Source organism: Yinghuangia aomiensis, from assembly GCF_039542225.1.
GTDB classification, from domain to species: Bacteria; Actinomycetota; Actinomycetes; order Streptomycetales; family Streptomycetaceae; genus Yinghuangia; species Yinghuangia aomiensis.
Map to the genome: position 1 here is coordinate 57463 of NZ_BAABHS010000024.1, position 89592 is coordinate 147054.

At 72.8% G+C, this 89592-nt stretch carries 77 protein-coding genes and 1 pseudogene (1 of these 78 only partly in view); 33 read left to right on the forward strand and 45 right to left on the reverse strand.

Annotated features, from left to right (window positions below; all coding sequences use genetic code 11):
- Positions 1-1074: the start of an alpha-L-rhamnosidase-related protein gene (locus ABEA93_RS28830; protein WP_345678752.1), read on the reverse strand. Its footprint begins 1290 nt before the window's first position; only the first 1074 of its 2364 coding nucleotides appear in the window; it begins with the start codon at positions 1072-1074; the stop codon falls past the left edge of the window.
- Positions 1071-1916, reverse strand: a complete 846-nt coding sequence (locus ABEA93_RS28835) for an alpha/beta fold hydrolase (RefSeq protein WP_345678753.1) — start codon at positions 1914-1916, stop codon at positions 1071-1073. Before ABEA93_RS28835 ends, ABEA93_RS28830 begins: the two co-directional genes overlap by 4 nt.
- A 119-nt stretch (positions 1917-2035) precedes the next feature.
- Between ABEA93_RS28835 and ABEA93_RS28840 the strand changes: the two genes are divergently transcribed.
- The 6 genes from ABEA93_RS28840 (at position 2036) to ABEA93_RS28865 (ending at position 12467) form a co-directional block, all read left to right on the forward strand.
- Entirely contained in the window at positions 2036-3346 is a 1311-nt protein-coding gene (locus ABEA93_RS28840; protein ID WP_345678754.1) for a type 1 periplasmic-binding domain-containing protein, read from the forward strand.
- A gap of 32 nt (positions 3347-3378) precedes the next feature.
- Complete coding sequence (locus ABEA93_RS28845) at positions 3379-5622, forward strand: ATP-binding protein (RefSeq protein WP_345678755.1); 2244 nt, start codon at positions 3379-3381, stop codon at positions 5620-5622.
- A complete protein-coding gene (locus tag ABEA93_RS28850; RefSeq protein WP_345678756.1) occupies positions 5619-8465 on the forward strand; it encodes an ABC transporter permease subunit in 2847 nt (948 codons plus the stop codon). The genes ABEA93_RS28845 and ABEA93_RS28850 overlap by 4 nt, the downstream gene beginning before the upstream one ends.
- A gap of 86 nt (positions 8466-8551) precedes the next feature.
- Complete coding sequence (locus tag ABEA93_RS28855; protein ID WP_345678757.1) at positions 8552-9493, forward strand: alpha/beta hydrolase; 942 nt, start codon at positions 8552-8554, stop codon at positions 9491-9493.
- A gap of 52 nt (positions 9494-9545) precedes the next feature.
- Complete coding sequence (locus ABEA93_RS28860; RefSeq protein WP_345678758.1) at positions 9546-11600, forward strand: CocE/NonD family hydrolase; 2055 nt, start codon at positions 9546-9548, stop codon at positions 11598-11600.
- 159 nt (positions 11601-11759) lie between these two features.
- Positions 11760-12467 carry a TetR/AcrR family transcriptional regulator C-terminal domain-containing protein gene (locus tag ABEA93_RS28865; protein ID WP_345678759.1) on the forward strand — a complete coding sequence of 236 codons (708 nt, stop codon included), beginning with the start codon at positions 11760-11762 and terminating at the stop codon, positions 12465-12467.
- A 37-nt stretch (positions 12468-12504) separates the two neighbouring features.
- On the opposite strand, the gene ABEA93_RS28870 is transcribed toward ABEA93_RS28865, so the two are convergent.
- The gene (locus ABEA93_RS28870; RefSeq protein ID WP_345678760.1) at positions 12505-14277 is read right to left on the reverse strand and encodes a glycoside hydrolase family 3 protein; all 1773 of its coding nucleotides are present in this window, start codon (positions 14275-14277) and stop codon (positions 12505-12507) included.
- A 241-nt stretch (positions 14278-14518) separates the two neighbouring features.
- On the opposite strand from ABEA93_RS28870, the gene ABEA93_RS28875 reads away from it, so the two are divergent.
- From ABEA93_RS28875 to ABEA93_RS28885, 3 genes are all read left to right on the forward strand, one after another.
- The gene (locus ABEA93_RS28875) at positions 14519-15889 is read left to right on the forward strand and encodes an MFS transporter (protein WP_345678761.1); all 1371 of its coding nucleotides are present in this window, start codon (positions 14519-14521) and stop codon (positions 15887-15889) included.
- A gap of 140 nt (positions 15890-16029) precedes the next feature.
- A complete protein-coding gene (locus tag ABEA93_RS28880) occupies positions 16030-16539 on the forward strand; it encodes a YybH family protein (protein WP_345678762.1) in 510 nt (169 codons plus the stop codon).
- Positions 16540-16696: 157 nt separating this feature from the next.
- Positions 16697-17752, forward strand: coding sequence for an NAD(P)-dependent alcohol dehydrogenase (locus ABEA93_RS28885; RefSeq protein WP_345678763.1), 1056 nt, complete (start codon positions 16697-16699; stop codon positions 17750-17752).
- On the opposite strand, the gene ABEA93_RS28890 is transcribed toward ABEA93_RS28885, so the two are convergent.
- Positions 17736-18158 carry a VOC family protein gene (locus ABEA93_RS28890; RefSeq protein ID WP_345678764.1) on the reverse strand — a complete coding sequence of 141 codons (423 nt, stop codon included), beginning with the start codon at positions 18156-18158 and terminating at the stop codon, positions 17736-17738. The genes ABEA93_RS28885 and ABEA93_RS28890 overlap by 17 nt on opposite strands.
- Before the next feature lie 136 nt (positions 18159-18294).
- On the opposite strand from ABEA93_RS28890, the gene ABEA93_RS28895 reads away from it, so the two are divergent.
- The gene (locus ABEA93_RS28895) at positions 18295-18519 is read left to right on the forward strand and encodes a hypothetical protein (RefSeq protein WP_345678765.1); all 225 of its coding nucleotides are present in this window, start codon (positions 18295-18297) and stop codon (positions 18517-18519) included.
- A 52-nt stretch (positions 18520-18571) separates the two neighbouring features.
- Here ABEA93_RS28895 and ABEA93_RS28900 read toward each other — a convergent pair whose 3' ends face one another.
- The gene (locus ABEA93_RS28900; RefSeq protein WP_345678766.1) at positions 18572-20542 is read right to left on the reverse strand and encodes a hypothetical protein; all 1971 of its coding nucleotides are present in this window, start codon (positions 20540-20542) and stop codon (positions 18572-18574) included.
- Positions 20543-20879: 337 nt separating this feature from the next.
- Between ABEA93_RS28900 and ABEA93_RS28905 the strand changes: the two genes are divergently transcribed.
- Complete coding sequence (locus ABEA93_RS28905; RefSeq protein WP_345678767.1) at positions 20880-23012, forward strand: FAD-dependent oxidoreductase; 2133 nt, start codon at positions 20880-20882, stop codon at positions 23010-23012.
- Between the two features lie 64 nt (positions 23013-23076).
- Here ABEA93_RS28905 and ABEA93_RS28910 read toward each other — a convergent pair whose 3' ends face one another.
- Entirely contained in the window at positions 23077-25365 is a 2289-nt protein-coding gene (locus ABEA93_RS28910) for an FdhF/YdeP family oxidoreductase (protein ID WP_345678768.1), read from the reverse strand.
- Positions 25366-25496: 131 nt separating this feature from the next.
- On the opposite strand from ABEA93_RS28910, the pseudogene ABEA93_RS28915 reads away from it, so the two are divergent.
- Positions 25497-26150: pseudogene (locus ABEA93_RS28915) on the forward strand (alpha/beta hydrolase fold domain-containing protein); the annotation flags it as partial.
- A 146-nt stretch (positions 26151-26296) separates the two neighbouring features.
- Here ABEA93_RS28915 and ABEA93_RS28920 read toward each other — a convergent pair.
- Positions 26297-27490 (reverse strand): hypothetical protein, encoded by a 1194-nt coding sequence (locus ABEA93_RS28920; RefSeq protein WP_345678769.1) that lies wholly within the window; start codon positions 27488-27490, stop codon positions 26297-26299.
- 126 nt (positions 27491-27616) lie between these two features.
- Positions 27617-28069 carry a carboxymuconolactone decarboxylase family protein gene (locus ABEA93_RS28925; protein ID WP_345678770.1) on the reverse strand — a complete coding sequence of 151 codons (453 nt, stop codon included), beginning with the start codon at positions 28067-28069 and terminating at the stop codon, positions 27617-27619.
- A 47-nt stretch (positions 28070-28116) separates the two neighbouring features.
- On the opposite strand from ABEA93_RS28925, the gene pdxR reads away from it, so the two are divergent.
- Together pdxR and ABEA93_RS28935 are read left to right on the forward strand one after the other, a co-directional pair.
- Positions 28117-29559, forward strand: coding sequence for a MocR-like pyridoxine biosynthesis transcription factor PdxR (gene pdxR / locus ABEA93_RS28930; RefSeq protein WP_345678771.1), 1443 nt, complete (start codon positions 28117-28119; stop codon positions 29557-29559).
- A gap of 10 nt (positions 29560-29569) precedes the next feature.
- Positions 29570-30391 (forward strand): APH(3'') family aminoglycoside O-phosphotransferase, encoded by an 822-nt coding sequence (locus ABEA93_RS28935; RefSeq protein WP_345678772.1) that lies wholly within the window; start codon positions 29570-29572, stop codon positions 30389-30391.
- 120 nt (positions 30392-30511) lie between these two features.
- Here ABEA93_RS28935 and erm read toward each other — a convergent pair whose 3' ends face one another.
- Positions 30512-31378 carry a 23S ribosomal RNA methyltransferase Erm gene (erm, locus tag ABEA93_RS28940; RefSeq protein WP_345678773.1) on the reverse strand — a complete coding sequence of 289 codons (867 nt, stop codon included), beginning with the start codon at positions 31376-31378 and terminating at the stop codon, positions 30512-30514.
- Positions 31379-31750: 372 nt separating this feature from the next.
- Positions 31751-33121, reverse strand: coding sequence for a glutaminase A (glsA, locus tag ABEA93_RS28945; RefSeq protein WP_345678774.1), 1371 nt, complete (start codon positions 33119-33121; stop codon positions 31751-31753).
- 246 nt (positions 33122-33367) lie between these two features.
- Between glsA and ABEA93_RS28950 the strand changes: the two genes are divergently transcribed.
- Both ABEA93_RS28950 and ABEA93_RS28955 read left to right on the forward strand, forming a co-directional pair.
- Positions 33368-34270, forward strand: coding sequence for an ATP-binding cassette domain-containing protein (locus ABEA93_RS28950; RefSeq protein WP_345678775.1), 903 nt, complete (start codon positions 33368-33370; stop codon positions 34268-34270).
- Complete coding sequence (locus ABEA93_RS28955; protein ID WP_345678776.1) at positions 34267-35004, forward strand: hypothetical protein; 738 nt, start codon at positions 34267-34269, stop codon at positions 35002-35004. The genes ABEA93_RS28950 and ABEA93_RS28955 overlap by 4 nt, the downstream gene beginning before the upstream one ends.
- Positions 35005-35082: 78 nt before the next feature.
- Here ABEA93_RS28955 and ABEA93_RS28960 read toward each other — a convergent pair whose 3' ends face one another.
- Both ABEA93_RS28960 and ABEA93_RS28965 read right to left on the reverse strand, forming a co-directional pair.
- Positions 35083-35736 carry a response regulator gene (locus ABEA93_RS28960; RefSeq protein WP_345678777.1) on the reverse strand — a complete coding sequence of 218 codons (654 nt, stop codon included), beginning with the start codon at positions 35734-35736 and terminating at the stop codon, positions 35083-35085.
- Positions 35733-37049, reverse strand: a complete 1317-nt coding sequence (locus ABEA93_RS28965; protein ID WP_345678825.1) for a sensor histidine kinase — start codon at positions 37047-37049, stop codon at positions 35733-35735. Before ABEA93_RS28965 ends, ABEA93_RS28960 begins: the two co-directional genes overlap by 4 nt.
- Before the next feature lie 146 nt (positions 37050-37195).
- Between ABEA93_RS28965 and ABEA93_RS28970 the strand changes: the two genes are divergently transcribed.
- Positions 37196-37582, forward strand: coding sequence for a VOC family protein (locus ABEA93_RS28970; RefSeq protein ID WP_345678826.1), 387 nt, complete (start codon positions 37196-37198; stop codon positions 37580-37582).
- 48 nt (positions 37583-37630) lie between these two features.
- On the opposite strand, the gene ABEA93_RS28975 is transcribed toward ABEA93_RS28970, so the two are convergent.
- The 5 genes from ABEA93_RS28975 to ABEA93_RS28995 all read right to left on the reverse strand — a co-directional run bounded on the left by ABEA93_RS28975 (position 37631) and on the right by ABEA93_RS28995 (position 41623).
- Complete coding sequence (locus ABEA93_RS28975; protein ID WP_345678778.1) at positions 37631-38755, reverse strand: cation diffusion facilitator family transporter; 1125 nt, start codon at positions 38753-38755, stop codon at positions 37631-37633.
- A gap of 72 nt (positions 38756-38827) precedes the next feature.
- Positions 38828-39634, reverse strand: a complete 807-nt coding sequence (locus tag ABEA93_RS28980) for an HAD family hydrolase (protein ID WP_345678779.1) — start codon at positions 39632-39634, stop codon at positions 38828-38830.
- Entirely contained in the window at positions 39631-39924 is a 294-nt protein-coding gene (locus ABEA93_RS28985) for a hypothetical protein (protein WP_345678780.1), read from the reverse strand. The genes ABEA93_RS28980 and ABEA93_RS28985 overlap by 4 nt, the downstream gene beginning before the upstream one ends.
- Before the next feature lie 374 nt (positions 39925-40298).
- Positions 40299-40688 carry a BlaI/MecI/CopY family transcriptional regulator gene (locus ABEA93_RS28990; RefSeq protein ID WP_345678781.1) on the reverse strand — a complete coding sequence of 130 codons (390 nt, stop codon included), beginning with the start codon at positions 40686-40688 and terminating at the stop codon, positions 40299-40301.
- 62 nt (positions 40689-40750) lie between these two features.
- Complete coding sequence (locus tag ABEA93_RS28995) at positions 40751-41623, reverse strand: alpha/beta fold hydrolase (RefSeq protein WP_345678782.1); 873 nt, start codon at positions 41621-41623, stop codon at positions 40751-40753.
- 257 nt (positions 41624-41880) lie between these two features.
- On the opposite strand from ABEA93_RS28995, the gene ABEA93_RS29000 reads away from it, so the two are divergent.
- Entirely contained in the window at positions 41881-44433 is a 2553-nt protein-coding gene (locus tag ABEA93_RS29000; RefSeq protein ID WP_345678783.1) for a DUF7617 domain-containing protein, read from the forward strand.
- A 67-nt stretch (positions 44434-44500) separates the two neighbouring features.
- Here ABEA93_RS29000 and ABEA93_RS29005 read toward each other — a convergent pair whose 3' ends face one another.
- Both ABEA93_RS29005 and ABEA93_RS29010 read right to left on the reverse strand, forming a co-directional pair.
- Complete coding sequence (locus ABEA93_RS29005) at positions 44501-45274, reverse strand: TetR/AcrR family transcriptional regulator (protein ID WP_345678784.1); 774 nt, start codon at positions 45272-45274, stop codon at positions 44501-44503.
- A 141-nt stretch (positions 45275-45415) separates the two neighbouring features.
- Entirely contained in the window at positions 45416-46594 is a 1179-nt protein-coding gene (locus ABEA93_RS29010) for a thiolase family protein (protein ID WP_345678785.1), read from the reverse strand.
- Positions 46595-46811: 217 nt separating this feature from the next.
- On the opposite strand from ABEA93_RS29010, the gene ABEA93_RS29015 reads away from it, so the two are divergent.
- Positions 46812-48494: an IclR family transcriptional regulator domain-containing protein gene (locus ABEA93_RS29015; RefSeq protein WP_345678786.1), complete on the forward strand. Its 1683-nt coding sequence runs from the start codon at positions 46812-46814 to the stop codon at positions 48492-48494.
- 12 nt (positions 48495-48506) lie between these two features.
- Here the strand turns inward: ABEA93_RS29015 and ABEA93_RS29020 are convergent, their stop codons facing one another.
- On the reverse strand, positions 48507-49343 hold the full coding sequence (locus tag ABEA93_RS29020) for a hypothetical protein (protein WP_345678787.1): 837 nt from the start codon (positions 49341-49343) through the stop codon (positions 48507-48509).
- 179 nt (positions 49344-49522) lie between these two features.
- Here ABEA93_RS29020 and ABEA93_RS29025 point away from each other — a divergent pair, with 179 nt between their 5' ends.
- Positions 49523-50353 (forward strand): glutamate racemase, encoded by an 831-nt coding sequence (locus ABEA93_RS29025; protein WP_345678788.1) that lies wholly within the window; start codon positions 49523-49525, stop codon positions 50351-50353.
- A 31-nt stretch (positions 50354-50384) separates the two neighbouring features.
- On the opposite strand, the gene ABEA93_RS29030 is transcribed toward ABEA93_RS29025, so the two are convergent.
- From ABEA93_RS29030 to ABEA93_RS29050, 5 genes are all read right to left on the reverse strand, one after another.
- The gene (locus ABEA93_RS29030; RefSeq protein WP_345678789.1) at positions 50385-51017 is read right to left on the reverse strand and encodes a HutD/Ves family protein; all 633 of its coding nucleotides are present in this window, start codon (positions 51015-51017) and stop codon (positions 50385-50387) included.
- A 208-nt stretch (positions 51018-51225) separates the two neighbouring features.
- Positions 51226-52470, reverse strand: coding sequence for a PP2C family protein-serine/threonine phosphatase (locus tag ABEA93_RS29035; protein WP_345678790.1), 1245 nt, complete (start codon positions 52468-52470; stop codon positions 51226-51228).
- A gap of 226 nt (positions 52471-52696) precedes the next feature.
- On the reverse strand, positions 52697-53314 hold the full coding sequence (locus tag ABEA93_RS29040) for an ankyrin repeat domain-containing protein (RefSeq protein WP_345678791.1): 618 nt from the start codon (positions 53312-53314) through the stop codon (positions 52697-52699).
- Between the two features lie 285 nt (positions 53315-53599).
- On the reverse strand, positions 53600-54163 hold the full coding sequence (locus tag ABEA93_RS29045) for a GlcG/HbpS family heme-binding protein (RefSeq protein ID WP_345678792.1): 564 nt from the start codon (positions 54161-54163) through the stop codon (positions 53600-53602).
- A 291-nt stretch (positions 54164-54454) separates the two neighbouring features.
- Complete coding sequence (locus tag ABEA93_RS29050; protein ID WP_345678793.1) at positions 54455-54991, reverse strand: VOC family protein; 537 nt, start codon at positions 54989-54991, stop codon at positions 54455-54457.
- A 246-nt stretch (positions 54992-55237) separates the two neighbouring features.
- On the opposite strand from ABEA93_RS29050, the gene ABEA93_RS29055 reads away from it, so the two are divergent.
- The 3 genes from ABEA93_RS29055 (at position 55238) to ABEA93_RS29065 (ending at position 56800) form a co-directional block, all read left to right on the forward strand.
- Complete coding sequence (locus tag ABEA93_RS29055; RefSeq protein ID WP_345678794.1) at positions 55238-55648, forward strand: VOC family protein; 411 nt, start codon at positions 55238-55240, stop codon at positions 55646-55648.
- A 67-nt stretch (positions 55649-55715) separates the two neighbouring features.
- Positions 55716-56231 carry a DinB family protein gene (locus tag ABEA93_RS29060; RefSeq protein ID WP_345678795.1) on the forward strand — a complete coding sequence of 172 codons (516 nt, stop codon included), beginning with the start codon at positions 55716-55718 and terminating at the stop codon, positions 56229-56231.
- A gap of 137 nt (positions 56232-56368) precedes the next feature.
- Positions 56369-56800, forward strand: coding sequence for a hypothetical protein (locus ABEA93_RS29065; RefSeq protein WP_345678796.1), 432 nt, complete (start codon positions 56369-56371; stop codon positions 56798-56800).
- A gap of 33 nt (positions 56801-56833) precedes the next feature.
- On the opposite strand, the gene ABEA93_RS29070 is transcribed toward ABEA93_RS29065, so the two are convergent.
- Positions 56834-58072: an FAD-dependent monooxygenase gene (locus tag ABEA93_RS29070; RefSeq protein ID WP_345678797.1), complete on the reverse strand. Its 1239-nt coding sequence runs from the start codon at positions 58070-58072 to the stop codon at positions 56834-56836.
- Positions 58069-58674 carry a hypothetical protein gene (locus ABEA93_RS29075; RefSeq protein WP_345678798.1) on the reverse strand — a complete coding sequence of 202 codons (606 nt, stop codon included), beginning with the start codon at positions 58672-58674 and terminating at the stop codon, positions 58069-58071. The genes ABEA93_RS29070 and ABEA93_RS29075 overlap by 4 nt, the downstream gene beginning before the upstream one ends.
- 259 nt (positions 58675-58933) lie before the next feature.
- On the opposite strand from ABEA93_RS29075, the gene ABEA93_RS29080 reads away from it, so the two are divergent.
- The 4 genes from ABEA93_RS29080 to ABEA93_RS29095 all read left to right on the forward strand — a co-directional run bounded on the left by ABEA93_RS29080 (position 58934) and on the right by ABEA93_RS29095 (position 61000).
- Positions 58934-59104: a hypothetical protein gene (locus ABEA93_RS29080; RefSeq protein WP_425585143.1), complete on the forward strand. Its 171-nt coding sequence runs from the start codon at positions 58934-58936 to the stop codon at positions 59102-59104.
- Between the two features lie 104 nt (positions 59105-59208).
- The gene (locus tag ABEA93_RS29085) at positions 59209-59766 is read left to right on the forward strand and encodes a nuclear transport factor 2 family protein (RefSeq protein WP_345678799.1); all 558 of its coding nucleotides are present in this window, start codon (positions 59209-59211) and stop codon (positions 59764-59766) included.
- Positions 59767-59855: 89 nt separating this feature from the next.
- Complete coding sequence (locus tag ABEA93_RS29090; protein ID WP_345678800.1) at positions 59856-60509, forward strand: pyridoxamine 5'-phosphate oxidase family protein; 654 nt, start codon at positions 59856-59858, stop codon at positions 60507-60509.
- Between the two features lie 140 nt (positions 60510-60649).
- Entirely contained in the window at positions 60650-61000 is a 351-nt protein-coding gene (locus ABEA93_RS29095; RefSeq protein WP_345678801.1) for a hypothetical protein, read from the forward strand.
- Between the two features lie 49 nt (positions 61001-61049).
- On the opposite strand, the gene ABEA93_RS29100 is transcribed toward ABEA93_RS29095, so the two are convergent.
- Complete coding sequence (locus ABEA93_RS29100) at positions 61050-61562, reverse strand: hypothetical protein (protein ID WP_345678802.1); 513 nt, start codon at positions 61560-61562, stop codon at positions 61050-61052.
- Positions 61563-61830: 268 nt separating this feature from the next.
- Here ABEA93_RS29100 and ABEA93_RS29105 point away from each other — a divergent pair, with 268 nt between their 5' ends.
- Both ABEA93_RS29105 and ABEA93_RS29110 read left to right on the forward strand, forming a co-directional pair.
- Complete coding sequence (locus ABEA93_RS29105) at positions 61831-62022, forward strand: hypothetical protein (RefSeq protein WP_345678803.1); 192 nt, start codon at positions 61831-61833, stop codon at positions 62020-62022.
- Between the two features lie 105 nt (positions 62023-62127).
- Positions 62128-63351, forward strand: coding sequence for an MFS transporter (locus ABEA93_RS29110; RefSeq protein WP_345678804.1), 1224 nt, complete (start codon positions 62128-62130; stop codon positions 63349-63351).
- A gap of 7 nt (positions 63352-63358) precedes the next feature.
- On the opposite strand, the gene ABEA93_RS29115 is transcribed toward ABEA93_RS29110, so the two are convergent.
- Complete coding sequence (locus tag ABEA93_RS29115) at positions 63359-64780, reverse strand: DUF2252 domain-containing protein (RefSeq protein ID WP_345678805.1); 1422 nt, start codon at positions 64778-64780, stop codon at positions 63359-63361.
- 369 nt (positions 64781-65149) lie between these two features.
- On the opposite strand from ABEA93_RS29115, the gene ABEA93_RS29120 reads away from it, so the two are divergent.
- Positions 65150-65968: an AfsR/SARP family transcriptional regulator gene (locus ABEA93_RS29120; protein ID WP_345678806.1), complete on the forward strand. Its 819-nt coding sequence runs from the start codon at positions 65150-65152 to the stop codon at positions 65966-65968.
- 64 nt (positions 65969-66032) lie between these two features.
- On the opposite strand, the gene ABEA93_RS29125 is transcribed toward ABEA93_RS29120, so the two are convergent.
- The 13 genes from ABEA93_RS29125 to ABEA93_RS29185 form a co-directional block, all read right to left on the reverse strand.
- Positions 66033-66698 (reverse strand): discoidin domain-containing protein, encoded by a 666-nt coding sequence (locus tag ABEA93_RS29125; RefSeq protein ID WP_345678807.1) that lies wholly within the window; start codon positions 66696-66698, stop codon positions 66033-66035.
- Between the two features lie 1049 nt (positions 66699-67747).
- Positions 67748-68287, reverse strand: coding sequence for a phage tail protein I (locus ABEA93_RS29130; RefSeq protein ID WP_345678808.1), 540 nt, complete (start codon positions 68285-68287; stop codon positions 67748-67750).
- A 1-nt stretch (position 68288) separates the two neighbouring features.
- Entirely contained in the window at positions 68289-70244 is a 1956-nt protein-coding gene (locus ABEA93_RS29135) for a putative baseplate assembly protein (protein WP_345678809.1), read from the reverse strand.
- Positions 70241-70648: a GPW/gp25 family protein gene (locus ABEA93_RS29140; RefSeq protein WP_345678810.1), complete on the reverse strand. Its 408-nt coding sequence runs from the start codon at positions 70646-70648 to the stop codon at positions 70241-70243. The genes ABEA93_RS29135 and ABEA93_RS29140 overlap by 4 nt, the downstream gene beginning before the upstream one ends.
- A gap of 4 nt (positions 70649-70652) precedes the next feature.
- A complete protein-coding gene (locus ABEA93_RS29145; RefSeq protein ID WP_345678811.1) occupies positions 70653-70925 on the reverse strand; it encodes a PAAR domain-containing protein in 273 nt (90 codons plus the stop codon).
- Positions 70926-70939: 14 nt separating this feature from the next.
- Complete coding sequence (locus ABEA93_RS29150; RefSeq protein WP_345678812.1) at positions 70940-72856, reverse strand: VgrG-related protein; 1917 nt, start codon at positions 72854-72856, stop codon at positions 70940-70942.
- Between the two features lie 4 nt (positions 72857-72860).
- Complete coding sequence (locus ABEA93_RS29155) at positions 72861-73649, reverse strand: CIS tube protein (RefSeq protein WP_345678813.1); 789 nt, start codon at positions 73647-73649, stop codon at positions 72861-72863.
- Between the two features lie 3 nt (positions 73650-73652).
- Positions 73653-74084 carry a phage tail protein gene (locus ABEA93_RS29160; protein ID WP_345678814.1) on the reverse strand — a complete coding sequence of 144 codons (432 nt, stop codon included), beginning with the start codon at positions 74082-74084 and terminating at the stop codon, positions 73653-73655.
- A gap of 69 nt (positions 74085-74153) precedes the next feature.
- Entirely contained in the window at positions 74154-76298 is a 2145-nt protein-coding gene (locus ABEA93_RS29165; RefSeq protein ID WP_345678815.1) for a hypothetical protein, read from the reverse strand.
- Between the two features lie 153 nt (positions 76299-76451).
- Positions 76452-76595, reverse strand: coding sequence for a DUF6760 family protein (locus ABEA93_RS29170; protein WP_345678816.1), 144 nt, complete (start codon positions 76593-76595; stop codon positions 76452-76454).
- Positions 76592-77053, reverse strand: coding sequence for a hypothetical protein (locus ABEA93_RS29175; RefSeq protein ID WP_425585144.1), 462 nt, complete (start codon positions 77051-77053; stop codon positions 76592-76594). Before ABEA93_RS29175 ends, ABEA93_RS29170 begins: the two co-directional genes overlap by 4 nt.
- Positions 77053-77496 carry a phage tail protein gene (locus tag ABEA93_RS29180; protein WP_345678817.1) on the reverse strand — a complete coding sequence of 148 codons (444 nt, stop codon included), beginning with the start codon at positions 77494-77496 and terminating at the stop codon, positions 77053-77055. Before ABEA93_RS29180 ends, ABEA93_RS29175 begins: the two co-directional genes overlap by 1 nt.
- 18 nt (positions 77497-77514) lie before the next feature.
- On the reverse strand, positions 77515-79047 hold the full coding sequence (locus ABEA93_RS29185; RefSeq protein WP_345678818.1) for a phage tail sheath family protein: 1533 nt from the start codon (positions 79045-79047) through the stop codon (positions 77515-77517).
- Positions 79048-79345: 298 nt separating this feature from the next.
- On the opposite strand from ABEA93_RS29185, the gene ABEA93_RS29190 reads away from it, so the two are divergent.
- Both ABEA93_RS29190 and ABEA93_RS29195 read left to right on the forward strand, forming a co-directional pair.
- Entirely contained in the window at positions 79346-83023 is a 3678-nt protein-coding gene (locus ABEA93_RS29190) for a hypothetical protein (protein WP_345678819.1), read from the forward strand.
- Positions 83024-83045: 22 nt separating this feature from the next.
- Positions 83046-83699, forward strand: coding sequence for a hypothetical protein (locus ABEA93_RS29195; RefSeq protein WP_345678820.1), 654 nt, complete (start codon positions 83046-83048; stop codon positions 83697-83699).
- Between the two features lie 24 nt (positions 83700-83723).
- Here the strand turns inward: ABEA93_RS29195 and ABEA93_RS29200 are convergent, their stop codons facing one another.
- From ABEA93_RS29200 to ABEA93_RS29210, 3 genes are read right to left on the reverse strand one after another with little or no spacing between them, the layout of a single operon-like run.
- A complete protein-coding gene (locus tag ABEA93_RS29200) occupies positions 83724-85781 on the reverse strand; it encodes an ATP-binding protein (protein WP_345678821.1) in 2058 nt (685 codons plus the stop codon).
- On the reverse strand, positions 85778-86473 hold the full coding sequence (locus tag ABEA93_RS29205; protein WP_345678822.1) for a Pvc16 family protein: 696 nt from the start codon (positions 86471-86473) through the stop codon (positions 85778-85780). Before ABEA93_RS29205 ends, ABEA93_RS29200 begins: the two co-directional genes overlap by 4 nt.
- Before the next feature lie 7 nt (positions 86474-86480).
- The gene (locus ABEA93_RS29210) at positions 86481-88793 is read right to left on the reverse strand and encodes a VWA domain-containing protein (protein WP_345678823.1); all 2313 of its coding nucleotides are present in this window, start codon (positions 88791-88793) and stop codon (positions 86481-86483) included.
- A gap of 280 nt (positions 88794-89073) precedes the next feature.
- On the opposite strand from ABEA93_RS29210, the gene gcvH reads away from it, so the two are divergent.
- On the forward strand, positions 89074-89469 hold the full coding sequence (gene gcvH, locus ABEA93_RS29215) for a glycine cleavage system protein GcvH (protein ID WP_345678824.1): 396 nt from the start codon (positions 89074-89076) through the stop codon (positions 89467-89469).
- Positions 89470-89592: the final 123 nt, after the last annotated feature.

Below are 89592 nucleotides of genomic sequence, written 5' to 3' on the forward strand. Positions count from 1 at the left end.
GCCGACCTCCCAGATCCGTTCGAGGACCGGGTCCGAACAGCGGAAGGAGGCTCCCCCGGTCACCGGGTAGGTGCGGGAGCGGACGCCGATGCCGTGCACGGTCACCCCGTCGCCGGCATCGACGAGCGCGCCGTGCAGGCCGTACAGGTCCAGCGATTCGGCGGTGCGCCGGGTGCCGTCGAGGGTGACGGTGAAACAGGCGTCGTGCTCGCCCGGCGACGGCTCGCCGTCGGCGAGGAACTCGGCGACGCGGACGGTCACGGATGCGCCGTGCGGCCCGGAGACGTCCACGACCAGCGTTCCGGATTCGATCCGGTCGGCGACATAGGACCCCGAGGGCGTGCGGCGCAGCGCCACCTCGCACGGCGTCGCCTGCGCGATCGGGCGGGCGCCGAGCGGTCCGCCGGGGAAACTGGGCGGCTCGGCGCGCCCGGGTTCGCCGGTGGTCATCGCCCGCCGCGCGACCGCCGGGGCCCAGCCGACGTCGCGGGCGAAGCCGCCGGCCTCGGCGGCGTCGACGGCCGTGGCCCAGTCCGCGGGCAGCACCCGGCAGTCGACGTGCTCCTCGCCGCGGCCGGACAGCCGGTCCACAACGTTCTCCCCCCACCCGGGCAAGGCGCGGGACCGCCAGTGCTCGTCGGAGACGAACCACCCGTCGGCGAGGCGGGCTTCGAACACGAAAGCGCCCTCGTGCAGGTCGTTCGCCAGCGGCGACGGCGGCATCCACCACGGCTTGGGTCCGTCGTAGCGCCAGGCCAGCACCGCGACCACGTTGGCGCCGGGGCGCAGGTACGGGGCCAAGTCGACGTCGTCGTACGGCTGCTGCCGGGGGTTGGCGCGAACCGGCCCGCGGGACACCTCGGTTCCGTTGACCCACAGCGCGTACCGGGACAGTGCGGCCATGCGGGCGGGCACCCGGTCGGGTACCGAGGCGAGGTCCAGGGTGTGCCGGAGCGCGACCACCTCGCGTCCGCCGTCGGCCGCGCGCTCCGCGGCCCAGATCCACCGCCCGCGCCACCGTCCCGGCGGGAAGTCGCCGGGTATCGGGGTCGGGCCTGCAAGCGAGTTCGTCATCGGCGGCCCTCCAGCCGGTCGAAGTGGGCCCGGACCGCGGCGAGCCACGCCCGCGGCTGCTCGGTCTGCGGGCTGTGCTTGGCGCCGTCGACGACGACGAGGCGGGCCCCCGGTATGCCGTCGGCCAGTTGGCGGACGCCGCGGCGCAGCGCTTTGTCTCCCGCGCCGACCAGCACGGTGGTCGGGCAGGCGATCTCGCCGAGCCGTGCGGTGAGTGCCGGGTAGCTGCGCAGCTCCCGGGCGAACGCCGCGAAGGCCTCGGGGTCCGTGTCCAGGAACGCGGCGGCCTGCCGGTCGCGTTGCTCCGCCGAGAGTCCGCCGTCCGCGCCGCTGCCGTCGGCGGCGGGTTCGGGCCGCGGCAGCAGCTTGACGAGCGTGCCGAGCACACCCATGCCGCGTCGGCGCACCAGCCCGCCGAGCGGGCTCATGAGCAACGACAGCGGGCCGCCCGCGGGTTCGGGCGCGGTGTCCATGAGGACGAGCGAGCGCACCCGGCCGGGGTGGGCGAGCGCGTACCGCTGGGCGACCACGCCGCCCATCGAGTGGCCGAGCAGGTCGACCGGCCCGAGGCCGAGCGCGTCCAGGAAGGCGTGCAGGTCCGCTTCCAGCGCGTCGAACGTATAGGCGTCGGCGCGCCCGGGTTTGGCGCTGCGTCCGTGGCCGCGGTGGTCGTACGCCACCACGCGCCGGTCGGCCGCGAGCCGGGGCAGCACACCGGCCCAATCCGCGGTGCTGCCGACGAATCCGTGCAGGAGGACAAGTGGTTGCGTACCGGGCGTCGGACGGCCGTGGTCCTCGTAGTTCAGGGCGGTGTCACCCGCGGTGAGCTGGGCGTTCGTCATGCCTTCATGAAACCCTTCCATCTGGCAGGTATTGGATGTTAGCATCGCCGCGCTTCGCTGTGACGCCCATTTCTCCGCGAAGTCAAATCCAGGAAGTTCCCAGGAAAGGGATGCGTCGCATGCGACCAAGACTCCGGGTTTCCGTCCCCGCCGTGGCCGTGCTCGTCGCCGTCGCCGGCTGCTCGGTCAGCAGCGGAACTCCGAAGGAGACGAGCAGCAACGGCGGCGGCCAGGCCGCCGCCGCGCCCGCCCAGGGGGTCACCGCCACGACCGTCAAACTGGGCGTCGCCGGCACCGATCCCGCGGCTCTCAAGGCGGTCGGCATACCCGCCGACGGCCCTGCGACCAAGGACCTCTACACCGCGTGGATCGCGGCGCAGAACAAGCGCGGCGGCACCAACGGGCGGCAGATCGAGCTGGCCTTCCAGCCGTTCCTGCCGACCGGCCCGGCCGCGGCGCAGTCTGCTTGCGTCGCGCTCGCGAAGGACCAAGGCGTGTTCGCCGCGATCGGCATCTTCACCGGCGACACCCCGCTCTGCTTCACCCAGACCGAAGGCGTCCCCTACATCGGTCTGTGGGGGCAGTCCGCCGACCGTGACGCGAAATCCACCAAGGCGCCGTTCCTGGCCGTCGAGATGGCCGACGACCGGCAGCGCAAGGCCGGCGTCCAGGCGCTGCTGGACCAGGGGTTGCTCACCGGACACAAGGTCGCGCTGTACTGGGAGGCGCAGGACGGCGCGGTCACCAAGGACGTCGTCAAGCCGCTGCTGAAGGCGGCCGGCGTCGACGTGGTCGTCGAAACGCCGCTCCCGAACCTCGGCACCGACCAGGCCGCGCAGAACCAGGCGATGGACACCATCGTCGAGAAGCTCAAGTCGTCCGGCGCCGACACGGTGCTGAACACCTCGAACTTCGCCGGGCTCATGAACGCGCTCCAGCGCAAGAGCTGGCTGCCCCGGCAGATCCTGGCGACCTCGCAGCAGGCCTTGAGCCCGGCGGTCATGCAGACCACCGGCATCAAGCCCGCGACGATGGCACCGCTCGTCGTCGCCGCGCCGTACGCCCCGACGAAGGCCGAACTGACCGCCGACCCGGGCCTGGTGCAGTGCGTCACCGAGTACAACGACGCCTTCCCCGCCGCGCGGGTCGACCCGGCGGCGGCGTCCGCGGAGACGCTGAGCGGCATCGCGCACCAGTGCGCGGCCTTCCGCCTGTTCGTCCAGACCACCGACAAGGCCGGGAAGGACATCACCCTCGACGGCTGGAAGGCGGCGGCCGAGGGACTCGGCAAGGTCACCCTGCCGGGCGTCCCGATGGGCTCGCTGGGCCCCGGGAAGCACAGCGTCGGCGACGCCGTCGGCGTCTACAAGTTCGACCCGGCGACCGCGCAGATGGTGCCGGCCGGCCCGGCCGTCGCCGCCGTCGGCTGACGCGTTCCGGGACCACGGCGGAGAGGCCGACCATGAGCGACCGCATGACCCGCGACGACGGATTCGCGGACCTCGCGGGTGCGTTGCTGCACACCGAGCCCCCATCGGAGGACATGGGGGGCACAGCCGGACGGCACCGGGACGATCCCCGGGAACCGGGCGGCGGGGTCCTCGGCGACAGCGGGGAACCCACGACGCTCCGCGCCGGGCTGCGCCGGGCGGGACCGGCCACCTTCGTGGTCCTGCTCCTGCTGACCTCGCTGGACGAACTGGAGGGCGCCGCGCTCGGCGTGCTCGCGCCCAACATCCGCGACAGCTTCGGCGTCAGCGACGGGATGATCGTGTTCCTGTCCGTCGCGGCGGGCGCGTTCATCGTGGTCGGCGCCGTTCCGATGGGCTGGGTCGCCGACCGGTTCCGGCGCGGCCCGGTGATCGGCGCGGCGAGCGCGTTCTTCGCCGCGATGGTGTTCGCGTCCGGTTTCGCGGCCAACGCCTTCATGTTCTTCTGGACCCGCTTCGGCGCGGGCGTCGCCAAGTCCAACCAGGGTCCCGTGCAGGGGTCGCTGCTGGCGGACACGTACCCCATCGGCATCCGCGGGCGGATCGGCGCGGCCATCGGGGTCGGCGGACGGCTGGTCGGGGTGCTCAGTCCGTTGATCGTGGGCGGCATCGCGGCCGCGTTCGGCGGCGACGACGGCTGGCGCTGGGCGTACTTCCTGCTCGGGCTCCCGGTCGCGGTCGCCGCGTGCGCGGCGTTCTTCCTGCGCGAACCGGTGCGCGGCCAGTGGGAGAAGACCGCGGTGGTCGGGGAGGTGGTCGTCGACGAGAAGCCGCCGCCCATCTCCGTCGAGGCGGCGTTCGCCCGGCTCGGGCGCATCCGGACCCTGAAGACCGTCGTGCTCGCGTTCGCCGCGATGGGGTTCGGGCTGTTCACCGCTCCGGTGCTCGGCAACCTGTACCTGGAGCAGCACTTCGGGCTCGGCGTGTTCGGGCGCGGGGTCGTCGGCACCGTCGGCGGGGCGGCCGGCCTGCTCGTGCTCCCCTTCGTCGGGCGGTACTACGACCGGCAGTTCCGGCACGACCCGGCGCGTGCGCTGCGGCTCATCGGGCTGCTCACCCTGCCGTCCGCGTTCTTCCTGCCGTTCCAGTACTACGCGCCGAACGTGGAGCTGTTCGCGCTGTTCAGCGTCGGGCCGGTGGTCCTGCTGTCCGCCGCCTTCGCGATGATCGGCCCTCTGCTGCAGACGATCGTCCCCTACCGGTTGCGCGGCATGGGTTCGGCGATGGGCTCGGTGTACGTGTTCTTCATCGGGGCGACCGGCGGCGCGCTGATCTCGTTCCCGCTGATCAACAGCTTCGGCATCCGCACCGCCGTGCTCGTCACCATGATCCCGTCCACGATCGTCGGCGGCCTCCTCATCATGCGCAGTTCGTGGCTCGTCAAGCGCGACCTGGCCAACGTGGCGGAGGAGTTGCGCGAGGAGTACGAGGAGCACCAGCGGCGTGCGGCGGCTCCGGACGACGTCCCGGTGCTCCAGGCGAGCGGCATCGACTTCTCGTACGGCCAGGTCCAGGTGCTGTTCGACGTCGGTTTCGAGGTGCGCCGCGGCGAAGTCCTCGCGCTGCTGGGCACCAACGGAGCGGGCAAGAGCACGATCCTGCGCGTCGCCTCGGGCATGGCCACCCCCGAGCGGGGCGTGGTCCGGCTCAACGGGCGCACGGTCACCTACGTGTCGCCCGAGCAGCGGGTCCGGCTGGGCGTCGTGTCCCTCGCGGGCGGTGCCGGGGTGTTCCCGAGCATGTCGGTCCGGGAGAACCTGGAACTCGGCGCGTTCGTCCACCGGGGCGACCCGGACGATGTCGCGCGCCGCATCGACCGGGTGCTGGAGATCTTCCCCCAGTTGCGCGAACGGCAGCGCGAGCGGGCCTCGACGCTGTCCGGCGGGCAGCAGCAGGTGCTCGCCCTGGCGCTGGCGCTGCTGCACGACCCCGAGGTCCTGCTCATCGACGAACTGTCGCTCGGCCTGGCGCCCGGCGTGGTCGCCGAACTGCTCGCCGTCGTCCGCAGGCTCCGCGCGTCGGGTCTCGCGATGATCATCGTCGAGCAGTCCCTGAACGTCGCCATGTCCGTCGCGGACCGCGCGGTCTACCTGGAGAAGGGGCGGATCCGCTTCACCGGCTCCGCCGCCGACCTCGCCGCGGGCGACATCGCCCGCGCGGTGTTCTTCCGCGGCGACGAAGACGGGCTCGTCCCGCACCGGGGAGAGGCGACATGAACAACCAGGTCCTCTTCGACGGCCTCGTCAACGGCCTCGCCATCGGCCTGATCGCCCAGGGCATCGTCCTGGTGTACCGGTCCACCCGCGTCGTCAACTTCGCGGTCGGCAACCTCGGCGTCATCGCGGCGGCGCTGCTGCCGCTCGTGTGCCTCAACTACGGCTGGCCGGTCTGGATCGCGCTGCCGGCCGCGCTGGCGGTCGGGACGCTGACCGGCACGCTGGTCGAGCTGTCCGTGATCCGCCGCCTGTTCACCGCGCCGCGGGTCACGGTCCTGATCGCGACGATCGGCGTGTCCCAAGCCGCCGTGGCCGTCGTGACCGCCCTGCCGGACGTCCGGAACGGGCTCAGCGCGCAGTACCCGGTCCCCGTCCACGGGACCTGGACGGTCGCCGGGATCACCGTCACCGGGGCGCAGGCCTCGGTGCTGGTCGTCGTTCCGCTCGTGGCCGGCGCGCTCTCGATGCTGCTCAACCACACCACCGTGGGCCGCGCGGTCACCGCGTCGGCGGACAACATGCCGCTGGCCCGCACCCTCGGCATCAACCCGAAGCTGATCTCCACCCTGGTGTGGACGATCGCGGGCCTGCTCTCCAGCCTTGCGATGATCCTCGTCTCCGGGCTGTCCGGCGGCGTCACCGCGGTCACCGACCTGGGCCCCGGCACCATGGTCCGGGCGCTCGCCGCGGCCGTGGTCGCGGGCATGGTCTCCTTCCGCTGGTCGATGCTGGCGGGCGTCGCAATCGGCGTGCTCCAGGCGTACGTGCGCTTCGAGTACGTGACCCGGCCCGGCCTCGTGGACCTGCTGCTGCTCGGCGCCGTGCTCGCCGCCGTGTGGGCGTACGCCCGCCGGGACGACCGCGGCCGGACGGAGACCGTGGCGTTCGGCCCGCGCGTCCGCACCGTGCCCGAACACCTGCGGCGCGTCTGGTGGGTGCGGCACCTGGGTCTGCTGGCCGCGCTGCCGGTCCTCGCCGCCGCGGTGCTCCTGCCCCTCGTCGTCACGCAGTCGTCGCGGCATCTGCTGTACGCGACGGTCCTCGCCTACGCCGTCTGCGCGTGCTCGCTGACCGTGCTGACCGGCTGGGCCGGCCAGCTCTCGCTCGGCCAGATGGCGTTTGCCGGACTCGGCGCGCTGACGGCCGCGTTGCTGACGCGCGGTCTCACCATCGGACTCGGCGGGGACACCCGGCTGATCGTCGACGCGATGCCGTTCCCGGCCGCGGTCCTGGCGGCCGCGGCGGGCACGGCGCTCCTCGCCGCGGTGATCGGGTTCGCGGCCCTGCGGGTCGACGGGATGCCGCTCGCGATCAGCACGTTCGCGCTCGGCGTCGCCGCGGTCGGATTCTTGTACCGGATGGACATCTTCGGCGCGGGCACCGGCGACTCGGTGGCCTTCCCCCGCGGCACGCTGTTCGGGCTGGACCTGTCGCGCGAACGCACGTACTACTACGTGCTCCTGGCGGTCCTGGCCCTTGTGGTCGCGCTGCTGTCCCGGCTGCGGCGTACCGGCCCCGGCCGCCGCATGATCGCCGTGCGCGACAACCCGGACGCGGCCGCCGCCGCGACGATCCGGCCGACCCGCACGAAAATCGTCGCGTTCGCCCTGTCGGGCGCGCTGGCCGGACTCGGCGGCGGACTGCTCGCCGGCGCCGTCCAGTCCGTGCCGGTGACCGAGCGGTTCTTCCAGGTCGGTGACTCGCTCATGCTGGTGGCCATCGTGGTGATCGGCGGGTTGGGCTCGGTCTGGGGGCCCGTGCTCGGCGCGGTGTGGGTGATCGGCCTTCCGGCCTTCTTCCCCGACAACGAGCTGGTGCCGCTGTTCGCCTCCAGTCTCGGGCTGCTGGTCCTGCTGATGTACTTCCCCGGCGGGCTGGTGCAGATCGGGTACGCGCTGCGCGGCGCGGTACTGGACCTCGCGGAACGGCGCTTGGCCGCCGCGGAAGCCGGGGCACCCAAAGCGCCGGCCGCCACACGCGTGCCGGCCGCGGCCCCTACCGAGCGCCGGACACGTCCCGAACTCCCCCCGGGAAAACCGGTGGTGGAGGTCCGCGACGTCGCCGTGCGGTTCGGCGGGAACACCGCCGTCGACGGCGTGAGCATGCACGTCCACGCCGACGAGATCGTGGGCCTGATCGGCACCAACGGCGCGGGCAAGTCGACGCTGCTCGGCGCGATCGGCGGGTTCGTCCCCGCGTCCGGGACGGTGGAACTGCTCGGCCACGACGTCTCCGGGTGGTCCCCCGCCCGGCGCGCGGCGCTCGGCCTCGGACGGACGTTCCAGGCCGCCCGGCTGTTCCCCGAACTCACCGTGCGCGAGACAGTCCTCGTCGCGCTGGAGGCACGCGGCCGGTCCGGGCTGGTCGCCACGGCCGCCTTCCTGCCCGGCGCCGTGCGCGCCGAACGGCGGCGGCGCGCCGAAGCCGCGGACCTGATCGACCTGGTCGGACTCGGCGCGTACGCGGACCAGGCGGTGGCGGGGCTGTCGACCGGCACCCGGCGCATCGTCGAACTCGCCAACCTGCTCGCGCTCGACGCACGGGTGCTGTGCCTCGACGAGCCCACCGCCGGCGTCGCGCAGCGCGAAACCGAGGCGCTCGGCCCGCTGCTGCTCCGGCTGCGGCGCGAACTCGGCGCGGCCATGGTGGTGATCGAGCACGACATGCCGTTCCTGATGTCCTTCACCGACCGGCTGTACTGCCTGGAAGCCGGCCGCGTCATCGCCGAAGGCACACCCGAACAGGTGCGCACCCACCCCGCCGTCATCGCCGGGTACCTCGGCACCGACGCCCACGCCATCGACCGGTCCGGCGTGGTCCGACAGCCACCCGGCACCGCCTGATCACCCCGAACACCCCGAACACCCCCACGAATTCCTGTATCCCGGGCATCCCGCGCCCGATTTCCCCGAGCACGGAGGGCAGAGCCATGCCACTGGACCCACCGATCCGCGCCCTGGTCGACGCGCTCGCCGCGGCCGGAGCGGCCGAACGCGAGGCCGCCGACCTGGACGAACGACGCCGGATGTCGGCCGCGACGATGGTCCTCGCGTCCACCGGACGCGGACCGGGCGTCGTCGCGACCGACCACCGCATCGCCGTCGACGGCGGCGAGATCGCCGTGCGCGTCCTGCGCCCGGCCGACCTGCCCTCCCCCGCTCCGGCGTTCTACTTCGTGCACGGCGGCGGCTGGACCCTGGGCAACCTCGACACCGGCGAGGTCGAGTGCGGCCCGATGGCGGCCCTGGTGCCCTGCGTCGTGGTGTCCGTGGACTACCGGCTCGCACCGGAGCACCCCTTCCCCACCCCGCTGGAGGACTGCGTCGCGGGCTACGCATGGCTGCACGCGAACGCCGCCGAGCTGGGCATCGATCCGGCCCGGGTCGCCGTCGGCGGCGCCAGCGCGGGCGGGAACCTGGCGGCCGCACTCTGTCTGGCGGTGCGCGACCGGGGCCTGCCCGCCCCGTGCCTCCAGCTCCTCGACGTCCCCGCGCTGGACCTGACCCCGATGCCGGTCCCGGACGAGGAACCGTCCGGCGGGCTCACCGCGAGCGAAGTCAACCAATACGCCGCCTGGTACCTCGGCGAGCACGGCGACCCGAAGGACCCCCTGGCGTCGCCGCTGCACGCTGGCGACCTGAGCGGCCTGCCGCCCGCCGTCCTCACCGTCGCCGAGCTGGACGTGCTGTGCGGGCAGGGCGAGCGGTACCTGGCCCGGCTGCACGAAGCGGGCGTGCCCGGCTCCGCCTTCCGGGTGGCCGCGCACGGGCACGGGACCTGGATCATCCCGATCACCGCGACGTTCACCCTCGTCCGCGAGGTGCGCGCGGCGGCGCTGCGCCACGCGTTCGCGGCGACGCTGGTGCCCTGATCCGGGCTCCGCCCCCCGCTTCCCTCCCCGAACCCGCATTCCGGGATCCGGAATGCGCAGCAAGACGCACCACGCAGCCCCTGTCGCGCGGCCCTGGGAGGTCACGGTGCTCCACCAGCTGTTCCGCACTGCCCGTACCGGAAGAACCGGAACGAGACGTCACCCGTCCCGCCCGCTGCGCCGGCGCATCGGCGCCCTCGTGGCCGGCGCGCTCGTCGTGACCACCGCCCTCGTCGGGTCGGGGCCGGCCGCGACCGCGGCGCCCACGGCCGCGAGTCCGGTGGCCTACGGGATCAGCGCGCAGAAGGGTGTGGCCGTCACCATGGCGGACGGCACCGTGCTGCGCGCGGACGTCTACACGCCCGCCCTGCCCGGCACCACCACCGCGGCACCGGGTCCGTTCCCGGTGCTGCTGAACCAGACACCGTACGGGCGCGGCCTCAAGCAGGCCGAGCTGGCGTACTTCGTCCAGCGCGGCTACATCGCGGTCGCCGTGGACGTGCGCGGCACCGGCTCGTCGACCGGCTCGTGGTCGCCGTTCGCGCCGATCGAGGCGCAGGACGGCGCGGCACTGGTGAACTGGGCGGCGGCGCTCCCGTCCGCGGACGGCGGCGTCGGCCTGTACGGCGACTCGTACACCGGCATCAACCAGATCTCCACCGCCGCCGCGGTCGGGCCCACCTCGCACCTCAAGGCCATCTTCCCGGTCGTGGCCGGGAACGACCTGTACCGCGAACTGGTCACCATGGGCGGGCTGCCGAACGCCGAGTTCATGCCCTTCTGGCTGCTCTACACCGGGCTCGGCAACCTGACCAACCCGATCACCGACGCCCTCAACGGCGGCTCGTCGCAGAACATCCTCGACACGCTCTCGCTGGAGCTGCAGCACATCAGCGGCATCGCGACGGCGAACCTGCCGATCCTCAACGGGCTGATGACCGGCGGCGAGCAGTCCTACGACGGCGCCTTCTGGCAGGCGCGCCGCCCGGCCGACCAGCTCGCGAACGTGGTCGCCAACGGCGTGCCGGCGTTCCTGGTCGGCGGCTGGTACGACCTGTTCCAGCGCGGTGCGCTGATGAACTACGCGGGCCTGCAGAACGCGTGGGCGGGCCGCCCGGTCGGCGCGCCGATGGCCGCCGGGCAGCAGGTCACCGACCGCTACCAGCTCCTGATGGGCCCGTGGTACCACGACCCGCGCCAGGACCCCGGATTCGACCTATCGGCCCTGCAACTCCGCTGGTACGACCACTGGTTGAAGGGCATGGACACCGGGATCACCGGCACCACGAACCCGCTGCACGTCAACGAGCTGGGGTCCGGCCGCTGGCTCGACACGCGCAACTACCCGTTCACCGAGACCACCGCGTCGCGCCTGTACTTCGACAAGGGCCGTACCGGCACCGCCGGTTCCTCGGCGAACGACGGGCTGCTCGCACCGACGCCGCCGACCTCCGGCGGTTCCGAGTTCATCACCTGGACGGCGGCGAACAACCCGTGCACGCGGTCGTCGACGCAGTGGTTCGGCGGGTTCCTCCGCAATCCGGCGTGCGACAACTCGAACCTCGCGCGGGAGAGCGGACCCAACGCACTCGTCTACACGACCGTGCCCGTGACCGAGACGACGGTCCTCGCCGGCCCGATCGGCGCGACGTTGTACGCCTCCGCCAACACGAACGAGACGCAGTTCGTCGCGACCGTCACGGACGTCGGCCCCGACGGCTCCTCGGTACCGCTCAGCCAAGGCGCGCTGGTCGGCACGCACCGCGCGGTCGACCCCGCGCGGAGCTGGTACGCCCCGGACGGGTCGCTGCAGATGCCGTACCACCCGTCCACCCAGGCGTCCACGACCCCGGTTCCCGCTTTCCAGACCACCCGCTACGACCTGGAGGTCTTCCCGACGTTCGCGTCGCTCGCCCCCGGCCACCGCATCCGCGTGGTCATCACCACCGCCGACACGCCCCACCTGTCGGCCACCACACCCCAGACGTTCAAGCTCCTCGCGGGCGTCTACCAGCTGAAGTCGGGCCCGGACACCCCGTCGTCGGTCACCGTCCCGCTGGCCCCGGCCGCCGGCTTCGGCACGCCCTGCACGAGCGTCTGCCCGTAGTTCCCGACCAGCCGACGGCCGCCCCGGACACCCGTCCGGGGCGGCCGTTCCGCGTGGCGTAGGCCGTCCACTCGCGCGGCCCGCGAGCCGGAATTCCCGGCCGGGAATTATAGTGGCCGCAGAGGGCGGTGCCGACCGCCCCCGGCAGAGGAGTGGCGCATGCACGACGCGGAGGCCGATCGCGGGTCCGGCGGGGGCTCCGGGGGTGCCCGGCGCGGACGCGGTGGCCGAGCGGGGCTCGATGCGGCCCGAATTCTGGAGGTCGCGCGGACGCTGCCGCCGGAGGAACTGACGATGCAGGCCGTCGCCGACCGGCTCGGGGTGGACCGCAAGGCGCTCAACTACCACGTCTCGGGGCGCGAAGGGCTCCTCGAGCTGGTGGCGGCCAACGCCTTCGAGACGCGGTTCGTCCCGTTCGCGTTCGCGGCGGACGCGAGTTGGGAGGACTGCTGCCGCCGGTTCGCGACCGCGGTGAAGGATTCCCTGGTCGACACCGGGGCGCTCATCGAGTACGTCCGCTTCGACGGCCCGCTGGGCACGCTCACCCTCGGCCCCGCGGACGCGCTGGTCGAGCGCCTGGTCGCGGCCGGGTTCGGCATCGCGGACGCGGGCCGGGCGCTGGACGTCCTGTCGCTCCTGGCGATGGGCTTCGCCCGCGACGTGGTCACGGCGCGGCGGCACGGGCGGCACCCGCAGGGGCCGTACATGGAAGAGGCGCTCGCCCGGCCGGAAGCCGCGGGCTTCCACTCCTTGCGGCGGCTGGTGGCCGAAGGCGTGGAGATCGGCGACGAGGAGACGTTCCGCTTCGGGCTGGAGGCGACGGTGAGCGGCCTCGCGTCGCTGCTGGCCGCGTCGGCGGCCCGGTAGGCACCACGACCGGGCCGCCTACCGGGCCGCCGGTGCCTCAGCCTGCCGACGACCCGCCTTCGGACCCGGCCCGGTACGCCAGCCCGTCACCGAAACGGAACAGCGGGTCCGCGGTGTCGAACGGGACGTCGGAGCGGCTGGCCACGACCGCGGCCATCGACGACGGCAGATCGAACGGCAGCCGCCCCTCGGGACGCGACTCGCCGAAGAGGACCCGGGCGAACGCCTCGTCGGAAGCCCCGAAGTCGACCAGCAGCGCGGCGGCTTCCTCCGCGATACCGGTCAGGACCGCGGGCCGGTCGAGGTACACCGACACGATCGTCGGCACCGTCGCGCACAGCGCCCGGACCCGCTCGACCTCGGCACCCGGGAACTCCAGGGACCCGGCGTGGAAGAACGACTCGATCGTGCCCGGTTCGCCGCGCTCCTCCCACGGCGCGGCGAGCCGCAGGATCGCGACGTCGGCCTCGGCGGGGGACGCGGCCACCGTCGCGCGTCCCGCGAACGCCGCGGCGTCGACGCCCTCCGCGTACACCCGCAGCGCGCCCACGGCGAGCGGCAGGTGGGCGGGGCTGTCGCCCGCGTTCTCCAGCAGGACGTGCGCGGCGCTCTGCGCGGCCAGTCCTTCCGCGCGCGCCTCGGCATCGCCGACCAAGGCGACCGCGGCGTCGGCGTCGACGAACGGGCTCTCGAACAGGCCGAGCCGGAACTTCTCGCGGAGCAGCCGCCGCACCGACGTGTCGATCCGGGCTTCGTCGACGGCGCCGGACCGGACCAGGCCGACCAGCACCTCCACCTGCCATTCCCCGCCGAACTGGTCGACTCCGGCGTCGAGTGCCTTGAGCATGCGCTCTTCGTAGGTGAGGTCTTCGACCCCCCAGCACATGCTCGACAGGATGCCCCAGTCGGTGCAGACGATGCCGTCGTACCCGAGCTTCTCGCGCAGCAGGCCGGTGATGATCTGCTTGTTGAAGCCGAAGCCGACTTCTTCGTATGCGGTGCCGACGGGCATGCCGTAGTAGGGCATGATCTGCGCGACGCCTTCGCCGATGACCGCCTCGAACGGTTCGAGGTGCTGGTCGAAGTTGCCGCCGGGGTAGACCTGTTCGCGGCCGTAGGGGAAGTGCGCGTCTTCGCCGTCCTGCTGCGGGCCGCCGCCGGGGAAGTGCTTGGCCATGGCGGAGACCGCGGGGGTGCCGTCCGGGTCCTCGTCCTGGAGCCCGCGCACGTATGCCGCGGCCAGGCGCGCGGTCAGCCCCGCGTCCTCGCCGAACGTGGTGCTGATACGCGCCCAGCGCGGTTCGGTGGCGAGGTCGATCTGCGGATGCAGGGCGGTGCGGATGCCGACCGCGACGTACTCGCGGCGGATGACCCGGGCCCACCGGTGCACCAGCTCGGCCGAGCCGATCGCGGCGAAGCCGAGGGGCTCGGGCCACTGGGAGAACGGCCCGGACATCAACGCCGCCGCCGGATTGTCCGTGAACGCGTGGCGCGGGTCGCTGGAGATGGAGACCGGGACGCCCGCGCCGCGGCCGAGCGCGTCGCGCTGGACCGCGTTGTACCAGTCGGCGATCTCGCGGGCGCCGGCCGCCCACAGGATGTTGAAGTGCGAGATGCCCCGGTCCAGCAGTTCGCGCATCGACGGGCTGCCGAACAGTCCCGGCTCCTCGGGGGCGGCGATGTTCGCCATCGGCTGGAACATCTGCGCGGCCTTGTCCTCCAGGGACATGCGGGCCAGCAGTTCGTCCACCCGGCGGTCGAGGGTGGCGGACGCCCCCGGGGACGGGGACGAGGACGGGGTGCGGGTCATGTGATCGGGCCTTTCGACGTGCCACGGCGGGGCTTGACAGCTTATTCCCGTGCGGGAACTATTCCCGAGCGGGAACACTAGGTTTGCGCTCGGGTTGCGTCAAGACGTCCCGGATGCCGGACTCGGCAGCCGAGGCGGAGGAGCCCGCAGCGGACGCCGCGTCCCGATTCGGCAGGTACGCCCTGCGCCGCCCCCGGCCGCGCCCCCGCGCGGAACCGTCCTCCCCGATGAGGCCTCCCCCATGTCGCACACCACCGCGCCCGACCCGGCGTCCGCCGCACGGCCCACTCCCCCGGGCCGCGGCGACCTCCCCGGACTCCCCGGACTCCCCGGCAGAACCGCGGCCGAGCCGGGCCGGACCCGCCTCGGTCGCCTCTCCCTGACGTTCACCCTGGGCAACAGCGCGCTGATCATGCTGTGGATCAGCGTCGGATCGTTCCTGATCCCGATGCAGGTCACCGCGATCAAGGGCCACCCCGACCCCGACGCGCTCAAGAACGCCGTCGCGGTCGGCGCCGCCCTCGCCGCCATCGGCAACCCGGTCTTCGGTCAGATATCCGACCGCACCCGCAGCCGCTTCGGCCGCCGTGCCCCGTGGCTCGCCGTCTGCGTCCTGCTCGGCGGCGCCGCGCTCGCGTGGCAGGCCCAGGCGACGTCGATCGCCGCGCTCGCGATCAGCTGGGCGTGCGTGCAGTTCATCCTCAACGGCTTCCAGGCCGCGCTGGCCTCGACGATGCCCGACCGGGTGCCGCCCGCCCGCTACGGCACCATGTCCGCGCTGGTCGGTCTCGCGACGCCGATCGCCATCCTGGCCGCGGCCGTCGTCATCGGCGGCATCGACGGGCACAAGCTCGGCTACGACGGTGTCATCGGCGGATTCGACGGCCGGTTCCAGGGCGAGAAGGGCTACTACCTCGTCATCGGGGTCATCGTCGCGGCGACCGCGCTGTTCCTCTTCCTCACCCCGGACACGTCCAGCAAGGACATGGCCGTCGAGCCGTTCGCGCTCCGGAAGTTCCTCGCGAACTTCTGGGTCGACCCGCGCAAGCACCCCGACTTCGCGATCGCGTTCGTCTCCCGGTTCGGCGTCGTGGCGGGCTACTTCGTGGTCTCCACCTACAACCTGTACATCCTCATGGAGTACGTGAAGGTCGAACCGCGGAACGCCGCCGCCACCATGGGCTTCCTCATGGTCGTCAACGCCGTCGCCATGGTCGCCGCCGCGCTCGTCATCGGCCTCGTGGCCGACAAGGTGGGCCGCGTCAAGCCGTTCGTGCTGGCGTCCGGCATCCTGATGGCGCTGTCGCTGTTCATCCCGCAGATGTCGCCCTCGGTCGACGGGATGACCGTGTTCAACGTCGTCAACGGCGCCGCTTTCGGCATGTACACCGCGGTCGACATGGCGCTCATCACCAAGGTCCTGCCGCGCGGCGAAGACGCGGGCAAGGACCTCGGGATCATCAACATCGCCAACGCCGCCCCGCAGGTCGCCGCACCGTTCATCGCGTCGGCGATCGTCGGCTCGTGGGGCTACGGGGCACTGTTCCCCGTGTGCGCGGGCATTGCGTTGGTGGGATCGGTCCTGGTGGTCGGCGTGCGGTCGGTGCGCTGACGAGCCGGGCACCCGGCCCGTCCGGGTCCCGAAAACCCTTCGGTGGGCTCGACTTCGCCGGGCCGCGATCGCATAATCCATGCTGCTCAGCCGGGGTCCGCCGGGCGGACCCCGGGTCCGCCGAACGACGGAGGTAGCCCGTGTCCACGTCCGAGCCCGGTGCGCCCGAACATCCCGAGCGCGGCTTCACGTTCCTCGGCGGCGAGGTGCGGCGCGGCCGCACGTTCGATCGCGCGGAGGTCGAAGAGGCCCTGCGGAACTACGAGAAGGCGGGCCAGGAGGCGGTCCGCTCCGGCGACTGGAACGCGTGGGCCGACCGCTTCACCGAGGACGCCATCTATGTTGAGCACCACTTCGGGGTGATGCGGGGGCGCGAGGCGATCCGCTCCTGGATCACGTCCACGATGCAGGGCCAGGTCATGGACCTGGTCTTCCCGATCGAATTCGCGCTCATCGACAACGACCTGGTGTTCATCTACGTGCCGAACCGATTCCCGGCGCCGGACGGCGGCCCCGGCTACCAGTTCGTCTCCGCGACGATTCTCGTGTACGCCGGCGACGGCACGTGGTGCTACGAGGAGGACATCTACAACACCGCCGAGTCCTCCCGGGTGATCGCGTCGTTCGCGAAAGCCTTGGGCGGCCGCTGACCACCGCGGGCGAGCGGTTGGTGCCGAGCCGGCTCCGAGACCTGGGACGCGCTCGCCGCCGTCGACCGCGCTTCGGCCGCGGAAATTGCGGCGACCTGCGGCAATGCCCGCTACGGTCGGATGCGTGTAGAGGGCAACGACGGAGGAGGAGAGCGCGATGGGACGCACGATGCGGGCGTACCGCATTCCAGAGTGGCAGCACCCGGCCGAGGTCGTCGAGGTGCCCGTTCCGACACCGGGGCCCGGGCAGGCCGTGGTCAAGGTGTCCGGGTGCGGGCTGTGCCACTCCGACTTCACGATGCTGGACATGCCGGCCGAGACCGGTCGCGCCTGGGGCTGGTCCATGCCGTTCACCCTCGGGCACGAGACCGCGGGCCGGATCGCCGAACTCGGCCCCGGTGTCACCGGATTCGCCCTGGGGGATCCGGTCGCGCTGGTGTCGCCGTCCTCCTGCGGCACCTGCTCCTTCTGCGTGGGCGGCCTGGACGGCAACTGCCCCCACGCCCCCGCCGGACGCGGCTTCGGCCGGGACGGCGGCCTCGCCGAGTACGTCCTGGTCGACGACCCGCGCGCCCTGCTGCCGCTGCACGGGCTCGACCCGCGCACGGCGGGCCCCCTGACCGACGCCGGAGCGACCTCGTACCACGCGGTGCGCCGCGCTCTGCCGCGGATCCGTCCCGGCGGCACCGCCGTCGTCATCGGCGCGGGCGGCCTCGGCGCGTTCGCGGTGCAGTACCTGCACTTGCTCACCGGCGCGCGGGTCGTCGCGGTCGACACCGACGAGGCCCGGCTGAAAGTGGCCCGCGAACTCGGCGCGGACGCCACGCTCGTGGGCACGAGCGACCAGACCTCCGCGGAGATCCGCGCCCTGACCGACGGCTACGGCGCCGACGCGGTACTGGACTTCGTCGGCGTGGACGCCACCATCGCGGCCGGCACCGCCGCGGTCCGCCCCGCCGGCGCCTACGGCTTGATCGGCGCCGCGATGGGCCGCCTGCAGGCGCCCTGGTACGGCGGGCTGCCGCGCGACGGCGAGGTGTTCACCTTCCAGGGCAGCAGCATCGCCGACGTCCGCGAAGTCCTGACGCTCGCCGAGAGCGGGCGCATCCGGAACAACGTCGACGAGTTCCCGTTCGCCGACATCGGGAAGGCGTACCAGGCCCTGCACGACGGCACCCTGCACGGCCGCGCCGTCGTCACGTTCGCGGACTGACCTGGTCGTCCGGTTCGCTGAACAGCGTCAGCTGGAGGGCGCCGGGCGCTTCGAGTCGGGCGTTCAGCGAGCCCCAGGGTGTCCGCGTCGGGGCGGCGACCACCTCCGCCCCGGCCGCCGCCAGGGTCGCCGTCGCGGCCGCGGAGTCGTCGACCCGGAACGCCACCCGGATGTGGCCCGCGACCCGCCGTCCGACCTCGACCTCGTCGATGTACGCGGCGTGCCCGGGGTCGGTCAGCTCCAAGGTGGCGCGGCCCGCGTCGAGGATGGTGACCCGCCCGTCGGGGGACGCGAAGGCGCCACGCTCGGGCAGACCGAGCACGTCCCGGTAGAAGTGCAGGGCGGCGTCGTAGTCGGCGGCGGTGACCACCAAGCGGAGTTCACGAACGGCGGGCGTGTCGGTCACGGCAGCTCCCTGGCGGTTCTCGGACGACGGCGGATCGGCGAACGACACTACGCACTCGGGTGACGCAACCCGGCGCCACCGGAACGGCGGCGCGGCGCAGCGCGGATATACCCCGCGAGGGGTGACCATATGGACCATGACGACCACCTTTGTCCGCATCACCGTGGAGTCGGACGCGGAGGCCACTACGGCGCAGGAAGCCCTCCGCCCGTTCCGGGACGACCTGCCGCCCGTACTCGGCCAGGAGGGCTCCGGCCTCCGCACCGTCGAAGCGGTCTTCGACGGCGACCGCCGCCTGGACCTCGAATCCGCGCTGAAGTCGACCGGCCTGCAGTACGAGCTGATGGCGGACGACGAGTAGGGGACGCCGGTTCAGGACGACCTGGGCCCCGGCCCGCCGCGACCGGAGGCGGTCACGGCACCGATTTCAGGAAGATCGACGGGCCGTCGAACGTGCCCGAGGCGTCGACGCCCTGCCCGCCGGTGAAGTCCTTCTGCTCGTTGCCCGCCCAGTCGGTGATCGGGGTGCCGGACTGGGACAGCGGCCGGTAGCCGGTGCCGTCCCAGGCGAAGCGGTAGATCCGGGTGCGGTCGGCGTAATACGGCTGGTAGGGGCCGTCCTTGGTGGTCTGCTTGGTCATCTCGTTGCGGAAGAAGACGTTGTCGGGGCCGGACGCGCCCGACCATTTCACGGCCTTCTGTCCGGCGGCCCACCAGATCGGGTACCAGTCGGCGTTGTCCGGGTCGGAGCCGCCTTCGTCGCCGCAGTTCGCCCGGCAGCTGTCGGGGCGGTGTCCGGCGGGGACGGCGACCTTGTTGAGTTCGAACAGGTTGTGGCGTTCCCAGCCGCCGTGCAGGTTGAGGTCGGAGTCGAAGCTGTTGCCGATGACGACGTTGCCGGACGCGGACCACTGGAAGGTGAAGTGCCGCAGGTTGCGGGACGTGTTGCCGGCGTACACCGAGTCCCAGACGCGCGATCCGCGGAAGTAGCCGTTGCCGCCCTTCCCCTTGTTCCAGGCGCCGTTCAGGGAATTGTCGAGGATCGACAAGTGCGTCGCCTCCTCGGTGACGATGGGGTGCGAGCCGGTCATCGTCGTCGTGACGCCCTTGACCCACGAGTCGGCCGCCCACTTGAAGACAATGCCGTTCATCGCCGAAGCCGGGTCCATGTTGCCGTAGTTGTGCACCGAGTCGGCGGCGTCGAGCTTGGGCTCCTCCTGGGTGATGGCCAGCGCTTCGATCCCGACGCCGACGACCGGGTCGACCAACGGCGACACCTTGGAGTCGTACTTCTTGTTGTCGATGAGGGCCGAGCCGTCGGAGCCCGAGTCGACCGGCACGTCGTATTCGAGGGGCTTGTCGAGGGTGACGGTCTTGTTCGCCGGGTCGATGGCCGTGACGGTGAAGATCTGCTGCCGCATGTGCAGGTTCTCCATCTGGCCGTCGCCGCCGCCGGCCGGCACCGCGTTCATTTGCTCGTAGAACATGCGGGTGTTCGCCGCCCGCACGTTGACCAGCGTGCCGGGCTTGAGGGTGTCGAGCTTGGCGTCCGCGGCGAGCGGGACGACCGTGTCCCCGGTACGCGCCGCGAATCCTCCGCCGCCGTTCTTCTCCCGCAGCTTGAGGCCCGCCTTCCAGTGCACGTTGACCGTGCCCTCGAACAGGTCCTTGCGGTCGGCCGGGGCGGACGCGTACGCCTTCGCGTAGTCCGGGTGCACGGCCCGGGACTGCACGCGGAATAGCCCGCGGCCGGGCCACAGCCAACCGCCGCTGCCGTCCTGGTAGTCGGTCTTGTCCTGGTCCCAGCGGCTGCCGTCCTTGGTCAGCTTGCCGTAGCGGGTGTTCTCGTCCGGACGGTAGACCAGGCGGGTTCCGGTGGCCGGGTCGGATCCGCTGCCGCGCACGATGAGGTAGTCGGCGTCGAGGTGGATCTCGTGGCTGATGTCGAGTTGCCCGGCGGGGAGTTGGAGCAGGCTCTCCTTGTCGTACGAACCGGTGGGCGAGCACGCGGACTTGATCCGGTCCACGGCCTTCTGGATGCCGTCGGTGTCGTCTTTGCCGTCGTTCGGCGTCACGCCGAACTCGCCCGCGAGCGTCTCCGGAGTGACGCGGCATTGCGCGTCCCCGCGAATCGCACTGTCGCCGGGCAGCGGCGCACCGGACCGGAATCCGGCCTTCGACCAGTCGTACATGCCCGGCAACGGCGCACGGCGGTTGCCCGTGCCGAGGTCGAGTCCGCGGATCGGCGGTCCGGGATCCACCCCCGCGGCGGGCGGCGTCTGCTGCGCCGCGGGCTTGGCCCCCGCCGGGTCCGATCCGTCGTCGCGCCCGACGACGAACCACGCGACGAGCAATCCGGCAAGGACAATTCCGACGGTCGTCACGACCGCCCACTTACGCCGGCCCAGAGCTCAGCCCTCCCGAAGCCTCCGGGTCCCCCGACCCGTTCGCTCCCCACCCGAACCGCCCCATCCGACCACCGCCCGCGCCCGGGGACAACACCGCCCGCGGCCATCCCCGAGAACCGAGGGATTCCCCTCGGCGGCCGGCAAGCACAGCGGGGCGTACTGACCGTCCACCGCGGGTCCTTCATCCGCGCCGGGTCGTAGCTGCCGAGCAGCACTCCCGGACACAGGATTACCGCCGGACGAGTGACGTCCAACCACTCATCCGGGTGACCCCGCTTCCTCCGTGTCGCACGGGCCCGCAGAGTAATCGGCCATGAGCACACAGGACTTCGACACCCGGAACCTCGGCACGAGCAACGCCGACGACGCGCATATGGGTGAGCACGACTTGCCTGCCGAAGACGCGGCCGTCGCGGCCGCGGACACCACGACGTTATCCGGCGGCCGGCGCGTCGTCTCCGATCCTCCGCGGGACCGGGATCACCGGCGGCCGTCGGGCGGCGCGCGGCCGTCCCGGCGGACCGTGGTCACGGCGACCGGCGTGTCGGCGCTCGCGGCCGGGCTCGCCGCCGCGTCCGCCGGGCCCGCGACCGCGCTGAGCCCGGGCACCGCCCCCTCGACCGTGCCCGCCGCCGACCCCGCCGGAACGCCCCCCGGCGTCCCCGCCGAGGCGTACACCGCGGTCGCCCGCGCCATCGTCGTCTACGACGAGCACGACACGTCGCTGGTCCCGGCGTACCTCAAGGCCGTCGAGAACGGCCTGCCGCCCAACCCCGGGAAGGGCACCAAGCGCATCCTGATCGTCGGCGCCGGACCGGCCGGCCTGCTGGCCGCCGACCTGCTCAACCGGGCGGGCCACGACGTCACGGTGATCGAGGCCAACGGCAACCGGGTCGGCGGCCGCATCAAGACGTTCCGCAAGGGCGGCCACGAGAACGGCGAGCAGCCCTTCGCCGACCCGCGGCAGTACGCCGAAGGCGGAGCCATGCGGCTGCCCGACAGCCACCCGCTGCTGATGGCGCTGCTCAAGAAGTTCGACCTCCCGCGCCAGGAGTTCTACCTGGTGGACGTGGACGTCGACGATCCGACGAAGCGGGCCAACCGCGCCTGGATCCACGTCAACGGCCTCCACGTGCGCCGGGCCGACTACGAGAAGAGCCCCGAGAAGGTCAACGACACCTTCGGCATCACCGGCCCCAACCGCACGAAGACCGCTGCGGCGATCCTCGCGGACGCGCTCGAACCCGTGCACCAGCTCATCCGCGGCAAGCAGGGAACGCCGCTCGTGGAAGGATGGGTCGAGGTCCTCAAACGGTACGGCCACTGGTCGATGTACCGGTACCTCACCGAGGCCGCCGGGCTCGACGTCCGGACCGTCGACCTCGTCGGCACCATCCAGAACCTGACCTCGCGCCTGCACCTCTCCTTCCTGCACAGCTTCCTGGGCAGCGCGCTGATCGACCCCAAGACCACGTTCTGGGAGGTCAAGGGCGGCACCGCGCTGCTCGTCGACGCGCTGTACGCGCCCGTGAAGGGGAAGGTGCGTCTCGACCGGCGCGCCGTCCGCATCGAACACGGCGACGGCAAGGTTCGGGTGCACACCGTCTCCGAGGACTGCCAGACCGGGAAGGGCGGCGTCACGGAGGTGTTCGAGGGCGACGAGGCGATCGTCACCGTCCCCTTCTCGGGACTGCGCCACGTGTCCTTCGACCCGCCCCTGGCCTACGGGAAGCGCCGCGCCATCACCGAACTCCACTACGACGCGGCCACCAAGGTGCTGCTGGAGTTCTCCCGGCGCTGGTGGGAGTTCACCGAGGACCAGTGGAAGGAGGCGCTGGACTCGATCGAACCCGGCCTCTACGCCAAGTACCGGTCGGGCCAGGTCAGGGACGGCCGGTACCTCGGCGCGCACCGGTCCGTGAAGGATCTGGGCGTCGCGATCCCCCACGAACTGAAGGACTGCTTCGCGGCGTTCCGGCCCGCGGTCGGCGACGACCCGGAGGCCGCCCGCATCCGCGGCGGCGGTTCGGTGAGCGACAACGCCAACCGGTTCATGTACTTCGAACACGCCAGTCCCATGGCGGGCAGCGACGGCGGGATCCTGCTCGCCTCCTACAGCTGGTCCGACGACGCCTTGAAGTGGGACGCGTACGCCGACGACGAGCGGTACCTGCGCGCGCTGGCCGGTGCGCAGGCCGTGTTCGGCCGCCGCATCGAGGTCTTCCACACCGGCAAGGGCAAGACGCAGTCGTGGATCCGCGACCACTACGCCTACGGCGAGGCGTCCGTGCTCTTCCCCGGCCAGCACACCGAGTTGTTCCCCGACATCCCGACCTCGGAAGGGCCGTTGCACTTCGCGGGCGACCACACGTCCGTCAAGCCAGCCTGGATCGAGGGCGCTCTCGAATCCGCCGTCCGCACCGCGTTGCACGCCCACACGGGCTGACCGGGACGGCGCCCCGACCGCCGTCGGGGCGCCGCGCGTCTTGCGGCGGACACCAGGGCACGACCTAGGCGTCGCGCGTGATTTCGACGTTCAGGTGCTTCATCAGCGGCTGGTCGCTCTGCGGGCTGTAGTCGGCCGCGGAGCACAGGACGTTCAGTTCGGGCATGTAGCCCGCGGCGCAGCCTTCCGGGATGTCGTAGGCCACGGCGGTGTAGCCCTGTACGGAACGCCGGCTGCCGTCCTTGGCGAAGCTGGTGACCGAAACCCGGTCGCGGTCGCCGATGCCGCGGGCCGCCATGTCCTCGGGGTGCATGAAGACGAGCGTGCGCAGGCCCTTGATGCCCCGGTAGCGGTCGTCCTCCGAATAGACGGTGGTGTTCCACTGGTCGTGCGAGCGCATCGTGCCCAGGACCAGGCGGCCGGGTGTCTCGTCCCGGGCGGGCAGCGCGGCCAGGGAGAACTCGGCGCGGCCGGACGGGGTGAGGAAGACCCGTTCGCGGGCGGGCTGGCGCAGCCGGAAGCCGTGCGGCAGCCGCACGCGGCGGTTGAAGTCGTCGAAGCCGTCCAGCGCCCGGGCCATGACGTCGCGGATCCGGTCGTAGTCCCCGACGTAGTGGTCCCACGGTGTCGTGCTGTCCGGCAGCGTGGCCTGCGCCAGCCCCGCGATGATCGCCACTTCGGAGCGCAGGTGCGCGGACGCGGGCTGCTTCATGCCCCGCGACAGGTGCACCATGCTCATCGAGTCCTCGACCGACACCGACTGCACGCCGCTCGCCTGGTGGTCCTTCTCGGTCCGGCCGAGGCACGGCAGGATCAGCGCCTGGCGGCCGTGCACCACGTGGCTGCGGTTGAGCTTCGTGCTGACGTGCACGGTCAGTTCGCACCGCCGCAGCGCCTCTTCGGTGTACGCGGTGTCCGGCGTGGCCCGCGCGAAGTTGCCGCCCATGCCGACGAACACCCGCACGCTGCCCTCGTGCATGGCGGCCAGCGTGCGGACCGTGTCGAGGCCGTGCTCGCGCGGCGGGTCGATGCCGCACACGCCCGCGAGCCGGTCGAGGAACACCGCACTCGGCCGGTGGTCGACCCCGCACGTGCGGTTCCCCTGCACGTTGCTGTGCCCGCGGATCGGGCACGGGCCGGCACCTTCTCGGCCGATGTTGCCGCGCAGCAGCAGCACGTTGACGATCTCGCGGATCGTGTCGACACCGTGCTCCTGCTGGGTCAGCCCGAGGCACCACGCGATGATGGTGTGCGCACCCTGCCGGTACACCTCGGCGGCGTGCTGCATCTGCTGTCGGCTCAGGCCGCAGCCGCGCTCCAGGTCCTCCCACGGCGTGGTCCGGCACAGCTCCCGGTACTCGGCGAAGCCGGACGTGAACCGTTCCAGGAACACGTGGTCCACCGCGTCGGGGTCGCGCTCGGCGGTCTCCAGCAGCGCCTTGGACATGCCCCGCAGCAGCGCCATGTCGCCCGCGATGCGCGGCTGCAGGTTGAGCGTGCCGGTCGGGGTGGAGGTGAACGTCGCCATCGCGCGGAACTCGTGCGGCACGATCGTCCGGGTCGCGGCGGCCTCGACGAGCGGGTTCACGTGCACGATGCGGGCGCCGCGCCGGTAGGCCGCGGCCAGCGAGGTCAGCATGCGCGGGGCGTTGGAGGCGGCGTTCACGCCGAGCACGAAGAACGTGTCCGCGTGGTCCCAGTCGAGGATGTCGACGGTGCCCTTGCCGGTGCCGATGGACGCGGTCAGGGCGCGGCCGCTGGCCTCGTGGCACATGTTGGAGCAGTCGGGCAGGTTGTTCGTGCCGTACTCGCGCACCATCAGCTGGTACAGGAACGTGGCCTCGTTGTTCAGCCGCCCGGACGTGTAGAACGCCGCGGCGTCGGGGCTGTCCAGACCGCGCAGGGTGCTGCCGACGCGTTCGAACGCGGCGTCCCAGCCGATGGGCACGTAGTGGTCGGTGTCCGCGTCGTACACCATCGGCTCCGTCAGGCGGCCCTCGTCCTCCAGCGCGTGGTCGCTCCAGCCCGCCAGCTCGGTGACGGTGTGCGCGGCGAAGAACTCCCGGCCGACCCGCCTGCGGGTCATCTCCCACACGGCGTGCTTGATGCCGTTCTCGCACACGTCCAAGTGCAGGTTGCCCGGGTCGTCGGGCCACGCGCAGCCGGGGCAGTCGAATCCCTCGCCGGCATGGTTCATCCGCAGCGTGGCACGGACCCCGTCCACCGGCGCGCCGTCCTTCCGCAGCAGGACCTTCCCGACGGCGAGCGCGGCCCCCCACCCGGCCGACGGGTGCTCGTACCCGGGCTCCGGCGCGGGGGTTCCGCCCGGGATTTCGCCCTCGTGCGCGTTCATGGCAACCCTCCCGGTGCGGTGTCGGACACTCCAGTACATCCGCACCCGGGCACCGGAAGCCGAGCCGACGGACCGCGACCCCCGAAGATCACCGCTTCGGCGCAGCCCGCGGGCGGCGGGCCGGGTCAGGCGACTGGACGAGCAGCCACCTGGCCGCCCGGCTTCCCGCGCTGGTCGTGTCGGTGGAGCACCGGCTTCTCGCCCCCGCGGATCCGCTCGCGCACGCCGCCGACGACGGCTGGGACGTGCTCGACCACGTGCTGCGGCACGCCGCGCGGTGGGGTGTCGACCCGGCCCGCACGGCGGTGTTCGGCGAAAGCTGCGGGGCATTGATCGCCGCCCTCACCGCCGTCCGGGCCCGGGACGCCGGTGTGCGGCTCCGCGCCCAGGTGCTGGTCAACCCGGTCGTCGACGTCACCGGCGGCATGTTCGACTACCCGTCGATGGCCGAGTACGCGTACCAGCCGTCCCGGGCCGAGCCGCTTCTGCGGCTCTTCCAGCGGCTGGCCGCGCCGTCGGGCAGGGACGCCCGCGCGGTCTCACCGCTGTACGCGGACGACCTGGGCGGGCTCGCCCCGGCGCTCGTCGTGGTGCCCACCCAGGACGCCGTCGCCGACCACGGCCGCCGCTACGCGGAACGGCTGTTCGACGCCGGGGTTCCGGTGCGGCTCACCGAATACCCGGGCGCGAAGCACGCGTTCCTCACCCTGCCGGGCCTGGAACCGCAGGCCGAGGCCGCCCGGGCGGAGATCTTCGCGTTCCTGGACGCGGCCCTCGGAGCGTGACAGGGGACGCGCCTGAGAACGGCCGCGGCGGGGGTGCGTTCCCCGGCTGTTCGAGTTGTCGGGCCGGGTGACCCGAAGGTCGCGACCGGCTTCGGCACGGCACATCCCGCCGATCGCGCCCCCGCCCGCGGCCCCGGCGCCCCGGGTCAGATCCGCCCGGTGAGCACCACCCCCTCGATGTGGTCCCCGGCCCACCGGGTTCCGGTGAGCGCGATACGCCCGTCGGTGACGTTGAGGCGGCGTGCCGTGAAGATGCCTTCCTTCTCGCCGTCGGGCAGGTACACCGGCGACCACGTGCCGGCGGCGAGCTGCACGCCGAAGGCGGCGTCCGTGTCCCCGCGGTTGCCGAAAGCGACGATGCCGCGGTCGGTGGCCGCGACCGAGTCGAGCACCTCGTCGGACGCGGCGGGCAGCGCCGGACCCGTCTGCCACGAACGTCCGTCGAAGTGCAGGGTCAGTGCGTGCGAGTTCCCCGCGTCGTCGCGGTAGCCGCCTACCGCCCAGACATCCCGCGGGGAACGGGCCGCCACGGCACGCAGTTCGCTCACGCTGCTCGGCATGGGCGGCAGCGCGGTCTGCTTCCACGACCGGCCGTCGAACTGCACCATCACCGGGGTGGCGGTGCCGTCGCTGCGGAACGTCCGGCCGACCGCCCACATCCGGCCGCCGGACGCCGTCAGGGAGAACAGCGCGCTGTCCTTGACGGTGTCCGGCACCGGGACGACCCGCCACGCGGTGCCGTCCCAATGCCGGATGACCGCGTCCCAGCGGACCAGGTCGAAGCCGTCGTCGTCCTGGATCTTCAGGTCGATCACCGCGAACCCGACCGCCCAGATGTCGTCGGGCGCCAGCTCCTTGACGCTCAGCAGCGCCCCGTTGAGGATGTCCGCCGGTGCCGGAACGGTGTCCAGGTGCCAGCTGCCGCCCTCAAGGCGCTCGGCCAGGAAGCCGCCCAATTCGGCCGAGCTGTCGCCGACCACGACGGCGCTCGTCCGCGACAGCCCGTCGATGCTCTCCGCCTGGACGTCCGCCGTCGGCGGCAGCGGCGCCATCGGGACCTCCGACCACCCGTCGCCGCCGTTGCCCGACACGAGCTTCGGCCTGAACTTCGAGGGCTCCCCCGCCAGGTCCGAGCCCCCGACCCACATCGAACGGTCCTGGAACTGCACCACACCCGCGTACGGGAGCATCTGCGTGCCCGGCGCGAGGTGGGACTCCGTCCACGCGACGCCCCCAGGGGGCAGCGGCGCAGCCGAAGCCTGCATAGGCACTGCCACGGCACCGCTCAACAGCAGCGCGGACGCGGTCACCACCGCGGCACGTGCAATCCTGCGCATCATCGAACTCCCCTCGGAACGACCTTCGTTCCTCACCCCCTCCGACTCCGCGCGAGTCGATCACGTCACGAGACGATCGAGGCGGGGGCCCGGGGCAGGCGGTCGGGCCGCCGGACGGCAGCAGGCCGGTCAGGCGTTTCCCGGGATCGTGCGGCAGGCGACGTTGATGCGGTTCCACACGTTCGCCGTCGCCGCCATCGCGATCAGCTGGGCGAGTTCGCGCTCGTCGAAGTGCGCCGCGGCGGTGTCGAAGACGTCGTCCGGGATGCCGCCGGGCAGCAGGGTGACGGCATCGGCGAGGGCCAGGGCCGCGCGCTCGCGGGCGGTGAACGCACTGGCGTCGTGCCACGCGGCGAGCTGGAGCAGGCGGTCCTCGGTTTCGCCGGCCTTGCGGGCGTCGTTGGTGTGGTAGTCGAGGCAGTACGCGCAGCGGTTGAGCAGCGAGGCGCGGAGCTGGACGAGTTCGCGCACGACCGGGTCGAGCCCGTCGCGGGAGGCCGCGTCGAGGGCGAGCACGGCCTTGAAGACCTTGGGGGCGACGGTCGGGAAGTCGAGGCGCTGGGGGATCTGAACGGCTGTCATGAGAGGAACGCTAGGGCACTGTTGGCCCACATGTATGGTTCATTCTCATGGCAGAAGCATGGGTCAAATCCCCGGACGCGAGCGCGGCCGCGGGCACCGACCTCCACTTGGTGCTCGACGGCACGGGGAACCGCCGCGAGCAAGTGATGCGGGCGCTCCGCGAGGCGATCGGCTCGGGGCGCCTCGCGCCGGGGACCCGGCTGCCGCCGTACCGCACGCTCGCCGTCGACCTGGGCATCGCCCGCAACACCGTCGCCGACGCGTACGCCGAGCTGGTCGAGGAAGGCTGGCTCACGTCGCGCCAAGGCGGCGGCACCCGCGTGGCGCAGCGCGCCGAGCCGCTGCCCGTGGAGCCGCCCCGGGCGCCCGTCACGGCGGCGCGCCGGGTCGACCACGACCTCTGGCCGAGTGCGCCGGACGCCACGCAGTTCCCGCGCGCGGCCTGGCTCACCTCGACACGGCGGGCCCTCAACACCGCGCCGCACAACGCCTTCGGCCCCGGCGATCCGCGCGGCCGCATCGAGTTGCGGACCGCACTGACCGAGTACCTGGCGCGGTCGCGCGGGGTGCGCACGGCACCGCACCGGATCGTGGTGTGCGCGGGCTTCGCCCACGCGCTGGAGTTGCTCGGGCCGCTGCTGAGCGACCCGGTCGCGGTCGAGGCGTACGGCCTGGGCTTCCACCGCGGCCTCCTCGCCGCGGCGGGCCGGACCACCGTCCCGCTGCGCGTGGACGGGCATGGCGCCGTGATCGACGACCTGGCCGCCGCCGACGTCCGGTCGGTGCTGCTGACCCCCGCCCACCAGTACCCGATGGGCGGCCCCCTGCACCCGGAACGCCGCGCGGCCGTCGTCGACTGGGCGCGCGCCACCGGCGGCATCGTGCTCGAAGACGACTACGACGGCGAGTTCCGCTACGACCGCGCCCCGGTCGGCGCCCTCCAGGGCCTCGACCCGGACCGCGTCGTCTATCTCGGCTCCATCAGCAAGAGCCTCTCCCCCGCGCTGCGCCTGGGCTGGATGGTGCTGCCCGACGCCCTGGTGCACCGCGTCCTGGCCGCCAAAGGCGTGCGCGAACGCTGGTCCGGCTCGCTCGACCAGCTTGTGCTGGCCGACTTCATCATGTGCGGCGCGTACGACCGGCACCTGCGCCGCATGCGCCTCGCCTACCGGCGGCGCCGGGACCGTTTGGCGGCCAGGCTCGCCGAGGCGGCCCCGCACATCCGGGTCAGCGGGATCGCCGCCGGCATGCACGCGGTCCTGGAACTCCCGCCGGGCACCGAGCAGGCCGCCCTGCGCGCGGCCTCCCGCCTGGGCCTGGCCATCGACGGACTGGCCCCGTACCGGCACCCGGACAGCACCCTGCCGCCGCGCGACGGCCTCGTGATCGGCTACGGCACACCCGCGGAACATGCGTTCAACCGTGCCTTGGACGCCCTGCTCTTGTGCCTGCCCGACGGGGTGCCGGAGGCTTCGGATCTGCCGGTTTAGGGTTGCCGGTGTGAGCTATCGGTCCGACTCCCAGGCCCTTTCGCCCGCCCTGTGCGGAAACGGCGGCGCCGACTGGCTGCCGGTTGCCGCGGGCGAGTCCGGTGCGTCCGTCTTCCGCAGCGCGGACGCGGCCCGGTACGCCAAGTGCGTGCCGGCCGCGGACGCCGCCGGCCTCGCGGCCGAACGCGACCGGGTCGCCTGGCTCGGCGACCACGGCGTACCGGGTCCGCGGGTCGCCGACTGGTCCGCGAACGACGCCGGCGCGTGCCTGGTGACCAGTGCCGTGCCCGGCATCCCCGCCGACCAGGTCGCCGCGGAAGACCTGCGCACCGCCTGGGACCGCATCGCCGACGCGGTCCGCCGCCTGCACGAAGTCCCGGTGTCGGAATGCCCGTTCTCCCGCGGACTCGACACCATGGTCGCCCTGGCGCGCGACGTCGTGGCCCGGGACGCGGTCAACCCGGAGTTCCTGCCGCCGGAGCAGGAGCACGTGCCCGCCGCCGAGCTGCTGGCGCACATCACCGCGCAACTGCCGACCCGACGTGCACAAGAGCCGGCCGACACCGTCGTCTGCCACGGCGACCTGTGCCTCCCCAACATCGTCCTCGACCCGCGGACCTGGGACGTGTCCGGCTTCATCGACCTGGGCCGCCTCGGCACCGCCGACCGCTACGCAGACCTGGCCCTGCTCCTCGCCAACTCCCGCGAGACCTGGCCGGACGAAGACCGCGCCCGCACCGCGGACACGGCCTTCGCCGAGCGCTACGGCGTCACGTTGGACCGGGACCGCCTGCGCTTCTACCTCGACCTCGATCCGCTGACCTGGGGATGACGGGCTACGCCGCGGGCGCCTCCGGCCCGTCGGCGCGGGGGAAGAAGGGCACTTCTCCATGACGACGAGCATCGCGGTGCGCCTTCACCGCGGTCTCTCCGCGGAATCGACCCCCTCGGCCTACGCGCGACGTGTGCGCCGGGTCGTATCCCCGCGCCGCGTGCTCCGGCGCCGGCCATCCTCCCTCAGCGCCGTGCCGGCCACCGTCGCGGGGCTGTCCGCGACCGACCACAACGCCGCCCACTGTGCCGCGTCCAGGTCCTTGGGCAGCGCGTGCGGCGGCACTTCGTGCGTCCGCAGCCACGCGTCGACGCGGCGCTCGGGCAGGATGCCCCGCAGGATCTGCCGCAGTCCGCGGCCGCGGGCGGTGAAGACCCGGCGCGTGAAAGCCTGGTAGCCCGCGCGGTCGGCGACCAGCGGTGCGGGCCTGCGGCGGATCGCCAGCAGGCCGCCGTCGACCGACGGCCGCGGCCGGAAGGCGTGGGCCGGGACCCGGCCGTGCAGCCGGAATTCGTACCACGGCCACCAACTCGCCGTGAGCAGGCTCGCCCCGCCCACCCCGGCCCGCCGCCGGGCGACTTCCCACTGCACGAGGAGGACGCACGCGTCCCAGTCCGGGAGGGTGAGGAGCCGGCGGAGGATCGGTGTGGTCAGGTGGAACGGGATGTTGCCCACGACGGTGTGCGGCCGTGTGGGGAACCGGAAGGCCAGGACGTCGGCGTTCACCACGTCGACGGTGCCGGGCAACCGCCGCACGAGCCCGCGCGCCCGGCGCGGGTCGAGCTCGACCGCGGTGACCCGACGGCCGGTCGCGGCGAGAGGGATGGTCAGCGCACCGTCGCCGGGACCGATCTCGACGATCGGGCCGGTCGTGTCCGCGGTCAGGCGGACCACGGCGGCGACGGTGTCGCGGTCGACGAGGAAGTTCTGGCCCAGTTCGTGGCGGCCGCCGAAGGACGCGTCGGGACGGGGTGTGGAGTATGGCAAGGAACTGCTCCGCAGGAGTGAGGGGCGGAGCCGGGCAGCGAGCGTGGCACACGGTCGACTGAGGACAAGGTCAGCCGACCGGGGATCGGTGGACAAGCCGATCACCGGGAAGAACACACCAAGGAGCCGCACCGGCGGAAATCACGGCGGCGGCGGAGCCCAGAACACGAAAGGAGGCGGCTTACTGCCGCCGGAATCCGGCCCGCCGCTTACGCGCGGCGGATCCGAATGAAGAAGTTGGCTGCCATGGCGGGGAGTCTAACAGCGCCTCGGCACCCGACCGGAGAACGGCGCCGCGGCCAGCCGACCGGACCGGCTGCCTCGGCGCCGTTTCCGCAAGCGCACTTCGCGCACGGTCTCTCGGGACATTCGTCAGGCATCCCGGAAGTGCGCGGTCTCCTGTAGGAGTTGCTCCTCGCTCCAGGCGAGCGCGGCCTCCCGGTTCGGGAACGTGTGCCAGCTCGGAGTGTCGGGCACCGGTGCGGGGAAGTCGCGCTGTGCGGCGATGACGATGTGGTGGCCTTGGCGGGCGAACGCGGCCAGCGCCGCGCCGAGCATCATCGCGGAGCCCTGCGCGATGGCGGTGACCCGGGTCAGGTCCAGGACGATCCAGCCCGGCTGCTCGGGCACCCGGATGTCGACGGCGTGCAGGATCTGCTCGGTTTCGGTGAACTCCAGGCCGCCCTGCGCCGCGACGAGCACGATGCGGTGGCCTTCGGCCGCGAGCCGCTCGTCCTCCTCCGGGCCGCGGACCCGTTCGGACCAGGCCGCGCCCGCCTTGCGTCCCGTGGTGGCCTCGGTCACCGTGACGGCGTGCCGTCCGGCCGGGCGCATCATGTGCAGGCCGAAACGGCGGGAGACCTCGGTGAGTGCGCGCACGCCGCGCACCGGGTTGCCCGCCTCGTCCAGCGGCGGGCTGTAGACCGCGATGCCGAACCGCGCCGGGCTCACGGCGATGAGCCCGCCCGCGACGCCGCTCTTGGCGGGGAGCCCGACGTCGAGGAGCCAGGTGCCGGCGCGGTCGTACATGCCGCAGGTGGCCATGACCGCCATGACGCGGGTGGCCACGTCCTCGGTGACCACCTGCTCGCCGGTCACGGGGTTGGCGCCGCCGTGCGCGAGGGTCGCGGCCATGGCCGCGAGGTCGCATGCGGTCACCCGGACGGAGCACTGCCGGAAGTAGGTGTCCACCTCCTCGCCGACGTCGCCGTCGAGGGCGCCCGCGGCGCGCATGAGGTAGGCCAGGGCCCGGTTGCGGTCGCCGGTGGCGGCTTCGGAGGCGTACACCTCTTCGTCCACGTCCAGCGCACGGCCCGCGAACGCCGACAGGCAGGCGCGGATGCGCTCGAAGCGCTCGCCCGCGTCCGCGCCGCGCACGAGCGAGGTGGCCACGATCGCCCCGGCGTTGACCATCGGGTTCGCGGGGCGGCCGGTGCCGGGCTCCAGGCTGATGGCGTTGAAAGCCTCGCCGCTGGGCTCGGCACCCACCCGGGCCGCCACGGCATCGGGCCCGAGGTCGGCGAGGGCCAGCGCGTACACGAACGGCTTGGACACCGACTGGATGGTGAACGGGGTGTGCGCGTCGCCGGCCTGGTAGCGGTGCCCGTCCATGCTCACGAGCGCCAAGCCGAACGCCGCGGGGTCGGCGAGGGCGAGCTGGGGGATGTAGTCGGCGACCGCGCCGTCCGCCACGCCGGCCAAACGGCGGCAGATCTCCTCGAGTGCATCCGTCACCGGCTCCATCCGGCCACCTTCACCCGCTCCCCCGGCCCCCGCAACCGCAGCGGAGGCAACGGCGGCCGCGACGCCGGGGCCGTCGGCCCGCGCGACCGTGTGGCGTCCGCCGGGCCGGTGCGCAGCTCGCGGTTCGTGTGACGGCCGGGGGCGGGCGGCGGCCGTAGGACCGCCGCCCGCCCTCTGTCGAAAGACAGAGTCTCCGGCGACGTTCGGGAGATGTGCCGGGCCCACGGCCGTTCGTAGCGTCGGGGCATGATCACATTGGAACGAGTCGGCAAGCGGTTCCGGGACGCGGTCGCCGTCGACGATCTGAGCCTGGTCGTCCGGCCCGGGCAGGTCACCGGCTTCCTCGGGCCCAACGGCGCGGGGAAGTCCACGACGATGCGGATGGTCATGGGACTCGACCGCCCCACCTCGGGGCGGGCGCTCGTGGCCGGCCGACCGTACGCGGAGCTGCGCGATCCGCTGCGCGAAGTCGGTGCCCTGCTGGACGCCAAGGCCCTGCACCCGGGGCGCTCCGCACGCAACCACCTGCGCGCCCTGGCCCGCACGCACCGGATCCCGGTCCGCCGGGTGGACGAAGTGCTCGACGTGGTCGGCCTGACCGAGGCCGCGGGCCGCCGGGCCGGGACGTTCTCCCTGGGCATGGGGCAGCGGCTGGGCATCGCCGCGGCGCTGATCGGCGACCCCGGCGTGCTCGTCTTCGACGAACCGGTCAACGGACTCGACCCCGACGGGGTGCTGTGGGTCCGGGGGCTCATCCGGTCGCTGGCGGCCGAGGGCCGGACGGTGTTCGTGTCCAGTCACCTCATGAGCGAAATGCAGGTCACCGCGGACCAGCTCGTGGTGATCGGCCGCGGCCGGCTGCTCGCCGACGCGCCGCTGGCCGACGTGCTGGCAGGCGCGCACGGCGCGGGCGTGACCGTGCGCGGACCGGAACTGCGGCTTCTCGCCGAGGCGTTGGCGGACGGAGGCGCCCGGGTCCGCGACGAGGGCGACCGGCTGGCGGTCGTCGGCGCGTCGCTCGAAGACGTGGGCCGGTGCGCGCACCGGCTCGGCGTGCTGCTGTACGAGCTGAGCCCCGCCCAGGCGTCGCTGGAGGACGCCTACATGGAACTGACCGCCGAAGCCGTGCAGTACGGAGGCACCCGATGACCGGCATGCGCGCCACCCTCTCGTCCGAGTGGTTCAAGCTGTGGACGGTGCGGTCCACGTGGTGGTCGCTGGGTGCGGCCGTCCTGCTGATGGGCGGGTGCGCGGCCATCATGGGCAGCGACTTCGCCGGTGACGTGGCGGAAGGCCGGGACACCGACGGAGCCACCTCCATGGCGGTCACCGAGCCCGCCGCGAACGCGGCGATGATCGCGCAGTTCGGGCTGATCGCCTTCGCGATGATGGCGGTCACCACGGAGTTCGCCACCGGCGCGATCCGGAGCACCTTCGCGGCCGACCCGAAGCGGGGCCGCGTCCTGCTGGCCAAGACGGCCGCGGTCGCCGGGGCCACCCTGCCCCTGGCCCTGGTCATGGCCTTGCTGGGCGTGGCGGCGGGCGACGCCACGCTCGGCGAGTACGGCACGGGCGGCGGCGTCGGCACGGGAGTCGTGTCGATCGGCGGCTACTTGGTGCTGTCCGCGGTCTTCACGGTCGGCATGGCCGCATTTGTGCGCAGCGCGGTCGGCACGCTCAGCGTGGTGATCGTGCTGCTGCTGGCCTTGCCGATGATGTTCACGACGGGCGTGTGGAACTTCCTGCCGGGCGGCGCCGGATACGTCCTGTTGGGCCGGGACGACCCGCCGTTCTCGCGGGCGGTCGCGGCCGGGGTGCTGGCGGCCTGGGCGCTCGCCGCGCAGGCCGCGGGCTACGCGGCGGTGCGGCGGCGGGACGTCTGAGCCGGGGCCCGGCCGCGCGCCGCGGCCGCGCCGGTGCCGGCGCCGGCTCCCCGGGCCACGTGCCCGGGGAGACCGGCGTCAGCCGACCATCCCCGCCTCGTACGCGAGGATGGCCGCCTGCACCCGGTTCCGGACGCCGAGGCGGGTCAGGATCGCGCTGACGTGGGTCTTCACGGTGCCTTCCACGAGGCCGAGCCGGTTGGCGATGTCCGCGTTGGACATGCCTTCGCCGACCAGGGTGAGGACGTCGCGTTCGCGCGCGGTGAGGACCGCGACCCGGTCCGCCGCCTTCGAGGCACGCACGGTGCGGCCCATCGCGTCCAGCACGCGCTTCGCCACCCGCGGGGACAGGTACGCGGCTCCTTCGGCCGCGGCCCGGATCCCCGCGACCAGCTCGCGCGGGTCGCCGGACTTCAGCAGGAAGCCGGTCGCGCCGCCGTCGACGGCCCGGCTGATGTAGGCGTCCTCGCCGAACGTCGTGAGGATCACCACGGCGACCTCGGGCAGCAGCCGCCGGATCTCGGCGGTCGCGGCCAAGCCGTCGAGCCGCGGCATGCGGATGTCGAGGACCGCGACGTCGGGGCGGTGCCGGCGGGCGAGTTCCACCGCCTCCGCGCCGTCCGCGGCCTCGGCGACGATCTCGATGCCGGGGTCGGCGGCCAGGACGGCGCGCACACCGGCCCGGATCAACGGCTCGTCCTCGGCGAGGAGCACGCGCACGGGAGCAGTCATCGGACGTCCTTTCCGGGACCGGCGGCGGCCGGGTAGGCGAAGCGGGCGACCACGGCGAAGCCGCCTCCGCTGGGGGCCGCCTCGAACGTGCCGCCCGCCAGCCGGACGCGTTCGCGCAGGCCGATCAGCCCCATCCGGCTCCCCGGCACGGTGTGCCGTTTCGTACTCCGGGCCCGGGGCCGCGGGCGGAACGGGGAGCCGGCCCGGTCGGCGGCGGACCCCGCGCGTGCGGCCGCCCCGGCGGGCACCGCGGGCTCGCCCGGCGGGCCGTTGACCACCCGGACTTCGGCGGTGCCGGCGGCGTACACGGCCGATACCGTCACGGCCGCTCCGGGGGCGTGCTTGGCGGCGTTGGTGAGCGCCTCCCGGACGACGCGCTGCACGGCGAGCGACAGCGCCGGAGAGTCCGGCGGCCTACCGGACAGCTCCAGCACCACGGCCATGCCGGACGTGCGGGCCCGTTCGACCAGGTCGCCGAGGGTCTGGTGCACCGGTTCGACGGGCGCCGGGCCCGCCGCCGTGGACGCGCCGGGCGCCGCCGCGAACTCCCCCTCCGGCTCGGCATCCGAGCGCAGCACGCCGATGATCTCGTGCAGCCGGTCCGTCGCGGCCGCGGCTCCCTCGCGCACGTCCGCGGCCTTGGCACGCTGTTCTTCGCCCAGTTCCGGGTCGACTTCGAGGACGGCCGCGCGCAACGCCAGGAGGCTCAGCTCGTGGCCGAGCGAGTCGTGCATGTCCTGGGCGATCCGGGCCCGTTCGCGCAGCCGGGCGCGGTCCGCGAGCATCTCGTGCTCGCGCTCCAGGTGGCGGGCGCGCTCCCAGCCCGCCGCGGCGAGGAGCCGGCGCTGCCGCAGGTTGCGGCCGAGCAGCCACGGCAGCGCGGCGCTCGCCGCCAACTCGGCGACCAGCGCCCCCAACGACCAGGCGCCTTCGGCCGCACCGCCCACGAACACCGCGGGCACCGCCAACGCCGGCGACCAGGCAAGCGGCCTGATCCGCCCGGTGCGGAGCGCGGCCAGGAACGCCACGAGCGCGACCACGCCGTAGTAGCGCCCGTCCGCCTGGGCGAGCCCGACGCCGATCGCCAGCGACGCGGCGGGCCACACCCGCGACAGGCCTCCGGCCACGGCCACCACGGCGAGCATGACCGCCAGCCGCACGGTGAGGAACGGGTGCGGCGGATTCACCGACAGCACCGACGCGGCGACCAGGACCCACGCCGCGACGTCGCCCTGCACCCCACTGCCCCACCGCTTGCGGTCACCCGGCGGCGTACCCCGGGCGGCACGCCCTCCGCTCTTCCCACCCCACATGTCGATCACCGACCGGACGCTACCCGAGGGCGTCCCGCGGCGACTCCGTCGAAAGTCGTGGGTGCCCGCGACCCGGCGTCGGGTACGCCGACCGCCTCGCCGTGCTGCGTTTGCGCCGGTTCGGGACATCGGCCAAGCTCGCCCGCATGGTCTCGGTAGTGCAGAACGTGGCGATCGACTGTGCGGATGCCTACGAACTGGCCCGGTTCTGGAGCCGGGTGACCGGCCGTCCGCTCGACCCGGGCAGCCGGCCGGGCGACCGCGAGACGCAGGTGCCGCTCGCGGAGGGCCCGTCGCTGTACTTCAACCAGGTCCCCGAACCCAAGACCGTCAAGAACCGCATCCACCTGTGCCTGCGCCCCGAGACCACACGCGACGACGAGGTGGCCCGCCTGCTCGCCCTCGGCGCCACCTTCGTCGCCGACCACCGCAACCCCGACGGCACGGGCTGGGCCGTCCTCGCCGACCCCGAAGGCAACGAATTCTGCGTCCTCCGCGGCAACTCCGACCGCGTCGCCACCGGGGGTTCCTGACTCTCCCCCGCCGTTTCGGGGACGGCGGGACAGTGCGAGGACCTGAGGTCAGTGCTCGTGCGGGCCCGGGCGGTGGACCGGGCCATGCGCGTCCTCGGCGTCGCCGTGGCGGCCGTGCGCGTCGGCGCGGGGCGGGGTGCCGATCTGCAGCAGCCCCTCGTCGGTGTCTTCGCCGAGGTGGTCGACCTGCAAGGTGGCGTGGGTGATGCCGTACGCCGTCTTGAGGTCGCGCTGCATGGCCCGCCGCACCGCGTGGCAGTCTCCGCCGGGCGTCACCAGCACGTGCGCGGACAGGGCGGGCTGCCCGGTGGTGATCTGCCAAATGTGCAGGTCGTGCACCTCGACGACCTGGTCGGCCGCGGCCATGCGGTCGCCGACCTGGTCCGGGTCGACGCCCGTGGGGGCGGCCTCGAGGAAGATCCGCCCGGATGCGCGGATCAGTTCGAAGCCGGCCTTGAGCATGAGGACGACGACCAGCAGCGTGGCGATGGGGTCGGCGCGGCTGAAGCCGGTGGTCAGCACGATGGCACCGGCCACCGCGGTCCCGACGAACGCGAAGAGGTCGTTGAGGATGTGCTGGAAGGCGCCTTCGACGTTGAGGGATGTCCGGTTGGCCCGCGAAATGCACCACGCCGCCGCGATGTTGACCGCGATCCCGACGAGGGCCGTGATCAGGACCAGCCCGCCCTCCACGTCCGGCGGATGGACCAGGCGCCGGATCGCCTCGTAGCCGAGCCACAGGGCCAGCAGCACCAGGGTCAGGCCGTTGGCCTGGGCCGACAGGATCTCCGCACGTTTCAACCCGTAGGTGTAACCGCCGCGCGCGGGCTTGGCGGCCAAGCGCATGGCGATCAGCGCGAGCACGATCGACGCCGCGTCGGTGAGCATGTGCGCGGCGTCGGACAGCAGCGCGAGCGACGACGCGGCAATACCGACGACGACTTCGCCGACCATGAAGACGGCGATGAGCGACAGCGCGGCCGTCAGCCATCGACGATCGGCGTCGGCGGATACGCCGTGCGAATGCCCGGCGTGACCGTGGTCGCCATGGTCGCCGTGGTCGTGGTCGCCGTGGTCGTGGTCGCCGCGGCCGGCGTCGTGGTCGTGTCCGACGGCGCCGTGGTCGTGGCCGGCCTCATGGACGTCGTCGTGGCCATGCGGGGGTGTCGGCACATGTACCTCCCGTTGGTGGGGGCGCGGGCAACGGAATCGCGGAGGCGGGCAACAGCCCGGTGACCTGCGGTTTCAGTGTCGCGCACGCGGCGGCCGGGTGGGGACGGGGGAAGGCCTGAGGACGGCCGCGGCTGCTCCCGGCCGGGGCCACGCGCCCGTCGACGCCAGGAAGTCCGGCAGGTCGGCGAGGTGCCCGAGCATCCCGCCCGCCGTGGACGCGGGGCTGCCGAGCCGGGCGACGCGGAGGGCGATCATGCCGTGCCGGCGCGGCCCCAGCACGTCCTTCTCCGGGTGGTCCCCGACGAACAGGATGTGCGGCGCCGGGACCCCGCACGCCGTGACCACGGCCTCGTAGAACCGCGGATGCGGCTTGCGGTAACCGACTTCGCCGGACAGGACGCTGCCCGCGAAGCACCCGGTCAGACCCGCCGCGTCGAGGGTGCGCGCCCGGGCGCGGCCGGAGCGTTCGGTGTTGCAGGCCAGCACGCACCGCCAGCCTTGCCGCGTCAGCCGACGCACGGCGTCGGCGGCACGGTCGTCGACGGCCGCATCGGGCACCGCGGCGAACACGGCTTCGGCCGCGGCGGCGGGGTCGAGGTCCGTGAGCCCGCCGCGCCGCGCGGCTTGGGCGATGGCGTCGGCGAACGGCGTGTGCCGCTCCGTGGCGTGGTCGGCGCGGTGGATCCGCGCGATCGCCGCGTCGAAGGCCGGCGCGAAACCGGGCGGCACGTCCCGGTCGAGCAGGGACGCCACGATGTCGGCCACCCAGGTGCCGTCCGGATTCGGGCCCGGACGGGCAAGGGTGCCGCTGAAGTCGATCGCGAGCGCCGCGATGCCGCGCATGCCCGCGCTCGCCGCCGAGGTCCGGACGCGGGTCACGTCTCGGACGCGGCGGGCTCGGGCGCCGGCTGCGGAGGCTCCGAGGCGGACCGGGTCGCGGACGGGCTTGCCGACCGGACTGCCGACGGGATCTCGCGCCCCGGGCGTTCCTGCGGAAGCCCCGCCCGGTCCGGCCTCCGGAAACCGGCCGCCATCCGCTTGGCCGGCACCCAGGTGAGTGCGGCCGTCAGCGCCACCACCGTGAACCCGGGCAGACCCGGCTCGACCTTGTCGGAGTCCGACTCCGCGGCCGGCGACGTGGGCGGAGGTTCGGCGGCAGGTGGCGGCACGTGGCTCTCCCGGAACGGCGCGGACGCCGGGGCCAAGGCACCCCGAACGCCTGCTCCTACAATTCGTAGGAGCGGGCGTCGAGTGTAGCCCCGTGCGGTCCTCTGGCCGTGTCAGCCCCACTGTTCGCCAACCGAGTTCGTCCCATCGGCGGCGGCACCGACGGCAAAACCGGTCGGGTGAAGGAGCGGGTGAAAGCCGGCGGAGCCGGGCCCTGCCGCCGCGCGCGTCGCGCGGGCGGGCTACCGCTGCCGCGGCGCCACGGCCCGGGTGTCGGACGGACACGGTCCAACCGGAACGCCCGCGGACATGTGCGGGGCCGCGACGCCCAGCCCCACGACCGCGGGCCAGAGCAGCACCGGCTCGGCGAACCCGCTCATGCCGGCCCGGGTTCGCCCTTGTCGAGCCCGCGGGCCAGCTCCCGCAGCTCGTCGAGTTCGCCCGCGCCCATGCGCCCGACCAGCCGCGCCAGCGCCAGCCTGCGCGCGGACTTCGACGCCGAGTCGAGGGTGGCGGCGAGCGCGGAATCGACGTACTCGGCTTCGCTCATGGCCGGCTGGTAGACGATCACGTTGCGCTCGCGGGTCCGCACGACCAGGCCCCGCTCGGCGAGCCGGTTCAGCACCGTCTGCACCGTCGTGTAGGCGCTCCCCGAGCCCTCGGGCAGTCCGCCGCGGACCTGCTCCACGGTGCCCGCGCCGATCCGCCACAGCACCGTCATGATCTCGGCCTGCAGCCCGCCCTGCACGCGCGGCGCCTCGCCCACCGCAGCCTCCCGTCCGGTCCGCCGCCCCCGTCGCCCGGGGCGTCCGCCTCCAGACCGTACCTTCAACGGCGGGCGTCGAGGAACGCGGCGATCAGCGGTGCGATCTCGGGGAGTTTGTCCTCCAGCGCGAAGTGCCCGGTGTCCAGGACATGGAGTTCGGCGTCGGGCAGGTCGCGCAGGTAGGCGTGCGCGCCCGGCTCCGGGAAGAAGGGGTCGTTGCGGCCCCAGACGACCAGCGCGGGCGGCCGGTGCGTGCGCAGCCACTCCTGCCAGTCCGGGTAGAGCGCGACGTTCGTGTGGTAGTCGAGGCCCAGGGCGATCTGGATGCCGGCGCGGCCGGGCAGGTCGAGGAAGTGCTGGTCGGCGGTCCAGCCGTCGGGGGCGACGAGTTCCGGGTCGGCGGTGCCGCCTTCGTACTGGCCGCGGGTGACTTCGGGGGTGAGGATGCCGCGGATCGCGTCTTCCGCACCGGGGACGCCGGGCTTGAGCGCGGTGAGTTCGCGGGCGGCGTCGGAGAGCCCGTCGAGGTAGGCGTTGGCGTTCTGGACGACGAGCCCTTCGATCCACTCCGGGTGGCGGGTCGCGATGCGGAAGCCGACGGGGCCGCCGAAGTCGAAGGCGTAGAGGGTGAATCGGTCGAGCCCGAGCGCGACGAGGAACTTCTCGGTGAGGTCGGCGAGCGCATCGAAGGTGTACGCGAACGCGTCGGCGGACGGCGCGTCGCTGTGGCCGAAGCCCGGGTAGTCGGGCGCGACGAGGTGGTAGTCGCCGCCGAGCGCGTCGATGAGCCGCGCGAACTGCCGGGAGCTGGACGGGAATCCGTGCAGCAGGAGAAGCGTGGGCGCGTCCGCGGGCCCGGCCTCCCGGTAGAAGACGCCGATGCCGTCGACGTCCATACGGCGATGCCTGACCTGAGGGAGGGCGAGCGCGGGCATGGCGGTCCTCGATTTCTCGCGGTGGAGCGCGGTGCGGGATCGTCGCCACTCTAATGAATAGACAGCTTCATATCCATTAGTTTTTCCGCGATCCATCAAGAGAACGCTAGGCGATCGGTCGGTAACTAATAGTATTCAATCATCATGTGACCAATAGGGAAAAACGGGTCTGTTCCTGCCAGTTCGCCGCCCTACCCTGATCCACGGCCCGACCTGACAACCGGTCGGTCCGTCCGTCGATCCGAGGTGGAGAACCTGTGCTGAGAAGCCCGCGTCCGTCCGCTCCGAACCGTCAGCCCACTTCGACCCGCCCGTCCGCCGCGGTCCGCCCGCTGCGCGCAGCCACGGCCGTCCTGCTCACGATCGGTCTGCTGCTGCTCGGCCTGGGCGCCACCGTCCCGGCCGCCGCCGACACCACGTCCACGCTCGAGAAGAGCGTCCGAAACGCCACCCACCCGGGTGCCGCAACCGCCGACCACGGGGACACGCTGGACTGGACCGTCCGCTACCGGAACGCGACCACCGGCGACACCCCCGCACCCGCCTCCGTCACCGACCAGATCGCGGGCGCGGGCAGCGCCCAGACCTATGTGCCCGGCTCGCTGAAGGTGCCGCCCGGCTGGACCGCGGGCTGGTCCACCGACGGCACCACCTTCGGGACCGCGGACACGGGGGCGGCCACGACCGCGGTGCGCGCCCAGAACTCGCTGGCCCTGGCCGGCGGCACCTCCCTCGCGACCCTGGCCCTCGGCCCGGTGAAGCCGACCCCGCAGCCCACCGGCGGCGACGGGTTCACGCCCGTCCTGCACCGGACCGCGAGCGGCGAGATCGAGTCGTGGAACATCTACCACCACGCCGCTCCCACCGCGCCGCAGGTCGTCTGCATCAACCTGACGCTCGGTCAGCCGTGCGCGGGCGGCCCCTGGCCGCGTCCGCTCAACACCACGCCCGGACCGCTCGGCAGCGGCGCCACCGGCAACATCGGCAGCCCGCTGACCCCGCAATACGTGCTCGACCCGGGCAACCCCGACCAACTCCTCTATCCGGCGGTCACCGCGTCCGCCGTCGGCGTCGGCTGCCTGGACCTGACCGCGCGCGCCAACTGCGGCTTCGTCCCGCTGGCCACCATGGGCGGCTCGCCCAGCAGCGCCAACAACCTGGCGGGCCTGGTCCAGGTCGGCGACAACCTGTACGGCGTCGCCAACACCGGCCAGGTGCTGTGCATGACGCTGGCCACCCGCACGCCGTGCGCCGGCCAGCCGTTCGCGCCGATCGTCGCCGCGAACCACGACCTGCCCGGCACCCCCGCGGCGCTCTACCTCGGCGGCCTGACCACGGTCGGCAGCCGGGTGTTCGCCTCGTCCTCGCCGCAGGGCGGGGGTTCCACGGTCTCGGGGCCGCCCGCTCTCGGCTGCTTCGACACCGCGACCGCGACCACCTGCGCGGGCTGGACGACCCCGCACACCGCGGGGCCGAGCAGCGCGTACTACACGTACAACGCCTTCGCCGCCTACAACACCGCCGGGCAGGCGGACGGCGTGTGCACCAGCACCGCCGGCGGACCGAACGTCCTGACGACCTGTTACGGACTCGACGGCTCCGCGCACGCCGCACCCACGTCGCTCAACTCGCTGCCCGGCAGCACGCTGACCTTCAGCCCGGAGACCGTCACCACCCCCGCCGGGACGCGCAGCTACTTCCCCGCCTGGGGCGGCAGCCTGGCCGGCGGGACGATCTGCCACGACTGGACGACCGCCGCACCCTGCGCCGGTTTCCCGCTGCCCGCCACCCACCCGGGTGTCAACGGCGGCGCCACCCGCGACTACGGGTACACCTACGACGCCACCTCCCGCTGCCTGATCGGCCTCGGTGACGCCGGCTACCTGTTCTCGCTCGACCCGGCGACCGGCGCCAGCCCGTGCGTGCACAGCGGCGCGAGCGTCACGCTGAAGCCCGCGGACTTCTACTGCGACGGCAGCAGCGGCAACATCCAGGGCTACACGCGGGCCCGGCTGACCGGCCTGGACCTGACGCACGTCGACATGGCCGCCTCCCGCGCCGCCGTCACCGACCCGGACGGCACCGTCATCGCCACTCCGGGCCTGGCCGCCGACGGCACGGTCGACCTGACCGGCATCGATCCGGCCGCACACCCCTCGATCACCGTCACCGCCCAACTCGTCCTCACCACCGCGGGCGACTTCGACAACGGCAACCACCCGGCGCTGGTCGTCGAGTACCAGGGCGACGCACCGCAGATCTGCTTCAAAACCACCGTCACGGCCAACTGCACCGCCACGTCGGTCAGTAACACCGCGACCGGCACCGACCCGACCGGCACGTTCACGTCCAACACCGTCACCACCGCCGTCGCGCCCGGCGCGGCGTGCCAGCCCAAGGTCAGCGTCGAGAAGGAGATCTGCGGGTCGCTCAACCCGCACGACTGCGCACCGGGCGGACCCGGGCCATGGGCGAAGAACAGTCCGGTGGGCCTGCTCGGCCTGCTCGGCACCGCGCACTGGCGGATCACCGTCAGCAACGCGGGCCCGGTGGACGCCGCGTCCGTGACCGTCAACGACGCCACCGTGCCCGCGTGCCGACAAGCCGCCGGCACCTTCGCCCTGGCCGCCGGGAGCAGCCGCCAGGTCTACTGCGACTCGCTGCTGCTGGCGCTGCCGGTGAAGAACACCGCGTCGGCGAGCTTCGTGGCCGCGAACTCGCCCGCGGGCACCGCGCCCACCACCACCGCATCGTCTTCGGCGGTGGCCTGCTCGCTGCTGTGCATCCTCGTGGTGGGCGGCAAGGAGTGATCCGGATCCGCTAGTCCCCGGCCCCTTCCCGCCCGGCTGCGCGCCGGGCGGGAAGGGGCCGGGCGGCTCAGGCGCCGGGGCTGCTGAACAGCGGGGACAGCGGGGACTCGGCGGACAGCGGGGTGAGCGGGGCGAACAACGGCGTTGCGGGCCCGGTCGCCCGCGTCCCCGTCCCGGCCAGTTCCTCCACCGCCGCGATCGTCGTATCGATCACCACGGCGTACAGGCGCTCGAACGCCTGCGGCAAGCGCGTCAGGACCGCCCCGACCCGCGCCCGGTGCTCGGCGCCCGCGGCGGACAAGGCCTCCTGCATGATGTCGACCATCTCGTCCGCCGGCGTTCTCCGCGCCGCGAGGTTGGCCTGCCCGACGACCGTGGTGCCGATGAGCGCCACCGCCAGCGCGAGGTCCTCGTCGTCCAGTCCCAACGGCGCAAGGACTTCGGTGAGCATGACGAAGGACGGCAGCCACGCGGGCTGCCGCGTGGAGGCGATGTAGGGCAGCAACTGCGGGTACGGGCGCAGGTGTTCCATGCTGGCCAGCATCCAGGCGCGCAGCTTGTCCTGCCAGGTCGAGCCGTCCGGCGGGTCGTAGTGCATGTCCGCCGAGATCCGGTCGGCCACCGCGTGCAGCAGGTCGTCCCGGTCCGGGAAGTACCGGTACAACGCCATCGGCGCGGACCCGACGGCTTCGGCCACCCGCTTGACGGTCAGGGGCACCGCCGGGCCGGCGTAGACCAGCGCGACCGCCGCGTCCATGATCTGCTCGCGGGACAGCCGCGGCGGCCGTCCGCGGCCGCGCGCCGGAGCGACCGCGGCGGCGCTCTCCGGTTCCTGAACCAATGGGTGTCCCTTCACCGCGCCACACGGGCGCCGACCGGTGTTTTGCCCTCAGATTACGCAACGACCCGGCCGCACCGTCAGGAGACCTGACTTATCGGGCCATCGCCACCTTGCCTGCGGCGCACCGGCCCTGACGCATCGTCACCTCTCCAGCAGCAGCGCCGTCCCCTGCCCCACGCCGATGCACAGCGTGGCCATTCCCAGCCCCGACCCGGCCGCGGCCAGCTGATGCGCGACCGCGCCGGCCAGCCGCGCCCCGGACGCCCCCAGCGGGTGCCCCAGCGCGATGGCGCCGCCGCGCGGGTTGACGACGGCCGGATCAAGCTCGGGCCAGGCCGCCAAGCACCCCAGCGCCTGGGCGGCGAAGGCCTCGTTGAGTTCGACCGTCCGCAGGTCGGCGAAGCTTCGGCCGGCCTTGGCCAGCGCCCGCTGCGCGGCCTCCACCGGGCCGAGCCCGAAGTACTGCGGTTCGAGCCCGGTCGTCGCCCCGGCGCTGATCCGGGCCAGCGGTTCGCGCCCGAGTGCGGCGAGCCCGGCTTCGTCGGCGATCAGCAAGGCCGCTGCGCCGTCGTTCAGCGGTGACGAGTTGCCCGCGGTCACCGAGCCGTCGGCCCGGAACGCGGGCTTGAGCGTGCCCAGGGCCTCCATCGAGGTGTTCTCGCGGATGGTCTCGTCGCGCGGAAGTTCGGCGACCGGCACCACCTCGCCGTCGTAGACCCCGGCCGCCCACGCCGCCGCGGCCTTGCGGTGGCTCGCCAATGCGAACGCGTCCTGCGCCTCGCGCGTGATGCCGTACTTGTCGGCGATCAGCTCCGCGCCCTCGCCCAGCCCCACGGTCCACTCCCCCGGCATCCGCGGGTTGACCATGCGCCACCCGAGGGTGGTGGAGTGCAACTGCTGCGCGCCCGCCGGGAATCCGCGCTCCGGCTTGGCCATCACCCACGGCGCGCGGCTCATGGACTCCACACCGCCCGCGACCGCGATCGACGCATCCCCGACGGCAACCGCACGGTAGGCCTGCACGACGGCTTCCAGCCCGGACGCACAGAGCCGGTTGACGGTCACGCCGGGCACGGTGACCGGAAGTCCGGCGAGCAGCACCGCCATGCGCGCGACGTTGCGGTTCTCCTCCCCCGCGCCGTTGGCGTTGCCGAAGTACACGTCGTCGATCCGCGCCGGGTCGAGCGCCGGGCTGCGGTCGACGAGCGCGCGCAGCACGCCCGCGGCCAGGTCGTCGGGGCGGACGCCGGACAGGGCACCGGCGTACTTGCCGATCGGCGTGCGGACGGCGTCGGCGATGTAGACGTCACGCGTGGTCATGCGGCCTCCACGGGAGCGAGCGCAGGCGCGCAGCGCGTACCGGTGGGGCAGATGTCGTCGCCAGGCGACCGCTCTCCCGTCCATCCGGAATGTTGTTCGCCTGATGAACTCTTGTGCATAATTGTGGCTGCGCAGAGTTTGGTGGTGCGTGCGGTGTCTGTCAACGGCTTCTTCCGGCTGCCGGCTCCCGCGCCCGAGTCGCCGGAGGCCCCTCGCCATGTCCCAGCCGGAGCCCGCCCAAGGCCCTCCCCCGGCCGACGGAGAGCCGCCCGCGGAAGCCGTCCGCCCCCTCGAACGCGGGCTCGCGCTCCTGCGCGCGATGGCCGTGGACCCCGACCCGCGCACCCGCCCCGGCGACCTGGCCCGCGTCACCGGGCTCGCCCGGGCGACGGTGGACCGGATCGCCGCCACCCTGGTCCGGCTCGGCTACGTCCGGCACGAAGGCCGCGACCTCGCCCTCACCCCGCAGGCCGCCGAACTCGGCAATGCCTACCTGGCCTCGTCGGGGCTCGCCGCGGCCGTGCGGCCGTACGCCGAGGCCCTCGCCGACCGGCTCGACGAATCGGTGTCGGTGGCCGTCCCGGACGGCGACGGCGTGCGTTTCGTCGTCCAGGCCACCCGCCGCCGCGCGATGGCCGTCGCGTTCCGCATCGGCGACCTCCTCCCCGCGGAACGCTGCGCACCCGGTGCCCTCTTCGCCGCGGCGTGGACCGACGCCGACTGGCAGGCGTGGCGCGCCCGACGCGCCCGGGAGCAGGGCGACACCGCCTTCCCGGCTCTTCCGCTGCGCCGTCCTCGCGACGCACACGCCTCCAGCGAGGCCGAGTTCGCGGACCGCGTCGACATCGCCCGCACCCACGGCCACAGCACCGACAGCGGCCTGATCGAACCCGGGCTCATCGCGATTGCCGTCCCGGTCCTCGACGGCGACGGGCGGATCGTGTGCGCGCTCAGCGTGGTCAGCCACACCAGCAGGCACACCCCCGCAACCCTCGCCGACATCGCCCTCGGCCCCGCCCGCGACACCGCCGCCGCGATGGCGGCCGCGATCCGCCCCGACGCCCCCGGCCCCGCGCCGCGGCCGCACGCACCCGCGGCGGATCCGCGGCTCAAGGACGAACTCGGCGCGGAATACCTGCAATCGCTCGCCCGCGGCCTGGACGTCCTGTGCGCCCTGGGCACGACGCGCGGCCCCATGACCCTCGCCGACGTCGCCCGCGCCGCGGCACTCCCGCGCGCCACGGCACGGCGGTCGCTCATCACCCTCGACTACCTGGGCTACGCGGAGCCGCACGGCAAGGGTTTCGCCCTGACACCGCGCGTCCTCGACCTCGGCTACGCCCGCCTGGCCGGCCTCGCCCTGCCCGAGGTCCTGCTCCCGCACCTGACCGAACTCGTGCGCACAGTAGGCGAATCCGCATCCGCGGCGGTCCTGGACGGCGACGACATCCGCTACATCGCCCGCGTGCCGACCCGGCGCATCATGCGCGTCGACATCACCGTCGGCACGCGCATGCCCGCCGCCCTGGCCTCGATGGGCCGCGTCCTGCTGGCCGCCCTCCCGCCCGCCGAGCGGGCCGACTACCTGTCGCGCGTCCGCATCGAACCGCGTACCCCGCGCAGCGCGTCCACCCCCGCGGAGGTCGCGTCCGCCGTCGACCGCGCGGCGGCCGACGGATACGCCCAAGTCGACCAGGAGTTGGAAGAAGGCCTGCGCTCGTTGAGCGTCCCCGTACGCGACGCCGACGGGCATGTGGTGGCGGCGGTCAACGTCGCCCACCACGCGTCGCGGGGTACGCCGGACGAGACGCGCGACGAGATCCTGCCCCCGCTGCGCCTGGCAGCCGCGCGAGCGGAGGCGGACCTGCGGGCCTTGGGGCAGTGGTCCCGAGTCAGGTAAGCCGCGGCGCGGCTACACGACCAGCGACCCCAGCGGCGGGCACGGCATCAACGCCCGCCCGGCTCCCGGCCGTTCCCGGAACGCGCGGGCCTCGGCGGCGCGCTGCCGCGCACGCTCGACGCGGTCCGCTTCCCAACTGTCGCGGCGCGCCTGGCGCTCGTCCCAGCTGTCGTCGATGAGCGACAGCGAGATGTTGTTGGAACTGCGGTTGATGTCCGAGTTCATGGCCAGGTGCTGGAGCACCCGCTGCACGGCGATCAGCTCCAGCCGGGCCACGAACACCCCGGCGGTCTGCGGTTCCCGGATGGGCAGCGGGGCTTGGGCAAGGAGGGACACCCCGGTGTCGTGGCGTCCGATGTTGTCGATGGACGCCTGCGTCGCTTCCCGGCTCATCGCCTGGATTTCCCGGGTCAGCCACAGCAGTTCGTCGAGGTCCGCCTCGCTGACGCGCATCCGGCCGTAGATCGCGGTGAACCGGGGGTCGCCCCAGAAGGGGCGGAAGACCGGGTCGTTCAACGCCACGCAGTTGCTGTACCCGGCAGCGACCGCGCCGCCGAGGTGGCTGAGCGCCGCGTCGTAGTTGCGGTGCTTGAACGCGAGCGTGGCCAGGCCGGAGTTCGCGGCAGCGACGATCCACTGGCCTTGCGGACCGAGCGCCGTGCCGCGCAGGACGAGGTCGCGCATCCCCGCGGCCACGTCCACCTTCAGCCCGGCACCCGTCATCGCTCGGGAGAACCGGTCGCGCAGCCCGCCGGGCTGACCGGACGACGGCTGTGCTTCCCGCCCCTGCAGCAGAGCCGCCGTCAGATCCACAAAACGACCGCTCAACGCCTGCACCGAATCGACCACGACACGTCTCCCCACGACTCAGCCGCGGACCCCACCCCCGGGACCCGATCGCCGCGCTCCCCGCGACGCCCGGCATCGTCTCGCGCGGTGATCCAACCGTCCAGCGGAACGGTCGATCCTCGCGGCATCACTTGGTGGCGATGCACATGGGGTTGCGGTGCTCTTGCTAGGTTCGCGGAATGACGGTGGCTTTGATCGATTCCGGTCTCGGACTGCTCCCCACGGCCGGCTGGCTGCGCCGGCTGGCGCCGAGTGCCGATCTGCTCCTTTTGCTCGACCCGGACGGCATGCCGTGGGGCTCGAAGTCGGCGCGCTTCGTCACCGAGCGGCTGCTTGCCGCCGGCGAGATCGCGGTCGAGCGCGGAGCGCAGGCTCTTGTCGTGCCGTGCAACACCGCCACGGTCACCGCCATCGACGCACTTCGCGCGAACTTCGAGCCGGGGATCCCGGTCATCGGCACCGTCCCGGCCGTCAAACCGGCCGCAGGCGCGGGAGCCCCCGTCGCCGTCTGGGCCACCGTGCGGACCACCGAAAGCGACTACCAGAAGCGCCTGATCGCGGAACACGCCGACGGTGTGCCGGTGTTCCCTGTCGCGTGCCCCGGGCTCGCGGAAGCGGTCGACCGCGGCGACACCGCCGCGACCGACCGTGCCGTCGCCGCGGCCATCGAGCAGACACCGCGTGCGTGCAGCTCGATCGTCCTCGGCTGTACGCACTACCCGCTGGTCGCCAGCCAGATCATGCGCGGCCTCCCCGCCGCCACCTTGTACGACAGCGCCGAAGCCGTCGCCCGCCAGACCCTCCGCAGGCTCGACGCCCGCCCCGGAGATTCCGGGGAACCAGGCCGCGTGGACGTCATCCTCAGCGGCCGGCCAGGCGCCCTCCCGCCCGCCGCGAGCCGCTACCCCGTGGGCCGCGCCCTGGCGACCGCGGCGGCGATGCCCCTGGATTTCCTCACCCCGGCGGTGTCGGCCCCGTGCTCCACGAGCGACACCCTGCTGCTGGAGTGACGTCCGGGTGGTCGCCCACGAGAGCGCGGGCTCAGACCGGGTGGATGTCCGCCCGGATCGCCAGGGCGTCGTCGGTCAATGGGGTCAGTGAGGTCAGTGGGGTCAGTGGGGTCAGTGGGGTCAGTGGGGTCAGTGGGGTCAGTGCGGACGTGACGACCGCGTCCGCCGTCCACCACGCGCCCTGGCCCGGCTCCAGAGCACGGCCGCATTCCCAGCGGCCACGCAGGACGTAGACGAGCCCGGCGTGGCCCGGGGTGGGGACCACGGGCGCCGAGGTGGTGCGCACCGAGGCCGCCCATGCGCCGCGCCGGGTCATGATGTTGAGGTCGCGGTTGACTCCGCCCAGCAGTGCGGCGTCGATCGCGAGGTCGCCCGGGAAGGAGAAGGGCTCCCCGATCCGGTCGAGCAGGTGGTCGAGGCCGTCGCCGACCAAGTGCACGCCGGCGCCGTCGAGCAGGGTGATCGTGCGGTCGACGCCCGGGAAGGCGGAGAACGGCCCGTCCTGCGCGATCGTCGCGATGCTGGCCCGCCACGCGAAGCCGCCGTCGGCCGACGGCTCGGCGGCGACCTCGCGGGTCTCACCGCCCCCGTTGCGCCACGGCGTCACGGGCAGGAGGTCGCTGTCGAAGACGTGGAAGGGGGCGAAATCAGCGGGGTTGCTCACGGCGCCAGTATCCCGGCTGCCGGTATCGCGGCCGCTCCCGGTCCCGGGGCGACGGAGTCGGCGAACCAGGGCAGCAGGGTCCGACCGACGCGGGATCAAGGCCGGCGGGTTCGACGCCGACGAACGCCGGTGCTCACTCATCGTGCGGTGTCGAAGCACTCGCCCGGGGGGCCATCGCGCCATACCGGGTGGTGTCCAGGCGTAGTGGTCACAGGCGGACGACGACCAGGGCGGTGTCGTCGGTGGCCCCGTCGGGAGGCAGAAGCTCGGCGAGGAGTTTGTCGGCCAAGACCTCCGGCGTGTCCGTGTGGTGGCGGCGCAATGCGGCGGCGAGGTCGCTCAGGCCTGCGTCGATGTCGCGTTCACGGCGTTCGACGAGTCCGTCGGTGTACAGCACCAGCGTGGCGCCGTTGCGGTACCCGGTCATGGCCTGGGCCCGGGAGGCATGTTCCGGAAGGGCGCCGAGCGGCGGCTCGGTAGCCTGGTCGAGGAACTCGACGACGCCGTCGGCCCGCACCAACGCCGGAGGGAGGATGCCGGCGACGCTGTAGGTGAGCGTCCGTGCGGCGCGATCGGCCGTCACGCAGGCCGCCGCCGCGCACTCCGCCCCCGCGACCGACCGTGCGTACAAGTCCAGAGCCTCCAACGCCTGCGCCGGTCCGTCGGCGATCCGGTCCACGGCGCTGAGGGCACTGCGAAGTTGCCCCATCACGCATGCCGCGGCCAGGCCGTGCCCGACCACGTCCCCCACGTTGACCGCCACGCAGTCGCCGGGAAGATCGGACACGTCGAACCAGTCCCCGCAGACGTTGAGCGAGCCGACCGCAGGCTGGTAGCGCACAGCCACCCGCTCGTCTGCGACAGACCCGGGATCGGGCAGCATCGCCGCCTGAAGCGACAACGCGACCTCGCGTTCGCGCGCGTACGCGCGCCGCAACCTGGCGTTGACCTCCTGAAGCTCGCCGGCCCGCTCGTACAGCTCCGACTCCAGCACCCGGGCGCGTTCCTCGGCCAGGTATCCGCCGGCCCCGGCCCCTTTGCGGGCGCGGATCAGCTCGGTGATCTCCTCGACTCGGTGCACGATGAGCACCACGTCGCCGCCGGGGTTCTTGACCGGGGTGTTGACCGTGCTCCAGTAGCGCTCATGGAAGACACCGGGCCGGTCGGGATCCTCGACGTCGTAGCGGTGCAAGGCCATGACGTCCCGTTCGCCCGTCTCCAGGACGCGCCCGAACGATGCGCCCAGTTTCCGGGCACCGGAGGTGCTCGGATCCTGGGGACTGTCGGGAAAGAGTTCGAGGAGATGTCCTCCCACCAGCTGTTCGCGGCGCCGCCCGGCAACATCCACGTAGCGTTCGTTGACGTCCGCGACCACCAGGTCCGGAGTCAGCAGGGCGATCGCCCCGGGCAAAGCCTGGTAGACGGCCTCGTAGTCAATGCCTGCTTCGCCCATCACACGACCGCCTCGAAGCCCCGAGACCTTGCGCTTGATACACCACGGTGACACACCGACGGCGCGCTTGCGTGGCAGCCGCGCGGCCCTCGACGGTCGGCCGGCTCGGGTGCGGGCGGCGAACAAGGGTCCGGAGCACACACGGCGCCACCACTCCCGCCTTCTTCACGCTGAAGGGGCAGTCCAGGGTGTTCGAGGCCGTGCCGGCCACGCCCGTGCGGGCCGGTCAGCGCGCCCCGTCGATGAGCGCGACGATCTTGTCGTAGCCCTGGGCGGCGGCCAGTTCGCGGGGGGAGATGCCGTTGCCGTCGGGGATGGTGACGTCGGCGCCGCCTTCGATGAGGAGGCGGACGGTCTCGACGTGGTCGGCGGAGCCGTTGCCGAGCACGATCGCCTCGTGCAGCGCGGTCCACGACAGGTTGTTGACGTGGTTCACCGGGACGCCCGCCTTCAGCAGGATCCTGATGGTGCTCACGTGGGCGTGCTCACTGGCGGGGATCAGCGCGGTGCCGCCGTAGCGGTTCGTGCTGGTGACGTCGGCGCCGTGGTCGAGGGTCGCCTGGAGGATCGCGTCGAGGCCCTCGGCTCCGGCGTAGAGGAACGCGGAGTCTTCGAGGGAGTCCTTGGCGTCGGGCGAGGCGCCGGCGTCCAGGAGGAGCCGGGCGACGTCGACCGCGTTGGCGCGGGTGGCGAGGATCAGCGGCGTGCGGGCGGCTTCGGCGCGGGCCTCCAGTTCGGCGCCGTCGGCCGGCGCCTTGCGGGCGGCCGCGACGTCGTTCTTCCGGGCGGCGTCGAACAGGGCCTTGGTCGCCGCGCTCGCGTCGGTGGTGTTGCCGGCGTTCATGCTCGGGGTGCTCCTTTCCGAGGCGGGCGGTCGGTCGCCCGCGCTACCGGAATCCGTGCACGCCGCGACGCCGAGCAGCACGCCGACGCCCGCCGCGGCCGCGGCCGCGACGCGGACCGGCCCCGAGGCGCGATTGCTGTGTCCTGTCTGTCGATTCCGCACGGCAACGCTCCCTTGCGACTCCTGCTGCGGACTCTCCCCGGCGTGCCGCGCGGCGGCATCCCCGGGGAGATGGGGATGCCGCCGCGCACCCGCCGCCGTAGGGCCCGGTCTGGGCCGGTCCGGTTACTGGTTGAGGGACGCGACGCCGGCCTGGGCGAACTGCTCGTCCTGGTCGCCGCTGGGGGCGCCGGCGACGCCGATGGCCGCGATCGGGCCGCCCTTGGCGGTGACCGGGGCGCCGCCGCCGAGGAACAGGGTGCCGGGGATGTCCTTCAGGGTCGGGTTCTGCGGGAGGCGCTGGACCAGGGTGGAGGTCGGGGCGTTCCAGGACACGGCGGTGAAGGCCTTCTTCTGCGCGGCGTCGTAGGACTGCGGGCCGGCGCCGTCGCCGCGGAGGGTGACGATGGTGTTGCCGTTGCGGTCCACGACCGCGACGGACACGCGCTGGTTCGCCTTCTTCGCGGCGTCCAGGGTCGCCTGCGCGGCCTTGGACGCGGCGTCGATCGTCAGGTGATCGGTCTGGAACGTGTCCGGGGTCTTCACGTCCGCCTTGACCGCGGCCGGCTGCGGGGCGGGCTTGGCGTCCTCCGGGGCGGCGACGGCGACGGCACCGAAGGCGCCCATGCCGACGGCGGCGAGGGCGGCGGAGCCGGTGACGATACGGGCACGGCGCGACAGCTTGTTCATGAGGAAACTCCGGGTTCGGCGACACGGACCCGGGGAGCGCCTGCGGCTCCCCGAGCGGACGGGGCGGCGGTGGCCACCTGCGGCCTTGCGGCTTCCGGTGTTTTCCGCCGTGCCTCGATCCTGGGTCCGGAACCGGCCCCTTCCCGTCCCCGGAGTGGATGCGTCCGCGCGCCAGGACGGATGAACCGGGGGTCAACCGATCGGATGATGCGACGGGCTCGGAAGGGGGGAGGACGGGGGCGGGCATGCCCGGCAACGCCGCCGCCGCGCATGCCCGCCCGCGCTCCGCCGTCAGTCGTCCGACGGCAGCGGGGCGCTGCTGCGGCCGCTCTCCCGGCCGCTCAGTTCGCTGTCGAGCGTCTCCTGCGCGACGCGCATGGCCTCGGCGTAGACCGGCTGCTGCAGCCGCGCCCACATCTCCGCCTCGGGCACCTCCTCGACGCGGGCCATCACCCACCAGATGTTCCCGAACGGGTCCTTGACGCGCCCGCCGCGCTGCCCGAACGCGTCGTTGCCCAACGGCGTGACGACCTGCGCCCCCGCCGCCGCGGCCTGTGCGAACGCCGCGTCCGCGTCCGGCACGAACACGCGCAGCAGGCTCGGCATGACCGGCCAGTCCGCGCGTCGGTCGAACGCGAGCACGACGGTGTCGCCGACCCGGATCTCGCCGTGCCCGATCAGGCCGTCCGCGGTCCGCACCCGCGCGAGTTCCTTGCCGTCGAACGCCTGCGCGACGAAGTCGAGGAACGCGCCGGTGTCGTCGGTGACGACCCACGGGGCGACGGTGGTGTATCCGGCGGGGGCGGCGCTGGTCTGCTGCTCGGACATGAGCGGTCCTTCCGTTCGGTCTGCACGCCGTCGATCTGCATGGCGTCGTGCCGTCGATCTGCGCGGCGTTGCGCTGTCGAGATCGACGTTAGGCAGGAAACAGGTCCGATGCGTTCCTATTTCACGTCGTCCGCGCGCCGTGCTCAAGGGCGCCGCGGGGGTTGCCGATCCGTACCGAGGGCACCGGACCCGACACCGACACCGACACCGACACCGACACCGACACCGACACCGACAAGGCTTCCCATGCAGATCACGGCTTCGCAGAAGATCACCACCTTCCTCATGTTCCAAGGCAACGCCGAGGAGGCGATGACCTTCTACCTGTCCCTGTTCGACGACGCGTCCGTCGTCGACGTCAACCGCTACGGCGCCGGCGGCGCCGGGCCTGAGGGCACCGTCGAGCACGCCACGTTCGCGCTCGCCGGCCAGGAATTCATGTGCATCGACAGCGCGGTCAAGCACGCCTTCACGTTCACCCCCGCGATGTCCCTCTTCGTGCAGTGCCGGGACGAACCCGAACTCGACCGCCTCTACACCGCCCTTTCCGAGGGCGGCAGCGAGCTCATGCCCCTCGGCACCTACGGTTTCAGCGCCAAGTTCGGCTGGGTCAACGACCGCTTCGGCGTCTCCTGGCAGCTCAACCTGCCGGCCTGACGGATCCGCGTGCCCTGCGGCCCGGCGTCCGTCCGGTGCCGCCGCCCCGGCGATTAAGGTGGCGTTCATGACCATCACGCCGTCGCTGGAACCCCCGGTCTTCCATGCGGACATCCGCACGCAGTTCGAGGCGTTCCTGGACGAGTACCGGGCGGCCCTGCGCGCCACGCTGGACGGGTTGACGGAGGAGCAGGCCCGGCGGCGGCTGGTGCCCTCCAAGACCACGCTGCTCGGGCTCGTCAAGCACGCGACGTTCGTCGAGAAGGTGTGGTTCGACGAGGCGGTCACCGGGCGGTCGCGGGCCGAGATCGGGATCCCGGAGTCCGCCGAGGACTCGTTCGACCTCGACGACGGGGACACGATCGCCTCGATCCGGTCGGCCCACGAGGAAGCCTGCGCGGCGTCCCGCAGGGCCACCGCGGACCTGTCGCCGGACGACGTCCTCCCCGGCAACCGCCGCGGCCCGCTCCCGCTGCGCTGGGTCTACCTGCACGTCCTCCGCGAGTTCACCCAGCACTGCGGCCATGCGGACATCCTCCGCGAGCAGGTCCTCGCGGACCCGGCGCCGCCGGAAGGCAGTTGACCGACGGCGACGACGGCGATTTCCGTATTGCGCCGTCCGCAGGCGCGGACACGACCGCGATCGGGTGACAATCCCCGCGTCCCGGGCTCCTTGCCGGTAGCTGTGCCCCACGGCACATGCCCTACCAAGGAGTCCCCATGGTCCTTCGCCTCCGCCGACCGTCCCCCGGCACGCCCCGTCCCGCGACCCGCCGCCTGCGCGCCGCCGCCGCGCTCTGCACCGCCGCGGCAATCGCGCTCACCACGGGTGCGGCCGCGCCCGCCGCGCCCGCCCGCGCCGCGGACTGCCTGGCCGTCGGCGACACCTACCTCGCGTTCAGTGAAGTCACCGGCTCCGGCTGGTTCGTCAACGGGTGCAGCGGTCGCGCCGACGTGACCGTCCAGCGCGGCCACTGGTGGGGCTGGGAGAACATGGCCACCCAGCCCGTCGTCGGGGCCGGCGGCTCCGCGGTGGTGCGCTACAACTGCGCGGGCAGCGGCGAATACGAGTACCGGACCGTCATCAACGGCCAACGTGCTGACGGCAGCGCGGAGTTCCACGAGTCGAACCACATCACCGTCACCTGCTGACGGGGTTTCCCGCCAGGGCGGCGCGACAAGGCCTCACGCGGGTTCTCCCGCGAGGGGCTCCTGCGTGGATCCGGCCGCGTCGCTCTGGCCGGGGACCCGGGCCGCCGGGCCGCCGTCCAGTCGGCCCGCCCCCGCGTATACCCGGGCGAAGGCCTCCGCCTCCGGGCCCGGGGCCGCCAGGCGGGCGATCCGCTGACGGCGCAGCCGCAGGGTGAACGCGGTGGCGGCGTCCGGCGGAAGGTGCAGCAGGTCGAGCAGCCGGTCGGAGAACTCCTGGGCTGCCCAGGATGCTTCGCGGCGGCGCCGTTCGTAGCCCGCGAGGCCGTCCGCGTCGCCGTCGCGATAGCGGCGTACCAGGCAGTCGGCAAGGTCGGCGACGTCGGCCACCGCGGAGTTCATGCCCTTGGGCCCGGCCGGCGTCAGTACGCGCGCGGCATCGCCGGCCAGGAACAGCCGGTCGGCGCACAGTCGTTCCCGCACGCGTCCACGCAGCCGCAGCATCGAGGACTCGACGACCGCGCCCAGCCGCGGGTCCTCGGCAGCCACACCGAGCCGCACCAGGAGTTGCTCGGTGATGCGGGTCTCGGGCCACGCGGCCGAGTCCGCGTCGGCGGGCACCTGGAGGTAGCAGCGCGCGAGGCGGGGCGTGCGCGGCATCATCCCGGCGAACCCGGCCTCGTGGAGGGCGTAGCGGACGCCGTCCACGGGGCGGTCGACCTCCGCGAGAACCGTCAACCAGTCGTAGGGGTACCGGCGTTCGACAACCGAACCGGCGGGGAAGGCACGGGCGACCAGGCTGTCCGGCCCGTCGCAGCCGACGACGTACTCTGCCTCCCGCACCCGGTCCGCACCGTGCACGCGCAGCCGTTCGCCCGCGGTCTCCACGGCGAGCGCCGGAGTCCCGAACCGCACCGCGCCGCCGACCGCTTCGAGCGAGGCGATCAGGTCGCGCACCAGGAACTGCTGCGGATAGACGCGGTGGCCCGCGCCGCCGGACAGTTCCCCGTACGGCACCCGGAAGCGTTCGCCGAGGACCCGGAATTCGCACCAGTCGTGCCGTCCGGCCGCGGCCAGCAGCCCGTCCGCCAGTCCGTGCTCGCGCAGGTACTCCACCACCCGGTGCTCGACGAGCCCCGCGCGGGCCTGCGTCTCCACCTCGGCCCGGCTGCGCCGTTCCAGCACCTCGACCGGCACACCCGCCCGGTGCAGCACGTTGGCCAGCACCAGCCCGGCGGGCCCGGCGCCGACGACGACCACCGGGAAGCCGGTCACCGGGCGCCCCCGACGGCCGGTGCCGGGCGCAGGTCCGCGGGGACCACCGCCGGGTTGTACAGCTCGGCGAGGACGGCGAACGGCCGCGTGCCGTGCCACATCACATACGTCTTGTACGCCGCGGCCCGCTCGTCCCACCGTTGCCGGCCGACGGCGACGAGCGTCCGGCGGATGCCGATGCCGACGTCGCGCAATGCCGCGCCGAGCGGAGCGGACGGGTCGCCGAAGCAGCGTTCGACGTCCGCGGAGAGGCCGGACCGGGCCACCACCAGGTTCCGGGACAGCTCCTCCGCCATCGGCGACGCCAATACCGAGCGGCGCACCACCAGCGTCTCGTCGGCGTCCGCATCGAGCAACTCGCCTGCTCCCGGAGGTGCTTCCGCCGACCGGACGTACCGGTGGTCGGCTTGGCGGACCGCGACCGGGCCGCCGACCCACGCCTCCAGCAGGCTCGTCGTCAGCCCGTCGCCGCCGAGCAGCAGCCGGGTTGCCGCGGAGGCGAACCGGCCGATCCCCGCCGACACCTCCGACGGTTCCCCGGCGGCGGTATCGCCGGGGAGCAGATCGGGGAAGACGACAGCGCGCGGGAGGACGGCAGGCATGGCACCTCGGGGGACGCGGACGAGCAGGGCACATGAGTCGCGGACGGACCACCGGCACCACAACGCCGGGGCCGCCCGCACGCGGCGAACCTAACAGCCGGTTCGTCAGGTTTTGCGTGACTGAACGTTTCTCCGCGTCGGGGGTCACCCACATAGCCGCAAGGCCGATGTCGGACCCCGCCGCTATCGTCCGGCGCGGCAGCCTTTGCTCTGCCGCGGAACGGCTCGTCCCCGCTCCCCCCTTCGGAGGACCACGTCCATGGACATCACCTTGCGCGACGTACACGACGACGACCTGGCGGTCTTCTTCACCCAGATGAAAGACCCCGAGGGCGTCCGCATGGCCGCCTTCACCGCCGCCGACCCGTCGGACCGCGCGTGGTTCGACGCGCACAGGCCCGCGGCGCGGAGATCGACGAAGTCGTGCTGACGCTCTCCGTTTGACCACCGCCGGATCGGATCTTGAACCCTGCACCCGTCCGCGCCAGCATGCCTGACGAACCATCAGATCAGTTCGTCGCGGAGGCCGGACCCATGCTCATCGACCCGACCATCACCTGGCGCCTTGCGGAGACCCGCCTGGCCGCCGAACCCGACCCGCGGCGCCGCGGCATCCTCACCACGATGATCGCCCACATGCGCGCCGAGGCCGCGGCGGACGTCGACGCCATCATGGCGACCGTCTCCCCGCACGCCTCGTACCGCAACCTCGGCGCGAGCCCGGTCGACCGTGCCCCGAAGAACCCGGCCGAGATCCGCGCCTTCTACCAGCGCCTCGCCGACGGCGACTGCTACCGCCAGGCCCTCGACGTGGACACCATCACCCTCGACATCGACACCGCGTTCATCCAGGGACACATGCGCATGGCCTACCCCGGCCGCATCGTCGCCGCGATGGGCCGCAAGGTCGACGACCCGGACGCGCACTACCTGTACGAGTCGCGCATGGCCATCTTCTGGGCGTTCGACGCCGACGGCCTGGTCAGCGCCGAGGACACCTACCCCACCGGCGACGGCCTCGCGGGCCTGCGCAAGCTCGCGGCGGACGAGATCCCGCCGGCGCCTTCCGCGGTGTACCTGACGGCGAGCTAGCCCCTCGGATATGTGTCGGACCGAGCCGGGAATACCACCCCCTCCCTAATGGTTGTAGCAACCTAAAACCATTAGGGAAGGGACCCGTCATGACCGGCCGCTACGCCCGGATCGCCTTCACCCCCGACGTGCAGCGCCACCAGGAACGGCACGGCAGCCGCGGCCCGTACGCGCGCATGGCGGAGGCGGCGGCACCGGTCCCGGACCCGATCGGGCCGGACGAGGCGCACTTCGTCGGCGAGCGCGACAGCTTCTACATGGCCACCGTGAGCGAGACGGGTTGGCCGTACATCCAGCACCGCGGCGGACCCGAGGGCTTCCTCAAGGTCCTGGACCCGCACACGCTGGCGTTCGCCGACTTCCGCGGCAACCGGCAGTACATCAGCCGCGGCAACCTCGACCACGACGACCGCGTGGCGCTGTTCCTCATGGACTACGCCAACGCCGCCCGCATGAAGGTGTTCGGCCGCGCCAGGGTCGTGGAGGCGGCGGACGACCCCGATCTGATGTCCCGGCTCGCCATGCCCGGCTACCCGGCCAAGGTCGAACGCGCCGTGCTCATCGATGTCGAGGCCTACGACTGGAACTGCCGCCAGCACATCCCGCAGCTCCTCCCGCGCGACGCCGTGGAGTACACCATCCGCAAGCTGCACGACCGGGTGACGGAACTGGAGGCACGGAACGGCGAGTTGACGGCCCAGGTCACGGAACTCCGGCGGGGCGGCGGTCGGCCGACCGGGTGAACCGACGCCCGGGCCGCGTTCCGGCGAATGGTGGACATCGCCAGCGAAACGGTTGGCGGGAACGTTCTCGCACCCCTCGCGCCCTCTACGGTGTGTGCGCCGGCAATCGCCGGACAGTCCCCGCACGCCGGAAGGCCCCCATGCCCACGTACCTGCGCCGGTCGATCGCGGCCGCCGCCGCCTCGATCGCCCTCGTCGTCACCCTGCCGCACGCGGCGAGCGCCGCCACCGGCGAGTTCCGCTACACGTACTACGACGACTTCGGGAACCGCGCCGCCGGCGTCCTGGTCGACCCCGACAGCCGCGGCTGCGTGACGCTGCCCGAGGTCGCCGACCCCGACACCACCGAACCCGCCTTCGCCCCGCAGAACTTCACCGACAGCACGGTCACCATGTTCACCGGCCCGGACTGCGACGGCGACTACTACAGCCTCCGCCCGGGCGGCAGGGCGAGCGACCGCCTCAAGCTGCGCTCGGCCGTCTTCAGCTGACGGGCGGCAGCGCGGGCCCGGCGTCTCGGGGCGCCGGGACCGCGGCCCGTCACTGCGGCGAGAGCCCGCAGTTCGCCCCGACCCACTGCAGGATGTCCTGCATCGCGATACCGAAGCCGGTGATGTCGCTCATGGCGGTCCCGGCCTGGATCTCGTGCAGGCCTTGGTCGACCTTGTCGACGTCGGGCTTGACCCCGGCGGGCGCTTCGCCGTCCAGGTGGTCCCAGGTGGCCACGTCCTTGGCCGTCGGAGGGCCGGAGCCGTTCTGCTGGTCGGCCAAGGGCGGCAGGACGTCCTTGCAGAATGCGGACGAACCTCCGGCCGACCCCCCGGACTTCGACGCCTCGGACGTCTTCGCCGTGGGCGCGCCCGCGACGCCCGGCGCCGACCCGCCCCCTCCCGGCGCAGCCGCTCCCCCGGATGTCCCGCCGCTCGCCCCCGCGGCGGCCGACGCCGACGGCACGCCGCTCCTCGTCGCCGAGGCGTTGCCGTCCGACCCGGAATCCGAGCACCCGGCCACCAAAGCAATCCCCATGGCCATCAGGGCCGTTGCGCTACGCACTCGCCGCATCCACGACACCCCCACTCGCGCATCCCCTACCCGCCGCCGAGGGTACGCGCGATTCCCCCACCACAACGCACCCTTGACCCAACCCTGACCTCCACCTGGCCCCGCCCCGACGTGGCAGCGGGCGCTGCGGTACCGGCCTTCCGGACGCCGGGGGTGAACCCGGTCGACCTGCTCGGCCATTCCGCGGGCACGCTCACCACGCACGAGTACGCGGCCCGCTTCCCCGACCGCGTCCGCCGGCTCGTCCACCGCCGCCGACGTGCCCGCGTGGCTCGCCTGCCTAGCCGCGGCATGCGCGCCCATCCTCGTCGTCTCCGGTCACGCCGACGGCAGGGTCGGCACCACCCCGGCCCGCCTGGTCACGACGGACCCCTCGGGGCGCCGGCCCCGGACCGAGGAACCGCGGCGCTTCCGGTCCGTCGTCGACCGCTTCCTCGACGCCGCCGAGTAGCCGTCGCCCCAGGGCGGGCCGATCGGGCACCCGATCCGACGCGGCGGCCCCTCCGGCGGCGCGCCGCTCCCGGCCATGATCGTTCGCGCGGTTACCGTCGGCCCCATGCGCGGTGTGCTTCGAGGCTGGCTGCCCTGCCTGCTCGGCGGGACGGTGTTTGCGGTGTGCATGATCGGGACGACGTTGCCGACGCCGTTGTACGGCCTCTACCGGGAGAAGTTCGGGTTCTCCGAGCTGACCGTCACCGTGGTCTTCGCGGTGTACGCCGCCGGGGTCATCGCCATGCTGCTGCTCGCGGGCAATGCCTCGGATGCCGTCGGCCGGCGGCCCGTGCTGCTGTGGGGCCTCGGCTTCGCCGCCGCGAGTGCCGGGTGCTTCCTCGGGGCGAATGCGCTGGGCTGGCTGTACGCGGGGCGGCTGCTGTCGGGCCTGTCCGCCGGGCTGTTCACCGGGGCCGCGTCCGCCTACGTGATCGAGCTGGCGCCGCGCGGCAGCTCCGCCGCGACGCTGGTGGCGACCGCCGCCACGATGGGCGGCCTGGGGTGCGGGCCGCTGCTGGCCGGGGTGCTCGCGCAGTACGCCGATTGGCCGCTGTACCTCCCGTTCGCCGTCCACGTCGCCCTGCTGGCCTGTTCGGCGCTGGTCCTGCTCGGGCTGCCGGAGACCGTGCGGGACCGGCGTCCGCTGCGGACCGTGCGGCCCCGGCGGCCGAGTCTGCCGCCGTCGGTGCGGGCGGTGTTCGGGCCCGCGGCGCTGGCGTCCTTCGCCGGGTTCGCGCTGCTCGGCGTGTTCACGTCGGTCTCTCCGGCGTTCCTGAGCGAGTCGCTGGACGTGCACAACCTGGCGCTCGTCGGCCTGCTCGTCGCCCTGGCGTTCTTCGCATCGACCGCCGGGCAGTGGGCGGCCGGCCCGATCGGCCTCGCCCGGTCGCTGCCGGTGGGCTGCGCCGTGCTGCTCGTCGGCCTGGCCTTGCTGGCCGGGGCGCTGCACTGGGACCTGCTGGCGCTGATGGTGCTGAGCGCGCTGATCGGCGGGACGGGGCAAGGCATGTCCTTCCGCGGCGCGCTGTCCGCGGTGGCCGGCGCCGCGGACCCGGAGCACCGGGCGGCGGTGATCTCCGCCCTGTTCGTGGTGGCCTATCTGGGGATCTCGGTCCCGGTCATCGGCGTCGGCCTGCTGGTGTCGCCGATCGGACTGGAGAGCGCCGGGCTGGTGTTCATCGCGTGCATGGTGCTGCTGGTGGCGGTCGCGGGCCTCTACCTGGTCCGGCATCCGGTGGCCGCGCCCGCGGCCGAGCGGCCCGACCGGGTCGGCAGCGGCGAGCGCTGAGCGCGCGTCAGGCGGACTGGGCGGACACCCGCCCCTCCTTCACCGCGTCCAGCAACGCCTGGTGGTCGCGCTCGTTGCGGTCGGCGTACGCTTCCGCGAAGTCCGCCAGCGCCCGGTCGAACACGTCGCTGCGGCCGAGGTAGGCGCCGATGGCGATGGGGTCACCCGAACGGGCGTGCGCACGGGCGAGCGTGGCACCGCAGAGTTCGCCGAAGAGCCGCAGACCGCGCGGCACCATGAGGGACGGCTCGGCGATGCCCTTCCAGTCGCGCAATTGGCGTACGTAGAAGTCGCGTTGCACGCCGTCGGGGGCGTTCACGCGTTCCCAGCCGAGGAAGATGTCGCTGGCGGCCTGCATGAGCCGCTGGCCGGCGACCACGCGTTCGCCTTGGGTGGCGAAGCCGGTCGCGCCGGCGTGCTCGGCCAGCACGGACTCGTCGGCTTCCTTGGCCTGGAGGAACAGCGGGTCCTCGCCGTCCCGGCCGAGCAGCAGGATGATCCAGCAGCGGGTGCCGACGCTGCCGACACCGACCACCTTGCGGGCCATGTCGACGAGCCGGAACTGTTCGAGCAGGTGGCGGCGGTCGGTCTGGAGGCTGTGCGAGTAGCGCGTGATCAGCTCGGTGAGCATCTTCTGGAGCGCGGCGCCTTCGAGGCCCGGCAGGAGGTCCTCGATCCGCTCGACCACCGGCGGGGACGAGGTGATGCGGCGTTCGCCGTCCACCACTTCGGTGAGCTTCTCGAACGCCTGGAGGCTGTCGCGCTTGCGGGCCTTCGCGAGCGACTCGGCGAGCTGCTTGCGGCCGCGTTTGTGGAGCCGGCCGTCGGCGACGGCCTGGACCTGCTCGGCGTCGGCCTTGGCGTACCAGATGTCGAGGTTCCGCATGCCGGCAAACGTGCGCATGCGCTCGCGGTAGGAGCGGACGGTCGCCTGGACGATCCGGGCGCGCTCCTTGTCCGTGAAGCCGTTCTCCCGCGACGCGATGACCATGCTGGCGGCGAGCCGTTTGACGTCCCACTCCCACGGGCCGGGCAGGGTCTCGTCGAAGTCGTTGATGTCGAAGAGCAGGTGCCGCTCGGGAGACGCCAGCAGGCGGAAGTTGAGCAGGTGCGCATCGCCGCAGAGCTGGGTGCGGAGCCCGGAGACCGGGGTGCCGGCCAGGTCGCGCGCCATGATCGCGGCGGCGCCGCGGTAGAAGCGGAACGGCGACTCGGACATCCGGCCGTACCGGATCGGCACCAGCTCCGGCACCCGGCTGTCGGACTGCTTCTCGATGACGTCCACGGGGTCGAACCGGTCCGGCCCCGGCTCGAACACGGCGTGGCTCGCCCGCGGTGCGGCTTTGCGCGCCGCTTTCCCGCGCTCGGCCCGCTTGCGCGGGGACAGCCAGGGCCCGGTCTTCGGAGACTTGAGGGGCTTCCGGGCCATGGCGGGGCCTCCTGGGGTGCGGCGGGTGTTCGCGTGGGTCCTGCGGCGGGTGCGCGTCAGCGCCTCACCGGGAGACCCGGAAAGGTTCCATGACTTTTTATGACGTTACGCCGGGTTCTTCTGGTGCGCCTGGGGTGGCGGTGGGGTGGCGGCCGGGTGGCGGTGCGGCCTGGCGGTTCACGCGCCGCGGATACCCCCGGTTCGTATTCGGCGCTTCGTGGTTGCGGAGGGTGAACTCCGGGCAACACGACGCTGCGTACAGGTGCTCCTGCCCGCCGTGTCCCGGTGCCGTCGTGGCGGCGCACGCGAGCCTGCCCCCCAGGTGCGACGGCGCGGGCCGGGAGCGCAGGCACACGGGGAGGAACACGCATGTCCGGAAACAACCCCCTGGAATCCACGCGCGTCGCGCGTGCCCCGGAAGAGGAGGTGAAACCCCCGCCGGGCCCGTCCCCCACCGTCCACATCCGCTGCTTCGGCGGGTTCGTGCTGACCGTCGACGGCCGGGAGCCGGACTGGGACTCGGTCCGGCCCAAAGCCCGCGCGGTGCTGCGGCTGCTGTCGGTGCGCGCGGGGCACTGGCTGCACCGGGACCGGCTGGTGGAGACGTTCTGGCCGGGGCTCACGGGGTCGGCCGCGATCCACAACCTGCAGGTGACGGTGTCGAGCCTGCGTGGCGTCCTGGAACCGGAACGGGTGGGCGGCGAGGCGCGGGTGGTGGTGCGCCAGGGCCTGTCGTACCGTCTGCGGCTGCCGCGCGGCGGCACGTGCGACGTCGCCGACTTCGAACGCGAGGTCCGCGAGGCCCGCGCCGCCCGGCGGCTGGGCCGGTGGCAGGAAGCCACCGACGCCCTGTGCGGAGCCCGCGACGCGTACACCGGCCCGCTGCTGCCGGAGGAGGGCGCCTCGGACTGGGTCGTCCCGGAACGCGAACGCCTCGGCCAACAGGCCGCGTGGGCCACCGGCACGCTCGCCGAACTCCGCCTCCGCCAAGGGCGCCTGGGCGATGCCGTGGAGACGGCCGAACGCTGTCTGGAAATCGACCCGTTCCGCGACTCGGCGTGGGACACCCTGATCCGGGCACGGGAGCGCTCCGGACAGCGGGCGGCCGCGGTACGGGACCGGCGGAGATACGGGGAGATGCTGGCGTCGCTGGGGGTGGAGCCGGGGAGGGGGAGACACTCGGCTTGAGGGGATCCCCGCTTGGCGGGGGTCGAGTGGGTCGAGTCGGTCGCGCGCGGTGTCCGGGTCGGGGTCAGCGGCCGCGGAAGAACTCGACTTCGGCGATGGCGGGGGGCTGGTCGGTCGGGGCGTAGACGCTGTCGATGCGGATGCGTACTTCGCGGACGTCGGTGTGGCGGAGGTCGAAGGTCTGCGGTCCGGGTTGGTCGCGCAGGCGGATCGCGACGTCGCTCTCCCTGCCGTCGGCGCCCACGACACGGAACGTGAGTCGCTCGGGGCGGCCGTGGGCCAGGAAGTCCTCGGGCTTGCCGGACGTCCCCGGCGACACGATGACCTTGAGCAGCCGGACCGGGTGGTCGAACGTCGCGACGAGTTCGGCACCCGGTCCGGGCTCGCCCGGCGCCCACGCGCGGTTGCTCACCCCGTCGAACGCGGCCGCCGCGGGCATCCCCGGCGCCTCGCTCGACGCGCTCTTGCCGGTCGGGGGCGCGGCTTCGGGGTCGGTGGTGTGGTCGCGGACGAAGTCGAACGCGCCGCCGTAGAGCGGCCGCCCGAACCACAGCGCGGCGAGCAGCGCGGCCACGAGCAGTGGCGCGACGACCCGGCGGCGGCGCCGCGCCCGCACGCGAGGCCGCTCGCCGGCCAGGCGCGGCTCCGCGGGAGCCGCGCCGAAGAGCCGCTTCCACCAAGGCGTCGGCGGTGGCGGGGTGGGGGCTTGCCGGGGCGCGGGGGCGGCCAAGGGCTGTCCGCACCGCACGCACAACGTGCGCTCGCGTGCGTTGTCGACCCCGCAGGACCGGCACCGGCTGCCGCCGCGAACGACCGCGTCCACGGCCCGCCCCGGCTCACTGCCGGCGGGCCCCACGTACGGTTCCGCCTCCCGCTCCCCCGGCCGCCGCAACTGCGCCCCGGCGAGCCCGGCGGAGGTCGCGTCGGAGGAGGGGATGGAGGGAGGCGCGATGGGACGGGGCGGGGCAGCGGGCGGAGGCGCGGACGTCGGACGTGAGGAGGAGGGCGGCCGCGACGCACGGCCGGGACGGGCAGGGGAGGAGGCGGAGGAGGCCGGGTCCCGGTCGATGCTGACGCCGGGACGCGGGGTGGCGGGGTCGGGCGGGTCGGGGGTGGGAGGTAGGGGGGAAGCGCCGAAAGGCCCGGGTTCCTGGGCATTGCCGGCGCCGGGACGGGAGTTCGCGGAACCGGGCGGGTTGCCGCCCGGGGACGCGGAGCCGGAGGCAGGGTGAGGGGGCTCGGCTTCACGGGCGACACCGGGCCGAGGGCTGCGCGCGTCGAGCGGGTCGCGTTCGGAGGCGACTTCGAGCGCGGAAGCGCCCGAACCGGGCTCGGGCGCAGCAGCCCCGGGCCGCGACGACACAGCCTCGCGGCCACCGCCCCCCGCAGGCCGATCGCCACCGCGGTTGTCGCCCGCGACTCCCCCACCCACGCGATCCGGCGGCGGGAACCGGGCAAATACCGGCCCAGCCGGCGGTGGTGGTTGCTCCGTCCCGCCGCGTCCCTCGGCGGGCGGCGCGCTCGACGGGCGCGGCGGCACGTCCTGCCGAGCCGGGTCCGGCCCCGGTGCCGAAGCCGGCCGTCCGGCGGCCGCACCACCCGGCGCCGCACGCTCGTCGGAACCGTCCGCTTCCCCCTCCCGCACCCGCGTCCCCGGCACCGGCGTGTCCGGCACGTGCGCGAACCCCGGCAGTGTCTCGTCCCACGCCAGGAACTCCCCGCAGCCCGCGCAAAACTGGGCCTCCGCCCCGTTCTCCCGCCCGCACTCCGGACACGCCCTCATGACGCCTCGATCTCCAACGTGAACCCCACGTGCGCCGGAATCTCCGCCGTGATCAGCCGCTCCAACCGCCCCCGGTCCACCGCCGCCGGGTCGGGCACCCGCAGTTCGATCCGCACCCACGGCCGCGCCTCGCCGGGCAGCGACTCGCCCGGGTCCGTGGACCACTTGGTGCCGCCCGTCTCCGTCAACTCCGGCACTACGCCAGTCTCCACCCGCACCACCTCGGCCAACGCCCGTGCAGTTCCGCGGCGTTGGTGGCGGGCCACCGCATCGGCAACCACCGCGCGGCGTTGGGCGAGCGGCCGGTCCGCGTCCGCCTCCACGGCGACCCACCGCGCCACCCATGCCAGCAAGTCCTCCGGTGCGGTGCGCGGATCCAGGTGCGCCGGGAGGTTGTCGAGGGTCAGCAGGACCGGCGCCAACACCTCGTCGAGACCCGCCAGGAAGCCCTCCAGGAACGGGTGGCCCAGGTACACCCCCGGCAGCCGGTACACCAGCGGATGGGCGGTGGGCAGCCCCTCGACCGTCCCGCGCATCTCATGCCCCCCTGACGCGCAGCTGGTGGCCGTGCGAGAACACCAGGGCGTGGGGACGCAGTTCGATCCGGCTCACGGCCTCCGTGCGGCGTTCGCCGGTGACCGGGTCGGCCGCGAACAGCCGGACGTCCTGGACGAGGTCGACCCCGGGCACGCTCTGCAGCACCGCGTACACCTCGCCTGCCTGCACCGGCCGCCCGAACGGCCACCCCTCCCCCGCCGGTCCGCCGGTCACCGGGTTGAAGTAGCGGTACAGCGCGGCAAGGCCCAGCGCGCGGAGCCGGTCGTCGACCGCGCCGGGTGTCGCCTGCACGGTGGCGACCACGGTGACACCCTGGTAATACGGCGGCTGCACCACCAACCGCGCTCCCACCGGCCGCCGTTCCTCCAGGTGCGCGGCGATCTGCCGGAGCGTCGGCTCGGGGGGCACCAGGTCGGCGAAGCGCAGGCGGCCCGTCCCGTCGTCGGGGGCCGCGGGGATCACCAGCAGCCGCACCCCGCCCGCCTGCGCCGCGTCGTCGCCGACGGGGACACAGAGCACCCGGGCGATGTCCGGGGCCGCCTGGCGGGCGATCTGCTCGTAGTCGTGCGGGACGACCGCGCGGTGCAGGGTCCGCAGCGTCATCGGGCCCCGGATCTTGGCGTTCTCGATCGTCTCGGCGTCGACGCCGCCGAGGGCGGGCGACCGGTTCTCGACGCGGGACACGAACGGGATGGACGTCCGCATCACCCGGATCGCCCCGACCGCGACGTTGCCGCGTCGTCCGCCGCCTGTGCGGTAGCCGCGGACCCGGATCGGGCTGCCCTTCGGCGGCACCGCGCCGTACTGCCGCACGCTGCCGTCCGCTTCGCGCACCGCGGGGCCGAGCTCGATGCGGCCGGTGCCCGGGGTGAGGGTGAAGTGCCGGTCGCCGGGTCCGGAGTGGGCGAAGTCGTCGACGCGTTGCCAGGCCGTCCAGCCCGCGCCGTCGGCCACGTCGACGACGAGCGGCTCGTCGCCGGGCACCACGGGGGGCCGGGCAACCTCGAAGTACTGGCCGGGCACGCCCTCCGACAGGCCGAGCACTTCCTCCTCGACCGTCTCGGCGTGCACCGCGTCGACGGAGCCGCCGATGGTGAACGCGACGAGTTCGCGGACCGTCGGGGACGCCGTGTAGACCGGCTGCCCCGGCACCGCCTCGACCAGGCGGCACCGCAGCCAACCCGCCGCGGTCCGCGCCACCGACGAGACCGCGTGCGCGGCCGGCAGGTGCAGGATGACCTCGCCGGGCCGGTTGAAGCCGCCGGTGGTGTCCGCCTCGACCTCGCATTCCGCCCACGCGGCGCCGTCCCACGCCTCCCACACGAACGGCGGCCGCCGCGGGTCGACGCCGACGCCCTCGACCCGGCAGTCGAGGCGGAGTGCCACGACGCAGGCCGGCACGGCGCTCGACAGGCCGACGTACAGCGCGTCCCCGGGCGCGGGTGTGCTGCCGAAGCACGGCACGTCGCGGGCGAGCGCGAGTTCGTCGGTGCGGTCCACATCGGTGCCGGACGCGGTCCGCGTCGCCAGGTGCGCCAACGAGCACGGCACCACGGCGAGGTCGCCGACGGTGGTGAAGACGACGGCCTCGTCGGTCTCGGTCCGGACCGTCGCGACCTCGGTGCCGGCCCGCACCGTGACGGTCTCCGGCTGCGGGGCGGACAGCCGGAAGGTCGCCTTGGTACGGGCTGCGGTCGGCGGGTGCAGGCGAACGCCGATCAGGTCGAGGAATGCCAGGTAGTTCTTGTCCGGCACCCGGTTGAGCCGGTACAGCAGTTCGTCGACCATCCCGGCGAACGCCTCGATCAGCGTGACCCCGGGGTCGGACACGTTGTGGTCCGTCCACTCCGGGCACCGGCGCTGCACCAGGCGTTTCGCGTCGTCGACGAGGCCTTGGAAGCGGCGGTCGTCCAGGTTGGGCGCGGGCAGGTTCACAGCCCCTCCTCGTGCCGGGGGATCACATAGAAGGGGAAGACCAGGTTGCGCGGATCGTTCGTGCCGCGGATGGCGTAGCGGATGTCGATGTAGAGGACTCCGTCGTCGACGGCGTCGAAGCGTACGGACACTTCGGCGACGTCGATGCGCGGCTCCCAGCGCTCCAGTGCCAGCCGTACCTCGTAGGCGAGTTGCCCGGCGGTGCCGACGTCGGCGGGGGCGAACACGTAGTCGTGGACGGCGCATCCGAACTCCGGGCGCATCGGCCGTTCGCCGGGTGCGGTGCCGAGGATCAGCCGGATCGCCTCCTCGATCTCGCGTTCGCCGCGCGCCAGCGCGACCCGGCCGGTGGCGTCGGTGTGCGGCGGGAACGCCCACCCCGCACCGATGAATTGGGTCCCCATGCGGTCACCTTCCGCCGATCCGCACGCTCGGGCATCCGGAGACGACCGCCGCGCCGCACCCGGCGATATCGCCCACGCGGGCGGCGGGGCGTCCGCCGATGAGCACCGTCGGGCAGCCGGGCGGCAGCAGCGTCGACGGCGGGTGCATGCCCGAGCATGCGTGTGTGGTCCCGACGGTGGCGGCGGGCCGTCCGCCGATCAGGACGGTCGGGACGCCGGGCGGGCCGACCGCGCCCGGGTGTCCGGTCGGGTCGCCGACTCGTGCGGCGGCTGGCATGGCGTTCCGTCCCCTCAGTTGATCGTGACGAGTCCGGCGTTGATGGCGCACGTGGCGCCGCCCTGGATCTCGGTACGGCTGGTCCCGTGCAGCCCGAGCTGCGCGCCTTGCACGTCGAGCGCGCCGGTGGTGGTAACCGCGAGGCGCCCGTTGCCGCCGTCGAGTTCGAGGCCGGACGCGGCGGTCAGCTTGACCGAGCTGCCGTGCAGTTCGAGGGCGCCTTGGCCCGCGTCGAGCTTGACGCCGTTCCCGGCGTCGATGGTGACCTGCTGCTCGGCCTTGATCTCCACAGTCCCGTCGCTGTGCACGGTGATCTTCGTGCCCTTGCGGTCCAGGTCGAGGGTGAGCTTGCCGTCGCCGGTGACCATCCGGACGCCTTGCGGGCCGTTGGCGGCGTCCAGCAGGTCGAGGCGGTTGCCGCTCGGCGAGCCGAAGGAACGGCGGTTCACAGCACCGCTCGTCCCGTCGACGGCCGGGGAATCGGGGGCTGTTCCGGGGGCGGAAGGCCCACCCGGCGGCGAGGCGGCGCCGCCCAACGGTGTCGCGGGCGAACTCCCGCCGCCTTTGCCGCTCTTCAGGGCGCCGAGCACGTACGGCCGGTCGAGATGCCCCTGTTCGAAGCCGACCAGCACCTCGTCGCCGACCTCGGGGTGGAACATCGCCGCGTCGCCGCCGGCCGACTGCGCGGTGCGGGCCCAGTCGCTCGCGTAATCCTCGGACAGCCACGGGAACTTCACCTTCACCCGGGTCAGCCCCGCCGGGTCCTGGGTGTCGGTGACCAGGCCGACGACCAATCCCGGCACGCGGTCGGGTGCGGCGGCCTTGGTGCCGGCGCCCTGGGTGAGGCCGAACAGCGAGCGTTCCTGGCGCCCGGAGACGGTGATCCACGTTTCGTAGCCGCGCACCGGGTCGAACACGTGCCGGGACGAGGTGACGGTGTAGCGGCCTTCGAACGGCTTTCCGACCCCGGCGAGCGTCACCGCCCCGCCGGCCCGGACCTCCGGATTGCCGCGGATCACCGCGTCCAGTTCGGCGAACGATCCGGCGATGCGCTCGGCGAGGGCCTTGGCGGCCTGGTCGACTTGTGCCTGTTCGGCGTACACGGTGTCGGTCACCACATAGTCGGCCTCGCCGAACGGCTGCGTGACCTCCGCAGCGCTGACGCCCAGGTCCAGGGTCGCGGCCTTGCCCGCTTCCGCGCGGCCGACCAGCGGCTGCTGCGTCTTGGCGTCCCAGCCACGGACTTCGACGAAGGTGACCTGTTCGGCGGCGCTGACCGAGGCCCGGCAGCGCACCAGGTTGTCGCCCAACTCCAGGACGAGCGGGTTCCGTTCCGCGCGCACCGAGGCGTCGGGGGCCTTGTCGGGTGCGGTAGGCCGGGTGACGTTGAGCTTGCCGTCGACGACGTACGCTTCCGCGCCCGCCTCGTCGGCCAGCGTTCGCAGGAACTCCCAGTCGGTGACGTTCGCTTGCGCCACGTGCGCGAGCACCGGCCCGGACACGTCGATGGTGCCCGCGGCCAGCCCGGCCCGGGTGGCCACGCGTGTACAGATGTCCGCCACGGTCATGTTCTGGTACCCGACGACGCGCCGCCCGCGGAACAGCCGGTGCGACTTGTCGAGCCCGCGGACCACGGTGAAGGTGCCCGTCCCGTCGACTTCCAGTTCCAGCGCGGTCACTTCGCCGACCAGCAGCGGCTTCGGCCCGCCCTGGCCGCCGGACTGGGCGAGCAGCCGCATCTCGGTGCCGATGCGGATGCCCGCCTTGTCGAGCAGCAGATGCGACGGGTCGCGGAAGCGCAGCACGAACAGGTCGGGCAGCGTTCGACTGTCGTCCACATAGCCCTCGACCAGGCTGTTCGCGAGATCCGCGGGCAGCGGACTGCCGCCGACCTCGACGACGAGGGACTTCGCGACGCTCTCGTGCGGCATCGGCTCACCACCCCCGCGCCGGGCCGCCGTCGGCGGATCGGCCCAGCCGGTCGGGGTCCGGCAGCATGATGTCGCGGCCGGCGACCAGCCGCATCGGGTCGTCGATGCCGTTGAGTTCGGCGATCGCGCGCCACGCGGCCGGATCGCCGTACTCGGCGTACGCGACCGCCTGCAGCGTGTCCCCCGACCGCAGCCGGTGCACGCGCTGCGCGGCCAGCGCACCCGACGTCGGGTTCTGCCCGGGCGTCTCGCCGCTGATCTCCTCGACCGACACCTGGCACACCGCCCGGATCGGCACCCCGGACGTCGTGAACAGCGTGTATTTGGCCTGCACTTGGCTCACATACGCGGGGAACCCGGTGAGCCCGCCCCAATGGAAGACCACCCACGGCGGCGACGCCTTCTTCTGCTGCCGTGTCTCCCCGGTCGGCACACAGCACGCGAACAACTGCTCGACGGCCTTGACCACGCTGTTGTCCTGCGTGTCGCTCGCGTCGAAGAACACTTCGAGCTTGAGCTTGCTCGGCTGCGGGCCCTGGTACTCCGGCGGACCCGCGCTCTTGGCGCCCTTCGCGGGCGTCCGCTTCCACGACGCGGCCTTGGTGAGCGTGAGTTCCTTCGGATTGAACTGGAAGTCGACGCGCCCGCACGGCGGTCCGGGCGTCAGACCGCCGCCGGTCGGCGGCGTGCGCAGCTCCAGGAACGCGTGCTCCAGCTTCGGCCGCGCACCACCTCCTCCGGCGCCCGCGGCGGGCCCGGTCCCGGCGGCGCTGAACGCGATCGGCGACGTCACGGCTCACGCTCCCATCACATAGCCGTGGTGCACGATCTCGATGGTCTCGATCGCGACCTTCGGCGAATCCGGGTTGAACGTCGGCCCGCTCCAGCGCACCGGGATGACCTCCAACAGGCCCCAGGTGGCCACCGTCTGCCCATCCCCGGTGCGGGCCTCGATGTGCGCGGTACGCCGCTTGAACCCGGTCGTCATGCTGGCGAACCACCGCGCGACCTTCTCGGTCTCACGCGTCAACGGGCGCGAGAGCTTGACCTTCGAGTACTTGAGCCGGGTCGGCAACTGCCAGACGTGGCCGTTGTTTCCGCCCTCCTCACGCTGTTCGAGGACGACTTCGCAGCCGAGGCCTTCGCAGGTGTTGAAGGAACCCAGCTCGATGCCGTCGATCGTGACGACGAAGCAGACACTGACCGCGGGGTCATCGGTGACGGACAAGGCGTCCCCCTCGGGCTTTCGGTACGGGCGGCGGCGGATGCGGCGGACGGGTCGCTGTCGATGTCGCGGTCAATGCCGGGTGTCGATGAGGAAGCCGGCGCGCTCGCGCTCCAAGCGCAGATCGGCACGCAGCATGCGGCTCAGAGGGGTGTAGAGGGCGCGGACCAGATCGTCGGTCACGGCGGGGGGTTTGTCAGGGTCCGGGCCTTGGGGGGGCGGTTGCTGCTCGGTGGGCTGCTCCGTCGGTTCGGCCGGTTCCCCGGGGGTGGTGGGGATCGCCGTCGAGGTCGGCTGGTCCGGGGTGACCTGATCCGAGACGGGGTCGGGTTCGATACCGGTCTCGCCTTCCTCCGCGCGTTGGAGGGGAAGGTCGAACACCACGGAGCCGTCGGCGGCCCGGTGCCCGAGACCGGCGGCCAGGGCGGTGTCGCCGGCCGTGGGACGGGCGGTGGCGGCGGAGCGTTGGAGCGTGGTGCCGGGCGCGGTTGCGTCGAGCGCGGGACCGACGACGGGGGCGCCCGACGACCCGCCCCGTTTTCCGTCCCACGCTGCGCCCTCGGCCGCGGTGCGCTGCACCGACGCCCGAAGGGCGGTTTCCGCGGGCTCCCAGCGCACCGGTACCGCCCGAGGGCCCGCATCGTCGGCGGGCTGGGTCACGCTGCCCGATTGCCCCACGCCGACACTCGACGGGACCTCTGCGCCGGAGTACAGCGGCAGACTGCGCCAGGCGAGCAACTGCGCCACCGGCAGGGGCGAGACGGGCGGGAGCAGCGGCGCGGGGAAGGCAAACGCGGAGGCGCCGGGCTCTGCCCCCGCGATCGCGTGCGGTCCGGACGACGATGCGGACGCTCCCGGGCCCGACGCGGCGCCTCGCGCCGCGGGCAGGCCCATCGACCGTTGGAGGTGTCCGCCGGAACCCGGCGATGCGGCCACGGCCCCCCGGGCTGCTCCCCCGGGCGCGGTCGGCATGCCTGCGGCACTCCGGCCGGAGCCGCCGGAGTCGGGTGAAGCCAAGCCGAGTCGCCCTGCGTCGCCGCGGGCCGATGTGGGGTCCACCGCCCGCTGAGCGGAGTCGGTGCCCGATCCCTCCGCGTCTCCCGAACCGCCGGACAACGGCGCCGCGCCGCCCAGGAGGGGCGCCACCGGCGGATCCGCGGATCCGCCGACGGCCGCGCCGGCATCCGCAACGCCGAGCGGGCCCACAGGGTACGGAGCGGCGTCGGCACCCGGCGCCGGAGCCTCCGGCCCCGTGCGGGCGGCTGCCGAGCGCTGTGCGGTCTGCGGCAGTTCGGACAGCGGGGCACCGAGTCCGAGCGTCGCCCCGGGTCCGGTGTGCGGGCCGGGCCGGAACGTCATCGACCCCGTGCCGCCCGCGCCACGTCCGCGCTGCACCGGCATGCCCGGCGGCGTGCGGTCGGCCGGGGGGTCGACGGCGACCGCGGCGTCTGCGGCCGAGGGGGGCCGGGGGGAGGTCCCGGCGTCCACGTGGCCGGGACCGGGCAGGCCCGGTAGCCCGGTGCCGTCCCTGCCGGCCGACGCTGCCTGCACCGACGGCCCCGAGCCGATCGCGTCTCCCCCGTCCGGCAGGTCGCCGTGGCCGCGCGGCGGCACATCGAACCCGCCCTCGGGCACCGGAGCGTGGGGGACATGCCACGAGGGCCCGGCGTCGACGTGCGCCGCCGCCACCATCGACTCCGGCGTCGCGCGCCGGAGCGGGATCGCCCGCGGCATCGGCATGTCGACGGGCGCGGGCGGCGCGGGGAAGGCAACGGCGCGCAGCACCGTGGGCGCCGCCGCGCCGCCGGAACCGGTGCCGGCGACCGACGCGCCCGGCGATTCCGAGCCGTCCGACGACGTCGCTCCACCCGTCGCAGCTCCGCCGCCCGCGGCCGACTCCGCAATGCCGTGCGCCAGGCCCGTCGGCGCAGCCGGATCCACCAGGTGCCCCAGCGGGGTCCCCAACGTGCTGTCCCGGCGCGTCGTCAACGTCCCCTGGAAGCCTGTCGGATCGATGGTCAGCGCGGCACCGGACAGCGTCCGCTGGAGCGGAGGCAGCTGCGGCCACGCGGGTGCTTCGCGGACCGGACCGGGGCCGTCGACCGCGGAAGTGTCCTCGGCGGCACCACTCGTGCTGCCCTCGGAACCGTCCGCGGCACCGTCGACAGCCCCGTCAGAAGCCCCGGCGCGCCCTCGCCACCACGACACCAACCCCATGCACCACACCTCCCCAACGGTCGGATCGCCCCCGCCGGAACAGCTCCGTTCCGGCGCCGTCGCTCGCGCGGCGTGGGCCACGGTGACGGGCGAGCGGACCTGTTCCACGTCCGACGCCGGTCGACAAGCACCTTGCCGTCGCCCGAGCACCGCCTACCCCGCGTTCAACCGCGCCACCTGCGCCACGTAAGCCAGCCGATCCGCATGCTCGAGATCCAGCAGGTCGTCCAGCGACCAGTGGAAGTGGTAGGCCAAGTACGCGACTTCCTCGTGGATCCGGTCCGCCGCGTACGTCACGATTCCCCCAGGCGGCCACCGGCGAGATCCACCACGAAGCCCTCCTGGCACGACGGACAGGTCACGGCCGCCCGCGTGTGCCCCTCCGCGTTGATCCGCCGGTAGAAGTCCTGCAGGAACGCCAGGTCCGACGCGAACAGGTCCTCGACGATCCCCGGATGGATCTCGTCGAGCGTCCCCAGCCGGGTCAGCACGCGCGAGATCAGCACCACCGACAGGTACGCCGGGTTCTCCCGCACCCGGTCGTCCCGCAGCGGCACGAGTTCGTCCCGCGCGGTGGCGAGCCGCATCGTGCCGCTGCGATGCACGACACCCCGGCCGTCGACGTACCCGCGCGGCAGCTCGAAGTCGAACTCGGTGCGCAGCGCCCGCGGCGGCCCCGCGGGCACCGGTGTCGGCGCCGTCGCCTCGTCCGGCGGCTCGCTTATGGGAACCGTCGCGCCGATCGTGCGGCGCACTACTCGACCTCCAGGCTTTCGTACGTGATCACCAGTTTCTCGGTGATCACCGACGTGTCTCCGGCCTTCAGGGTGCTGATCTCCAGGGACTTGGGCCATGCGTTGATCAGCTTGTAGCGCTTGATCGGCATGCCCTCGTAGTCGTAGACGATGATCGCGCCGTTGCGCCGCGCGCCGGTCATCCGGCCGAACCGCGAGTCCTTGACCCAGCGTTCGAAGCTGCTGTCCTCGGTCAGGCCGCGGCTCACGGTGACCTCGCCGGCCTTCGGCTTGCCGGGGAGCTTCTTGACCGCGTACTTGCCGTCGAACGTGTTCTGCTTCAGCTCGATGACGTCCTGCTCCATCTTCAGGCCGCTCACCTCGGTGATCTGCCTGATGAGCACGCTGTCGAACTCGAGGCCGAACGCGTGGCCTACCGAGCTGTCGAGATCGGGAAGTGGCATCCTGCTTCGCTCCTTCGGTTACTCGTCGATCCCGCCGGTACCGCCGGAGAGTTGCGCCAGGCGGAACACCACGAACTCGGCCGGCTTCACCGGGGCGATCCCGATCTCGCAGACGACCTGCCCGGCGTCGATGCTCTCCGGCGGGTTCGTTTCGCGGTCGCATTTGACGTAGAAGGCCTCGTCGGGAGTGAGGCCGAACAAGGCGCCCTTGCGCCACTCGTTGACCAGGAACGCGGAGATCGTGCGCCGCACGCGGGCCCACAGCGCGTCGTCGTTCGGCTCGAAGACCACCCACTGGGTGCCGGAGAGGATCGACTCCTCCAGGTAGTTGAACAGCCTTCGCACGTTCAGGTACCGCCACGCGGCGTCGCCGGACAGCGTGCGTGCGCCCCATACGCGAATGCCGCGCCCGGGGAAGGCACGTATGCAGTTGACGCCGATCGGGTTGAGCAGGTCGTGCTCACCCTTGGTGAGCGCGGTGGCCAGCGCGACCGCGCCGCGGACCACCTCGTTCGCGGGGGCCTTGTGCACGCCGCGTGTGTCGTCGTTGCGGGCCCACACACCGGCCATGTGGCCGCTGGGCGGGATCGTCACGTTGCGCCCGGTGGACGGGTCGAGGACCCGGATCCACGGGTAGTACAGCGCGGCGTACTTCGAGTCGAAGCCGGCGGTGTCGGTACGCCACGTCCTGAGCTGCTGCGGGCTCAGCGCGGGCGGCGGGTCGAGGATCGCGATGCGGTCGCCCATCAGCTCGCAGTGCGTGATGAGGGCCTGTTGGACGGCGGCCACCGTGTCCAGGTCGATCGCGCCGTTCTCGTAGGCGCTCATCAGGTCCGGGACGGCCACCATCGTGACCTCGTCGACGGCCTCCAGGCCGCTGAAGCCGGTGCGCTGATCCGCGTCGCCGACGTAGTCCTCGGCGGTCGGCGCGGCGAGCGCTCCGCCCGCGCCGGGCGGCGGGGCGAGGGCGACGGTCTGCGCGGCCGGACGCGCCGCCGCGGCACCGCGTGCGGCGGTCTCCTCGAGGTTCACGACCCGCGACCGCGCGTTCACCTGGGTGGCGGCGTTGTCCTTGCCTTTGCGCGCGGTGACGGCCGGATACGTCTCGACGGCCTCCCCGTCCCGACGCACCACGAGCCGGAACGCCTCCTGCGGCGGGCTCTCGCCCTCCGGGTCGCCGATCTCGACGGTGATGTCGCCGGTGACGCCGGGCAGCGCCCGGACCACATACGCGCCGAGCTGGGCTTGCGCCGTGGCCTCGACGGCGTCGGTGCCGTCGGCTGCGGACCGCGCGCCGATGCGGACGATGTAGCAGATCCCGCCCCCGTTGGCGAAGAATCCGTACACCGCCGACGCCAGATAAGTGCCTTCGACGAAGTCGCCGAACGTCGTGGTGAACTGGCTCCAGTTCGTGATCAGCACCGGCTCGTTGACCGGCCCCCGCTCGGCGAAACCGATGAACGCCGCGACCGAGGTGCCCACTCCCTCGATCGGCCGCGAGCCGGACTCCATCTCCTCGATGTAGACGCCCGGCGACAGATACGACGGCATGTGGTGTCTTCCTCCCGTGCCTTCCCGCGCCCCCGACCGAGGCCATGGCCGAGTTGGATTGTCGCCACGAAACGGGATCTTGCGGAACGCCGCGGCGACCGCCCGGCCGTACACCGCGAACTGCCCGAACAGGCAGGCCCGCACCCGAAGCGGCCGCCTGCCGCGGGCACCGCTCCGGCGGTCGCGGCGGCCGCGGGCAGCCAACTGTGCCCACACGGCTGCCCGTGCGGCCTCACCGCCGCCGGGCGCGCGCCCGCAGCGTGGAGGGCATGTGCGCCGGCAGCGAGCGGGAGCGTGCGTGAAAGCCCCGCACGAGGACCGGGAGGTGCCCTCCCGGGACCGGCGCCCGCATGCCGCGGGCCCGCCGGAAACGGCCTCCGCCGAGCCTGTCGCCGCCTCGGCGTCGGCGCCCCGCCTCGACCGCCGCAGCGTCCAACGTCTCGCGGCGGGAGGCGCCGGCAACAAGGCGGTGGCCCGCCTCGTGGCGCAGCGCTATGCCCCGGTCGTCAAGCCGCCGCCCGCACACGCCCCCGGCTTCCGCAAGACCCAGAACGAAGTCGCCGCCAAGAAGCGGCACATCGGCACGCACCACCCGGCGGCCACGGAGTCGAAGTCGGCCCAGGACGCCGCCGTCGCGCCCCCGGACGACAAGGAAGCGCAAGGCAAGGCGGCGCAGGCCGAGAAGATGAACGCGGCCAAGCCGGGCGGGTTCGACAAGGCCGCGTTCGTCAAAGCGGTCAACGAGGCGATCGCCAAGCAGGCCCCGAAGAACCTCGACGAGGCCGACAAGTTCTCCGGCTCCGGCAAGGCCGAGAAGGTCAAGGGCGAAGTCGACGGGCAGGTCGGCCAGGGCAAGGAGAAGTCCGCCAAGGACATCGCGACGACCACCAAGGCCGCGCCGGACACGTCCAAGGCCAAGGACAAACCGGTCACCCCGATGCAGCCGGACCAGGCGCCCGCCAACCCGGGTGCCCCGGACCCGGCGGGCGCGGTGCCCGACAAGCAGCCCGCCGCGGTGACCGACTTCTCGGAGGGCAAGCAGGACACCGACCGGCAGATGGCCGATGCGGAGGTCACCGACGACCAGCTGAAGAAGGGCAACGAGCCCGAGTTCGACGACGCGCTGTCGGCGAAGAAGGAGGGCGAGCAGCACTCCGCCAAGGCCCCGACGCAAGCCCGCACCGCCGAGGACAAGCAGCGCGACGCGGCCAAGCAGGGCGCGGCGGCGGTCGGCACGCAGGCCGTCGAGAAGCTCACCGCGACGCGGCAGCAGGCGGGCAAGGCCGTCGACGGCGGCAAGGGCGACACCAAGTCGAAGGACGAGCAGAAGCGCGCCGAGGTCACGGCGAAGCTCCAGAAGGTCTTCGACGCCACCAAGAAGGACGTCGAGTCGACGCTGTCGGGGCTGGACAAGCTCGTCGACGACAAGTTCAACGCCGGCGAGAAGGCCGCCCGCGACGCGTTCACGGCCGACCACAAGCGCCGGATGAAGGCGTACAAGGACAAGCGCTATTCGGGCTTCACCGGGAAGCTCAAGTGGGCGAAGGACAAGCTCCTCGGCATGCCCGCCGAAGCGAACGAGATCTTCGCCGAGTCGCGCAAGCTCTACGTCGCGAAGATGCAGGGCGTCATCTCGGACGTCGCCGACGTCGTCGGCACCGAACTCGGCAAAGCCAAGGACCGCATCTCCCAAGGACGCCGGGACCTCAAGGCCGAGGTCGACAAACTCCCGGCCGACCTCAAGAAGTTCGGCGAGGACGCCGCGAAGGACTTCGCCGGGAAGTTCGACGACCTCGACTCCCAGGTCGACGAGAAGTCCCAGCAGCTCGTCACCGACCTCGCCCAGAAGTACACCGACGCGCTCGACAAGATCGACGAGGAGATCAAGAAGCTCCAGGAGGAGAACAAGGGCCTCTGGGACAAGGTCAAGGACGCCGTGGTGGGCGTCATCAAGACCATCATGGAGCTGAAGGACATGCTCCTGGGGGTCCTGGCCAAGGCCGCGAGCGCGGTCATGAAGATCATCAAGGACCCGATCGGCTTCCTCAAGAACCTCGTCTCGGCGGTCGGCGACGGCCTCCAGCGGTTCCTGCAGAACATCGGCGACCACCTCAAGAAGGGCCTGGTCTCCTGGCTGCTCGGGGTGTCGGCCAGTTCGGGCATCGAGATCCCGTCGAAGTTCGACCTCAAGGGCATCATCAAGCTCATCGCCTCGCTGCTGGGGCTGACCTGGGAGAACATCAAGTCCCGGATCACCCGCAAGGGCGTCCCCGACCAGGCGATGACCGCGGTCGAGTCCTCGGTGCCGGTCGCGTCGGCGCTGGCCAAGGAGGGCCCGGCGGGCGCAGTCGGCCACATCGCGGCGGAAGTCGGCGACCTCAAGGCGACGTTGCTGGAGAAGATCGCCTCGTTCCTGATCCCGACGGTCCTGATCGCCGGGATCACCTGGGTCATCTCCCTCTTCAACCCGGCGTCGGCGTTCGTGAAGGCCGTCAAGGCGATCATCGACATCGTCACGTTCATCGTGACGCAGGGCGCCCAGATCATCGAGTTCGTCAACACCGTCCTGGACGCCGTCATCGCCATCGCCGACGGCGGAGGCGGCGGCGTCCCGGGTCTGGTCGAGAACGCCCTCGCCAAGAGCATCCCGGTCCTGATCGGCGTCCTCGCCGCCCTCCTCGGCGTCGGCGGCCTCGCCGACAAGGTCAAGAAGGCCATCCAGTCCGTCTCGAAACCGGTCAACCGCGCCATCGACAAGATCGTCGACAAGATCGCCAAAGCCGGCAGGAAACTCTGGAACAAGCTCAAGAAGAAGGATCCGAACAAGCACGAGTCCGGCGGCGAGAAGAAGAAGCGGCTGGACCAAGGCCTGAGCGCCGGCAAGACCGCGGTGGAGAACATCCCCGGGGACTACGCGACGCCGGAGGCGGCCGCCAAGGTACTGGCGCCGATCCGCAGCAAATACAAGATGACCAGTCTGACCGCGGTCCAGGGCGGGGACACCTGGACCGTGCGCGGGGTGGTCAACCCGCCGGGCTCCCAGCACACCGGGAAGAACACACCGGACGGCGAGCTGCGGCGCATCCGAAGCGGGCTCCGCGACGATCGGGCGCAAATGGAAGTCGACGCCCTGGACCGGGAGATGGACACCAGGCGCCTCGTGACGCTGCTCAACCAATTGCTCCGTACACGCGGCGAGAAGGCCCTCGTCGACATGTGGCTGAAGCGCACCTCGCAGGAGAAACGGCCCACCGAACAGAAGAAGCTCGAAGCAAGGCGCGTCAAATACCTGGGCATCGCCGGACACGCCATCGACGTCGAGCAGGAGCGCAGTTCACCCGATTGCCGAAGGATTCTCGCGAGCTTCCGCCAGGAGGAGAGCAAGCTGCGGACCCTGGAGTCGGCCATCCTGGACATCAAACTCGCCGACGACGAGAACCGGGTGCGCGGGCAGCTCGCGGACATCGCCGCCCGCATGCTTGAGATTGGCAAGGGGCATGGTTACCCCTCGCTGGAGCACATCAAGCACGCATCGGAGTACGCGGTCGACGGGCAGCTGAAGCCCGAATACCAGGGCTCCGAGAAAATCCGCCGGATCTTCTACGGAGGTACGATCACGAGTCGCGCGACGTTGATCACCAACGATCTCCCCGGCCTTTCCCAGGACAAGGACAAGAACCAAAAGTACGCCCATCTGAAGAACGATCCCCACATCGGCGACGCGAACTACTTCTACTGCCGCGAAGGCGATCATTTGGCCCACGTATCGACGGTGCAAGCCGATCACCGGCACCCGGTGGCCGACCACTGGAACAACACGGGGAGCAAGACGACCCAGCCGCCTCGCGTCGCCTGGTACAACAACCTCGCCAATCTGGAACTGATGTGCGGCCCCTGCAACGCAAGCAAGGGGTCCGGCGGCATCGAATACGAGCCGGATGTGGGCGACCACTTCCTCGGCCCGAAGAACAAATAGCGATCCTCACCGGGAATGACACATGAATGCCGAGTTGGAGATCTGGAACCCCGCCCTGCACATCGACGCCGCGACGCCGTCGCTGCGATTCGACGTCACCAGTACCGGGGTCGCGCAACTGGCCGACGGCGATCCCCGGCTCATGCGGGACTTCTGCACAGCCCTGAAAATCCGCTGCGGCGACGATCCGTCCTGGCGGATCACGCGATTCGTCTCGCCCTTCTTCGCCGCCGATCCGGCGGGCGATACGTGGCAGCAGCGCTACATCCCCGCCTGGTCGCTGGAGGTGACCGACCCGTCGATCGGCGAGTTCACTGACGTGTTCACGCCCTACCCGATGGGCGTGGCCACGCACGACTCCACGTGGAAACCCCTGGATCCCGAACGGGGCGATGACCGCCCGGTGATCGTCATTGCGGCGCGCGTGGCGACGGGACCGGACGACGTGCCGCCCGAATCACCAGCGGAAGCCTTCCCCGAGATGGACGTCGAACTCCGGGAAACTCCGATGCGTGACGGCATGATCCAGCAGTTCCGGGTGAATCTCGGCGCGCTCGACCCGCAGCGCGACGCGGCGGAGATCGACGCTGCGGCGGCGGCGTGCCAGGAGTTGGGGTTCCGCACCTTCTGGCTCGACCTGTTCACCGACAGCCTCGGCTCCGGCGGCGAGGCATGACCGGCCCGGTCCGGAGCATCCCCTCTAGGCCGTCAGCAGCTCCACATACGGCCCGAATTCGTGGGGCAGGGTGAGTCTGCCCAGTTTCTGGTACTCGCGTTGGATGGCGTGGATCAGGTGGGGCATGGTGACCGGGGTGCCGGCGTCGGCGGCGAAGTAGGCGGCGGTGACGGCGATGGCGCGGATGTTGCCGCCGGCGAGTTCGAAGGACTTGGCGCAGAAGTCGAGGTCGAGGTCGGCCGCGCGCGGGAGGGTGCCGCCGAGGCAGCGGTCCCACAGGTGGCGGCGGTCGTGCTCGTCGGGCATCGGGAAGTCGACGACGAGGTCGAGGCGGCGGGTGAAGGCGTCGTCGAGGTTGGCGCGCAGGTTGGTGGCGAGGATGGCCAGGCCGTCGAAGGACTCCATGCGTTGGAGGAGGTAGGCGCTTTCCACGTTGGCGTAGCGGTCGTGGGCGTCCTTGACCTCGGAGCGTTTGCCGAAGATGGCGTCGGCTTCGTCGAAGAGCAGGACGCCGTTGACGCCGGCGGCTTCGGAGAAGATGCGTTCGAGGTTCTTCTCGGTCTCGCCGACGTACTTGTCGACGACGGTGGCCAGGTCGACCGTGTAGAGGTCGAGGCCCAGGTCGGCGGCGATCACTTCGGCGGACATGGTCTTGCCGGTGCCGGAGTCGCCCGCGAACAGCGCGGCGACGCCGCGGCCCCGGCCGCCGCCCGGGCGCATGCTCCAGTCGCCGAGGACGCGGTCGCGGTGCCGGGCGCGGGCGGTCAGTTCGCGGAGCCGGTCTTTGGTGCCGCGCGGGAGGACGAGGTCGTCCCAGCCCACCTCGGGGGTGATCCGCCGCGCGAGCCGGTCGAGTCCGGCGGCGTTCTGCGCGCGGGCGCCGTGCCGGATGTGCGCCAGGGTGAGCGGCCCGGTGTCGAGGACGGACTGCTGGGCGGCGGCGTGCGCGGCCGCGGCGACCTGCGCGGGGGTCAGCAGGAACGGAGCCAGGGCGGCCTCGATGTCGACGTCGACCGGTGCGGGGCCCGGGTAGGCGTGGTGCCACAGGTCCGCGCGGCCCCCGGGGGCGACGCGCGGGGCGACGAGGTGCAGCGGGGGGCGGGCCGACCACGAGGCGTCCCAGGGCAGGCGGCCGACCAGGGCGATGGGGAGGTCCAAGGCGGCGGTCAGGTTCCGGACGACCGCGGTGTGCTCCCGGGCGACGACGTCGAGGGGGGCGCAGACCAGTCCCGCGTGCGTGAGTCGGGCTTCGCGTATCGCGGCATCCACCACGTCGTGGTGGTGCGGGTCGCGGGCGAGGGCGTCGAGGTCGAGGCAGAGTGCGCCGTAGCCGGCCGCGGCCAGCGCTTGGAGGGCCAACGCCGCGCCCGCGCCGCCCTGTTCCTCGCGGAGGTAGGCGAGCCCGACGCCGGAGGCGAACGCGCGGGCGAGCGGCGCCGGGTCGCCGACCGCGCCGGCGCCCGCCCAGTCGGTGAGCAGTCCGGTCAGCCGCGGATCGGGGGCGTCGTCGCCGAGCAGGTGCGAGGTGACCCGGTCGGGGACGCGCAAGGCGCGGGTGAGGAAGGGGCGTTCGGGGTCCTCGACGGTGACGAGGCGGTGCGCGCGGAGCGGGGCGTGGGCGTTGAGGCGCGCCCGGGCTCCGGCGTCGGCCGGGGAGACGCCGCAGAGCGCGAGGGCGAGGCCGATGGAGGGGCGGCGGCGGGTGACGTCGTCGTTGAGGTAGCCGTAGAAGGACTCGAAGCGTTCGTCCAGGTCGGGGATCAGGGTGATGAGCAGGATCTCGACGTCGAGCGGGGTCAGGCCGAAGTCCCGGGTGAGGCGGAGCAGACGGGAGGACGCGGGCGCCTCGGCTTCCACCGCGGCGAGGCGTTCGGCCGCGTCCGGGGCCGGGGGTCCGGGCGAGCGGCGGGTGACGAGGAGGCGGGCGACGGCGTCGTCGCTGAGGTAGAGGCCGCGGAAGGCGTCGTCGGGATCGGGGTCGTCGGCTTGGCGGCGCTCGACCTCGCGGCGCACCCGTTCCTCGACGAGGACGACGCGGGCGAGCAGGTGCCGGAGGCCGGTGGCGTCGTCGGGGTCCGTCATGTCTTCCCCTTCGGCGCGCGGCCGGAGCGCCGGGTCATGGCCCGGCGGGCGCGCTCGCGGTCGGTGCGGCCGTAGACGGGTTTCTCCTCGGGGCTGCCGGGGGCCGGGCGCGGCGGCGGGGCGAAGCCGTCCAGGGACACCTGCATGCCTTCCCCGGCGGGCGGTCCGGCGGCGTACACCGGCGAGGCGGTGACCGGGACGCTCACCACCACGTCCAGGGACGGCTTGAGTTCCCCGCCGAGCGCGCTCCAGACGTCCGCGAACGAGCGGTCCTCGGGCGGCGGGAGCGCGATGGACAGCGGTACGGGCACGCCGAGTTCGGCGAGCGTCCCGGCGATCCGCTCCTTGGGCAGCGCCTCGTAGCGCAGCATGCAGGCCAACAGCTCGGACAGCAGACGGTGTTCGTCTTCGGGTCGACGGGTCCACGCGGTCAGCAGGTACGACAGCTTGAAGTACCGCGGCGGCCGGCGGCGCGCGACCACGATCCCCTGCTCGTCGTACTCGTTGTAGAGCCCGCGTTCGCGGCGCCGCATGTCCTCGCGGATGTCGTACAGGTACAGGTTGACCGTCGGCGCGTTGACCTTCGCCGCCCAGTCGCGCGTGGGCGCGTCGAACACCACCGACACCGACGTCCTGTCCAGCGCCTCGGCGCGCAGCAACGCCCGCAGTGCGTCGTCGACTTCGTGGATCACGCGCGGTTCACCCCGCCCCCGGGGGCGCGCCCAGCCCCGGCGGCTGGTCGTTGCGCGGCACCACGAGCACCGGTACCCGCGCGGACGGCGAACCCGACTGCCCGACCACGAGGTTGCGCGGTCCGACCCGGTCCTTGCGCAGGATCAGCACCTGCGCGTCGAAGCCGCCGCCGGCCGGCACCACGGTCGGCGCCGCCGTGGCGGTGATGCCGGCGTCCCACGCGAACGTCAGCGTCGTGCCGGGCGGGAAGTCCGTGCCGTGCACCTGCACGACCTGCCCGGTGGACGCGACCGCGGGCGACACGGTGAGCTGCGGTTGCAGCACGGTGACCGGCGCCGTCGCGGTGTTGTCGGCGGTGTTCGGATCCGGCGGCGCGGCGGCGACGCCGCCGCGCAGCGTGCCGTTCCGCACCGGGCCGCTGTAGACGAGGTCCTGGACGACTTCGAGGCGCCCGCCGGCGGCCAGCGAGCACGGGTTCTGCCGGGTGCACGCGGACTGCGGGCGCGCGTCGAGCGTGCCGGGCGCCGCCGCCGGGGGTGCGTCGCCGGAGACGACGATGCCGGTGGCGGTGTCGGGACCGGCGTTGGTCACGGTGTACCGCACGGTGACCGGCGTCCCGGTGTAGCCGGGCGTCGGGGCGACCGCGACCGCCACGGCGACGTCGGCGGACGGCGGAGGCGGTGGCGCGGGCGGTTGCGGGGCCCGGGTGACGGTGAAGGCGGCCGTCGCGCGGCCGGTGTTGCCCGAGGGGTCAGCGGCGGTGCAGACGACAGTCGTCGTCCCGACCGGGAAGACCGTGCCGGACGGCGGGGCACAGGTCACCGGCACGGGGCCGCCGATCGCGTCCACGGCGGTGGCGGTGTAGTCGATGCGTGCGCCCGGCTGGTCCCACCCGGCCACCGCGCGCCGGTTGTCGACGGTGACGACGGGCGGAGTGACGTCCGCGACGGGGATGGTGATGCTCTGCCGCAGCCGCGGCTCGCCGTCGTCGCCCGGCCCGACCACCTGCTGCTCGGGGGTCTCGGCGCCGATCACGAACTGCACCGTGCACTTCAGCTCGGTGCCCTGCGGGGCATTCCCGGCGACGGCGACGGTCTCCTTGAACGTGGCGTCCTGCCCGCTGGTCACCGTGCGGGTGGGCGGGGCGAGGGAGACCGAGACCGACGGCGGGCAGTCCACGAGCCGGTAGCCCACGGTGGTGGGCAGGTTGGCGAGGCCGTCCGCGATCGTGTCGGCGACCTTCGCGGGGTCGATACCGCGGAACAGCTTGCCGTTGGTGGCGTTGACCAGCGTGGTCGCCTGGTTCGGGTCGTGCAGGGGATCGTCCTTGTAGCCCTTGCCGTTGTCGCCGTTGCCGTTGAGGCCGTCGCCGATGTCGGTGGCCACGTCGACCGCGATGACCCGGATCCCGCGCTGCTTGGCGGCCCGGATGGCGTCGGCGAGCGAGTGGCTCTTGCTCGGGTCGTGGCTGGACGCGTCGCCGACCAGGACCACGATGGGGCTGGACCCGGCCCGGAACTGCGTGCCGCCGCCGGCCCCCTGGGCGATCTGCCAGAGCGCGTTGATCCAGTCCTCGGACGGGCCTTTGCTGTAATTCCCGCGCGTCGCGTCGAGCTTGCCCACGCCGCGCTCGACCGCGTCCAGGTCGTAGGTGAGCGGCTGGAAGAGCTGGAACACCCGCTCCTTGTCGACCTCCTGGTCCCCGAACGTGGCCACGGCGAACCGCGAATCGGGCTGGCTCGCCCGTACTTTGCCGGTGATGGTGCCGATGTCCTTGCGCACGTCGTCGATGGACGGCTGCATGCTGGCGGTGCCGTCGACGAGCAGCACGATGTCGGGGCGCGGCGGGATGGCGGGGGTGCGGACCCTCTTGTCGACGACCGTGGACGTGCCGGGCTTCAGGGGGAGATCGACGGCGTTGGGGATGACGGCGGGGGCCGGGGGGTCGGGCTGCTGCGTAGAGGTGCCGGTGGCCGTCGGGCTGCCGGACGTGGAGGCGGTGGTGGTCGGGAGCGCGGTGGTCGGCGGGATGGTGGTCGGGGTGCCGGGGCCGGTGGGCCGAGGCATCGTCGGCGTGCCGGATCCGGGACCGCTCGTGCCGGGTCCGCCGGTCCCGGTGCTTCCCGGCGTCGTCCCCGACGCGCCCGTCGTGGTCGGCCACGGCGACCCGGGTCCCGGCCACCCGCCGGGCGAGCCGCCGGTGCCCACGCCCACGGTCAGGCTGACGCTCAGCGCGGTCCCGCAGATCGAGACGAGCACGAGCACGACGGCCACGGCATCGGCGCGGAAGGCCCGGCCGGGGAAATGGTGGTACGACAACGGTCCCCCGGGCCAGACACGTCGCCGCCGCACAGCGCCCCCTCCGCGTTCGGTACCCGACCCCACCAGCCTCCCGGCGCGGGCGGCCGGCGCGCAGCGTGGACGCGGACAGTGCGGAGGGAACTGCGCATGGTCCGCAGGGGCAATTCCGGCTCGGCGGTCCCCGGCTCCACATGCCGTTCACTCGTCCGGGTGGAACTGCTTTCACGCCTGGTCCCGCGTGGAGCAGGCTTGCCGTCGCCCAACCATCACGTGCGAAAACCCAGCCCCGGAGGCCGGTATGGCGAACATCCCGAGCGATCGCCTGTACAGCAGGGACCACGAATGGGCCCTCATCGAGGGCGACCGGATCCTGATCGGCCTGACGGATTTCGCCCAGCGCCAACTCGGCGACGTGGTCTTCGTCGAGGTCCCCAACGTGGGCGACCGCTTCGAGGCCGGCGAGCCGTTCGGCAGCGTGGAGTCGGTGAAGGCCGTGTCCGAGATCTACGTGCCCCTGAAGGGCCAGGTCGTCGAGGTGAACGAGGCCTTGAACGAGAGCCCCGAGCAGGTCAACGACGACCCCTACGGCGACGGCTGGTTGATCCGGCTCCGCACCGACGGACCGGCGAGCCCGGACGGCCTGCTCGACGCCGCCGCGTACGCCGACTACCTCAAGGAGGAGGCGGCGGACTAGGGCGCGTATCTGGTTGTGATCAGTTTGCGGGAGTGGCCATCGCGGCAGGGTCTGATCTGGTAGACCGTGTTGTGTGACACGAGCGCAACTGACGGACGATGAGTGGGAGTTCATCGCGCCGCA

Coding starts and splice junctions, on each gene's coding strand:
- ABEA93_RS28835 (WP_345678753.1), bottom strand. CDS start 1,916: ATGACGAACGCCCAGCTCACCGCGGGTGACACCGCCCTGAACTACGAG.
- ABEA93_RS28840 (WP_345678754.1), top strand. CDS start 2,036: ATGCGACCAAGACTCCGGGTTTCCGTCCCCGCCGTGGCCGTGCTCGTC.
- ABEA93_RS28845 (WP_345678755.1), top strand. CDS start 3,379: ATGAGCGACCGCATGACCCGCGACGACGGATTCGCGGACCTCGCGGGT.
- ABEA93_RS28850 (WP_345678756.1), top strand. CDS start 5,619: ATGAACAACCAGGTCCTCTTCGACGGCCTCGTCAACGGCCTCGCCATC.
- ABEA93_RS28855 (WP_345678757.1), top strand. CDS start 8,552: ATGCCACTGGACCCACCGATCCGCGCCCTGGTCGACGCGCTCGCCGCG.
- ABEA93_RS28860 (WP_345678758.1), top strand. CDS start 9,546: ATGCGCAGCAAGACGCACCACGCAGCCCCTGTCGCGCGGCCCTGGGAG.
- ABEA93_RS28865 (WP_345678759.1), top strand. CDS start 11,760: ATGCACGACGCGGAGGCCGATCGCGGGTCCGGCGGGGGCTCCGGGGGT.
- ABEA93_RS28870 (WP_345678760.1), bottom strand. CDS start 14,277: ATGACCCGCACCCCGTCCTCGTCCCCGTCCCCGGGGGCGTCCGCCACC.
- ABEA93_RS28875 (WP_345678761.1), top strand. CDS start 14,519: ATGTCGCACACCACCGCGCCCGACCCGGCGTCCGCCGCACGGCCCACT.
- ABEA93_RS28885 (WP_345678763.1), top strand. CDS start 16,697: ATGGGACGCACGATGCGGGCGTACCGCATTCCAGAGTGGCAGCACCCG.
- ABEA93_RS28895 (WP_345678765.1), top strand. CDS start 18,295: ATGACGACCACCTTTGTCCGCATCACCGTGGAGTCGGACGCGGAGGCC.
- ABEA93_RS28905 (WP_345678767.1), top strand. CDS start 20,880: ATGAGCACACAGGACTTCGACACCCGGAACCTCGGCACGAGCAACGCC.
- ABEA93_RS28910 (WP_345678768.1), bottom strand. CDS start 25,365: ATGAACGCGCACGAGGGCGAAATCCCGGGCGGAACCCCCGCGCCGGAG.
- ABEA93_RS28920 (WP_345678769.1), bottom strand. CDS start 27,490: ATGATGCGCAGGATTGCACGTGCCGCGGTGGTGACCGCGTCCGCGCTG.
- ABEA93_RS28925 (WP_345678770.1), bottom strand. CDS start 28,069: ATGACAGCCGTTCAGATCCCCCAGCGCCTCGACTTCCCGACCGTCGCC.
- pdxR (WP_345678771.1), top strand. CDS start 28,117: ATGGCAGAAGCATGGGTCAAATCCCCGGACGCGAGCGCGGCCGCGGGC.
- glsA (WP_345678774.1), bottom strand. CDS start 33,121: ATGGAGCCGGTGACGGATGCACTCGAGGAGATCTGCCGCCGTTTGGCC.
- ABEA93_RS28950 (WP_345678775.1), top strand. CDS start 33,368: ATGATCACATTGGAACGAGTCGGCAAGCGGTTCCGGGACGCGGTCGCC.
- ABEA93_RS28955 (WP_345678776.1), top strand. CDS start 34,267: ATGACCGGCATGCGCGCCACCCTCTCGTCCGAGTGGTTCAAGCTGTGG.
- ABEA93_RS28960 (WP_345678777.1), bottom strand. CDS start 35,736: ATGACTGCTCCCGTGCGCGTGCTCCTCGCCGAGGACGAGCCGTTGATC.
- ABEA93_RS28965 (WP_345678825.1), bottom strand. CDS start 37,049: ATGTGGGGTGGGAAGAGCGGAGGGCGTGCCGCCCGGGGTACGCCGCCG.
- ABEA93_RS28970 (WP_345678826.1), top strand. CDS start 37,196: ATGGTCTCGGTAGTGCAGAACGTGGCGATCGACTGTGCGGATGCCTAC.
- ABEA93_RS28995 (WP_345678782.1), bottom strand. CDS start 41,623: ATGCCCGCGCTCGCCCTCCCTCAGGTCAGGCATCGCCGTATGGACGTC.
- ABEA93_RS29010 (WP_345678785.1), bottom strand. CDS start 46,594: ATGACCACGCGTGACGTCTACATCGCCGACGCCGTCCGCACGCCGATC.
- ABEA93_RS29015 (WP_345678786.1), top strand. CDS start 46,812: ATGTCCCAGCCGGAGCCCGCCCAAGGCCCTCCCCCGGCCGACGGAGAG.
- ABEA93_RS29025 (WP_345678788.1), top strand. CDS start 49,523: ATGACGGTGGCTTTGATCGATTCCGGTCTCGGACTGCTCCCCACGGCC.
- ABEA93_RS29035 (WP_345678790.1), bottom strand. CDS start 52,470: ATGGGCGAAGCAGGCATTGACTACGAGGCCGTCTACCAGGCTTTGCCC.
- ABEA93_RS29040 (WP_345678791.1), bottom strand. CDS start 53,314: ATGAACGCCGGCAACACCACCGACGCGAGCGCGGCGACCAAGGCCCTG.
- ABEA93_RS29045 (WP_345678792.1), bottom strand. CDS start 54,163: ATGAACAAGCTGTCGCGCCGTGCCCGTATCGTCACCGGCTCCGCCGCC.
- ABEA93_RS29050 (WP_345678793.1), bottom strand. CDS start 54,991: ATGTCCGAGCAGCAGACCAGCGCCGCCCCCGCCGGATACACCACCGTC.
- ABEA93_RS29055 (WP_345678794.1), top strand. CDS start 55,238: ATGCAGATCACGGCTTCGCAGAAGATCACCACCTTCCTCATGTTCCAA.
- ABEA93_RS29060 (WP_345678795.1), top strand. CDS start 55,716: ATGACCATCACGCCGTCGCTGGAACCCCCGGTCTTCCATGCGGACATC.
- ABEA93_RS29065 (WP_345678796.1), top strand. CDS start 56,369: ATGGTCCTTCGCCTCCGCCGACCGTCCCCCGGCACGCCCCGTCCCGCG.
- ABEA93_RS29075 (WP_345678798.1), bottom strand. CDS start 58,674: ATGCCTGCCGTCCTCCCGCGCGCTGTCGTCTTCCCCGATCTGCTCCCC.
- ABEA93_RS29080 (WP_425585143.1), top strand. CDS start 58,934: ATGGACATCACCTTGCGCGACGTACACGACGACGACCTGGCGGTCTTC.
- ABEA93_RS29085 (WP_345678799.1), top strand. CDS start 59,209: ATGCTCATCGACCCGACCATCACCTGGCGCCTTGCGGAGACCCGCCTG.
- ABEA93_RS29090 (WP_345678800.1), top strand. CDS start 59,856: ATGACCGGCCGCTACGCCCGGATCGCCTTCACCCCCGACGTGCAGCGC.
- ABEA93_RS29095 (WP_345678801.1), top strand. CDS start 60,650: ATGCCCACGTACCTGCGCCGGTCGATCGCGGCCGCCGCCGCCTCGATC.
- ABEA93_RS29110 (WP_345678804.1), top strand. CDS start 62,128: ATGCGCGGTGTGCTTCGAGGCTGGCTGCCCTGCCTGCTCGGCGGGACG.
- ABEA93_RS29115 (WP_345678805.1), bottom strand. CDS start 64,780: ATGGCCCGGAAGCCCCTCAAGTCTCCGAAGACCGGGCCCTGGCTGTCC.
- ABEA93_RS29120 (WP_345678806.1), top strand. CDS start 65,150: ATGTCCGGAAACAACCCCCTGGAATCCACGCGCGTCGCGCGTGCCCCG.
- ABEA93_RS29130 (WP_345678808.1), bottom strand. CDS start 68,287: ATGCGCGGGACGGTCGAGGGGCTGCCCACCGCCCATCCGCTGGTGTAC.
- ABEA93_RS29140 (WP_345678810.1), bottom strand. CDS start 70,648: ATGGGGACCCAATTCATCGGTGCGGGGTGGGCGTTCCCGCCGCACACC.
- ABEA93_RS29145 (WP_345678811.1), bottom strand. CDS start 70,925: ATGCCAGCCGCCGCACGAGTCGGCGACCCGACCGGACACCCGGGCGCG.
- ABEA93_RS29150 (WP_345678812.1), bottom strand. CDS start 72,856: ATGCCGCACGAGAGCGTCGCGAAGTCCCTCGTCGTCGAGGTCGGCGGC.
- ABEA93_RS29165 (WP_345678815.1), bottom strand. CDS start 76,298: ATGGGGTTGGTGTCGTGGTGGCGAGGGCGCGCCGGGGCTTCTGACGGG.
- ABEA93_RS29180 (WP_345678817.1), bottom strand. CDS start 77,496: ATGCCACTTCCCGATCTCGACAGCTCGGTAGGCCACGCGTTCGGCCTC.
- ABEA93_RS29185 (WP_345678818.1), bottom strand. CDS start 79,047: ATGCCGTCGTATCTGTCGCCGGGCGTCTACATCGAGGAGATGGAGTCC.
- ABEA93_RS29195 (WP_345678820.1), top strand. CDS start 83,046: ATGAATGCCGAGTTGGAGATCTGGAACCCCGCCCTGCACATCGACGCC.
- ABEA93_RS29200 (WP_345678821.1), bottom strand. CDS start 85,781: ATGACGGACCCCGACGACGCCACCGGCCTCCGGCACCTGCTCGCCCGC.
- gcvH (WP_345678824.1), top strand. CDS start 89,074: ATGGCGAACATCCCGAGCGATCGCCTGTACAGCAGGGACCACGAATGG.